Source organism: Streptomyces sp. NPDC052496, from assembly GCF_040679095.1.
Taxonomy (GTDB): Bacteria; Actinomycetota; Actinomycetes; order Streptomycetales; family Streptomycetaceae; genus Streptomyces.
In genome coordinates this window covers 57672-172248 of record NZ_JBFAUH010000002.1, presented here as the reverse complement: position 1 = coordinate 172248, position 114577 = coordinate 57672, and the positions used below count along the sequence as shown (strand labels likewise).

Sequence of the window (114577 nt, the reverse complement as noted above, 5' to 3'; positions counted from 1 at the left end):
GGCTACATCGCGGTGGCCGGCGCGATGCAGGACGACATCGACGAGGTGGAGATCGACGTCTTCAGCTCCGGCTCGGACGGCAAGAGCGCGAGCGCCGGCAAGGGCTCGGCGAAGGGTGGCGACGCCGGGCGGATCTACCAACTCAAGCGCGAGGTGCTGGAGTTCAAGCGGGCCGTGTCGCCGCTGCTGCGGCCGATGCAGGTGCTGAGCGAGCGGCCGATGCGGCTGGTCGACTGCGACATCCAGAAGTACTTCCGGGACGTGGCCGACCACCTGGCCCGGGTCAACGAGCAGGTGCTCTCCTTCGACGACCTGCTCAACTCGATCCTCCAGGCCAACCTGGCGCAGGCGACGGTGGCCCAGAACGAGGACATGCGCAAGATCACCTCGTGGGCGGCGATCTTCGCCGTACCGACGATGATCGCCGGGATCTACGGCATGAACTTCGAGTACATGCCCGAGCTGAAGTGGAAGTACGGCTACCCGCTCGTGCTGCTCGTCACGGTCGGCATCTGCTTCGGCATCCACCGCGGCTTCAAGCGCAACGGCTGGCTGTAGGAGCCGTCCGCCGGGTGGCACGGCCGCCGCCCATTAGGCTGATCCCATGACGGACACCGTGTCGCAGGCGCTGCTGGACCGCGCGCTCATCGAAGAGGCCACGAAGAAGTCCGGCCTCATCTGGGTACGGGGCACCACCGGCCCGGCGCGGGCCCTGTGGCATGTCTGGCACGACGGCGCCGCGTGCGTGGTCGGCGCGGGCTCCGGCGGTACGGGCCGGGCGGCCGACCCGGGCGACGAGCAGCCGCTGCACGACCTCGGCCTGGCCGACGGCGGCACCGCGACCGTCACCGTACGCAGCAAGGACAAGGGCGGCCGGCTGGTGAGCTGGCAGGCCCGGGTCACCGAGCTGACGCCGGACGGCGAGGCGTGGCAGGCCGCCGTGGAGGACCTCAAGGGCAAGCGGCTGAACGCGCCGGACGCGGAGACGATGCCGCGGCGCTGGGCACGCGAGTGCCGGGTGCTGCGGCTGGAGCCGGTCACGGACGCGCCGGCCGCCACGGACTTCGACGCCTCCTCCCAGGCCGCCCGCCCACTGCCCACTCCGGCCACCACGCGGCAGCCCATTCCGGCGGCGCTGCCCAAGCTGCTGCGGGGCAAGCGGAAGCGCTGAGGCGCGTGGGGCGGCGCTGAAGCGCTGAGGCGCGTCCGGGGAGGCGCTGAAGCGCGCGGGGGCGCTGAGGCGCGGAGCGCGCGCCTGGCGGGCAGGGGCGGCGGCCGTCGGGCTTCAGTCGCCGATCGTGATCTGCTTCCCGTAATCGACGACCTGGCTGTCCGCCGGTGCCTGGATCTCCACCGGCTTGCCCCAGTCGGTCAGGCGTACCTCGCCCGCGCCGCCCGCGCGGCGCAGCCGGAGCGGGTACGGCTGCCCCTCCAGGGAGACGTCGAGGGTGCCGCCCGCGCCCTGGCCGGCGGCGATGCGGACGGTGCGGGTGCCGTCGAGGGTGCCGCGGTCACCGGTGGTGAGCGTGCCGTGCAGGCCCAGCAGGCTGTTGAGCAGGACGTCCTTGTCCGTGAAGCCGCTGAAGCGTTTGTAGACGGGGTCCGTGGCCGGCACCTTCACGTACTTGCCGACGAGCTTGGAGGCGGACGTCTCGTCCTTCTTCGACGGGTTGGCGTTCTTCTCGCGGGCCCAGAAACCGGCGTCCGCCTTGAGGTACAGCGCGCCGCCGACCCGCAGGAGCTGGAAGGTCGCCGCCGCGGTGGCGAGTTCCCCCCGGGCGCCCTGGGGGCCGAGCCGCATGTCCAGCTTGTAGGTGCGGCCCTGGCTGACGAGATGGCCGGAGAGCCGTACCGTCCCGGCGCCGTGGGCGGCCGTCTGCGCCTTGCTCTGGATCTTGTCGGCGGGCAGCTTGCCGACCCCGTTGGTCCCGGCGTCCGGGTCCTCCGCCGCGCACCCCGCCAGCGCCCCGGCGAGCACCGCGCACACCGCCGCCGTCAGCGCCGCGCCGCGCCTGCGCTGGGATACGGCCGGTCGGCGCGGGCAGGCCCCGGCGGGGCCTGCCGAGGGGAAAGCGGTCACGACGGTTCTGCCTCCTGATACGGATGACCTCGACGGCAGTACGGCAGCGTACCCGGGCCCGGGCACGCCGTACGGCGGAGTGCGCGGTGGACACCGTACGGCCCTTCCCCCCGGGGCGGCACCGGTCGGCGCACGTTAGCCTGAATTTCGGATCACGCCCCGCCGCGGGGCGTGACCTGCGGAGAAGCGGCAACACGTAACGCCAGGGAAGAGCGGGCGCGGCCGCGCAGCGACGCGGCGGCCCGCTACGGCACAGCGGAACGGAAGCGGAGGCACTCGGCATGGCGGTGGTCACCCCCCGGGTGTTCGTCTCCCACCTCGCGGGCGTCGCCGTCTTCGACCCCAACGGCGACCAGGTCGGCCGGGTGCGTGACCTGGTCGCGATGTTGCGGGTGGGCGGCCGGCCGCCCCGGCTGCTGGGGCTGGTCGTCGAGGTCGTCAGCCGCCGCCGGATCTTCCTGCCGATGACGCGGGTGACGGGTGTGGAGTCCGGCCAGGTCATCACCACCGGCGTGGTGAACATGCGGCGCTTCGAGCAGCGCGCGTCGGAGACCCTGGTCCTCGGCGAGCTGCTGGACCGCCGGGTGAGCCTGGTAGAGACGGGCGAGGAGGCCACCGTCCTGGACATCGGCATCATCCAGCTGCCGGCCCGCCGCGACTGGGAGATCGACAAGGTCTTCGTGCGGAAGGGCAAGGGCGGGGCGCTGCGCCGCAAGGGAGAGGCGCTGACCGTGGACTGGTCGGCGGTGACCGGGTTCTCCCTGGAGGAGCACGGGCAGGGCGCCGAGAACCTGCTCGCCACCTTCGAGCAGCTGCGCCCCGCTGACCTGGCCAGCGCCCTGCACCACCTGTCCCCGAAGCGGCGCGGCGAGGTGGCCGCCGCACTGGACGACGACCGGCTGGCGGACGTGCTGGAGGAGCTGCCGGAGGACGACCGGGTCGAGATCATGGGCAAGCTCGCGGAGGAGCGGGCCGCCGACGTCCTGGAGGCGATGGACCCGGACGACGCCGCCGACCTGCTCTCGGAGCTGCCGGAGGAGGAGAAGGAACGGCTGCTGGGCCTGATGCGGCCGGACGACGCGGCGGACGTACGGCGTCTGATGGCGTACGAGGAGCGCACCGCGGGCGGTCTGATGACCACGGAGCCGATCGTGCTGCGGCCGGACGCGACGATCGCGGACGCGCTGGCCCGGGTGCGTGACCCGGACCTGTCGCCGTCGCTGGCGGCGCAGGTGTACGTGTGCCGGCCGCCGGACGAGACGCCGACCGGCAAGTACCTGGGGCTGGTGCACTTCCAGCGGCTGCTGCGCGACCCGCCGTTCACGCTGGTCAGCTCCGTCGCGGACACCGATCTGCCGCCGCTGCCGCCGGGTACCCCGCTGAACGAGGTGACCAGCTACCTGGCGACGTACAACATGGTGGCGGCGCCGGTGGTGGACGAGAGCGGTTCCCTGCTGGGCGCGGTGACCGTCGACGACGTACTGGACCATCTGCTGCCCGACGACTGGCGCGAGGCGGAGATGCACGGCCCGCCGGGCGCGGCGGCGGACCGGGAGGGAGAGCCGGACGATGGGCGCTGAGGAACGGGACGGTGTCAAGGAGCGCGCGCGGGCGCTGAGTACGACGCCGGGGCCCGGGCTGGGCGGCGGGCGCCCCCGGGTGCGCCTGGACCAGCCGCGCGCGCCCCGCCGGAGTCTGCTGCCGGAGTACGACCCGGAGGCGTTCGGGCGGCTGTCGGAGAAGATCGCCCGGTTCCTGGGGACCGGCCGGTTCATCGTCTGGATGACGGTCCTCATCGTGCTGTGGATCGGCTGGAACGTTTTCGCACCCGGCCACCTGCGCTTCGACAACTATCCGTTCATCTTCCTGACCCTGATGCTCTCGCTCCAGGCGTCCTACGCGGCCCCGCTGATCCTGCTCGCCCAGAACCGGCAGGACGACCGGGACCGGGTCACCCGCGAGCAGGACCGCAAGCAGAACGAGCGCGCCATCGCCGACACCGAGTACCTGACCCGGGAGATCGCGGCGCTGCGGCTGGGCCTGGGCGAGGTGGCCACCCGGGACTGGATCCGCTCCGAACTCCAGGACCTGCTCAAGGAGCTGGAGCTGCGCCGGATGGTGGACGCGGAGAGCGAGCAGGAAAGCCGGCGCCGGGAGTAGCCCCGGCGAGCGGAGCGGGACAGGCGCCCGGAGTGACGAACACGACCGCCCACCGGCCTTTCCGGAGGCCCCCACCGGCCCCGTACGCCCACCCGTCGCCCGACCACCGCCCCTTTGGGACGCGCTTCGCGCGGCCGTAGTATTTCGGCATGGCTACCGACACGCCCCAAGGCGCAGCGCCCAGCGAGGACGCGGTCCACGCCGCGCTCGCCACGGTGAACGATCCCGAGATCCACCGCCCCATCACCGAACTGGGCATGGTCAAATCGGTGCAGATCGCGGCGGACGGCGCGGTGGCGGTGGCGGTCTACCTGACGGTCGCCGGCTGTCCGATGCGCGAGACGATCACGTCGAACGTGCGCGCGGCCGTGGGCCGCGTCGAAGGGGTCACCGGCGTCTCCGTCGAGCTGGACGTGATGAGCGACGAGCAGCGCAAGGAGCTGGCGTCGTCGCTGCGCGGCGGCACCGCCGAGCGCGAGGTGCCGTTCGCCAAGCCGGGCTCGCTGACCCGGGTCTACGCGGTCGCCTCCGGCAAGGGCGGCGTCGGCAAGTCGTCGGTGACGGTCAACCTGGCCGCGGCGATGGCGGCCGACGGCCTGAAGGTCGGCGTGGTGGACGCCGACATCTACGGTCACTCGGTGCCCCGGATGCTGGGCGCGGACGGCCGTCCCACCCAGGTCGAGAACATGATCATGCCGCCGTCGGCCAACGGCGTGAAGGTGATCTCCATCGGCATGTTCACCCCGGGCAACGCGCCGGTGGTCTGGCGCGGCCCGATGCTGCACCGCGCGCTCCAGCAGTTCCTGGCCGACGTGTACTGGGGCGACCTGGACGTCCTGCTGCTCGACCTGCCCCCGGGCACCGGCGACATCGCCATCTCGGTGGCGCAGCTCGTCCCGAACGCCGAGATCCTGGTCGTCACCACCCCGCAGCAGGCCGCCGCGGAGGTCGCCGAGCGGGCCGGGTCGATCGCCGTACAGACCCACCAGAAGATCGTCGGCGTGGTGGAGAACATGTCCGGGCTGCCCTGCCCGCACTGCGACGAGATGGTGGACGTGTTCGGGTCCGGCGGCGGCGAGCGGGTCGCCGAGGGCCTGACGAAGACGACCGGCGCGCAGGTGCCGGTGCTGGGCGCCATCCCGATCGACGTACGGCTGCGCGAGGGCGGCGACGAGGGCAAGCCGGTCGTGCTGACCGACCCGGAGTCCCCCGCCGGCGCGGCCATCCGCGCCATCGCCGGCAAGCTGGGCGGCCGGCAGCGCGGCCTGTCGGGCATGTCGCTGGGGATCACGCCGCGCAACAAGTTCTGAGCCGGTCCGGGGCGGCCTGAGTGGCTGCCGGGACATGCGGAGGGGCGGGCCCGTCGGGTCCGCCCCTGCGTCGTCGTACGGCCGGTGTGCGCGGTGCCGGGGCTCGTGCCCGAGCGGCGCGGCCTGGCCCGCCCCCGCGTGCGCTCAGCTCACTCCGCCGCCACGCCTTCCGCGGGCACGTCGCCGGCGTCCTCCGCCCTCGCGCCGTGGTCTTCGCTCTCGTACGCGGCGATGTCCTTGACCACCGCGAAGCCCAGCCCGTACGCGCTCATCCCGCGCCCGTACGCCCCGATGTGCACGCCTTCGGGGCCGTCGCCCGCCGAGCCGGCCAGCACCCAGCCGTACTCCGACTCGCGGTAGCGGAACGGCGTCGGTACGCCGTCCACCGGCAGCGTCAGCGCGCTCCAGCCCTCGCCGCCGAGATCGTCCGCCAGCTCCCAGGCCAGCATCGTCTGCTGGTCGAGCCAGTCCTGGCGGAGCGTGCGGTCCATCTGTGTCGGCCACGTACGTGACAGCAGGCCCGATCCGGCGAGCCAGGCCGCCGTGGACGTGGACGTGGCGTCCAGGACCCCCGTGCCGTCGGCGCTGCGCCTGACGGGGCGGCTGGCGACGGTCACCACCACCGCGAAGCGCTCCGCTTCCGGCCGGCTCTCCACCTTTATCGTGGGCTGCTGGCCGTGGCCGGTCGCGCCGTGCTCGACCGTGCCGTCCGCGGCCGCGCCGACCTGCAGCAGCCAGCGGGGACCGGTGAACGCGTCGTCGAGTCCGTACCACGGGAACGCGGCCGACAGATAACCGTCGACCTTCCGTCCGGTGCCGGCGGTGGCCGCCTGAACTCCTGCCCGACCCGTCGTCTCCATCTGCGCGGAGCCTCCTAGTTGCCCTGCGTCGTGGGCGGCCCGCCCCCCTCAGGCGACCTCACCCCGGACACGGGGAGCATAGTCAACCCGCTCGGCACCAGCGGGCATAAGGCAGGCATAAGACGAGTCAGGTGGCATCCGGATCGAACGGCGGGCGCTCCTGCTGGGCCGGCTTCGCGCGCTTGGTGAACATGTCCGGCGCGGCGGACCCGCCCCCGGAGCCGGCCGTCGAGTCCGGCACGTCCTTGCTGAAGCTCACCCGGGGCGCGGCTCCCCGGTCGGCGGCGGAGGCGCTGTCGACGCCGTGCACGGCGTCCGTGACCTCGGCCATCTCCTTCTTCAGGTCGAAGCCGTTACGGATCTCCTGGAGGCCGTACTGGTCGTTCTCCAGCACGTGCTTGCGCACGAAGTTCCGCGGCTTGAGGTCCTCGAACTCGAAGTCCTTGAACTCCGGCCCCAGCTCGCTGCGGATGTCCTCCTTGGCGTTGTCCGAGAACGCCCGCACCTTGCGCACGAACCCCATGACATCGGCGATCACCTTGGGCAGCTTGTCCGGCCCGAAGATCAGTACCGCAAGGATCACGAGCGCGACCAGCTCTAGGGGTCCTATGTCGAAGAACACCTTGCAGCTCCTTGGGGTAATCCGTGGCCTACCAGGGCCTGGAAGGGCCTGGGGGACGTGTCGGGCCTATGGGCCGGGCCGCCTATCACGGTACCTGGCCCACGGCGTCCGGCGGGAGTCGCCCGTCCCAACACGGTGCAAACGTCCGGAGCCCGCCTCCGGGCCGGGCGGGCGCCCGCCGCCCGCCCGGGTCCGGCCCCGGGTCCTCACTCCTGGCCGGCGGCGGCGCCGAGCGTCAGCTGGGCGGTCTGCTCCTTGCCGTCGCGCCGCAGGGTCAGCGTGAGCCGGTCGCCCGGCCGGTGGCTGCGGATCTTGATGATCAGCTCCTCGCCGCTGTGCACGGGCTGTCCGTCCACCTTGGTGATCACGTCCCGCGGCTTGATGCCCGCCTTGGCCCCCGGGCCGCCGGGGGTGACGGGGGCGCCGCCGTCCTTGCTCTTGGAGCTGACCCGCGCGCCGTCGCCCGCGTACTCCATCTCCAGCGTGACGCCGATCACCGGGTGCATGACCTTGCCCTTGTTGATCAGCTGTTCGGCCACCCACTTGCCCTGGTTGATCGGTATGGCGAAGCCCAGGCCGATGCTGCCGCCCTGGCTGCCGCCCTCCAGGCCGCCGCCGGAGCTGTCGGCCGCACGGATGGCGCTGTTGATGCCGATCACCCGCGCCCGGGAGTCGACGAGCGGGCCGCCGGAGTTGCCCGGGTTGATCGGGGCGTCGGTCTGCAACGCGTCCACGTACGAGACGTCGCTGCCGTCGCCCTTCTTGCCGCCCGCCGTGATGGGCCGCTGCTTGGCGCTGATGATGCCGGCGGTGACGGTGTTGGCGAGGTCGTACGGGGCGCCGATCGCCACGACCGGGTCGCCGACCCGTACGGAGTCGGAGTCGCCGAGGGCCAGCGGGCGCAGTCCGGAGACGCCCTGCACCTGGACGACGGCCAGGTCGTAGCCGCCGTCCCGGCCGATGACCTTCGCCTTGGCCGTCTGGCCGCCGCTGAAGGAGACCGATATCTCGCCGCCGGTGCCGGCCGGCTCGACGACGTGGTTGTTGGTGAGGATGTGGCCCTGCGTGTCCAGGACGAAGCCGGTGCCGGTGCCCTGCTCGCTGTTGCCGCGCACGTGCAGGGTGACGACGCTGGGCAGCGCCGCCTGCGCGATGCCGGCCACGCTGTCCGGCTTCCGGCCGCCCCCGTCACCGGTGTCCTGCGGCAGCTCGATGCTGCCCAGGCCGCCGTTGCGCTCGATGTACGCGCCGACGCCGCCGCCGATCCCGCCGGCCAGCAGCGCCAGGGCCACCGCGCCGGCGGCCAGCGCGCCGCGGCGGTTGCGCTTGGGGGCCGGCGGCGGGGGCGGCGTGCCCAGGGGCATCGCCGCACCGTGCTGCGGCGTCCCCCAGGGGTCGTACTGCTGCCAGTGGCTCTGCTGGTCACCTTGCGGGTGGGGCGGCTGCTGGAGGGGCGGGGGCTGCGGGGAGTTCTGGGGTTGCTGAGGGCTTTGGGGCTGTTGAGGGTTCAGGGGGTGCTCGGGGTTCGGGGGCTGCTGGGGGCCCGCGGCCGCGTCCGGTTGCGGCGCGCTGTGTGCCTCGGGCGGGAGCGGGGCGCCGCCGGAGGCGTCGTGCGCCGTGGCGGGGAGCCGGGCGCCGTCGGCCGCGGTGAGCTGGGTGGTGTCCGTGCCGGACGGCGGAGTGGCCGCGGCCGGGTACGGCGCGGGCTGGGCCGGCGGCTGCTCGGCGGGCGGCTGCGGGCTGTACGGCGGCTGGGCGGGCGAGGGTTCGGCCTGCGGCATCGGCGTACGGGCGGAGCTGCCCTGCGGCTGCGGACCCGCAGGCGGCTGCGGCTGGGCGGTGAACGGCTGCTGGGGCGGCGGTACGGGCGCACCGGTGCCGTACGGGGACTGCTGTCCGGCAGGCATCGGTGCGGCGCCCTGCGGTGCGGGGCCCGTGCTCTGCGGCGGGACGCCCGTACCGTGCGCCGGGGTGGCCGTCGGGCGCTGCACCGGCGGCGCGGGGGCCCACGGGCCCGGGTCGCCGTACGGAGGCGTGCCGTACGGGTCCTGGGGGTGCAGCGGCTGCTGCCGCGGCGGGGCGGCCGGCGGCGCGGGAACCTGGGGCGCGGAGGCGTGCGGTGCGCCGGAGTCCGCGCCGGGCGTGCTGCCGGGAGCCGCCGCCTGCTCGGTGCCCGCTCCGGTGCGCGAACCGCCCGGACCGGCCTCGTCCTGGCCCGCGGGCGCGGCACCGGCGGGCGGGGCCGCGCATTCCCGGGGGGCGGCGGTGTCTTCGGCCCCGGCCGGCCCCGGGCCGGGCGCGGCGGGTGCCGGCGCCGACGGCTCGGCGGGCTGCTGCCCCGACCGGCTCCACCAGTTCCGCTTCGGCCCGGCGGCCGTCCCCTCGTCCATGTTCTCCCCACCGATTCGCCCGCTGTATCAGGCGGGCACCGCCACCTCGCCGGCGGCGCGCCCCCTGGGGAACGCCGCCCGCACAGCGATTCAACCAGGTTCGCGCGGCACCGCGCAGAGCCCGGTCAGCGCGAGGCGGGGCGGTGCGCGGTCAGCGCCTCCCGGGATGCGAGGCCGGACGGTACGGCGGGCCCGGCCAGGGGACGGCCGGCCTCCGCCGACGGCACGTACGGGCCCTCGGCGCGGGTGCCGGACAGCGGGGCGGGTGCGGTGCCCTGCGCGGGGTGGTACGGCATGAGCTGACCGGTCTGGAGCGTCAGCGCGGGCGGCGCGGTCCGGCCGTCGGAGAGGAACGCGACCATCGACAGGGGCGGCGACGCGGCGGGGCGCGCGGCCGCCGGCAGTGACGGGCCGGTCAGGCCGAGCGAGCTGGGGGCCGGCTGCGGGGTCACGCCCGCGCCGGGGAGCGGCCGGGCCCAGGGGGAGCCCGTCGCGAACAGCAGGGCCTCACCGCGCGTCATACCGGGCCGGCCGACCGGCCCTGGCGTGGCACCGAGCGGCGTCATCTGGCTGCCCGTACCGTCCGCGCGGCCGCTCGGGGTGTTGTCGACCGCGGCCTCCAGCGGCAGGGCGCCGCCGAGCGCGAACGCCGCCAGGGAGACCGCGCCGGCCGCCGCGAAGGCGAACCGGCGGCGCTGCGGCGCGGACCGGGCCGGCTCATGGATACGGAAGCCGCGCGAGCGCGGCTGGCGGGGCACCGCGCCGACGGCATGGCTGCCGGACGGTACATACCGGAACGAGCCGCCGCGCGCCTCGAACCCGCCGCCCTCGGTGACGTCACCGCCGAAGGCGCCGCTGCCGAAGCTCCCGGGGCCCAGCCGACTTCCGGAGCCGTCGGCATCACCTCCGGGCAGGCCCTGGAGACGCGCCAGCAGCCCCTCGGAGGGACCGGGTGGCGCCGTCGCCGCGAAGACGTTCTTCAGCTGCCGCTGGTCGTCCGCCTCCGCCTTGCACTTTCCGCACGTAGCGAGATGCGCGAGCACCCGCTCGCGCGCGTCATGCCCCAACTCCCCGTCGACCAGAGCCGCGAGGCGGTCGCCGAGATGATGCTCGGCGGGGGACGGACCGCCTGTACCGCTCACGCGATTCCGACCTCCCCTGTAGTGACCGAAGTGAGCGGCCGCCGGTCGCGCTCGCGCTCTTCGGCGCGCGCCGCCGGGGAGCGGTGCTTGAGCGCCTTGCGCAGGTGGGAGCGGCCGCGGTGGATCCGGCTGCGGACCGTGCCCAGCTTCACGCCGAGGGTGGCGGCGATCTCCTCGTACGACAGGCCCTCGATGTCGCAGAGCACCACGGCGGCGCGGAACTCGGGCGCGAGGGTGTCCAGCGCCTGCTGGACGTCGGCGTCGAAGTGGGTGTCGTTGAAATGCTGCTGCGGGGAGGGCTCGCGGCTGGGCAGCCGCTCGGCCGCGTCGTCACCGAGCGCGTCGAAGCGGATGCGCTGGCGGCGGCGGACCATGTCCAGGAAGAGGTTGGTCGTGATGCGGTGCAGCCAGCCCTCGAAGGTGCCGGGGGTGTACGTGGACAGCGAGCGGAAGACGCGGACGAACACCTCCTGCGTCAGGTCCTCGGCGTCGTGCTGGTTGCCCGTGAGGCGGTAGGCGAGACGGTAGACCCGGGCGCTGTGGGTGCTGACGATCTCCTCCCAGCTGGGCGGGGTCCAGGCCTGCGCATCCGCTTCGCCGGCGAACGTCGCGGTCGTAGCGGTGTCGAAGGCCCCTCCCCTACCCTTGAGGCCGTGGGAGCGGGAACGGTCAGCGGTGTCTGTCACGGATTTCGGCTCGACGGCCGACCGCCTGAGGCGCCTGCGCGCCCATCGGTCACCCGACGCAGCCGCACCTCCCCTGGTGGCTCTGGTGGTGTCCAGTAGAGCCCCTACCATATCCACCTCGCCCGTTAGCTCCGGATAAGCAGATTTGACCTGCTTTTGGTCTGGCTTCGCGTCATCCCGCACATCTCGCTGGGTCTTCACCGATGCATCCCCCCTGCAGTGCTTCAACGCCCGGTCCCATCTGCGGGTTCCCGCACGCAGCGGATACAGTCACGGTTGCGTCAACTACGGGGACAGGAGAGGGCCATTACCGGCAACCGGCAGACGAGCTTGGCATTCGCCGAGGCGTACGGCGCCGGGACCATCGACGACGAGGCCGACGCCGCCCTGCACTGGTCCCGGGAGCGGGCGCGGGAGGCGGGCATCCGCGCGGTGTCCACCGGCACCGGCACCGCGTTGCGCCTGCTCGCCGCGACGGCCGACGCCAAGGCGGTCGCCGAGATCGGCACCGGCACGGGAGTGTCGGGCATCTACCTCCTGCACGGTATGCGGCCGGACGGCGTGCTGACGACGGTCGACCTGGAACCGGAGCGGCAGCAGTTCGCGAAGCAGGCGTTCCGGGAGGCGGGCTTCGCCGGCAACCGCGCGCGCTTCATCCCGGGGCGCGCCCTGGACGTCCTGCCCCGCCTCGCCGACGGCGGCTACGACCTCGTCTTCTGCGACGGCGACCGCATGGAGTGCCTGGACTACCTCGCTGAATCGTTGCGGCTGCTGCGCCCCGGCGGCCTGGTCTGCTTCGAGGGCGTCTTCGCCGACGGCCGTACGGTCGACTCGGCCGCGCAGCCCGCCGAGGTGCTGCGCCTGCGCGAGCTGCTGCGCACACTGCGCGAGAGCGACGCGCTGGTCTCGTCCCTGCTGCCGGTGGGCGACGGCCTGCTGTGCGCCGTCAAGCGGGGCTGAGCGGCGGCTGTGACACGTACGGGGCGGCGCGGCGCGTACGGGGACGGCCCCGTGGCACGTACAGGCGGAGCGGCGCGTACGAGCGGCGTGGCACGTACGAGCGAAGCGGCACGTACAGGCGGAGCGGCGGCGTGGCCCGTACGACGGTGAGCACGGCGCGCCCCGGAACGAACGCGGCCCCGGCGGGTACCGCGCGCGAGCGCGGCGCCCACCGGGGCCCGGGTATTCGGCTGGGGGTCCAGGGGTCAGCCCCGGGAAACCGCAGCATCAGGGCGGCTGCCCTGTCAGACGGTGACCTTGTCCAGTGCCTCGCCCAGGGCCTTGGCCTCGTCGGGAGTCAGCTCGACGACGAGTCGACCGCCGCCTTCGAGCGGAACGCGCATGACGATGCCCCGCCCCTCCTTGGTCACCTCGAGCGGGCCGTCGCCCGTCCGCGGCTTCATGGCCGCCATGCTCGTTCCCCTTCCTGAAACCAGCTCACGCAGCCGACAACCCAGGTGTCACCGGCATCGAACACATTGCTTCCAGGCCATTATCCCGCATCGCACGACCCGATGACCAACATCGGGGAGCATCCCTTCGGCAACGCGCTCTCGCAAAACCACCCAATTCGGGGAGTGGGCTGCGATACTTCGCCCTCGTCCCGCGTCCGGTCCTCGCCGGTTGTTTGACGTACGTCACATGACGGGCGCCGATGATCTCCGGCATCCTGAACGCCGGCTGCCCTCCCCGGGCAGCGCGAGCCGCGACGGAGGGATCCCTCACCATGGCCGACACCGTGCTCTACGACGTGACCGACGGCGTCGGGACGATCACGATCAACCGTCCCGACGCGATGAACGCGATGAACACGGAGACCAAGGCCGCCCTGCGGGACATCCTGCGCGAGGCCGCCGCCGACCCGGCCGTACGAGCCGTCCTGCTGACCGCCACCGGGCGCGCCTTCTGCGTGGGGCAGGACCTCAAGGAGCACATCGGGCTGCTGGCCCAGGACCGCGAGACCGGCTCCGGGCAGACCATGAGCACGGTACGCGAGCACTACAACCCCATCGTGACGGCGCTCGCCGGGATGCCGAAGCCGGTGGTGGCGGGCGTGAACGGGGTCGCGGCGGGCGCAGGCGCCGGTTTCGCGCTGGCCGCGGACTACCGGGTCGTCGCCGACACCGCCTCCTTCAACACCTCCTTCGCGGGCGTGGCGCTCACCGCGGACTCCGGCATCTCCTGGACGCTGCCCCGCCTGATCGGCCACGGCCGCGCCGCCGACCTGCTGCTCTTCCCGCGCAGCATCACCGCGCAGGAGGCGTACGACCTGGGCATCGCGAACAAGGTCGTCCCGGCGGCGGAGCTCGCGGCCGAGGCGGCGGCGGTGGCGCGCACGCTGGCCGAGGGGCCGACCGCCGCGTACGCCGCGATCAAGGAGTCCCTCGCGTACGGGGCCGGGCACTCGCTCGCCGGGACGCTGGCCAAGGAGGACGAGCTCCAGACGCGGGCGGGCGCCTCGGAGGACCACCACATCGCGGTCGAGGCGTTCGTGAAGAAGGAGAAGCCGAGGTTCCTGGGGCGCTGAGAGGTCCGCGCGGACCGGGCGGCCGGGCCCGGCCGCCCGCACCTCACCCCTCCGCCGCCGCCTCCACCGCGTCCCGTACGTGGCAGTCCGCCAGGTGGTCGTTGACCAGGCCGCACGCCTGCATCGTCGCGTACGCCGTCGTCGGGCCGACGAAGCGGAAGCCGCGCTTCTTGAGGTCCTTGGCCAGCGCCGTGGACTCCGGTGTGACGGGCGCCACGTCGGACAGCGTGCGCGGGGGCCGCCGGGCGCCGCGCTCGGGCGCGTAGGACCAGATCAGCCGGTCCAGCTCGCCCGGGGACAGCCCGGCCGCGACCCGGGCGTTGTTGATCACCGCGTGGATCTTCGCGCGGTTGCGGATGATGCGGGCGTCGGTGAGCAGCCGCTCGGCGTCCGCCTCGGTGAACCGGGCGACCGCCTCGATCCGGAAGTCCGCGAACGCGGCCCGGAAGCCCTCGCGGCGGCGCAGGATCGTGATCCAGGACAGCCCGGACTGGAACGCCTCCAGGCTCATCCGCTCGAAGAGCGCGTCGTCGCCGTGGACCGGCAGACCCCACTCGGTGTCGTGGTAGGTGCGATAGTCGGCCATTTTCTCCGACTCCATGCCCCAGGGGCAGCGGGGCACCCCGTCCGGCGCCGTACTCACTCCCGTCATGAGGCGGTCTTCCCCTCTTCCTCGCCCCCGGGGGCCGGGGGCTCCTGTCCGGTCGGTGCGGCGGACTCAGCGGGACCGGCGGGACCGGCGGGCTCGGGTCCGGGGCCGGCCGGACCGACCCCGGCGGGTCCGGCCCCGGCAGGTCCGACCCCGCTGGGTCCGGCTCCGGCAGGTCCGGCTCCGGCAGGTCCGGCTCCAGCAGGTCCCGGCCCCTCCTTCACCAGCCCCGGCGCGCCCATCGCCGCCGCGTGCGCCCCCGCGAGGGCCGCCTCCAGCTCGGCGATCCGCGCGTCGCGTTCGGCCAGCTCGGCGCCGAGCCGGTCCAGCACGTCGTCGACGTCGTTCATGCGGTAGCCGCGTACGCTCACCGGCAGGCGCACCGCCTCCACGTCGGCGCGGGAGGCGGGCCGGTCGGCGGGCAGTGGTTCGTACAGCCGGTCCGGCGCGGCCTCGGCGAGCCCGCCCTCCGCACCGCCGCCGACCACGGCGAGCGTGACCGCGGCGACCACCACGACCATCGCGATCAGCAAGAACCAGAACACGACCATCTCCCCGAGCTATGTGTTGGCACTGATCGTGCCATGCGGGTGTGACCGTTAGGGTCGCTGGCGGACCACGAAGAGGGAGAAGCAATGCTGCGGCTGGGGAATCGAGAGTTCAGCGCTCACGAACCGGTGATCATGGCCATCGTGAACAGGACCCCGGACTCCTTCTACGACCAGGGGGCCACCTTCACCGACGCGCCCGCGCTCGCCCGGGTGGAGCAGGCGGTGGCCGAGGGTGCCGCGATCATCGACATCGGCGGGGTCAAGGCGGGCCCCGGCGAGGAGGTCAGCGCCGAGGAGGAGGCCCGGCGCACGGTCGGCTTCGTCGCCGAGGTGCGCAAGCGGTTCCCGGACGTGGTGATCAGCGTGGACACCTGGCGGCACGACGTCGGCGAGGCGGTCTGCGAGGCCGGCGCGGACGTGCTGAACGACGCGTGGGGCGGAGTGGACCCCAAGCTGGCCGAGGTCGCGGCGCGCTACGGCGCGGGCCTGGTGTGCACCCACGCGGGTGGTGTGGAGCCGCGGACCCGCCCGCACCGGGTGGCGTACGAGGACGTGATGGCGGACATCCTGCGGGTGACGCTGGGCCTGGCCGAGCGGGCGGCGGAGCTGGGCGTACGCCGGGACGCGATCATGATCGACCCGGGGCACGACTTCGGGAAGAACACCCGGCACAGCCTGGAGGCGACGCGCCGGCTGGGCGAGATGACCGACACCGGCTGGCCGGTGCTGGTCTCGCTGTCGAACAAGGACTTCGTCGGCGAGACGCTGGACCGGCCGGTCAAGGAGCGGCTGCTCGGGACGCTGGCGACGACCGCGGTCTCGGCGTGGCTGGGCGCGCAGGTCTACCGCGTCCACGAGGTCGCCGAGACCCGGCAGGTCCTGGACATGGTGGCCTCCATCGCGGGCCACCGGCCCCCGGCGGTGGCCCGCCGGGGACTCGCGTAGCGCGCTGCCGGGCAGCCGGCGCTACTTCCCGGTCTCCTTGGACACCAGCGCGACCGCCTCGTCCACGTCGTCCGTGACGTGGAACAGCAGCAGGTCGTGCTCCGACGCCTTGCCCTGCGCGACGACCGTGTCGCGCAGCCAGTCGACCAGGCCGTTCCAGTACTCCGAGCCGAAGAGCACGATCGGGAAGCGGGTGACCTTGCGGGTCTGGACGAGGGTGAGCGCCTCGAAGAGCTCGTCGAGGGTGCCCATGCCGCCGGGCAGTACGACGAAGCCCTGCGCGTACTTCACGAACATCGTCTTGCGGACGAAGAAGTAGCGGAAGTTGACGCCGATGTCGACGTGCGGGTTCATGCCCTGCTCGAAGGGCAGCTCGATGCCCAGGCCGACCGAGACGCCCTTGGCCTCCCTGGCGCCGCGGTTGGCGGCCTCCATCGCGCCGGGCCCGCCGCCGGTGATCACCGCGAAGCCGGCCTCCACCAGTGCCCGGCCGAGTGCCACCCCCGTCTCGTACTCGGGCGAGCCGACGGGCGTACGGGCCGAGCCGAAGACGCTGATGGCGCTCGGCAGCTCGGCCAGCGCGCCGAAGCCCTCCACGAACTCCGACTGGATGCGCATGACCCGCCAGGGGTCGGTGTGCACCCAGTCCGTGTCCCCCTCGGCGGTGTCCAGCAGCCGCTGGTCCGTCGTTCCCCGCTGCACCTGCTCGCGCCGGCGCACCACCGGTCCCAGCCGCTGTTCCTCCCACGCCCGCTCTTCCTCGGGGATGGCCATGTCGTGCTCCCTCCGCTGCCGGTCAGTGTCCGGCAAGGGTAGATCGGCGCAGGTGACGGGCAGGGCAATTCCGGATGCCGGGACACCCGCGGGGCACGCGGGGCGCGCGGGTCACGCGGTGAGCCAGGACCGCAGGCGCTCCTCGCAGTGCAGGATCCGCTCGACGGCGACCCGTTCGTCCTTCTTGTGCGCCAGTACGGGGTCGCCGGGGCCGTAGTTCACGGCGGGCACGCCCAGGGCGCTGAAGCGCGAGACGTCGGTCCAGCCGAACTTGGGCTTGGCGACGCCGCCGACCGCCTTCATGAAGGCGGCGGCCGCGGGGTGCGACAGGCCCGGCAGCGCGCCCGGCGAGTGGTCGTCGACGGTCATCTCGGCGACGCCGCAGTCCGCGAAGACCTCGCGGACGTGGTCGAGCGCCTCCTGCTCGCTGCGGTCGGGTGCGTAGCGGAAGTTGACGGCGACGGTGCAGCTGTCGGGGATGACGTTGCCCGCCACGCCGCCCTCGATGCGTACGGCGTTCAGGCCCTCGCGGTATTCGAGGCCGTCGATGACGGCCCGCCGCGGCTCGTAGGCGGCCAGGCGCGCGAGGATCGGCGCCGCCGCGTGGACGGCGTTGCTGCCCATCCAGCTGCGGGCCGAGTGGGCCCGCTCGCCCTCGGTGCGCAGCAGCACCCGCAGCGTGCCCTGGCAGCCGCCCTCGACCTCGGTGTTCGAGGACTCCAGCAGGACGGCGAAGTCGCCCTCCAGCCAGTCCGGGTGCTCCTCGGCCAGCCGCCCGAGCCCGTTGAACTCGGCGGCGATCTCCTCCATGTCGTAGAAGATGAAGGTCAGGTCCCGGTTGGGCGCGGGGACGGTGGCGGCGATGCGCAGCTGCACGGCGACGCCGGACTTCATGTCGGTGGTGCCGCAGCCCCACAGGACGCCGTCCTCGTCGAGCCGGGAGGGCACGTTGTCGGCGATCGGCACGGTGTCCAGGTGGCCGGCCAGCACGACCCGCTCGGCGTGGCCCTGGAAGGTGCGCGCGACGATGCAGTTGCCGTCCCGCTCCACCGTCAGGTGCGGGAGCGCACGCAGCGCGTGCTCCACGGCGTCCGCGATGGCCTTCTCGTCCCGGCTGACGGAGGGGATGTCGACGAGCTGAGCGGTCAGCTCGGCCGCGTCGAGGGAGAGGTCCAGTGCGGGGGTCTGCGTAGCGGTCTCCATGGGTCCGACCCTACCGGCGCCCCTCCAGTACCGTTGGCTGCGTGTCCCCCCAGCCCAACGCTGCCGTCCGCGGCAGCCGCAGCAAGCGCCTCCTGCGTATCGGCGCGGCCTTCGCCGTGCTCGTCGGACTGGCCGTGTACCTCGTCGTGCAGTACGTGACCGGAGGTCCGGGTGCGCCGCGCTGCACGGTGCGGGCCGCGGACGGCGGCGAGCCGTACGAGATCTCTCCGGAGCAGGCCGCGAACGCCGCGACCATCTCGGCCGTCGGGTCCTCGCGCCGGCTGCCGGAGCGGGCCGTGACGATCGCGCTGGCGACCGCGATGCAGGAGTCGGGGCTGCGCAACATCGGCTTCGGCGACCGTGACTCGGTCGGCCTCTTCCAGCAGCGTCCGTCCCAGGACTGGGGCACGGTCCAGCAGATCATGGACCCGGTCTACTCGGCCGGTGAGTTCTACACGCACCTGGTCAAGGTGCCGGGCTACTCGCGGCTGCCGCTGACGGTGGCCGCGCAGAAGGTGCAGCGCAGCGGCTTCCCGCAGGCGTACGCCAAGCACGAGCCGAACGCCGCGCTGCTGACCGGCGCCCTCACCGGGCGCGACGGGGCCGCGATGACGTGTTCGGTCAGCCGTCCGGCGGACCGCAAGCAGCCGGGCAGTGCGGACGGGGTGCGCAAGCAGCTGGTGCGCGAGTTCGGGCCGGACGTCCTGCCGCACACGGACGGGACGGCTCCGGGCGGCAGCAAGGGCGACGGCGAGGACGGCGGCCGGGTGCTGACGGTGCCCGCGCGGCCGGCCGGCAACGCCGATCCGGACTCCGGGGAGGCGGCCTCGGCGGGCCGGTCCCCTGGCGCGGGGCAGGCCGGTGGCGCCGCCGCGGGCGGGGACGGCTCCGGGGCGCAGCGGCGCGGCTGGGAGCTGGCCACCTGGGCGATGGCCCACTCCGGGGCGTTGGGCATCGAGCAGATTTCCTACGACGGGAAGATGTGGTCGGCGGCCGATTCCGGGAAGGGCTGGCAGCGGGCGACCGGTGCGGCGGCGCGTGCTTCCGGTACGGACGTGCGGATCGTCACCGCGAAGTGAGCCCGCGGGCGGCCGTGGGGCGGCGGCAGCCCTGTCCGGCGCGCCGGAGCCCCGTCCGCGCCGCGCCGTCACCCGTACGGCCGTCACGCCGTCAGCCTCGTGGTCACCGCGCAGCCGTCCGGCCGGTCCCTCGGCCGAGTTAACGTCGTCAACCCCGGGTGAGGGCGCCAGGTCACCGGCGCCGGGGTCACTCGAACGGCGTGGAACCCGCCCGGGCACTGAGGTGTGACGTTTCAGCACCGTACTGCGCACGGCGCAGTTTGCCCGGATTCCTCCGGAGCAGATTATGTGACCCCCTACTGATTCTTTACCGGCCGTGCCGCAACCTTCCCGGCCCTGACGCGGTAGTCACGTCGTGCGCCCGGCAGCCTCCGCGCCCCGCCGGCGGACACGGCACGTCTGTCAGAAGAACCAGTCCCTCTCCGTAAAAGGAGCACCATGTCCCTCCCCCTCTCGCGTCGGATCGCCCGAGCCGCGCTGCTGGTCGCAGCCGGCGCAGCCCCCGTGGTCGGTGCGGCAGGCTCCGCGAGCGCCGTGGAACTGCCGCAGTCGTCCGACCTGGGCGGACTGACCGCAGTGGACACCGCGAGCCTCGCCGACACCGCCGACGGCGCGGTACAGGGTGCCGGCGACCTGGCCGGTGAGACCGGCGCGAACGCCACCGAGGCCGGCAGCAAGGTCGTCCGCAGGGCCGTTCCGGCCCTGAGCAAGACCGCCGGCAAGACCGCCGGCAAGACGCTCGGGGAGACCGCGCCGGCCGCCAAGCAGGCCGCGGGCAACGCCGCCAGCGACACCGCGGACAGCGCGGGGGACATCCTCACCGACACCCTCCACACCGCCACCGAGGACGGCCTGCCGACCGACGGCCTGACCGAGTCCCTGCCGGGTGACGGGCTGTCCACCGACGGCGTGACCGACTCGCTGTCCACCGACGGCCTGGCCCAGGCGGTCGGCGACAGCGGCCTGGCCTCGGACCTGCTGCCGACGCACGGGCTGCCCATCAGCTGACGGAAGTGCCGCACAGCGGAGCCCGGAGCGGACGCCGTATCTCAGGCGTCCGCTCCGGGCTCCGCCGTGCGCGGCCGGTGCGGGGACAGGTTACTGCGCCAGGCGCCGTACGGCCTCGTCCACCCGCTCGTCGGTGGCGGTGAAGGCGACCCGTACGAAGCGCTCGCCGGCGCTGCCGTAGAAGTCGCCCGGGGCGACCAGGATGCCGCGCTTGGCGAGGTCGCCGACGGTGTCCCAGCACGACTCGTCGCGCGTCGCCCACAGGTAGAGCGACGCCTCGCTGTGCTCGACGCGGAAGCCGGCGGCCTCCAGGGCCTCGCGCAGCGCCGTACGGCGGCGGGCGTAGCGTTCGCGCTGCTCACCGACGTGCTCGGTGTCGCCGAGCGCGGCGACGGTCGCCGCCTGCACCGGGGCGGGGATCATCATGCCGCCGTGCTTGCGGATCTGGAGCAGCTCGCCGAGGACGGCGTCGTCGCCCACCAGGAAGGCGGCGCGGTAGCCGGCCAGGTTGGAGCGCTTGGACAGCGAGTGGACGGCCACGATCCCGTCGTACGAGCCGCCGCACACGTCCGGGTGCAGGACGGAGACCGGGTCGGCCTCCCAGCCCAGCTCGATGTAGCACTCGTCGCTGAAGAGCAGGACGCCGTGCTCGCGCGCCCAGGCGACGGTGCGGCGCAGTTCGTCGGCGCTGAGCACGCGGCCGGTCGGGTTGGACGGCGAGTTCAGCCACAGCAGCTTGAGGCCGGCCGGGTCCAGCTCCCAGGGGTCGTCGTAGACGACGGGCTCGGCGCCGGCCAGGCGCGCGCCGACCTCGTAGGTGGGGTAGGCCAGGCGCGGGTAGGCGACGCGGTCGCCGGCGCCCAGGCCGAGCTGGGTCGGCAGCCAGGCGACCAGTTCCTTGGAGCCGACGACCGGCAGCACGTTGGTGTGCGCCAGGCCGGTGGCGCCCAGGCGCCGCTGCGCCCAGCCGGTGATCGCGTCGCGCAGGGCGGCGGTGCCCCACACCGTCGGGTAGCCGGGGCTGTCGGCGGCGTCCGTGAGGGCTTGGCGGACCAGCGCGGGCACGGGGTCGACCGGAGTACCGACGGACAGGTCCACGATGCCGTCGGCATACGCGGCCGCCGTGTTCTTGTACGGCTCCAGCCGGTCCCAGGGGAAGACCGGAAGACGGGACGATACGGTGCCCACGTTGCTCTCTTTCCTCACGTTCCTCTGGCTGCACAGGGCAGAAAACGCCTCGGCCCCGTGCGGCGTCGGCATCCCGGTCTCAGGTGACGGGGAGGCCGGCCGTACGGGACCGGGGCGGCGCCATGCGGCCGCTTACTGGTTCTGCGGCGGCAGCGCTGCGATGAAGGGGTGGTCGCGCTCGATCAGGCCGAGCTTGCTGGCGCCACCGGGCGAACCGAGCTCGTCGAAGAACTCGACGTTCGCCTTGTAGTAGTCCTTCCACTCCTCCGGGGTGTCGTCCTCGTAGAAGATCGCCTCGACCGGGCAGACCGGCTCGCAAGCTCCGCAGTCAACGCATTCGTCCGGGTGGATGTACAAGGACCGCTTGCCCTCGTAAATGCAGTCGACGGGGCACTCCTCGATGCATGCCTTGTCCTTGACGTCGACACAAGGCTGCGCGATGACGTAGGTCACGCTGTCGTTCCTCCTCGGTAGGGCTGGCGGACCGATTGGCAGTTCCGCCGCGGGGCGCGCGGGAGCGCGGCGTCGTCGATGCCCGCACCTAGTATCTCCGTTCCCGGGCACGAGACGAACAAGAGGGGCGGGTAGAGCCGTGGAATTCACTACCGGCGGACGGCTGGAGGTCCACATCACCCGTGCTGACGTGGGCAAAAGGGTATCTGTCCGGCGCTTGAGCGGCGCCGGGGAGGGGGCCGCGAAGTTCACCGACACGGTCGGTGTTCTCACATCCTGGGACGAGGGTGTGCTGAGCATCACACGCCGGAACGGAGAGACCGTCCGGTTCCCCGAGGCCACGCTGGTCGCGGGGAAGACGGTCCCCGCGGCGCCCGCCCGCCGCCGCTCCCCCGCGACGAGCGCACCCGAACTGGACCGGGTGGCGGCCCGCGGCTGGCCGCCGGTGGAGAGCGAGTGGCTGGGCGAGTGGCAGCTGCGGGCCGGCGGCGGCTTCACCCGGCGGGCCAACTCCGTGGCCGCGCTGGGCGACCCGGGCCTGCCCACGGACGCCGCGCTGGAACGCGTCCGCGCCTGGTACGCGGAACGCTCACTGCCCGCGTACGTACAGGTCAGTACGGGCGCCCCGGGCACCCAGGAGGACCTGGCGGCCGAACTGGACCGGCGCGGCTGGACGCGTGAGGTGACGGCGGAGCTGCGGACCGCCGCGCTGGCACCCGTCGGCGACCTGGACGCGGACGTGTCCCGGGTGACGCTCAGCCGACAGCTCGGCCCGGAGTGGCTGCGCCGCTACCAGCGGTCCGCGGAGCCGCGGCCCGAGGTGCTCAAGGTGCTCCAGGGCGGGCCGTCCGTGTGGTTCGCGAGCGTGCCGGACGGCACGGGCGAGACGGCCGCCATAGGACGGTGCGTGGTGGACGGGCGCTGGGCCGGCTTCGCGGCCGTCGAGGTCGGGGACGAGCACCGGCGGCGCGGCCTGGCCACCGCCGTGATGGCGGCGCTCGCCCGCAAGGCCCTGGACGAGGGCGCGTCGGCCGCGTACCTCCAGGTCGAGACGGACAACCACGGCGCCCGCGCGCTGTACGACGGGCTGGGTTTCGTCACCCACCATCACTACCACCACTGGCGCGCCTCCCAAGGAGGCCCGAACTGAACGGGTACGAACCTCGTATGCATCCGGACCCGGACCCGAACGGGGACGACACGTCCGCCGAGCGGCGCCGGCTGTTCGCCGAGGCCGCCCGCGACGAAGCGCCGGACCTCGCCCGGCTGTGCCTGCTGATCGCGGCGGAGGCCGATCCCGCGCTGGACGAGGCGGGCGTGGACGCGGCGCAGATCGCCCTGGACGAGCTGGCCGGGCGGCTGCCGTACGCGCCCGCCGGCGGGCCGCGCCCATGGGCCCGCAACGTCGCCGAACTGCTCGGCGCGCGGCTCGGCTTCCGCGGTACGCCCACCGATTACCGGCGGCTGGAGTCGTCGCTGCTGCACGAGGTGCTGCGGCGCCGGCGGGGGCTGCCGATCCTGCTGTCGGTGGTGTGGATGGAGGTCGCGCGCCGGGCGGGCGCGCCGGTGTACGGGGTGGCGCTGCCGGGCCATTTCGTCGTCGGCTTCGGCGACCCGTACGGCGCGCACGTCCTCGCCGATCCCTTCGACGGCGGGCGGCTGCTGACCGACGAGGACGCGGGGGTGCTGGTCGCGGGCGCGACCGGGGCGCCGCTGACCGAGCAGATGCTCACGCCGGCCGACCCGCTGGAGATCGTGCTGCGCATCCTGAACAACATCCGGGCGTGGGCGGCGGCCCGGCCGGAGCGCAGCGACGTGCAGCTGTGGGCGGTCGAGCTGTCCCTGCTGCTGCCCAGCCACCCGGCGCGGCTGCGCCACGACCACGCGCAACTGCTCGTGCAGCGCGGTGACTTCCTGGGCGGTGCGGCCGGGCTGGAGGAGTACGCGAAGGTGATCGAGGAGGTCGACCCGGCCGCCGCGGCGGCGGTACGGCGTCAGGCGGCCGCGGCGCGCGCGATGCTCAACTGATCCTCCGGGGCCTGCTGTCCGGCGGCGTCCGTGGCCGGCTCCGTGGCGGCGTGCGGGCCGCGGCGCACGATCAGTACGGTCGCGTCGTCCTTCAGCTCGCCGCCGGTGAACCGCTCCAGGTCGGCGCGGAGGGTATGTGCCAGCTCGGCCGGCTCCAGGTGCGTCCAGCGGGCCAGCCGGTCGGCCAGCGGGTAGAACGTGCCGTCGGCGCCGCGGGCCTCGGTCACGCCGTCGGTGCACAGCACGATCCAGTCGTCCGCCACCGGTTCGACGGCCACGCTCTGCCGCGGCTCTCCGGTGAGCCCTCCCAGGCCCAGCGGCAGGCCGCCTTCGCCGTCGGTGCGCTCGGTGACCCGGCCGTCCCGTACGAGGTAGTACGGGATGTGACCGCAGGACAGCACCCGCGCGTCGTCCTTCCCGCGCACCTCCAGCAGCAGCGCGGTGACGAACCGTTCCTGGCCGCCGCGCTCGGCGGAGCGGACGTTGTAGCGGGCCAGCGCCTGCTCCATCCGCTCGGCGACGGCTTCGAGGCTGTCCTTGTAGTGCGCCGCCTCCCGGAAGGAGGCCAGCACCTCGTGCCCGGCGCCGATCGCGGGCATCCCCTTGCCCTGGACGTCGCCGATCACCAGCCGCAGTCCGTGCGGCGTCTCCACGGCCTCGTAGATGTCCCCGCCGACCCGGGCGCCTTCCTGTGCGGAGACATAGAACCCGTACGCCTCCAGCGGCCCGGCAGTCAGCGGCAGCTCGCGCAGCATCTCCCGCTGCACGGCGTCGGCGACCATGCGCGTACGGGCGTACAGCGCCTCCCGCTCCAGCCGGGTACGGCACAGCACCAGCGCGAAGACGGCGACCAGCAGCGCCCCGAAGACTCCGACGACCTTGCTGGCCACAGACCAGTCCGGCACCAGCCGCACCTGGATGAACGCCTGGCACAGCACGTACACGGCGGCCACCGCGGCGGTCCACCGGTAGGCGCAGCGCAGCGCGGCGATCAGCGGCGCGATGCCCATGAACAGGGCGAAGTGCAGCTGCGGGCCGGTCCCCGCGTCCACCAGCGTGATGGCCAGGGTCACGACGACCAGCAGCACCGCCACCGCGCGGTCACGCGCCGGGGTTCGCTGAAGAGTCATCACCCTTCCCAGCCTGCGCCTGCCACCACCCCGGGCCCAGGGCCGAAAGTCCTGGTGAGGCGGTTGCTCGGGTGAGACTGCTTACAGCGGCGCGGCCTGCTGTGGGGCGCCTACAGCCAGCCCTTGGAGGCGGCCGTGCGGACGGCTTCGGCGCGGTTGCGGGCGCCTGTCTTCTGGATGGCGGTGGACAGGTAGTTGCGTACCGTGCCGTGAGAGAGGTGGAAGGCGGCGGCGATCTCGGCGTTGGTGGAGCCGTCGGCGGCCGCGCGCAGGACGTCGCACTCCCGGTCGGTCAGGGGGTTGGCGCCTTCGGACAGCGCGGCCGCGGCGAGCGCCGGGTCGATGACCTGCTCACCGCGGAGCACCCGCCGTACGGCGTCCGCGAGCTGCGCCGCCGGGGCGTCCTTGACCAGGAACGCGTCGGCGCCGGACTCCATCGCGCGGCGCAGGTAGCCGGGCCGTCCGAAGGTGGTGAGGATGACGACCTTGAGCGCCGGGAACTCGGCGCGCAGCAGCGCGGCGGCGTCCAGGCCGCTGAGGCCGGGCATCTCGATGTCGAGCAGGGCCACGTCCACGGGCCGGGCCCGCGCCGCGCCGACCACCTCGTCGCCCCGCGCGGCCTGGGCCACGACTTCCATGTCGGGCTCCAGCCCGAGCAGCGCGGCCAGCGCTTCGCGGACCATGGACTGGTCCTCGGCGAGGAGGAGACGCACTTTCTTCACGGGCTGCTCGCCGTGCGGGTCAGTCATGCGACCACCCTAGCCAGGATGGGAAAGGCGCAGGTCAGCAGGTTGCGGTGGAGCAGGTGCGGGGAACGCGGCGGGCGGTGCGCGACGGTTCAGGCGTAGCAGCGGCGGTGCTGCGGTGTCGGCTCGAAGGTCTGCCGGCAGCCGGAGCACCACCAGTGCCAGGTCTCCTGGGCCCGGCCCGAGTCACTGGTGTCCTTCCACAGGCGGCGCCGGTCGCGGCAGGCCGGACAGCCGGGCGGGGCGAGGGGACCGACGACGGCACGCGGGTCGATAGGGGGCATGGCGCCAGCCTGCACCCCCGGGAGCGGCGGCGCGCCGGTCGCCGCGCCGGGCCACTCCTTCGGGCGGAGCGAGGGCGGGCAGGCGCGTGCGCCGGAGCCTCCGGGGCGTACGGACGCAGCGCGCAACCGCCGGCGTACGTCCGGGGCCAGGCGCGGGCTCCGAGGCGTACGCCCCGCGCGTCCGCCGTGCTTCACGCCCTGGGTGGGCTGTGTTCCGCGGGACAGTTGGCGGCGCCGGACGCCGGGAGGCTGCCGAGGGGCACGTACGCGCGCAGGGCGAAGCCGTGGCCACGCGGTGCCGGGCCCGTCTCCAGGCGGCCGTCGGCCAGGGCCAGCCGCTCCCGCAGCCCGCTCAGGCCGTTCCCGTCGTGGCTCCCGCCGCGCGGCGGCCCGGTGCCGTCGTCGATGACGGACAGGCACAGGGACCGCTGTTCGTCCGCCTCCCACTCCTCGGTGAGCAGCACCTCGCAGCGCCCGGCACCGCTGTGCCGGAGGACGTTGGTGACGGCCTCGCGCAGCGCCCAGGCCAGCGCGCCCTCCCCGTCCGCCGTCAGGCCGCGGTGCTCCTGCTGCACGGCCGGATCGATGTCGGCCATGATGCCCGCGGTGCGCAGCGCGGCGCGGGCCCCGGCCAGTTCGACGACCAGGCGGGGCCGCCGGTAGCCGGTGACGGCCTCCCGGACGTCCACCAGGGCCTGGCGGCTGACCCGTTCGATGTCGGCGACCTGCTGGGCGGCACGGTCCGGCTCGCCGGGCAGCATCCGCCCGGCGAGCTCGCTCTTGAGCGTGATCAGGGAGAGCGAGTGGCCGAGGAGGTCGTGCAGGTCGCGGGCGAGCCGCAGCCGCTCCTCGTCGGCGGCGAGCCGGGCGACCTCCTCCCGCGCCGCGCGCAGCTCCTGCGTCGTACGGATCAGATACTGCACGCCGACCATCGCGAACCCGCTGAGCAGGCAGGGCAGGGCGTACGCGAAGAGGTAGGCCCGGACGTTCTCGTAGCGCATCCCGATCAGCACCAGGACGGCGGTCAGCGCGGGAATGGCCCACCGCGAGACGCCGAAGGGCTGGGTGACGGCCACCGCGACGCCCACGAAGGTGAAGAGCACCAGCCAGTTCGGCCCGAGGACGGAGGCCAGCAGGACGGCGAGCGCCGCGATGACGGTCACGGCGGCCCGGACCACCGGGTTCTTCACGGGCCGGTGGGCCATGTGGCGGAAGAGCACGACGAAGTAGACGGCGACGAACGTCAGGAGACCGGCGCAGCCCAGCAGCTCGTGCGCCGGGGACATCCCGCCGTCGATCAGGTCCCCGATCGGCCCCGCCAGGTACAGGAACCAGATGACGACCCAGGCGCTCTTGACCAGCGCCTGCCGACGGGTGCGGGGTGCCGATCCGATCAGCACCGGGTTGCACTCGGTCTCCGCTTCTCTCATGCCGTACGCGTGTCCTTCCGGTAGAGCCAGCCCGCGCCGCCGGCGAAGACGAGCAGGTAGCCGGCGAGGATGGCCAGGTCCTTGGCGGCCGGGGCGTGGCCGGCCTCGATGGCCGTGCCGAGCGCGGCGTACGCGTGGGTCGGCAGCCACTCGGCGATGTTCTGCACCCACTGGGGCAGGATCGTCAGCGGCATCCACAGCCCGCCGAGGAACGCCAGCACGAAGTAGATCATCATCGCGATGGGGCGGACCGCGTCACCGCTGGCCAGGTAGCCGATGGCGACGCCGAGCGCGGCGAAGACGAAGCTGCCGAGCCAGGTCGCGGCGAGGATGGCGATCCACTGCCAGGCCTCCAGCCGGACGCCCTTGACCGTCGCGGCGACGAGCATGACCAGCACGATGGACGGCAGGCTGACCGTCGCGGCGGAACCCATTTTCGCGGCGACGTAGCCACGTCCGGGCAGTGCGGTCAGCCGCAGCTGGCGCACCCAGCCCTTCTCGCGCTCCTTGGCGATCGCCTCGCTGTTGCCGATCAGTACGGCGGTCATGGCGCCGAACGCCGCCATGGCGACCATGAAGTACAGCGGCATGTTCAGGCTCATGCCCGGTATCGGTTTGCTGTCGGCACCGCCCGCGATGATCAGGTAGAGCAGCGGCGGGTAGATGACCGAGAAGAACAGGAACTTCTTGTTCCGCAGGGCGCGGAGGATCTCCAGCTTGATCAGGGTGGTCATCGTGCCGCCTCCTCGGCGGTCGCCGCGTCGGTGATGGCGATGAACGCCTGCTCCAGGCCGAGTCCGGCCACTTCCAGGTTGCGCGGGTACAGGCCGAGTCCGTACGCGGCGTGCACCGTCGCGTCGGCGTCCGCGGACTGGATACGCACGGTACGCCCCGAGACCTCCAGGGAGGTCAGGTGCGGCAGGCGGCGCAGCGCCTCGCGGTCGACCGGCCCGTCCAGGTCGAAGGTGACACGGCGGGCACCGGCCCGCGCCTTGATCTCGGCGGCGGTGCCGTCGGCCAGCACCCGGCCGCGGTGCAGCACGATCACGCGGTCCGCGATCTCGTCCGCCTCTTCCAGGTAGTGGGTGGCGAACAGCACCGTACGGCCCTGCCGGGCCTGGGCCCGCATGGTGCCCCAGAACGTCTGCCGGGAGGTGACGTCCATGCCGGTGGTCGGCTCGTCCAGCACGATCAGCTCGTTGGCCCCGGCGGTGGCGAGCGCGAAGCGCACCCGCTGCTCCTGGCCGCCGGAGAGCTTGTCGACCATCCGGTCGGCGATCTCGGTGATCCCGGCGGCATCCATGATCTGCTCGACCGGGTAGCCGCCCGGGTGCAGGTCGGCGGCGAGCTTGACCAGCTCCCGGACCTTCACGCCGGTCATCAGGCCGCCGCTCTGCAGCATGGCGCCGACCTTGCCCTGCTCGATGGCGCGCTGCGGGGTCGTGCCGAAGAGCGTCACCGTCCCGGCGTCGGGGTTGCGCAGTCCCAGGAGCAGGTCGAGGGTGGAGGACTTGCCGGCGCCGTTGGGCCCGAGGAGGGCGACGGTCTCGCCCGGGTGCAGCTCCAGGTCGAGGTCGGCCACCGCCCGTACGGCGCCGTAGTTCTTGCTGACTCCCCGGAAGCTGACCACGGGCGCCGGGCCCGCCGGGCGCCCGGCGGGCCGGTCTGTGAGGGTGGCTGTGCTCGTCATGTGTCCCAGCTTCACAGCGGGACGGTGCCGCGCGGCAGTGTCGGGTGTCGCAAGTACGGGATGACAGATGTCATGGGGGGTGTCCCCTAGGGTGCGCCTGCGGTTCCTTGCGCGTGGGGTTCCTCGTGCGTGTGGGGTTCCTCGTGCGTGTGGGGTTCCTGGTGTGCGTGAGGTTCCTCGTGCGCGCGGGGTCAGCCGGGCACGCTCATCCGCTGTGTGCCGATCACCGACAGCAGCCGCAGGGCCTCTGCCGACGGCGAGCCGGGCGCGGCGGTGTAGATGGCGACGCGCTGGTCCCGGTCGGCGATGTCCAGGACGTCGCAGCTGACGCTGAGGGGGCCGACGAGGGGGTGGTCGAACGTCTTGCAGAGGGTGGGCCGGGCGGCCACGTCGTGGGCGGCCCAGAGCCGGGCGAATTCCTCGCTGCCGGCCAGCAGTTCCTCGATCAGTCCGGTCACCTCCGGGTCGGCGGGGTAACGGGCCGCGGTGGCGCGCAGTTGCTGCGCCGCGGTCCGGGCGAACGCGTCCGCGTCGGAGACGCCGTACAGCCGCCGGCCGTGCGGGTGCGGCCCCAGGAAGGCGCGCCGGACGAGGTTGCGGTCCCGGCGCGGGAGGGCGGAGAAGTCCTCCATCAGCGCGGCGGCCAGGTCGTTCCAGGCGATGACCTCGTACGTCGCCGAGAGGACGATCGCCGCGGCCTCCGGCAGCCGCCGCAGCAGGTCGACGATGCTCTGCCGTACCTCCCGCGACGGCCCCGGAGGGGGCCCGGGCGGCGAGCCGGCGAGATGGTGGAGGTGGTCGCGCTCGGCGTCCGACAGGCGCAGCGCCCGGGCTAGCTGGGCCAGCACCTCGCGGGACGGCTGCGGGCCGCGGCCCTGCTCCAGCCGCGTGTAGTACTCGGACGAGATGAACGCCAGCTGCGCCACCTCCTCGCGGCGCAGCCCCGGGGTGCGGCGGCGGGTTCCCGCGGGCAGCCCCACGTCGGCCGGGGTGATGCGCTCGCGCCTGGTGCGCAGGAAGTCGCCGAGTTCTCGTCGTACGTGTCGGTCCACGCCCCCCAGTGTGCGCGGGCGCCGGGCGGCTCAGCCAGGTACTGCCGGTGCCTGGCTGAGCGGGGCCGCCGGGCCCAGGCTCGTCGGCATGAACAACGCACCGAACCCGTCCACCACCACATCCGGCCTGCTCACCGGCAAGGTCGCCGTCATCACCGGGGCCGGCCGCGGCATCGGCGCCGCCGCGGCGCGGCTGTTCGCCCGGGAGGGCGCCAGGGTGCTCCTCGCCTCACGTACGGAGGCCCAGCTCAAGGCGGTGGCCGAGGAGATCCGGGCGGCCGGCGGGACCGCGGACCACGTGGTGTGCGACCTGGCCGACGCGGCGAGCGTCCGGGCCGCCGTCGGCCGGGCCGTGGAGCTGTACGGCCGGCTCGACGTGGCCTTCAACAACGGTGCGACGGGACAGCCGCCCGGCCCGATGGACCAGATGCCGGAGGACGGGTTCGACGCTGTCAGCGCTGTGAACTTCAAGGGACCGTGGCTGGCCATGACCGCCGAGGTCGCCGCCATCCGCGCCACCGCGGGGCGCGGCGCGATCGTCAACACCTCCAGCGTCGGCAGCCTCGCGGGCAACCCCCAACTGCCCGTCTACGGGGCGGCGAAGCGGGCGGTCAACAGCCTCACCGAGTCGGCTGCCGTCACGTACGGCCCGGAGGGCATCCGCGTCAACGCCGTCGCGCCCGGCACCACGCTCACCGAGATGCTGTACGAGTGGGACGCGCGGTCCCCCGGCACCATCGAGCAGCTCAACGCCCGGACACCGCTGGGCCGCGCCGCCGAACCGGAGGAGATCGCGCAGGCCGCCGCCTGGCTGCTCAGCGACCGCGCCTCGTACGTCACCGGTACGGTGCTCCGGGTCGACGGGGGGATGTGCGCCTGAGCGGGGCCCGCGGCGCGCCGGCCCGGGTACGCCCCCTCCTCACCCCTTCCGCGCGCCGCAGAACTCGGCTTCCACCACCCCCACGTACGAGGAGGCGTCGCCCAGCCAGTCACCGTTGATGTTGAACGTCAGCTGGTGGCCGCCGTCCCGGGTGCCGACGACCCCGGAGACGGAGCCGTTGGTGCGGCCCGTCTTGCCCACCACGGTCACCCCGCAGGACAGGGTGACCGCCTCGATGCCGAGCCCGTACCGGAAGCCCCCGGTCTCCGCGGGCACGGTGGTGAACATGGCGCGGGTCGCGGCCGGGCCCAGCAGCTGCCCTCGGGACAGGGCCCGGAAGAAGGTGTTCAGGTCGCCGGTGGTGGAGATGGCCTCGCCCGCCGCGCCGAGCCACGACATGTTCTGCTCGGTGGCGTCCACGACCGGCGCGTCGGGCTCCTTCTGCCGCAGCCGCGAGTAGGCGGTGGGGTGGGGCAGCGGCATCCGGGGGTCCAGGCCGGGGAAGGAGGTCTGCCGCAGCTTCAGGGGCGTCAGGATGCGCCGCTGGACCTCCTGGGCGTACGGGCGGCCGGTCGCCTTTTCGACGACCATGCCGACGAGTACGTAATGGGTGTTGCTGTACAGCGCCTTGCCCGGTGCGCTGTGCGGGGGCTGCTTCATGGCGAGGGCCACCAGGTCGGCGGGGTGGTGGGTGTCGTAGCGGTGCCGCGGGAAGCCGGGGCCGGAGGCGCGGCGGACGAACTCGGGGTCGGCGGTGTAGTTGCCGAGCCCGCTCGTGTGGTTCAGCAGCTGCCGCAGCCGGATGGCGCGGCCGTCGTTGCCGTTGCCGCGGACGAGGCCCGGCAGCCACTTCTCGACGGTGTCGTCCAGGCCGAGCACGCCCTCCTCCGCCAGCTGGAGGAGGACGGTGGCGAGGAAGACCTTCGTGATGCTGGCGGCGCGGAAGTGGTCGGCGGGGGTCCGCTGGCGGCGCGTGGCCGTGTCCGCGTACCCGGCCGAGCCGAACCACCGGCCGCGCCCGTCCCTGGCCTCGGCGGCGACCCCGGGCAGGCCGCCCTTCTCCACCACGTCCCGCAGCGCTTGCCGGGTCGGCTGGTGGGGGTCCGGGTGATGCGGAGGCGCCGCGGCGTCGGCGGCCGGCCCGGTGGCGAGGAGGGCCGCCACGGCCAGGGCCAGAGCGGTGGCGCGGGTGGTGGTTCCGGCCCACCGGCCGGTTATGGAGGTCATGGCCGGGACGCTATGGCGTCCCGGCGCAGCGCAGTACCGACGAAAGCAAAGGGCCGCGCTCGACGAAAGTCAGGGGCCGCCACGTACCCGTAGCGTCGCACCGCGCCCGGTACGTCGAGACGAGCCCGTAGCGTCGCACCGCGCCCGACACGACGAACCTGACCCGTCCCGTCGCACCGCGCCCGTCCCGTCGCACCGCAGCCGACGCGACGAACCGACACCGTACCGTCGCACCGCAGCCGACACGACGAACCGACACCGTACCGTCGCACCGCAGCCGACACGACGAGCCAACGCCGCACCGTCGCTCCACCCCCGGCACGACGAACCGGCCCCGTACCGTCGTACGGGACCGGTTCGTTGTCGTTCCGGGCGGGCCCGGCAAGCGGTCGGGTCAGCCCCTCGTCGCGCCCTCGACCGTGGCGACGCGTTTCTGGGGGGCGGGCGGTGCGGGCTTCCTGAGGGCCTGCTGCATCGCCGCGGCGGCGTGCTGCGGGGTCATCTTCACCTTGCCGGCACCGCCGTCGATCATCACGTTGTCGAAGGCGTGACCGTACTTCTCCTCCAGCTTGGCGAGGTCTATGACCGGCTGGAGCGTGCCGTCGGGAGCGGCCTTGAAGGACAGCAGCTCACCGATGGAGCGCTGGCTGAACGGCACCTCGACGCCGCCCGCCGACAGGTAGACCCACCCGGAGACGGCCGGCTCGGCCATCTCCTTCAGGGCCCGGTCGACCTCCGCCTTGCCCGCCTTCGGCTGCTGCTCGACGGCGGCCAGCACCACCGGGGAGTTCTTGCCGGTGGTGGCCCGCTCCAGGTACGCCTGCTCGATCTTGCTCTTGGACGCCTTGACGTCGACCGCCTTGTAGGGCGCGCCGTAGTGCGGGACGGCCTTGCCGTTCTCGAAGGTGATGCTGCCGTCCTTGGCGGCACCCGCCGAACCGGCCACCGCCCTGAGCGCGACATCCAGCTTCTCGTCGTCGGTGACCATCGCCGGCTGGGCCGTCCGCGTGCCGCCGAACAGCGAGCTGATGACGGAGACCGGGTTGTAGTCGCGCCCGGAGGCGTCCCGGACGGTGGCCTGGGTGTCGATGTTCAGTCCGGCCTTGGCCGGCACGAGCGTCTGCTCCTTGCCGTCCACGGTGAGCTTCAGCGGCTCGTTGCGCGTCTTGCTGACGGCCGCGTCGAGCTTCTTGACGGCCTCTTCCTTCGTGGCGCCGCCGATGTCCACGCCCAGCGCGGTGGTGCCGTTGGGCACGTCCGCGTGGTCGAGCAGCAGCCCCGCGCCGTACGCGACACCCGCCAGGAAGACGACGGCCACGCCGAGCAGAACGACCTTGTTGCGGCCCTTCTTCTTCGGGTTTATCGGCTCGGGGATCTTCTTGCGCGGCGGGGCCGGGGCGTCCTTGCCCGCGCCCGGTCTGGACGGGAAGCCTCCGCCGGGCGCCGGGGCGGCGTCGGCGGGAACCGTCGGGACGCCGCTGACCAGGGTGTCGCTGGAGAGCTGGTCGCCGCTGCCGGGCCGGCCGGAGCCGGTGGGCGCGCCGCCCGCGATGCCGCCCGTGACGCCGATGCCGCTGCCGCCACCGGGTCCGGCGGGCGGGGCGGGGGGCTGCGGGGTGAGCACCGCGGTGTCGTCGGTCATGCCGGGGCCGCCGTTCGCGCCCGGAGCGCCCGGAGCACCCGGGGTGCCCGGAGCTCCGGGAGTGTGGAAACCGCTGGGCAGGTCGAAGGCCGAGTCGCCGGTGGCCGGGCCGGTCGTCGGACCGCTCGGGCCGCCGCGGCCGGCGTCCCGGCCGGAGCCGGTGCCGGCGGGCGTGTCGAACGGGCTCGCGCCGCCCTGCCCCGCGGGCCCGTCGAACGCACCGGCGGGCGCGTCGAACGGCGACGGGGCCGCGTCGAACGGCGAGCCGCCGCCCTGCGCGGGCGCGTCGGAGAAGTACGGCAGGTCCGGGCGCTGCTGCGACCCGCCGGTCCCGTCCTGCGGCGCCGCGGGGGCCTGGCCGTCCGGTGACGCCTTGGGCGCGGAGGACGCCGCGGCCCCGGCGGACGGCGCGGACGCGGAACCGGCGGCGGCCGTCGTCGGCTTCCGGGGCGAGAACCAGTCGCTGGTCTTCTCGGCCGGGGCGCTCTTGGCGCCGTCGCCACCCGCGTCGGGCCTGCGCGTGCTGCCGGTGCGCTCGGACCCGGCAGACCCGGCAGTTCCGGCGGACCTGGCCGACCCCGCACCGGACGCACCGGACGCACCCCGGACAGGCAAACCGGATACGCCGGACACACCAGAGGCACCGGACGTACCGGAGCCGCCGGCCGCACCAGACCCACCGGACGCGCCGGTCCCCCCGGGCGACGTACCGGACGGCCCGGAGCCGCCGGCCCCGCCCGTCCCGGACTCCTCACCGACCGGCTTGCGCACGACGACCGGCGGGATGGGACGGGATCCCGGAATGTTGATCTTGATCCGCGTGGTCAGCGTGGTCTCGGTCTTCGGCTCCTCCGGCTTCGCCGCGGCGTCGGCCGGCACTGCATCGTCCGCCTCGGACCGAGGCGTTCCGTACGGCGGTGTCCCCGACGGGTACGCGGCACCGCCGCGCCCCTGGGCGCCGGAGGACGAACTGTCAGATTCACGACTCAAAGCAGGTTCTCCCGGTTGGCTCCGCCGCTCGTCAGTACGGTGCTTGGGCGGCTCGGCGGCGCGCACCACCATACTGGCCGCCGTCGGCGGACTCCCCGGGAGCAGGACGACGCCCTGCTCCCGGACCACCGCGCGGCCCTGAAAATGATCATTGGGGCCGGTGCTTACTTGCCAAGTCGGGCGGCTTGCGCACCGTTGGCCCGCATCTGCGTCCCGGTGGCACAGATCACAGCCAGCACGATGCCGCCGATGAGGAAGACGTACGTGCCCAGGCCGGCGCCGAAGAGGAAGTCACCCTCGGGACGCGCGTCGCTCAGCAGGATCACGGTCACCAGCCAGCCCGCGCCCGGCGCCAGCACGCCGCCCGTCCGGCCGAGCGCCAGCGCGCCCCCGTAGAAGAGGCCGCCGGCCGCCGCCAGCGCCAGCAGCAGCCCGCCGGGGAACCACGCCGCCTGGACGAGCCCGCCCGCGGTCGCCACCACGCCGCCGAGGAGGAACAGCAGGACGTACGCGGCCACCCGCCCGGGACTCAGCGGCGCGGCGAGACCACTCGTGCCCGCCCCGCCCCCGGCCCCCGGCCTCCCGGCACCCGTCTTCCCGGCCGGCGTCGCACCGCCCGCCTTCCCGGCCCCGGCCGCCCCGGCACCCGCCTTGGCCGCGCCCTGACCGCTCCGGCCACCCTGACCGCCCCGGCCGCCCCCGGCAGCCGCCGACGCGCCCGCCTTCGGCGCCGCGCCGCCCGCCGTGGCCCTGGTGCGCTTCTTCGCGCCGCTCATACCGCGTTCTCCTTCTCGTCCTCGGTACGCTCCCCGTCCCCCTCGTCGTCCGGCACGCCCGCGAAGAGGTCGTCCTCGCGCTCCCCCTCCGCGGCGCCGGATCTGCCCCGTACGAGCTGGTAGTACTCGGTCGCGAACAGGGGCTGGCCCAGGCCGTTGGAGAGCGCGAAGAAGGGGCCCTCGACGGCGATCTGCGTGGCGTGCGCCCGCATCGCCGCCGCCTTCGCGGCCCCGTACCGCTCACCGCCCTCGATCACGGTGGTCACCACGGCGTCGGCCACCACCCCCGGCACGTCCTCCACCGCGCCGACGCCGGGGAAGGACGGTCCCGCGGCGCGCAGCCGCGCGAAGCCCTCCTCGGCCACCGGGCGCGGGGTGCGGTTCCAGTAGATCTTGCTGATCCGGTGCGGCGCACCCAGCTCGGGGCGGAAGTCCGGGTCGGCGGCGAGGTCAGCGGCGCGCATGGCGACGCGGTGCGCCTTGATGTGGTCGGGGTGGCCGTATCCGCCGTTGTCGTCGTAGGTGATCAGCACCTGCGGCCGTACCTCGCGGACGACGGCGACCAGGTGGCCGGCGGCCTCGTCCAGGCCGGCCTGCCAGAAGGCGCCCGGCCGCGCGTTCTGCGGCGCGCCCATCATCCCGGAGTCGCGGTAGCGGCCCGCGCCGCCCAGGAAGCGGTGGTCGGTGACGCCGAGCGCCGCCATGGCGGTGGCCAGCTCCTCGACGCGGTACGGGCCCAGGGTGTCGTCCCGGTCGGGCGCGAGGTGGGCCAGGTCCGGCGGGATGACCTCGCCCTCTTCGCCGCGGGTGCAGGTCACGAGCGTGACCAGGGCTCCTTCGCCCGCGTACTTGGCCATCGTGGCGCCATTGTTGATGGACTCGTCGTCCGGGTGCGCGTGCACGAGCAGCAGCCGGCGGGCGGGAAGGTCGGTCATGGAGACAGCGTACGAGCCGGGCGGCCGCGACCCTGCATCCCGATCCGGCCCGCCCGGCTCTCCCCTGGCCGGCGGGTGCGCTCAGCGCCCGTACGCGGGGCCCGGCGGCGGGCCCGGGGCAGCCCGAGGGGCGCCCCCTAGAACTTGATGCCCCCCAGCATCCCGGCGACATTCGTCGTCAGCTGCTTGATGGTCGGGGCGATCGACGAACTGGCCAGGTAGAAGCCGAGCAGCATGCACACCAGTGCGTGCCCCAGCTTCAGCCCGGACTTCTTGACGAGCAGGAAGACGATGATCGCCAGCAGCACCACCGCCGAAATCGTCAGTGCCACGGCGGCTCACCTCCAAGTACGCACGGTCCGGACAGCGTTGGGACGACGCGGGGCCGACGGGTGACGGCCCCGCGGGCACGGGGCGGTCACGCTCCACTCCCATACCCACTCCGCGGAGGGGATCATAACTTTCCACGCTCGCGCATATGTCGGTGCACGGGAGCAGAACGGGGGCGCACGCGATCATCGCGAGTGCGGCCCCGGGCGGGACGCGGCCCCGTAGGCTCCTCCGCATGACCGGACAGCTCTCCTTCCCCCGGCAACACGCCCGTACCCAGCGCTTCTCGCTGGGCGCACCGCGCGGCTTCGCGGTGGCACCGGACGGCTCGCGTGTCGCCTTCCTCCGCTCCCGTACGGGCACCGACCGCGCGCAGCTGCTGTGGGTACTGGATCTCGACGAGGGGCGGGAGTACGCCGCCGCCGACCCGGCGGCGCTGCTCGCCGGCGCCGACGAGGAACTGCCGCCCGAGGAGCGGGCCCGGCGGGAACGTACGCGCGAAGGGTCGTCCGGTGTGGTGGGTTACGCCGTGGACGCCGCGGTGGAGCTGGCCGCCTTCACCCTCTCGGGCCGCCTGTTCACCGCCGAGCTGCGTGCCGGGACCGCCCGCGAACTGGCCGTGCCGGGCCCGGTGGTGGACCCGCGCCCGTCACCCGACGGGCGGCACGTCGCGTACGTCTCCCAGGGCCGGCTGCGGGTCGTACCGGCCGACGCCGGACCGGCGGGCGGGGACGGCACACCGGGCGACCGTCCGCTCGCCGAGCCGGACGGCCCGGACGTCACCTGGGGCCTCGCGGAGTTCGTCGCGGCCGAGGAGATGGGCCGCCACCGCGGCTTCTGGTGGTCCCCGGACAGCGACCGCGTCCTGGCCGCGCGCGTCGACGGTTCCCCCGTACGGCGGTGGTGGATCGCCGACCCCGCCCACCCGGACCGCGAGCCGGCCCAGGTCGCCTACCCGGCGGCCGGTACCCCCAACGCGTCCGTGGGCCTGGCCCTGCTCGGCCTGGACGGCTCGCGCACGGACGTGACGTGGGACCACGAGCGCTATCCGTACCTGGCGCGCGTGCACTGGTCGGCGGCGGGCCCGCCCCTCCTCCTCGTACAGAGCCGCGACCAGCGCGCCCAGCGCTACCTGACGGTCGACACCAAGACCGGCGCCACCACCACTGTGCACGCCGACGAGGACGCCCGGTGGGTGGAGCTGGCCACCGGGTCGCCCGCCTGGACGCCGGACGGGCGCCTGGTGCGCGTCGCGGACGAGGGCGGGGCGCGCCGGCTCTTCGTCGGCGACCGGGCGCTGACGGCGGCGCCGCTGCACGTACGGGCCGTGCTGGACATCGGCGAGGACGACGTGCTGTTCTCGGCGAGCGGCGAGGACCTGCACGACATCGGCGTGTACCGGGCCTGGTACCGGGGCAGCGGCGACCAGGGCGGCTGGGAGCGGATCGGGCGGCGCCCGTACCCGTCGGTGTCCTCCGCGGTGCGCGGCGGCGCCGTGACGGTGCTCTCGCACGCGTGTCTGGAGCGGCCGGGGGCGCAGACGGAGGTGGTGCGCCTGGAGGCGGACGGCGGCGAGACGTGGCTGGCCGCGGTCGGCTCGTACGCCGAGGTGCCGGTGCTCTCCACCAGCCCGCGGCTGGTCCTGTCCGGTGAGCGGCGGATTCCCTGCGCGGTGCTGCTGCCGACTGATTACGAGGAGGGGGACGGGCCGCTGCCGGTGCTGATGGACCCGTACGGCGGTCCGCACGGGCAGCGGGTGGTGGCCGCGCACAACGCGCACCTGACGTCGCAGTGGTTCGCCGACCAGGGTTTCGCGGTGGTCGTCGCGGACGGGCGGGGCACCCCGGGCCGCTCCCCCGCATGGGAGAAGGCGATCCACCGGGACCTGGCGGCAGTGGTCCTCCAGGACCAGGTGGACGCGCTGCACGGGCTCGCCGACCGCTTCCCGCTGGACCTGGGCCGGGTCGCGATCCGGGGCTGGTCCTTCGGCGGCTACCTGGCCGGGCTGGCGGCGCTGCGCCGGCCCGACGTCTTCCACGCGGCGGTCGTGGGCGCCCCGGTCACCGACCAGCGGCTGTACGACACCCACTACACGGAGCGGTATCTGGGCGACCCGAACGAGGATCCGGCGCTCTACACGGCGAATTCCCTGGTCGGTGACGAGGGCCTGGTGGGCGCCGCGGAGCAGCACCGGCCGATGATGATCGTGCACGGTCTGGCGGACGACAACGTGGTCGTGGCGCACAGCCTGCGGCTGTCCTCCGCGCTGCTGGCGGCGGGCCGGCCGCACGAGGTGCTGCCGCTGTCGGGCGTCACGCACATGACGCCGCAGGAACAGGTGGCCGAAAACCTCCTGCTGCTGCAAGTCGACTTCCTGAAGCGGGCCTTGGAGGTCGGCTGATCCGTTCGGGCGGCTTCACCAGTTCGGCGGGAGGTTCGAGGGCGGGGGCGGCGGCGCGTAGCCCGGCGGCAGCTGCCCGCCCACGGGTCCGCGCGGCCCGGCCGCCTCGGCCGCCGGACGGGACAGCGCCAGCAGCACCAGGAGTCCGGCCAGAGCGGTGAACGCGGCGGTGGCGGCGTCCAGTTGCGTACGTGTGGCCAGCGCGCGGAGGTGGCCGAGCAGCCCCGCGCGCTGCTCGGCGGAGAGCACCGCGGCGCCGTGCGCCAGCAACAGTGCCGCGGTCAGCAGGCCCAGGGGCCGTACGGACGGTGCGCGCCGGGCCGCCCCGACGGCCGACACGAGGGCCAGCAGCGCGAGGGACAGCAGGAACCAGTTGGCCGGCGGCTCCAGAAGCGCCCGGTGCGCGTCACCGTCACCGACGAGGTTGTCCCAGTACGCGCGCCACCCCAACTCCCGTACGAAAAACGCCTGCCAGGCCGCCAGCACCAGTCCGGCACCCCCCAGCAGCAGCACGGCCACCACCGCGGGCACGGGACGCAGGCGGGTCGCGCGGCGGTCCGCGCCACTGCGCCCGGCCGAGGCGGCGATCAGCAGAAGTACGCTCACCACAAGGGCGGCACCGGCCGAGACCAGCGCCCACTCCCGGACCTGGCGCCCCGCCCCGGAGAGCCCGCCGCCGAGGCCCCACAGGGGCGGCGCCCGGAACAGCAGCGTCACGGCCGCCACCGCACTCAGCCCGCACGGCGCGGACGGTGAGCGCCGCAACACCGCCACCACCGCGGCCAGGCAGCCGAGCCCCAGCACCGGATCGAGCAGCGAGGTCGCCCGGACCACGGCGTCCGCCGGCCGAACCGCCGCACCCGACCACAACTCCCAGACGTCCGACGGGCGTTGCGCGACGAGCAGGTCACGGGTGATCCATCCGGCGCTCAGCAGCGCGAGCAGCAGGCACAACAGCGCGCCGAACCCGCCGACCCCGCGCGCGCGAGCCCTTCTCCGCCCCATGACGTGGCCCACCCCCTGCCCCCGCCCGGACAGGTCTACTCCACTCGCCGCACCGGGACAACCGTGCGGAAGCAGACGGCGGGCGGCGCTCCGGGCGGCGCCCGGCCGGGGCGGTCGCAGGGCCACCCCGGCCGGCACACGGCACCCGCACGGCCGTACGCTGTCGAGTATGACGCGTCCGTATATCGGCGTGACGACAGTCAAGTTGCCTCGCTGTTACGGACGTTGGGCACGATATGTCGCTCATGCCGTACGCCGCGCACCACTGTCAAGCACGCCGTGGCGTCAATCTGCGCAATCTTCGCTCAAGAAGCGGACACCGTGCGAGCGAGCGTTCGCCGTCCTCTTGACTGGGCCATAAATACCTTGCCAAAGTCCGCTCAACCAGCGGTGCGAATCAGCTCCGCTTCCAGTTGCAAGTGAACTCGGTGCGGGGGAACTTCGCGATGACCAGTCCGTCCCAGACCGCGGTGACGCAGACCGATCCCTCCGGACTCGGACCCGAAGGGCTGCGGAAAGTCAAGGACCGCAAGGGCGGGGAACTGGTCGGCCGTTCCCCCGGCCAATTGATGTGGATCAGGTTCAAGCGCGACCGGACCGGAGTGATCAGCGGATTCGTCGTGCTGGCGTTCTTCTTGATCGGCCTGCTCGCCCCGCTGATCTCCAAGCTGTACGGCAAGGATCCGTACACCCGGTACGGGCAGATCACCCCGGGTCTGCTGGTGAACGGATATCCGGCACAGCCCAACGGAGGCATCTCCTCGGAATTCTGGTTCGGAATCGAACCGACCCTCGGCCGTGACGTGTTCATGCAACTTGTCTACGGCATCCGGACCACCCTTTACCTCTCGGTGGCCATCACCCTGGTATCGGTACTCACGGCCATCGTCATGGGAGTGGCCGCGGGATACTTCGGCGGCCGGGTCGACTACTTCATCGGCCGGATCATCGACCTGCTGATGGCCTTTCCCAACCAGCTCTTCTTCGTCGCGTTCGTCCCCGTGGTCGGCGCGATCTTCGTGGCCCCCGAGGACGCGATGGCGACCTGGATGCGCTGTCTCATCCTGATCCTGGTGCTGTGGTTCCTGGGCTGGATGAGCCTGGCCCGGCTGCTGCGCGGCACCGTGCTGTCGCTGCGCGAGCGCGAGTTCGTCGACGCCGCCAAGGTCAGCGGGGCCTCCCCGGCCCGCATCATCCGGCGTGAGCTGCTGCCCAACGTCATGACGCCGATCCTGGTGCAGACGACGTACATGCTGCCCAACTTCGTCACCTCGATCGCGGGCCTGTCCTTCCTCGGTGTCGGCCTGGTCGAGCCCACCCCCGACTGGGGCCGGATGTTCGCCAACGCGGCCGAGTACTACCGCAACGACATCACGTACTTGTTCTTCCCCGGCATCGCGATGGTGCTCTTCATCGTCGCGTTCAACCTCCTCGGGGATTCCGTCCGGGACGCCTTCGACCCGAAGCGCGCCCGGTGAACCGTGTTCCACGGGGGGTGCTGCCACCCCAGCACCGCACACGTCAGGCAGCGGCCACGGATCTACGACAGGCAGGTGCATCCACCACCATGAAGACACTCCGTACGCACAGAGCGCGCGCCACGGTCGTGGCGCTGTCCGCGGGGGCACTGGTCCTGACCGCCTGCAGCAGCGGCGCCGGCCAGGGGGCGGAGGACGACCAGGGCCGCAAGAAGGCCGAGAGCCAGCGCGCCCAGATCGCCTTCGGCGACGCCAAGGCGTCCACCGGGCCGGCCGAGCCGGTGCCCGGCGCGACACCCGGCGGAACGATCAAGGTCTACCAGCGCGACACCTACGACCACCTGGACCCGGCGCAGATCTACGTCAGCGACGAGGGCACCCTCTCCACCCTGATCTTCCGCCGCCTGACCTCCTACCACCTGGACAACGACGGGAAGTACACGGTCGTCGGCGACCTGGCCACGGACAGCGGCAAGTCCACCGACGGCGGCCGGACCTGGACGTACACCCTGAAGAAGGGCGTGAAGTTCGAGAACGGCCGGCCGATCACGTCCAAGGACATCCGGCACACCTTCGAGCGGCAGTTCGCGAACTTCATCTCCAACGGCCCGACGTACGTCCAGCGCTGGCTGGCCGACGCGGAGGGCAACGAGTACCGCAAGCTGCTACCGGGCGGCCCGTACGGCGGCAAGCACCTGCCCGACAGCGTGCTGGAGACCCCCGACGAGAGCACCATCCGCTTCCACTTCAAGAAGCCGGTCGGTGACCTGCCGTACGCGCTGGCCATGGCCGGGTACGCCGTCGTGCCGGAGCAGGGCGACACCAAGGAGCGGTACGACAAGGCGCCGGTCTCCTCCGGGCCGTACAAGATCGCGCCGGGGTCGTTCAAGTCCGGCAAGGGCATGTCGCTGGTCAAGAACCCCAACTGGGATCCGGACACGGACATCACCCGGCACCAGTACGTCGACAAGTTCGACATCCAGTTCGGCGTCTCCTACCCCGACTCGACGCAGCGGCTGATGTCCGACAGCGCCGACAACCAGACGGCCGTCAGCTTCAACAACCAGGTCGACGCCGCCAGCCTCCAGCAGGTCGCCGGCACCCCGGACGTCAAGAAGCGCTCCACCTCCGGCTACCAGCCCTACGTCGGCGCCATGAACTTCAACATGAAGCGCCTGAAGGACAAGAAGGTCCGCGAGGCCATCGCCTACGCGCTGCCCATCCAGGCCATCCTGGACGCGTACGGCACGCCGGGCGGCGGCGAGCTGGCGGGCAGCTACATCAGCCCGACGCTCACCGGCCACAAGGACATCGACCCGTACGGCAAGCTCAAGAAGCCGATGGGCGACGTGGAGAAGGCCAAGCAGCTGCTCAAGGAGGCCGGCAAGGTCGGCATGAAGCTGACCTTCGCGTACACCAACGCGCCGGAGCCGCAGAAGTACTCGGTCGCGGTCGCCGACAACCTGCGCAAGGCCGGGTTCAACGTGCAGAACAAGGACCTGCCGTCGGACACGTACTACGACATCATCGGCAAGGTCGACAACCAGTTCGACATCTACCCGTCCGCGTGGGGCGCCGACTGGCCCAGCGCGCTGACCGTGATCCCGCCGGTCTACGACGGCCGCCAGATCCAGGACAACGCGCCGAACTACTCGCACTACAACAACCCCGCGGTCAACAAGGAGATCGACCGGATCTCCCAGCTGACCGACCAGAAGCAGGCGGCCCAGGACTGGTTCGCACTCGGCGAGAAGATCCTCAAGGAGGACCTGCCGCAGCTGCCGACCTTCTACTACAAGCAGGTCCAGCTCCACGGGTCCAAGGTCGGCGGGGTCGTCAACAACGACATCATCAGCTCCGTCGACCCGACCAAGATGTATGTGAAGAAGTGACGCAGCCGGCGCCCCGGCGCCGGCCGCACGCCGTGCGCCGTACGCGCCCGGTGTGTCCGCCGTCCCGGGCGGGCACACCGGCCCGGCGCACCACCGACCCTCTGGCTGCCCAAGAGAGCTGCGACCGCCATGCTGCGTTTTCTCTTCCGCCGGTCCCTCGGCGCGATCGTGATCCTGCTGATCATCAGCGCGTTCACGTTCTTCCTCTTCTTCGCCGCCCCCCGGGATCCCGCGCTGCTGGCCTGCGGAAAGAACTGCACGCCCGACGCCATCGCAGTGATCCACAAGAATCTCGGGCTCGACAAGCCGGTACCGGTCCAGTACTGGGAATTCATGTCCGGCATCGTCACCGGGCGGGATTTCGCCGTGGGCCACTGCTCGGCCCCCTGCTTCGGCTATTCCTTCGCCAATGGTGATCCCGTCTGGGACACGATCGTGGACCGGTTCCCGACCACCGTGTCGCTGACCATCGGCGCCGCCGCGGTGTTCCTGGGCGTCGGTGTCGGCACCGGCATGATCGCCGCCTGGAAACAGGGAAAGCTCATCGACAAGATTTTCAGCTCGTCGTCGCTGGTGCTCTCCTCGATGCAGATCTATTTCATCGGGCCGATCGTGCTCGCCCTGCTGGTCTACAACCTCGGCTGGTTCGGTCAGCCGAAATACGTGCCGCTGCTGGACGATCCCGTGGGCTGGTTCCTGGGGCTGATCATTCCGTGGTGCGTGCTGTCCGTCATCTTCACCGCGCAGTACACCCGTATGGCCCGCTCGTCGATGATCGAACAGCTCCAGGAGGACCACGTACGGACCGCCAAGGCCAAGGGAATGGCGTCCCGTACGGTCTTCTTCCGCTACGCCTGGCGCGGTTCGCTGATTCCCATCGTCACCATTTTCGGCATCGACCTGGGCTCCCTCTTCGGCGGCGCGATGATCACCGAGTACACCTTCGCGCTGCCGGGCCTGGGCACCCTCGCCGTGAAGTCGGTGCAGAACACCGACCTGCCCATGACCATGGGCGTGATGCTGTTCGCCGCGACCTTCATCATCCTGTTCAACATCGTGGTGGACGCCTGCTACGCGTTCATCGACCCGCGCGTGCGGCTGTCCTAGGAGAGGCCCCGTGTCCACACTCACCCAGCCCGCGGGCGCGCCGGGCCCGGCCACCTCAGGCCCGTTCCTGTCGGTACGCGACCTGTACGTGCGGTTCGCCACCGAGGACGGCGTCGTCAAGGCGGTCGACGACCTCTCCTTCGACCTGGAGCGCGGCCGCACGCTCGGCATCGTCGGCGAGTCCGGCTCCGGCAAGTCGGTCACCAACCTCGCCGTCCTGGGCCTGCACAGCCCCAACTACACGACGATCACCGGCGAGATCCTGCTGGACGGCGACGAGCTGACCGGCGCCCGGGAGAAGGACCTGGAGAAGCTGCGCGGCAACAAGATGGCGATGATTTTCCAGGACCCGCTGACGGCGCTGTCGCCGTACTACACCGTGGGCCGGCAGATCGCCGAACCGTTCGTCAAGCACACCGGCGCGACCAAGCGCGAGGGGCGGCAGCGCGCCATCGAGATGCTGCAGAAGGTCGGCATCCCGCAGCCGACGCTGCGGGTGGACGATTACCCGCACCAGTTCTCCGGCGGGATGCGGCAGCGCGCCATGATCGCCATGGCGCTGGTGTGCAACCCGTCGCTGCTGATCGCCGACGAGCCGACCACCGCGCTGGACGTGACCGTACAGGCACAGATCCTGGACCTGCTCAAGGACCTCCAGCAGGAGTTCGGCTCGGCGATCATCCTGATCACCCACGACCTGGGCGTGGTCGCCAACACCGCCGACGAACTGCTGGTGATGTACGCCGGGCGGGCCGTCGAACGCGGCACCGTCAAGGAGATCCTCACCGCGCCGCAGCACCCGTACACCTGGGGCCTGCTGGGCTCGATGCCGCGGCTGTCGGCGAGCGTCGAGGAGCCGCTGACGCCGATCCCGGGCACGCCCCCGAGCCTGCTCGCGCCGCCGTCGGGCTGCCCCTTCCACCCGCGCTGCGCCTTCGTCTCCGAAGTCGGCGGCACCCGCTGCCAGGACGAGCGGCCGGCGCTGGCGCCCGGCCGGGCGGCGGCCTGCCACCTGAGCCCCGAGCAGAAACACACCCTGTTCACCGAGCAGATCAAGCCCCGGCTGGGCTAGGAAGCGAAGCGACGACCATGAGCGCACCCGAAGACGTCATCGTGCCCGCTCCCCGTCCGGCCGCCGCCGAGCCCGGCGAGGTGCTGCTGACCGCGAAGGGCCTGACCAAACACTTCCCGATCATGGCCGGGTTCCCGTTCAAGCGCCGGGTGGGCGCGGTGCAGGCGGTCGACGGCATCGATCTGACCGTGCACAGCGGTGAGACGTTCGGCCTGGTCGGCGAGTCGGGCTGCGGCAAGTCCACCACCGGGCGGCTGCTGACCCGGCTGCTGGAGCCGACCGCCGGCACGATCACGTACCGGGGCCGGGACATCAGCCACGCCGGGCGCAAGGAGCTGGCGCCGGTCCGCTCCGAGATCCAGATGATCTTCCAGGACCCGTACTCGTCGCTGAACCCGCGGCAGACCGTCGGCACCATCATCGGCGGCCCCATGGAGATCAACGGCATCGCCCCGGAAGGCGGCCGGGAGAAGCGGGTGCGCGAGCTCCTGGAGATCGTCGGCCTCAACCCGGAGCACTACAACCGCTTCCCGCACGAGTTCTCCGGCGGCCAGCGCCAGCGCATCGGCGTCGCCCGCGCGCTCGCGCTGGAGCCGAAGCTGATCGTCGCGGACGAGCCGGTCTCCGCGCTGGACGTCTCCATCCAGGCCCAAGTGGTCAACCTGCTCCAGGAGTTGCAGCGGGAACTGAACATCGCGTTCCTGTTCATCGCGCACGACCTGGCGATCGTGCGGCACTTCAGCCAGCGGGTCGCGGTGATGTACCTGGGCAAGATCGTCGAGGTCGGCGACCGGGACTCGATCTACCGGCGCCCCCGCCACCCGTACACCCACGCGCTGCTCTCCGCCGTACCGGAGGCGCGGTTGCTGGACGCGCAGGAGGAGGCGGACGGCCGGGAACGCATCCGGCTGGCCGGCGACGTCCCGTCCCCGATCAACCCGCCGTCCGGCTGCCGCTTCCGCACCCGCTGCTGGAAGGCGCGCGACAAGTGCGCCGCCGAGGAGCCGCCGCTGGTGCAGCTCACCGGCAATGTGAGCGGGCACCTGACGGCGTGCCACTTCCCGGAGGAGCCCACGACGGCGGCGCGGGACGAGGACATCGTGCTGGACCCGGCGCTGGCGGCGATCGAGGACGCGGTACCCGGTACGGAGGCGGCCGACGGGACTGCCTGACCGGCCGGATCCCCGGCGGCCCCGCGTCCCTTGGCGTCGGGTCAGCCGTGGGTGCCGGACCCGCCGTGGGTGTCGGACCAGCCGTCCTGGGCAGGCGCCGAGGACGCACTGGATCCACCAAAGGACAGATGACCCACATGGCTCACCGCTTTCCGGCCCGGACCCGCACCCGCGTCCCCCTCCTGGCCGCCACCGGGGCCCTGACGCTCCTCTGCGCGGCCACCCCGGCCGTCGCTGCCGCCGCACCGCACCCTGCGGCGCCGCGCCCCACCTACGCGATAGCCCACCGGGTGCTGACCGCGGACGGCGTGGACACGGCGCTGCGGCACGGCGCCAACGCCGTCGAGATCGACGCCACCGCCTGGAAGAAGGGCTGGTGGGCGGATCACGACGGCACTCCTACCAGCGCCGGTGACCCGATGGAGGCCATGCTCCGGCGCATCGCCCAGCGCCGCGCCGAGGGCCGGAACGTCACCTTCGTGTGGCTGGACATCAAGAACCCGGACCACTGCCGCAGCGACGACGCGAAGTGGCGGCACTGTTCGGTCGCGGCGCTGCGCGACCTGGCCCGCCGCACCGTCGAGAAGCAGGGCGTCCGGGTGCTGTACGGGTTCTACGGCACCGAGGGCGGCACCGGCTGGAAGGACATCACGTCCGGCGGTCTGCGGCCGGTCGAGGGGGTCGGGCTCAGCGGGAACGCGAAGGACGTGGCGAAGACCTTCGCGACGTACGGCGCGCGCATTCCCGCTGACCAGCGCGTGATGGACAAGGGCCTCTTCAGCATCTCGCTCGGCACCCGCAGGATCACTTCAGAACTCCAGGCCGGTTCGCGGGCCCGGGACCGCAGGGAACTCGCCTCGACGGCCGGCTGGACGGTCGGTACGGGCGACGCGAAGAACGCCGCCAGGCTGCTGGCGCCGTACGCTTCCGGCGGTGCCGACGCCGACGGCCTCATCTACGGGCTGCGGGCCGCCTGCTACCCGGACGGCACGTCCAAGTGGCGCGGCGGCTGCGGCACCGACGAGTCCTCGGTGCGCGAAGCGCTGTCCGCCGTCACCGGTTACGTCGCCGGGCACCCGGCCGAGCGGCGCATGGCCACGACCGGCGACGTACCGTTCGGCAGCTGACACCGGAGCCGCGACCGGCCCGTCCCGTCACCCGCCCGGCACGACCTGCCGTTCCTCCGCGAAGTGGCACGCCGAGGCGTGCCGGGCCGGGCCCGACACCTCCTCGAACCCCTCCGGCACCGCGAGCGCCGGCACCTCCAGCGCGCACCGCTCCCGCGCCTTCCAGCAGCGGGTGCGGAAGCGGCAGCCGGACGGCGGGTCGGCCGGTGAGGGCACGTCACCGCTCAGCAGGATGCGTTCGCGCCGGTCGCGCGCGTCCGGGTCCGGTACGGGGACGGCGGACAGCAGGGCCTGGGTGTACGGGTGCGTCGGGTGGCCGTAGATCTCCTCCTCCGTACCGACCTCGACGAAGCGGCCGAGGTACATCACGGCGACCCGGTCGGAGATGTGCCGCACGACCGACAGGTCGTGCGCGATGAAGACGTACGACAGGTCGAACTCGTCCTGGAGACGCTCCAGCAGATTGACGACCTGGGCCTGCACCGACACGTCCAGCGCGGAGACCGGCTCGTCCGCCACGATCACCTCCGGGCGCAGCGCCAGGCCGCGGGCGATGCCGATGCGCTGGCGCTGGCCGCCGGAGAACTGGTGCGGATAGCGGTTGATGTACTCCGGGTTGAGCCCGACGACGTCCAGCAGGTCCTGGACCTTCCTGCGCCGGTCGCCCTTCGGGGCCGCCTCCGGGTGGATCTCGTACGGCTCGCCGATGATGTCGCCGACCGTCATCCGCGGGTTCAGCGAGGTGTACGGGTCCTGGAACACCATCTGGATGTTGCGCCGTACGGCCTTCAGCGCGCGCCCCGACAGCCGGGTGATGTCCTCGCCCCGGTACAGGATCCGGCCGCCCGTCGGCTGCTCCAGCCCGACCAGCAGCTTGGCGACCGTCGACTTGCCGCAGCCGGACTCCCCCACGATCCCCAGCGTCTCGCCCTTGCGCAGCACGAACGAGACGGTGTCCACCGCCTTGACCGAGCCGACCTGCTTGCGCAGTACGACGCCGCGCGTCAGCGGGTAGTGCTTGGCCAGGTCCCGTACGTCCAGGACGGGCTCTGCGGCGCGGACGTCCGCCTCAGCGCTCACGGGCGGTCTCCTCCCTCACTGACGGTCTCCTCCCAGAAGTGGCAGGCGCTGGCCCGGCCCGGTGCCACGTCGTAGAGCGGCGGCCGGTCCGTACGGCAGACGTCCCGTGCCTTGGGGCAGCGCGGGTGGAAGGGGCAGCCCGGCGGGATGGCGGTCAGGCTGGGCGGCAGGCCCTTGATCGCGTACAGTTCGCGGCCCTTCTGGTCCAGGCGCGGGATGGAGTCCAGCAGGCCGCGGGTGTACGGGTGCGCGGGCGCCCGGTAGAGGTCGTGCACGGGGGCGGTCTCCACGATCCGGCCCGCGTACATCACCGCGATCGTGTCGGCCACGTCCGCGACCACGCCCAGGTCGTGGGTGATCAGCACGAGCCCCATCGCGTACTCCCGCTGGAGCTCCGCCAGCAGGTCCATGACCTGGGCCTGCACCGTCACGTCGAGCGCCGTCGTCGGCTCGTCCGCGATGATCAGGTCGGGGCCGAGGGCCAGCGCCATCGCGATCATGATGCGCTGGCGCATCCCGCCGCTGAACTGGTGCGGATAGTCGCCCACCCGGCTCCTGGCCGCCGGGATGCGCACCCGGTCCATCAGCTCGGCCGCGCAGCCGCGCGCCTCCTTGCGGGACATGCCCCGGTGCACCTCGAACATCTCGCCGAGCTGGGCCCCCACGCTCAGCACCGGATTGAGCGCCGACAGCGCGTCCTGGAAGATCATCGCCAGCCCGGTGCCCCGGATCCGGCGCCGCTCCTCGGCGCCCATCCGCAGCAGGTCACGCCCGTGGAAGAGGATCTCGCCGCCGGTGATGTGCCCGGGCGGGGTGTCCAGGATGCCCAGGACGGCCTGCGCGGTCACCGACTTGCCCGACCCGGACTCCCCCAGCACGGCCAGCGTCTCGCCCGCGCCCACCCGGTAACTGACCCCGTTGACCGCGTGCGCCACCCCGTCCCTGGTCCGGAACTCCACCTTCAGGTCGCGTACCTCCAGCAGGGTGCCGCCGTCCGCCCCGGCGGCCTGCCGCGTCCCGTCAGCCGTCATCCACCGTCTCCTCAGCGCAGCTTGGGGTCGAGGGCGTCGCGCACCGCGTCGCCGAGCATGATGAACGCCAGTACGGTCAGGCTGAGCGCGCCGGCGGGCCACAGCAGCATGTGCGGCGCGTTGCGGATCTGTTTGGACGCCTCGGAGATGTCGATGCCCCAGGAGACGGTCGGCGGTTTCAGCCCCACGCCCAGGTAGGACAGCGTCGCCTCCAGCGCGATGTACGTACCGAGGGCGATGGTCGCCACGACGATCACCGGCGCGACCGCGTTGGGCGCCAGGTGCCGCAGCAGCAGCCGGGTGTTGCCGGCCCCCAGCGCCCGCGCGGCCTGCACGAAGTCGGCCTGCTTGACGGTCAGTACGGAGCCACGGGCGATCCGGGCCAGCTGCGGCCAGCCCAGCAGCACGATGAACCCGACCACCGGCCATACGGAGCCGGACGGCACCACGGACAGGAAGACCAGGCCGCCCAGCAGCATCGGAATGGCGAAGAACATGTCCGCGATCCGCGAGAGCAGCGCGTCCCACCAGCCGCCGAAGAACCCGGCCAGGCCGCCCAGCACCCCGCCGAGGAGGGCCGCCCCGGCCGTGGCGCACACGCCGACCGTCACGGAGGCGCGGGCCCCGTAGACCGTCCGCGCGAAGACGTCGCAGCCCTGGGTGTCGAAGCCGAACGGGTGGCCGCCGCGCGCGCCCTCCTGCGACCGGGTGATGTCGCAGTCCAGCGGGTCCGTGCTGGTCAGCAGGGACGGCCAGACGGCGATCAGCAGGAAGAAGAGGATCAGCAGCCCCGAGAGGATGAAGACCGGGTTGCGGCGCAGGTCGTGCCAGGCGTCCGACCACAGGCTGCGGGCCCGGACGCCGGCCGGCTGCACGCCGGTCCCCTGCGGCGCGCCCGGGGCGCCGGGCACCTCCGGTGTCCCGCCGAATCCGCCCATGGTCTCCGCCTCGACGGCGGGCAGCGGCGTGCCGCCGCCCGCCGTCCGGAACGGCTCGGGGCGCTCGGGTTCAGACATAGCGGATCCTCGGGTCGAGCACGGCGTACAGGAGGTCGACGATCAGGTTGGCCAGCAGGAAGACGATGACCAGGACGGTCACGAAGCCGACGACGGTCGGGGAGTTCTGGCGGACGATGCCCTGGTACAGCTCGTAGCCGACGCCGTGCACATTGAAGATCCGCTCGGTGACCACCGCGCCGCCCATCAGCGTGCCGACGTCCGCGCCGATGAAGGTGACCACCGGGATCAGCGAGTTGCGCAGCAGGTGCCGTACGACGATGCGGCGCCGGGGCAGGCCCTTGGCGACGGCCGTCCGGACGTAATCGGCGCGGGCGTTCTCCGCGATCGAGGTCCGGGTCAGCCGGGTGACGTACGCCAGTGACACCAGCGCCAGCACACAGCCCGGCAGCAGCAGCTCGTCCAGGGGCGCGCCCAGCGCGACGGCCGGGCTCACCCACGCCCACTTCACGCCCAGCAGGTACTGGAGCGCATAGCCGCTGACGAACGTCGGCACGGACACCACGATCAGCGTGAGCACCAGCACCCCGGAGTCCAGCAGCCGCCCCCGCCGCAGCCCGCTGAGCACACCGAGCGTCACCCCGACGACGATCTCGGCGACGATGGCGACGGCGGTCAGCCGCAGCGTGACGGGAAAGGCGGTGCCCATCTTGTCCAGGACCGGCTGCCCGTCGAACGTGGTGCCGAAGTCACCGCTGAAGATCTGGCCCATGTAATGCAGGTACTGCTGCCACAGCGGCTGGTCCAAATGGAGTTCGCGGCGGATCTGCGCGGCGGTCGCCGGGTCGGGGGCGCGGTCGCCGGACAGCGCCGCGACCGGATCGCCGAGGGCGTACACCATCACGAAGATGAGGAAGGTGGCGCCGATGAAGACCGGCACCATCTGCAACAGCCGCCGGATCACATAACGCACCATGGCCGTACGCCGCCCCTCAGTCCTTGATCGTGATCTGTCCGTACACCGGGACACTGAAGGGATTCAGGGCGACGTTCTCCACCCGGTCCGCGTAACCGCCACTGCCGTTCTGGTACCAGAGCGGAATGGCCGGCATCTCCCGGGCGAGAATCCGCTCGGCCCGGTGATACGTCTCATTCACCTGCCGCTGCTCGCTCTCCGCGTTCGCGCGGCTCACCAGCCGGTCGAATTCCTTGTTGCTCCAGCCGGAGTCGTTGGACGACGCGCCGGTGAAGTACTGGCTCTGCAGGAAGGTCTGGATCAGCGGATAGTCCATCTGCCAGCCGGCGCGGTAGGGGCCGCTCATCTTCTTCTGCGTGACCTTGGTGCGGTAATCGGCGAAGGTGCCCATCGGCGCCCCGTCGCACACATGCCGGCCCAGCGCCTTGTTCACGCTGTTGCACAGGGCGTCCACCCACAGCTTGTGCGATCCGGTGTCCGCGTTGTACGTCACCTTCATCGACCCGCCCGGAATCCCGCCGCCCTCGGCGACCAGCTTCCGGGCCCCGGCCGGGTCGTACGTACAGGCCGCACCGCACAGTCCCGCCTGGTAGCCGCCCTGCTCCCCCAAGGCCATCGCGGTCCAGTCGGTGGCGGGCGTACGCGTGCCCCGGAAGATCTGCCGGGTGATCGCCGGCCGGTTGACGGCCATGGAAATGCCCCGCCGGACCTTTTCCACTCCCGCCTTCGACCACTTCTCGTCATACATCGGAAACGACAGCGTCTGAATGATCCCGGCAGGCTGGTTGATGTACCGCCCGCCCAGATCCTTGTGCACATGCTTGAGCTGCGGCGCCGGTACGTCGTCGACGAGATCGAGGTTTCCCGCCATCAGATCCGTGTACGCGGTGTCATTGTCCGTGTAGACCTGGAGGTCCACCCCGCCGTTCTGCGCGCGGTCCGGCCCCGGATACTCCTTCCACCTCCGCAGCCGCATGATCCCGCCCTTGGCGTACGACTGCACCGCGTACGGCCCGTTGCCGACCGGCTTTGCCAGCCACTTCTCGTGGTCGGTGAAGAACAGCCGGGGCAGCGGCAGAAAAGCGTTGTACCCGAGCAGGTCCGGCCACAGCCCGAACTTCTGGTTCAGCCGCACCGTGAACGTCAGGTCGTCCACGACCTTCAGCCCACGCATCGTCTGCGCGCCCGGCTTCGCCCCCGCCTCTTCCGGGTGCACGTCCTCGTACCCCTCCACCTGGCTGAAGAACGGCGCGCCCTGCTGCCGGTTGGTGACCAGTGCCCCGTAATTCCACGCGTCGACGAACGAGCGCGCGGTCACCTTCTCCCCGTTGCTGAACGTCCACCCCGGCTTGACCTTGACGGTGAAATTCCGCGCGTCCGGCGATTCGACGGACTCCGCGACCATGTTCTCCGCGACGGCGGTCCGCGGGTTGTACCGCTTCAGCCCCCGGAAGGCCAGGTCGAGCACCTTGCCGCCCTGCACGTCGGTGGTGTTGGCCGGCTCCACCGGGTTCTGCGGATCGCCCCACGAGGCCCGTACGACCGTGGGGTCCTGCCCGCCCCCGCCGCACCCGGCCAGGACGACCGCGGCAGCCGCGCACCCCACCGCCCCGACACGCCAGGCACCCCGCACCGACCCGCCTCCTCAGAGCCACGGCCCCGGACCCCCACCGGCCCGGCCTGCCACCCCCAACCTGGCACCTCCCGCCCGCCGCACCCCGTCACCCGGGCGCAACACGGGGCAGAACCCCCCGTACGAGCGATCTTCGTCACTCCCCGTAGGGCTCGCACCCGACCCCGTCGCCGTCCCGGTCGAGGTGGTTCGGGTCGTCGGTCCCCACGGCGGTGGGCCCGTCGAGGTCCGAGCAGTCGATGTCCGGCCCGCCGGTCGACGGCCCGGGACGAGGGGTGCCTCCCCCTCCGTCACTCGGCGTCGGCCCCGCCACCTCCCGGATCGCCGCCGCGACGATCGCCCCGTCCCGCACCGTGTACGTCCCGGCGAAGGACCGCACCGATCCGTCCCGCTGTTCGGCTCGGAGTGTCACCGTGACCACGTCGCCGCTCACCCCGACGATGTGCACGGTGTCGCGGGCGGTGTCGGCGAAGCCCGCGGCGAAGCTGTCGTACGAGCCTCCGAGGTGCTTGCCGCCCAGGTCCCAGGCGCGGCGGAAGTCGTGGGCGTTGACGGCGGCGTAATAGTCCTGGACGACGGTGGCGGCGTCCTGTGCGGTGGCGGTGCCGGTGCCGGTTTCTGGCGGCGCCGTCCCGCTGCCGGTGGGCGCGGGCGCCGGCTCCCCGGTGACCGTGCGCGTACTGGTGACCGTGGTCTCCGTACGGCCCGGACGGTCCGCGCCGGACGAGCCGCAGCCCGCCAGAGCGGCCGCGGCGGCGGTCAGGACGGCGGCGGACGTCGTGATGCCAAGGCGGCGCATCGGCCTCACCCCACCCGGTGGTACGTGCTTACACCACCAGTCTGCGCCGCGGGTCCGGGCTCCGCCCGTGGATCACCCGGCCGCCGGGCCGAAGCCGCCGGCCTTCAGCGCCCGCACCAGCCCGGCGAGCGCGCCTTCGGACACTCCCAGCACCGTCTCGGGCTCGTCGCTCTCCCGCATCCGCCGGTGTCCGTCGGTCCCGGCCGCCACCTCGACGCACGCCTCGGTGTGCCCTTCGCTGAAGCTGGACTTCTGCCATGCGAACCGGGACATGTACACCTTCCTAGAGCAGGGGGTACAGGAGGCGCTCGATGAGCCGCACCGTGTCCTTGGCGTGCTGCGCCTCCGGCGGAAGCGCCGCCTTCGTCAGCTTAGCGAACGTGTGCGCGTATCTGCTGACGGCCTCGACTTCCCCCAGGTACAGGGAGTTCTCGACGTGCGGGACCACCACCGTCGACAGCTCACGCACGCGCGGCATCAGTACGGTGAAGGGAGTCCCGAAGGGCACCGGCCCGTCGAACGGGAGCACCTGGAGCGTCACGTTCGGCAGGTGACAGGCGTCGATCAGGCGCAGCAACTGGTCCCGCATGAGCGCACGGCCTCCGAGGGTGACGCGCAGCGCGGCCTCGTGGACGACCATGTGCAGCCGCGGCGCCGATTCCCCCGACAGCACCCGCTGCCGCTCCACCCGGAAGTCCACCGCGGCGGCCTCCGCGCTGCGGGGCACGTCCACGTACCCGCCGCGGTGGACGGCCGCGGCGTACGCCCTCGTCTGGAGCAGGCCGGGCACGAACATCGGCTCGTAGCAGGCGATGGACTCGGCTCCGGCCTCCAGTTCGGCGAAGTCGAGCAGCGGGGCCCGTACGCTGTTGCGGTACAGGCTCCACCACCCTTTTCCGGACTGCTGTCCGAGGTCGATCAGCGCTTCGACGTACGCGGGATCGAGGTCCCCGGCCTCGTCGGCGAGCCTGCGCAGCCGTTCGGCGGACAGGCTCGTGCGTCCGCTCTCGACATTGCTGATGTGCGACTGGTGCATCCCCATCAGGGCAGCACTCTCACCCACGGACAGTTTCGCGCGCTCGCGCAGCTTGCGGACTTCCGCCCCGAAGCGTCGCTGGCGGTACGTGGGGTTGGCGCGCAGGCCCATCGGTCCCTCCCTCGATGCACGCGAGCAGTATTTCGCAACTCAGCATCTCAGCAATGTGGTTGTGAATAGGCAACCCCTGTCGCTACCTTGAGTACGGCGCCAGTCACAGACTGCACTCACCTGGAGGCTGCCTCATGAGCACGCCCAGCGATACCTGGTCCTACGGCCTGTTCATCCCGCATGACCCCCGGGCGGTCGGTGTCGTCAGAGCCGCGTTGCGGCACATTCTGGACGGGGCCGGGCTGACCTGTCTGACGGAGACGGCGGAGCTGATGGTGTCGGAGCTGGTGACCAACTCGTACCAGTACGCGAAGACCGATGCGTACGTGAGTGTGGACCGCTCGCCGTTCGATCTCACGATCGCCGTGTGGGACACCGGGCCGGGCATGCCGGAGCGGCAGAAGGCCGAGATCGACGAGGAGTACGGGCGCGGGCTCGGGATCGTGGAGACGTGCGCCGACAGCTGGGGGGTGCGGGACTATCCGAACGGCAAGGCGGTGTGGTTCACCGTGGCGCCGAAGGGGGCGGGGGCGTAGGCCGGGTACGCGTACGGGGGCGCACGGAGCCGAAGCTCCGGGCGCCCCCGCGTACGCGCGTGCGGGCCGGCTCAGGCCGCGCCGACCACGTCCTTCTCCTCCGCGAAGTGGCAGGCCGAGTCGTGCGCCGCCAGGCTGTCCGAGGACGCGAAGCGCTCCGGGACGGCGAGCAGCGGCACCTCCTCGGCGCACTTGTCCTGGGCCTTCCAGCAGCGGGTGCGGAAGCGGCAGCCCGACGGCGGGTTGGCCGGGGACGGCACGTCGCCGGAGAGGATGATCCGCTCGCGGCCCAGCCGGGCCTCCGGGTCCGGCACGGGGACCGCGGAGAGCAGCGCCTGGGTGTACGGGTGGGTGGGGTGGTCGTAGATCTGCTCGTCGGTGCCGATCTCCGCCATCTTGCCGAGGTACATCACCCCGACCCGGTCCGAGATGTGCCGGACGATGGACAGGTCGTGCGCGATGAAGAGGTAGGAGAGGTTGAACTCGTCCTGGAGCTTCTCCATCAGGTTGATGACCTGCGCCTGGACCGACACGTCCAGCGCCGAGACCGGCTCGTCGCAGATGATGATCTCGGGGTTGAGCGCGAGACCGCGGGCGATGCCGATGCGCTGGCGCTGGCCGCCGGAGAACTGGTGCGGATAGCGGTTGATGTACTCCGGGTTGAGCCCGACGACGTCCAGCAGGTCCTGGACCTTCTTGCGCCGGTCGCCCTTCGGCGCCACCTCCGGGTGGATGTCGAAGGGCTCGCCGATGATGTCGCCGACCGTCATCCGCGGGTTCAGCGAGGTGTACGGGTCCTGGAACACCATCTGGATGTTGCGGCGCACGGCCTTCAGCGCGCGCCCCGACAGCCGGGAGATGTCCTCGCCCTTGTAGAAGACCTCGCCCGACGTCGCCCGCTCCAGGTTCATCAGCAGCTTGGCGACGGTGGACTTGCCGCAGCCGGACTCGCCGACGATGCCGAGCGTCTCGCCCTGGTAGAGCTCGAAGGAGATGCCGTCGACGGCCTTGACCGCGCCGACCTGCTTCTTGAACAGGATGCCCTGGGTGAGCGGGAAGTGCTTGACCAGATTGCGGACTTCGAGGATGGGCTTGCGCGCCGTGTCCTTCTTGGGCTCAGCCATTGATCGTCTCCTCCCAGAAGTGGCACGCGCTGCCGCGGCCGTCGCTGACGCTGTGCAGCGGCGGCGCCTCGGTGCGGCAGACGTCCTGCGCCTTGGGGCAGCGCGGGTTGAACGCGCAACCCGTCGGGATGTTCAGCAGGTTGGGCGGCAGGCCCTTGATCGCGTACAGCTCCTGGCCCTTCTGGTCCAGGCGCGGGATGGAGTCCAGCAGGCCGCGCGTGTACGGGTGCGCGGGGTTCTTGTACAGCTCGTGGACGGGCGCGTGCTCGACGATCCGGCCCGCGTACATCACCGCGATCTTGTCGGCGACGTCGGCGACCACACCCAGGTCGTGGGTGATCAGGATCAGGCCCATGTTGTACTCGCGCTGGAGGTCCGCGAGCAGGTCCATGACCTGGGCCTGGACGGTCACGTCGAGCGCCGTCGTCGGCTCGTCCGCGATGATCAGGTCCGGCTCCAGCGCCAGCGCCATGGCGATCATGATGCGCTGGCGCATACCGCCGGAGAACTGGTGCGGGTAGTCCGAGACGCGGGCCGCCGCGGCCGGGATCTTGACCCGGTCCATCAGCTCGATCGCCTTGGCCTTGGCGTCCTTCTTGGACATGCCCTGGTGGACCCGGAACATCTCGCCGAGCTGGTAGCCGACGGTGAGCACCGGGTTCAGCGACGACAGCGCGTCCTGGAAGATCATGGCGATCTTCGCACCGCGGATCCGGCGGCGCTCGTCGGGCGTCATCTTCAGCATGTCCTGGCCGCGGAAGAGGATCTCGCCCTGCGGGATCTTCGCCGGCGGCATGTCCAGGATGCCCATCACGGCCTGCGCGGTGACGGACTTGCCGGAGCCGGACTCGCCGAGCACGGCGAGCGTCTCGCCGGCGCTGACGTTGTAGTTGACGCCGTTGACGGCCTTGACGACGCCGTCCCGGGTGTGGAATTCGACGTGCAGGTCACGGACGTCGAGCAGCGGACCGCTGTCCTTGGCGTCCGTCCCCGGCTGGGGGACGTCCGCGGTCTTGGAGATGGTGGTCACGTACGCCTCCCTCAGCGCAGCTTGGGGTCGAGGGCGTCGCGCACCGCGTCGCCGAGGAGGATGAACGCCAGCACCGTGATGCTCAGGAACGCCGACGGGATGAGCAGTACGTGCGGCGCGTCGCGCAGCACGTCCTTGGCCGCGGAGATGTCCACGCCCCAGGAGATGGCCGGCGGCTGTAGGCCGATGCCCAGGTAGGACAGGGTGGCCTCGGCGGAGATGTAGCCGGCCAGCGCGATGGTGGCCACCACGATCACCGGGCCGATGGCGTTCGGCAGGATGTGCTTGAACAGGATGCGGCCGTTGCCGGCGCCGAGCGCCTTGGCGGCCGTCACGAAGTCCGACTGCTTCTGGGTGATGACCGCGCCGCGCATGACGCGGGCAAGCTGCATCCAGCCGAAGACGGCCAGGCCCAGGGTCACGGTCCACACGGTGCGGTTGGTGAACGCCTGGAGCAGTACGAGCGCGCCGAGCAGCAGCGGGATGCCGAAGAACACGTCGGTGACGCGCGACAGGAGGGCGTCGGCCCAGCCGCCGAAGTATCCGGCGAGCATGCCGAGCAGGCCGCCGAAGACGGTGACGGCGAAGGTCACGCAGACACCGACGATGATCGAGGCGCGGGCGCCGTAGACCGTACGGGCCCACACGCTCTGGCCCTGCTTGTTGTAGCCGAACCAGTCCACCTGGAACAGGTGCGACCACTGGGGCTGGCCCAGGTAGTGGTTGCGCAGGTCCGCGCGGTAGGGGTCGGCGCCCGTGAACAGCGAGGGCACGATCGCCATGACGATCAGCAGCACGAGCAGCACGCCGGCGATCCAGAACATCGGCCGGACGCGCAGTTCGCGCCAGGCGTCCTGGCCGAGGCTGCGGGGCTTGTTGGCGGGGCCGCCGGCGGCCTCGGCGGCGGCAGCGCCGACGCCGGGTGCCGCGAGGTCCACGGTGTCGCCGGTGGTGCCCGGACCCGCGATGCTGCCGGGGTTCACAGTTGTCTTCTCAGGCATAGCGGATCCTCGGGTCCAGAACGGCGTACAGCAGGTCCACGACCAGGCTGCTCACGAGGTAGATCAGGACGAGCACCGTCACGATGCCGACCACGGTGGGGCCTTCACTGGTCTGGATCGCCCGGTAGAGCGTGTTGCCGATGCCCTGGACGTTGAAGATGCCCTCGGTGACGATGGCGCCGCCCATCAGCATGCCGAGGTCGGTGCCGAGGAAGGTGACCACGGGGATCAGGGAGTTGCGCATCAGGTGCACGCCCAGGCGCCGGCTCTTGGGCAGGCCCTTGGCGAGCGCGGTGCGCATGTAGTCGGCGCGCAGGTTCTCCGCGACGGTGGTACGGGTGAGCCGGGTGACGTACGCGAGCGACAGGGCGCCGAGAACGATCGCCGGGACGGTCAACTGCCCCAGGTTCATGGAGTCCTGGACCGTCGGTGTGATCAGCTGCCACTTCAGGCCCAGGAAGAACTGGGCGAGGAAGCCGAGCACGAACACCGGGACCGAGATGATGATCAGGGTGAGCACCAGGACCAGCTGGTCGATGAACTTGCCGCGCTTGAGGCCGGTGAGCATGCCGAGCGCGACACCGATGACCACCTCGATGGCGAAGGCGTAGAGCGCCAGCCGGATGGTGACCGGGAAGGCCTCGCCGATCAGGTCGGCGACCGGGCGGCCGGTGAAGCTCTGTCCGAAGTCGCCCTTGAACAGGCCGGTCAGGTAATTCCAGTACTGGGTCAGCATGGGCTGGTCCAGCCCGAACTGGTGCCGAAGTCTGGCGACGGTGGCCGGGTCGGCGGCCTTGTCACCGAAAAGCGCCTTGATGGGGTCGCCCGGCAGCGAATACACCATCAGGAAAATGAGCAGAGTGGTCCCGATGAAGACCGGGATCATCTGGAGCAGTCGCCTCGCGACATAACGCCCCATGGTTCCTCCTGTCGCTGACGGGCCCAGCGGCCGCCGCACCCCTGGGGTGACCGGGGCGGGCGGCTACTGGGCCTGCGTCACATGCAGCGTCCCGGTTACTTCTTCTTGACCTCGACGTCGGTCCAGATCGCCTGGCGGTAGGTGTCGAACTTCACGTTCTGCACGTTGTTCGAGTAACCGCCGAGGGTGTGGTCGAAGAACAGCGGGATGGAGGGCATCGTCTCCGTCAGCTTCTTCTCGGCCTGGCCGTAGAGCTTGTTCGACTCCTCGATGGTCTTGGCACTGTTGGCCTGGTCCATCAGCTTGTCCAGCTCGGGGTCGGAGAAGCCCATGTCGTTCGCGCCGGCACCGGTGCGGTACTGCTCGGAGATGAAGTTGGAGATGTTCGGGAAGTCCTGGACCCACGCCATACGGAAGGCGCTGTCCATCTTCTTGCCGGTGATCTCGTTACGGACCTGCTGGAAGGTGGGGCGCGGCTGGGCGGCGCAGTTCACGCCGGTGTTCTGCTTGATGTCGTTGCAGACCGCCTCGGCCCAGTCCCGGTGGCCGCCGTCGTTGTTGAAGGTGATGGTCATCTTGTTGCCGGGGACGCCACCGCCTTCCTTGATCAGCTGCTTGGCCTTGGTCGGGTTGAACTTGCAGAACTCGCCGCAGGCGTCCTTCGTGTAGCCCTCGACGACGGTGGGCACCCAGCCGGTGGCCGCGTCGTAGGCGTCCTTCAGGACGGTCTTGACAATGGTTTCGCGGTCGATGGCCATGGACAGGCCCTGACGGACCTTGGCCTTCTCGGGCTTGCCCCACTCCTTGTCGTACAGGGGGAAGGCGATGGTGGTCTGGCCGCCGTACGGCTCGTTGACGGCGCGGTCACCGAGGTCGGCCTTGAACTTGCTGGTCGCCGAGTTCGGGACCTTGTACATGATGTCGACCTTGTCGGAGACCAGGTCGTTGTAGGCGCTGTCGTCCGTGTTGTAGAACTTGAAGATCACGCCGCCGTTCTTGGGCTTGTCCACGCCCTGGTAATCGGCGAACTTCTTCGTCTTGAACTGGACCTTGTGCTCCCAGTTCCCGTCCTGCTGGTACGGACCGTTGCCGATCGGGTGCTCACCGAACGCCTTGGTGTCCTTGAAGAACGCCTTGGGCAGCGGGAAGAAGGCGTCGTAGAACAGCCGCTCCTTGAAGGTGGAGACCGGCTTCGACAGCTCGATGGTGAACTCGTGGTCGTTGACGACCTTCAGACCCGACATCTTGTCGGTCTCGGGGTCACCCTCCTTGGGGTGCACCTCCTCGTAGCCCTTGATGAACTCGAACCAGGAGGCGTTCAGCTGGGCGTTCTTGGCGTTGGCGCCCCAGTTCCAGGCGTCCACGAAGGAGGAGGCCGTCACCGGCTCGCCGTTGTGGAACTTCCAGCCCTTCTTCAGCTTCACCGTGAAGTGCTGGTTGTCCGTGGACTCGATGCTCTCGGCATTCTGGTAACGCAGCTTGCCCTTGGCGTCGAAGTCGACGAGACCGCGGAAGAGGTTCTTGATGATGTAGCCGCCGCCGACCTCGTTGGAGTTGGTCGGGATCAGCTCGTGCTGCGGCTCGGTGTTGTAGTAGGTGTACGTGCCGTTGGGGTCAACGGCCGCCTTGTTGCCACTACCACTGCCGCCGCCGCACGCCGTGGCGGTCATCGCCACGACAATCGCACCTGCGACCCAGGTGGCGCTCTTGGCACCGCGCATGGGACTGCCTCCTCATGAGTCCATTCACTTCATGGAAAGGAGCTGCCCGCAGCTGACACCCCTGACAGCCAGCGACCAGCCCCTGCTGCTCGTGAGTCGGCGCTCCCCACAGCGCGTGACCCATTGACCCGAGCTCAATGCACCCCAGTCTCAGTCACGTTCGCCCCATAAACCACGTGTAAGGGGTCTCGGTTTGGTCACATCCGGTTCCCAGGAGTTCGGAATCCGGACAAACCAAACCATCCAGACGGTAACGAAACGGACCGTCGGTGCACCACATGATGATCTACGTCCGCAATTCGGACTCACCATGGCCGGATCGCAACCGGAATCCCGTTGACGCGGTGATCAAGAATGCGCTAGCCGGTCCGCCGTACCGGTAAACGGAAAGCGCCCCACCGGATCGGAAATCCGGTGGGGCGCTTTCGGAGCGTAATCGCCGGGCGGGCGCCGGGCGTCACCCGGTGTGACGGGGCGGCCGCGCGGCGGGCGTCAGCGCTTCGCGCGCGAAGCGGTGCGGCCGCGCTCCTTCTGGTCCAGGACGACCTTGCGGATACGCACGGCCTCCGGGGTCACCTCGACGCACTCGTCGTCGCGGCAGAACTCCAGCGACTGCTCCAGGGAGAGCTTGCGCGGCGGCACGATCGCCTCGAAGGAGTCCGCGGAGGAGGAGCGCATGTTGGTGAGCTTCTTCTCCTTGGTGATGTTCACGTCCATGTCGTCGGAGCGCGAGTTCTCACCGACGATCATGCCCTCGTACACCTCGGTGCCCGGCTCGACGAAGAGCACGCCGCGCTCCTGGAGGTTGGTCATCGCGAAGGCGGTGACCGCACCGGCCCGGTCGGCGACCAGCGAACCGTTGTTACGGGTGGTCAGGGTGCCGAACCAGGGCTCGTGGCCCTCGTGGATGGAGTGCGCGATACCGGTGCCGCGGGTGTTGGTCAGGAACTCCGTACGGAAGCCGATCAGGCCACGCGACGGGACGACGAACTCCATGCGGACCCAGCCCGAGCCGTGGTTGGACATGTTGTCCATCCGGCCCTTGCGCACGCCCATGAGCTGGGTGACCGCGCCCATGTGCTCCTCGGGCACGTCGATCGTCATGCGCTCGACGGGCTCGTAGGTCTTGCCGTCGACCTCCTTGGTGACCACCTGCGGCTTGCCGATGGTCATCTCGAAGCCCTCGCGGCGCATCTGCTCGACCAGGATGGCCAGCGCCAGCTCACCGCGGCCCTGCACCTCCCAGGCGTCGGGGCGCTCGGTGTCCAGCACGCGCAGCGAGACGTTACCGATCAGCTCGCGGTCCAGACGGTCCTTGACCTGGCGGGCGGTGACCTTGCGGTCCTTGACCGCGGCCTTGGCGTCCGCGCCCTTGCCGGTGCCGCCACGGCCGACCAGCGGCGAGGTGTTCGTACCGATGGTCATCGAGATCGCGGGCTCGTCGACCGTGATCAGCGGCAGCGCGACCGGGTTCTCCGGGTCGGCCAGCGTCTCGCCGATCATGATGTCGGGGATACCGGCGACGGCGCAGATGTCGCCGGGGCCCGCCACCTCGGCCGGCTTGCGGGTCAGCGCCTCGGTCATCATCAGCTCGGTGATGCGCACGTTCTGCACCGAGCCGTCGCGCTTCATCCACGCGACGGTCTGGCCCTTGCGCAGCTCGCCCTGCTCGACGCGGAGCAGCGCGATACGGCCGAGGAAGTTGTCCGCGTCCAGGTTGGTGACGTGCGCCTGGAGGGGGGCCGACTCGTCGTACTCGGGGGCCGGGACGGTCTCCAGCAGCGCGCTGAAGAACGGCTCCAGGTTGGTGCTGTCCTGCGGGACGGTGCCGTCCTCCGGCTTGGTCAGCGAGGCGATGCCGTCACGGGCGCAGGCGTAGACGATCGGGAACTCGATCTGGTCCTCGTCCGCGTCCAGGTCCAGGAACAGGTCGTACGTCTCGTCGACGACCTCGGCGATCCGCGAGTCCGGGCGGTCGGTCTTGTTGATGCACAGGATGACCGGCATCTTCGCGGCCAGCGCCTTGCGCAGCACGAAGCGGGTCTGCGGCAGCGGGCCCTCGGAGGCGTCCACCAGCAGCACGACCGCGTCCACCATCGACAGACCGCGCTCGACCTCGCCACCGAAGTCGGCGTGGCCGGGGGTGTCGATGATGTTGATGGTGATCGGATCCCCGCCGTCCTTGGGGTGATACTTCACCGCCGTGTTCTTGGCGAGGATCGTGATGCCTTTCTCACGCTCCAGGTCGTTCGAGTCCATCATGCGCTCGTCGAGGTTCTCGGCGGCGTGCGCGGCGAACGAGCCGGCCTGCTTGAGCATGGCGTCGACGAGGGTCGTCTTGCCGTGGTCGACGTGGGCGACGATGGCGACGTTACGAATGTCGTGGCGCGTGGGCATACTGCGGCGCTTCTCCCGGATCGTGGATGGCTGCACGTACGGTCCGGTACGTGTGCCTGCCGGGCATGAAGACGCCACGGCCTCACCCCATGGTACGGGGCGACCGCGGCTTCGGCCGCCCCCGGGCGCTCAAACCATCTCTGACCTGCGGTGATGTGTAATCGAACGGCGACTGTACGCCGGGGGCCCACGTGCGCTTCACCCGGGTGCCACCCGTCCGTCACGCCCCGTGGCCGGTCACTTCCGGTAGCCGATGTCCGCGAAGCGCGGCGTCGCGAAGCCGAAGGCGCCCGCGTTCACCAGGTCCTCCTTCACCGCGACGACCTCCGGCCGCTGGTAGAGCGGTACGGAACCGGCCGCCGCCCAGATCCGCGCGTCCGCGCGGTCGACCAACTCGCGGGAGGCGTCCTCGTCCAGCTCCGCGGCCGCCTGGTCGAAGAGCTGGTCGATGTGGTCGGTGCCGACCCGGGTGTAGTTCTGCTCGACGGTGAGGCTGCCGTCGGCCGCTGGCTGCGGCTTGGCGTAGATCGGGCGGCCGTCGGTGGCCGGGTAGGCGGAGGCGGGCCAGGTGTAGAGCGCCAGGTCGAAATCGCCGGCCGCGATGTGGTCCTCGAAGTAGCTCGCGTCCGGCACCTTCTGGACGGCGGTCTGCACCCCGATCCGGGCGAGCATTCCGGAGATCCGGCCGGCCACCGTCCGCAGCCGCTCGGAGCCCGGTCCGTCGGGCAGCACGAAGCGCAGCACCAGCGGCTTGCCGTCCTTCTTCAGGGCCGGGACCGGGCCGTGGGCCGCGGGATCCGCCCGGAAGACGTCCACCGGGGCGGCCAGCCCCGCCTCGACCGGCTTGCCGTCGGCCGCCCGGCCGCGGCCCGCCTGCTCCGCGCCATGGCCCGGACTGCCGGGCGCCGGGGCCACCTCGATCATCTCGGCGGCGCTCAGCGCGCCGGCCGCCAGCATCTCGTAGCGCCGGTAGTCCGCGTACGCCGCGACGGTGGTGTCCCCCTCGGCCTGCGTACGCCGCTGAGCGGCCACCTCCTTGTAGAAGAAGCCGCTCTGCCGCAGCAGCGTGGCCCGCTGGAGGTCGGCGGCCCGCACCCCGGCCGAGGACAGCGGCGTCGTCGGTACGGCGGCCACGCGCTCCACGTCGCCCGCCTTGCCGTCGTCGGCGTCCGCCTTCTTCTCCGCCTGCTGCCCGGGCTTCTGCGGCTGCGCCGAGCCCCCGCCCGGCGCCCGCCAGCCCGCGTCCGCCAGCAGCGCCCGCGCGGCCGTGGCGTCCGGCCCGCCGAGGGCGCCGCTGTGGTCCGTGTACCCGGGCTGGGCCGCCATCAGCAGGTGGCTGCCGAGCGGCCGGTTCGGCAGGCCGAGCGGCTTGAGTACGGAGTCGGCGAGCTGCCGGCGGTCCACGGCGCGGGCCACCGCGCGGCGCACCCGGTCGTCGTCGAGCGGGCCGGTGCTGCCGTTGAGGGCGAGCTGGGTGTAGGCGGGTTCGAGGGCCTTGCGGACGGTGTAGCGGCGCAGGGCGTCCCGCTCGGCGGCGGACACGGGGCGGGGCGGGGCGTCGTCACCGCCCGCGGCCGGGGAGCGGCCGCTGCCGGCGTCCTCGACGCGTCCGGCCTCCGACGCGCCGTCCGGCGCTCCGGCGCTCGGGGATCCGGCGCTCGGGGATCCGGCACCAGGCGATCCGGCGCTCGCCGACCGGGACGCCGCGGGCTTGCGCGCCGCGATGATCCGCTGGGCGTCGGCGGGATCCACCTCGGCCAGGTCGGCCTTCCCGTCGGCCAGCGCCGCGGCCCGCTGCGCGCGGGGCAGCGCGGTCAGCACGATGCGGTCCAGCTTGGCGGGCGCTCCCCACCACTTCGGGTTGCGTACGAGGGTGAGCGTGCCGGCCTGCCCGTCCCGCTCCCGTACCGTGAACGGCCCGGCCACCGCTTCGAGCTGTTCGCGCGCACCGTCGTTGAAGGCGCGCGCGTCGCCCGTCACGCTCTTCGGGTACAGCGGCGTGAACAGCGACTTCCAGTCGGCGTACGGCTTGGTGAAGGTGACCTTGACCTCGTGCGCGCTGCCGCCCCGCTCGACCTTCTCGATGCGGTCGTACCCGGCGTTGCGCGCGCTCCAGTACGCGTTGTCCTTGCCGTTCAGCGCCTTCCACTGCGCTGCGAAATCCTCCGGCCCGAGGGCCCGCCCGTCGCTCCAGCGCGCCTTGGGATTGAGCTTGTACACGACGGTCTGCCGCGGCTCGCGGTCGGTGACGTCGGCGGCGTCCAGGTAGTCCGCGTTGCGCTGCGGCCGGCCGCGCTCGTCGAGGGAGAAGAGCCGGGGCAGTACGGCGTCGGTGACGCGCCGCGTGCCCGCGTCCGCGCGCGCCTGGAAGGCGTTCAGCGTCCCGGGCAGGGCGTCCACCGCCCAGCGCAGTGTGCCGCCCTGGCGCACCTTGTCACGGGCGGTGACGGAAATGTCCTGGGCGCCGGGGCCGGCCTCCCCGTCGTCGTCCGCTCCGCACCCGGTCAGGACCGGCAGCGGCAGCAGCACTCCGGCAGCGAGGAGCGCGGCACAGCGGCGCCTGCGGCAGGCCGCGCCGCCTGAGCTGACGGGGTGGGTCATCACGGTTACCTCCGGGGCTCGCCCGCGCCGCGCGCCGCCGCGGCGGGCCGCGGGGCCACGGATCACGTTCGGCCGACTTTGCGGCTCATCACATCTATGGCTCCACCACTGAAGGGGACCGGCCGCCGCCGCGGCGGGCGACACGTCGGCCACCGCCGCGAAGGCCACCCGCCCGGCCCAACCGCCGGTGCGCGCGCGGCCCCGCAGGGCAGGCGGCGCGGATTCCCCTGGCCGCCCCCGCCGGCGGGGAACGGGAGGGCGTACGGGCCCCGCGCCCGCGGGCGTACGCGCCGCCGTACAAAAGCACGCCCGCCGGCCCGGACCGACGGCGCACACCCGCCGAAACACGCCGGTCCGGTTCCGCAATCGCGGCAGATCCCTTCCCAATCGCGACTGTGACGCGCGACACTCGCAGGCGCACGCCGCTGTGCCCGGACGGGTCCGGGCGGGCGGCGAGGGCGCGCCGACCACACCCGCGGAGGTGAGGCAAGTCATGTCCTTGCAGGACGATCTGACGGCAGCTCAGCGCAGTCTGGACGACCTGGAACGGTCGGTCGGGCGACTGGAGGCACAGGTCGGCGGCGGCCTGGACATCCGGCGCGTACGCAGCGACACGGACCATCTGCGCGAGAGTCTGCAACTGCTGCGGGACGGCGCGGCGGACGCGCCCGCCGGGCGGCCCGCGTACGGCTCGGGCACCCGTTCCGGCCGCGCGCCGGTGCCCGCGCCGGAGATGGTGACCATCCCGGACGCGCCGTACGACACCGCCCTGTGGGCCGACGCGGAGGACGAGGGCCTCGGCGCGCGCGACCGCCGGGCGCCGTAGCCGCACCTCGCTACGGCCACCCCCCGTACCGCCGCACGGCCGCACCCCGAACCGCCGTACCCCCGTCCCGCCGCTGAGCGCCACCCGTCCCACCACCGGACAGCCGTCTACGGAGACCGACGTTGGCCACTGGCACCGAACCCCAACCGCATACCGGAGCAAGCGGCGTGAAGGGCGCGGCCGGACCGCCCGGCACCGGCGTGCACGCCCCCTCGCGCGCTGCGATACCCGCCCGCCACCTGCGCACCGACCGCTGGTGGCTGTACCCGGCCACGACCGCGGCGGGCCTGTTCGCCTTCGTCGTGTACTCGACGTGGCGGGCGTTCGCGAACGCGGACTACTACGCCGCGCCGTACGTCTCACCGTTCTACTCGCCGTGCCTGGCGGAGAACTGCCACCCGATGCGCGGCGGCCCCAACTGGGACGTCTTCGGCAGCTGGTGGGGCCTGTCCCCCGCCCTGCTGATCCTGATCTTCCCGCTGGGCTTCCGGCTGACCTGCTACTACTACCGCAAGGCGTACTACCGCGGCTTCTGGGCCTCCCCGCCGGCCTGCGCGGTCGCCGAGCCGCACAAGAAGTACACCGGCGAGACCCGCTTCCCGCTGATCCTCCAGAACATCCACCGCTACTTCTTCTACTTCGCGGTGATCGTCGCGGGCATCCTCACCTACGACACGGTGCTCACCTTCCGGGACGCGCACTACGCATGGGGCCACATGGGCCTGGGCACCCTCGTCTTCCTCGTCAACATCGTCCTCATCTGGGCGTACACCCTCTCCTGCCACTCCTGCCGGCACATCGTCGGCGGCCGGCTGCGGCACTTCTCCAGACACCCGGTGCGCTACCGCCTGTGGGGCTGGGTCAGCAAGCTCAACGCGCGGCACGCGGCGCTCGCCTGGGCGTCGCTGATCAGCGTGGCCGCCGCCGACTTCTACGTCTTCCTCCTGGCCACCGGGGCCTTCGACGACCCGCGCTTCTTCTAGGAAGGGTGCCTTGTGATGACGCAGCTGGACCGGCAGGAATGGGACGTGGTCGTGGTGGGCGCGGGCGGCGCCGGGCTGCGCGCCGCCATCGAGGCCCGTGAGCAGGGCATGCGCACGGCCGTGATCTGCAAGTCGCTGTTCGGCAAGGCCCACACGGTCATGGCCGAGGGCGGCATCGCGGCCAGCATGGGCAACGTCAACGAGGGCGACAACTGGCAGGTGCACTTCCGCGACACGATGCGCGGCGGCAAGTTCCTCAACCACTGGCGGATGGCCGAGCTGCACGCCCGCGAGGCGCCGCAGCGCGTCTGGGAGCTGGAGACCTGGGGCGCGCTCTTCGACCGCACCCCGGACGGGCGGATATCCCAGCGCAACTTCGGCGGCCACGAGTACCCGCGCCTGGCGCACGTCGGCGACCGTACGGGTCTGGAGCTGATCCGCACCCTCCAGCAGAAGATCGTCTCGCTCCAGCAGCAGGACGAGCGCGAACTCGGCTCGTACGACGCCCGGTTGAAGGTCTTCCAGGAGTGCACCGTCACCCGCGTCCTCAAGGACGAGGACCGGGTGGCCGGCGCCTTCTGCTACGAACGCGAGTCCGGCCGCTTCTTCGTCCTCCAGGCGCCGTCCGTGGTCCTCGCGACCGGCGGCATCGGCAAGTCCTTCAAGGTGACGTCCAACTCCTGGGAGTACACCGGCGACGGGCACGCGCTCGCGCTGCTCGCCGGGGCGCCGCTGATCAACATGGAGTTCGTCCAGTTCCACCCGACGGGCATGGTCTGGCCGCCGTCCGTCAAAGGCATCCTCGTCACCGAGTCGGTCCGCGGCGACGGCGGGGTGCTGCGCAACAGCGAGGGCGAGCGCTTCATGTTCGCGTACGTCCCGGACGTCTTCAAGGAGAAGTACGCGCAGTCCGAGGACGAGGGCGACCGCTGGTACGACGACCCGGACCACAACCGCCGCCCGCCCGAACTGCTGCCCCGCGACGAGGTCGCACGCGCCATCAACGCCGAGGTCAAGGCGGGCCGCGGCTCCCCGCACGGCGGGGTCTTCCTCGACGTCTCCACCCGGATGCCCGCCGAGGTCATCCGGCGGCGGCTGCCCTCCATGCACCACCAGTTCAAGGAGCTGGCGGACGTGGACATCACCGCCGAGGCGATGGAGGTCGGGCCGACCTGCCACTACGTGATGGGCGGCGTGGAGGTCGACCCGGACACCGCGGCGGCCACCGGCGTGCCGGGCCTGTTCGCCGCCGGGGAGGTGGCCGGCGGTATGCACGGCTCCAACCGGCTCGGCGGCAATTCCCTGTCCGACCTGCTGGTCTTCGGCCGCCGCGCGGGCCTGTACGCGGCCGAGTACGCGCGCGCCCGCTCCGTACGGCCCGCCGCCGACCCGCTCCAGCTCGACGCCGCGGAGGCGGAGGCCCTGCGTCCGTTCAGCGCCGAGGGGCCCGACGCGCACCACGCGGGGCGGCCCGCCGAGAACCCGTACACCCTCCACCAGGAGCTCCAGCAGGCGATGAACGACCTGGTCGGGATCATCCGCAAGCAGGGCGAGATGGAAGAGGCCCTGGAACGCCTCGCCGATCTGCGCACCCGGGCCCGCCGGGCCGGGGTCGAGGGCCACCGCCAGTACAACCCCGGCTGGCACCTGGCCATCGACCTGCGCAACATGCTGCTGGTCAGCGAGTGCGTGGCGCGCGCGGCGCTGGAACGCACGGAGTCCCGCGGCGGCCACACCCGCGACGACTACCCGGAGATGGACCGCCGCTGGCGCCGGGTCAACCTGGTCTGCGAGCTGGCCGAGGACGGCGCCGACCTCCCCCCGCGCGACCCGGCCGTCGGCCAGATCCGCCTGACCCGGCGGGAGACCCCGCCGATCCGGCCCGACCTCCTGGACCTCTTCGAACGGGATGAGCTGGCGAAGTACCTGACGGACGAGGAACTGACGGCGGGCAGGGCCGCGGCGCCGGGCACAGGGGGCGCGGGCGAGTCGGCGGACGACGAGGAGACGAACCGGTGAGCGCGCAGTCCGACGCCTACAAGGCGCACTTCAGGATCTGGCGGGGCGACGCGGACGGCGGCGCTCTGGAGGACTTCCGCGTCGAGGTCAACGACGGCGAGGTGGTCCTCGACATCATCCACCGCCTCCAGGCCACCCAGGTCCCCGACCTGGCCGTCCGCTGGAACTGCAAGGCGGGCAAGTGCGGCTCGTGCAGCGCGGAGATCAACGGCCGGCCCCGGCTGATGTGCATGACCCGGATGTCGGTCTTCGAGCGCGACGAGACGGTCACCGTCACCCCGATGCGGGCCTTCCCGGTCGTCCGCGACCTGGTCACGGACGTCTCCTTCAACTACACCAAGGCGCGCGAGATCCCCAGCTTCGTCCCGCCGCCGGACCTCGGACCGGGCGAGTACCGGATGGGGCAGGAGGATGTCGGCCGCTCCCAGGAGTTCCGCAAGTGCATCGAGTGCTTCCTGTGCCAGGACACCTGCCACGTCGTCCGCGACCACGAGGAGAACAAGGCCGCCTTCGCCGGCCCCCGCTTCCTCATGCGCATCGCCGAACTCGACATGCACCCCCTGGACGCCGCCCCCGAATCCGGCCTCGACCGCAAACGCACCGCCCAGGAGAACCACGGCCTCGGCCACTGCAACATCACCAAGTGCTGCACCGAAGTCTGCCCCGAACACATCCGCATCACCGACAACGCCCTGATCCCCCTGAAGGAACGCTCGGCCGACCGCAAGTACGACCCGCTGGTGTGGCTGGGCAGCAGGATCCGACGGCGCAAGGAGTGAGGGGAGAGGGGCGGCACGGAAACCTCCGGCCGTTGCCGCACGGTCCGTGAGCGCCGTACGGGACGGCTGCCGACTCCCGCGCGCACAGGGGGTGACGAGCCGCCTACCGGGCCGCTACCGTCGTGAGACCTGGTAACCGGTGGCCCGCTCCGATGACGGGCTCTGCAGGCCGCTCCGCCGCCTCCCCCCACCGACTGGGCGCCCGACCGGCTACCCGCGCACACGGGGGTACCGCCATGGCCAATCCGTACGACCGCCAGTCCTCCTCCTCTGCCGTCCCGGCTTCCCCACCCGCCGCACGTCCGCCCTGGTTCCGGCGCGGCCGGGTCTGGGGGCTGCTCGCCGTGGGCTTCCTATTCGGCGGCTGCGCCGGAGCCCTCGCCGTCGACGGGCAGGGCGCGCGGGACCGCGCGTCCGTCCAAGCCACTGGCCAGGTCACGCCGAGGGCCACGGTGACGGTCACCGCGCCGCCTGTGAAGGCCGCCCGTCCCGCGCCCACCGTGACCGTGACGGAGACCGCGCGGGTGACGGTGACCGCCGCGCCGCCTCCGGCCGCCGGCTCGGCGTCCGGTGGTTCCGGCGGTGCCGACGGCTCCGGCAGCTCGGACGCCGGCCCGGCGGACGTCCGGTACGCCAACTGCGCGGCCGTACGGGCGGCGGGCGCCGCTCCCCTCCACGCGGGAGACCCGGGGTACGGCCGGCACCTGGACCGGGACGGTGACGGCGTCGCGTGCGAGAGCTGACCGGCGGGCCGGGCGGCAGCGCCCCGGGCCCGGTCAGAACAGGCTCAGCAGCGCGTCCGCCGGGTCGGGGAGGGTGGTGTCGCCGTCCGGGAGGGGCAGTTCGAACCAGACGGTCTTGCCGCGGGGGGTGCGGCGGCTGCCCCAGCCGGCGCTGAGGAGGCCGACGAGCTGGAGGCCGCGGCCGCCCTCGTCGGTGTCGCGGGCCCGGCGGCGGCGGGGCTGGGCCAGGTCCGCGTCCCACACCTCGCACACCAGGGTGCGGTCCAGCAGCAGGCGCAGGCGGATCTCGCCGTGGCCGTGCCGCAGGGCGTTGGTGACCAGTTCGCTGACGAGCAGTTCGGTGGTGTCGACGAGGGCCTCCAGGCCCCAGTCCGTGAGCTGGTCGCGGGCCAGCTCCCGGGCGCGGGAGACCGAGCGGGCCTCGGGGGCCAGGTTCCAGTCACCGACGGAGTCCTTGGGCAGGCCGTGCACGCGGGCCATCAGCAGGGCGATGTCGTCCTCGCCGTGCCGGGTGTCCAGGGCGTTCAGTACGTGGTCGCAGACGTCCTCCAGCGGGCGCCCGGCCTCCGACAGGGCCGTCTGGAAGGCGCGCAGGCCCTCGTCCAGCGGGTGGTCGCGGGATTCGACCAGGCCGTCGGTGTAGAGGGCGAGCAGCGCGCCGTCGGGCAGTTCGACCTCGGTCTCCTCGAACGGCTCACCGCCGACCCCCAGCGGCATACCGGGCGGCACGTCCAGCAGCAGGGCGTCCTCGCCCTCCTCGACCAGGACGGGCGGCAGGTGCCCGGCGTTGGCGAAGGTGCAGCGCCGGGTGACCGGGTCGTACACGGCGTAGACGCAGGTGGCGAGGTAGACCTCGGAGAGGTCGGCGGTGCCGGAGCCGGAGCGCGACGCCTGTCCCGAGGCGCCCGGCCGCGCGTCGGCGGAGGGCGCGGACCGGCTGCGCGGGGCGCGCGCGGTCGTCCGGGCGCCGCCGCCGGTCGCGCCGAGCCCGCGCGCGATCTCGTCGAGCGCGGACAGCACCTCGGCCGGTTCCATGTCGAGCAGGGCCAGGGTCCGTACGGCCGTCCGCAGCTCCCCCATCGCGACGGCGGCGCGCAGCCCGCGCCCCATCACGTCGCCGACGACGAGCGCGGTGCGGTGGCCGGGCAGCTCGATGACGTCGAACCAGTCGCCGCCGACCTCGGTGGCGGTGGTGCCCGGCAGATAGCGGCAGGCGATGTCCAGACCGGCCGCCTCGGGGTCGCCCGGCGGCAGCAGGCTGCGCTGGAGGATCAGGGCGCGTTCGTGCTCGCGGCGGTAGAGCCGGGCGTTGTCGATGCAGACGGCGGCGCGCGCGGCCAGGTCGACGGCGAGGGCGGTGTCCCGCTCGCCGAACGGCTCGCTGCCCTTCGTACGGGAGAACTGCACCAGCCCGACCACCGTGTCCCTGGCGACCATCGGCACGGCGAGCGTCGAGTGCACCACGGCGCCCAGCTCGGCCCGCTCCTCGCCCTCGCGGGCCGGGATGATCTGCGCCTGCGCCGTGCGCAGCGCGCCCGCGCACGGGGAGTTGAACGGGTAGCGGTGGACCGCGCCGACCTCGACCGGTCCGTCCTCGCCCTCCGGCACACCGCAGGTCGTGGTGGCCAGCGGCGCGTCCGAGACGGCGCTGGCGAAGGCGACCCGGCGCAGCTCGGCGCTGCCGTCGGCCATCCCCGGCGGGGCCTCGTCGCCGGTCAGCAGGCCCTGGTAGAGGTCCACGGAGGCCAGGTCGCAGAACTGCGGTACGGCGACGTCGAGCAGCGTGCGGGCGGTGGTCTCCAGGTCGAGGGAGTTGCCGATGCGGGCACCGGCCTCGTTGAGCAGCGCCAGGTTGCGGCGGGCACTGGCGGCTTCGCGTTCGGCCCGGCGGCGGCCGGTCACGTCGGCGGCGAGCGCGGCGACGCCCATGGGGCGGCCGCTGGCGCCGTGCAGGCGGTACAGGGAGACGGACCAGCGGCGGCGGTCGGCCTCTCCGGTCGGGGCGGGCGGCGCGGACGGGGCGGGCAGGACGGGCCGGGACGCCGTACCGGAGGGGGTGGCGGGTTCGGGCGCCGTGGGGGCGGGGATGGTGGGGGCGGCGGGCCGTGCGGCGGCCGGCGCGGGGACCGTACCGACGAGCTGCATCTCGCCGACCGGCTCGCCCGTCTCCAGCACCCGCCGCAGCGCCGCCTGCAGCCGCTCGGCCTCGGAGCGGGGCAGGAAGTCGTGCGGCCGGCCGCCGCGGTACCTGGCCGGGGGCCCGCCGAAGACGGTGGCGAAGCGCTCGTTGACGCGGCGGATCCGCAGGTCCGTGTCGAAGAGCAGGAAGCCCATGGGAGATTGGCCGAAAACGGCTTGGGAGGCGGCGAGGTCGGTCTCGATGCCGCGCAGGGCGCGGACGTCGACGACGAGGCAGACCGCGGCCCGCTCGCCCTGCGCCGTCTCGGACGGCATCACGTAGATCTCCGCGAGCCTGCCGTCCCCGGTGTCCGGCGTGCTGTCCTGGCCGGCGCGGTACGGGACCAGGCCGGTCCACTCCCGGCCGTCCAGGATCTGCGCGACCGTGCGGTGGGCCTGTTCGTGCAGCTCGGGCGGGACGAAGGCGGTCACGGGGTCCTTGCCGACGGCGTCCGCCGCGGGGATGCCCAGCAGCTCGGCGGCGCGCCCGCTCCACCGGTCGATGCGCCCGTCGGGGCCGAGGGAGAAGGACCCGACGCGGATGTAGTCGTAGAGGGAGCCGGGCGGGCTGCTCTGCCATATCGGCGGGCCTTCCGGGCCTTCCGGACCCGGCCGGCCCGACGGCCGCGCCGGGCCGTCCGTACCGCCCGGCCCGGCAGGCCGCGCGGGTCCTGCCCCGCCAGATGACTTCTCGCTCACGAGCCCCGTCCCCTCCAGCTCATCGTGCCCGGACCGGACAGGCCGAGTATCCAGCACCGCGGCTATCCGGAACACGGTCTTCACGATCACAGCACAGTCTCGATCGCAGGCCGTCCACAGAATGTCAATGAAACGGCAACGATCAGGCCGCCACCAGACTCCTAACCCGCCACAGACAGCTCGAACCACACTGTTTTACCTGTCCTGCCGTGTCGGGTGCCCCAACTCCGTGACGTGCACGCCACCAGCTGCAGCCCCCGGCCGCCCTCGTCCTCGGGGGCCGCGGCGCGCTCCCGGGGCGGGTCGGGCAGCGGGTCGGACACCTCGACGAGCAGGCCGCCCCCGCTCTTGAGGACGATACGCAGCCCGATGGGGCCGCTGGCGTAGCGCAGGGAGTTGGTCACCAGCTCGCTGACGAGCAGGACGGCCAGGTCGACGACGGCCTCCAGGCCCCAGTCCTGGAGCGTCTCGCGGACCATGGCACGGGCGGTACGGGCGGACCCGGGCTCGGCCGGAAAGCTCCATTCGGCGAGCGGGGAACCGGAGATCATGCCGCGTCGGGGCGCGTAGGGGGAGGATTCGGGGGCCCCTGCCGCTGCGCTGTCGCTCACGCCGATCACTTCCCAGCCCGATGCGAACACCCTCCGGATTGTCCGTGTTGAGGGGGTAAACAGCACATACCCGGTATCAGCGCATCAATATCGCCCTCAATGGCGCACTGTGGCACAAACGGCGTACTGAAGCGGACGGGGCCGGAGCGCGTACGCCTCGGGCGCGGCGGCGGCACTCCGGCGCGCCGGCACCATCGCGGCAGCCCCGTACGGGGGACTCGCCCGATCCGATGATCGGCCCGTACGGGGGAATGGTGAGGTGACGAGATGACCGGGCCCGTGAGGGGCGCGGCCTCAGCCCCCGGGCGTGCAGGCCGGTCCGAGGCGGCGCATCGCCTCGGCGACCGCCGGGCGGTCCTGGTCCAGCCAGTCCACCCGGTCCTCCTCGCCCGGCGCCAGCCAGCGCAGCGCGTCGTGGTCCTGGAGGGGCCGGGGGTCGCCGGACACCAGCCGGGCCGTCCACACGTACAGGACGAGCCCGGGACGCAGCGCCCACTCCCCCGGGATCCGCTCCAGCGGCTCCGCCTCGATCCCCAGCTCCTCGCGCAGCTCGCGCGTCAGCGCCTCCTCGGGCGTCTCACCGGGCTCGACCTTGCCGCCGGGCAGCTCCCAGCGGCCGGCCAGCGCGGCGGGCGCGCTGCGCCGCGCGGCCAGCAGCCTTCCCCCGTCGAGCACCGCTCCGCCCACCACCACACGCACGTCCGTCATGCGCGGCAGCCTACGTCCCCGCAGCCGCCCCTCCGCCCCCAGGTGCCACCCCTTCACCCCAGGTACCGCCACCCCATCGCCTCACGTCGCGGCGTGCCCCACCCGTTCCACGACGTACAGCCGCCCGTTCCTGCGGGTGTCCAGCCGGTCGGCCACCTGCTCCGCTTCCGCGCGGGTGGCGTAGCGGCCGACGCGATAGCGGTTGCCGCCCTCGTCCTGGCGAATGACGAGCCAGGGCAGCACCACGCCACTGTCGGTCATCGCGCCCCTCCGTCCGCCGGCCGGCGCGCCGTCGCGCGCCCCTCCTGTACTGATGCCGAAACCGCATTCCGCATATGCCCGAGCCTACGCCCGACCTTCACGCACCGGATACGGCTTTGCACAAAGAGGTACCGAACCGGCCATCGGGCCGCGTGCGGACGGCGCGCGGGCAGCTCCGGGCGGGCTCCGGGGGCGTACGCGAACGGGCGCCGCCGGCGGCCTCTGCCGCCGACGGCGCCCGTCGGACAGGTTCACGCGAGGGCGTTACACCGTGCCCGCCTCGCACTTGGCGTCGGACTTCCCGCCGGCCGCGGCCTCCTCGGCCGCCTCGGCCTCGGCCGCCGCCAGCGACTCCGCCTCGGCCGCGACCAGCGACGGGTTGCGCCAGGAGCTGCGGACGCCCCACACGTAGAAGGCGAGGCCGATCACCGCGACGACCAGGATGTCCCAGCCCGGCGCCAGGTAGCCCTTGCCGCCGAACTCCTCGCCGCCCATGTACGAGACGCACGCCATCACCAGCAGGTACGCCACCATCCAGGCGCCCGCCTTCAGGTGCGGCTTCAGCTCGGCCCACGGCTTGCGCAGCTCGTACCAGGCCCAGACCGGCAGGCCGACCGCCATGATCAGGATGACCTTGCCGGTGAGCGGCCAGCGACCCCAGTACAGGACGAGCGAGCCGAAGACCATCGCGACGGGCGCGACGACCGGCATGATCTTCAGTTTCACCGGCCGCTTGAGGTCGGGCGCGAGGCGGCGCAGCGACATCACCGCGACCGGACCGGTGATGTAGGAGATCACGGTGGCCACCGAGACGATCTCGGCGAGCGAGCCCCAGCCGCGGAAGACCGCGAGGAACAGGAAGGCGATGAAGAGGTTGAGGATCAGCGCCGGGCGCGGCACACCGGTCTTCTTGTCGACCTTGCCGAAGATCTTCGGCAGGTGGCCGTTCTCCTGCACGCCGTGGATCATGCGCGAGGTGGTCGCGGCGTAGATCATGCCGGTGCCGGACGGGGAGACGAAGGCGTCCGCGTACAGCAGCAGCGCCAGCCAGTTCAGGCCCCAGGCGACGGCGAGGTCGGCCAGCGGCGAGTTGTAGCCGAGGTGGGCCCAGCCGCCGGCGGACTCCAGCTTGCCGCCGGGGACGGCCATCAGGAAGGCGACCTGGAGCGCGACGTAGATGACCAGCGCGATCAGGATCGAGTAGATGACGGCCTTGGGCAGCGACTTGCCCGGGTTACGGGCCTCGCCGGCCATGTTCAGCGGCGACTGGAAGCCGTTGTAGGCCCAGACGATGCCGGAGAGGGCGACGGCGGAGAAGACCGCGCTCCAGCCGTTGGGCGTGAAGCCGCCGTGGTCCTTGATGTTGCTGGTGTCGAAGTGCGCCAGCATCAGCGCGCTCGCGGTCAGGATCGGTACGACGACCTTGAAGATCGTGATCGCGGTGTTGGTCTTCGCGAAGAGCGAGATCGCGAACCAGTTCAGGAAGAAGTAGAAGATCAGCAGCAGGCTGGCCAGGGCGACGCCGGTGCCGGTCAGCTCCTTGCCGTCGTAGAGGGCCTGCGCCCACCCGAAGTCCCAGGAGCTCATGTACTGGACGGAGGCGGTCGCCTCCCCGGGTATGACGGAGACGATCGCGATCCAGTTCGCCCAGGCGGCGAGGTAGCCGGCCAGCGAGCCGTGCGAGTACTGGCCGTAGCGGACCATGCCGCCCGCCTTGGGGAACATCGAGCCCAGCTCGGTGTACGTCAGGGCGATCGTGAGCGCGACGACCGCGCCGATGACCCAGGCGAGGATGGCGGCGGGACCGGCGATGGCGGCGGCCCGCTCGGCCCCGAAGAGCCAGCCGGAACCGATGATCGACCCAAGACCCGTGGCGGTCAGGGCAATGGTCCCGAGGGACCGTCGGTAATTCGAGTGGGAGCCCTGCTCCGCGCTCTGGGTCTGCGTCGTGCTCAACGTGCTTGGTCTCCTGATCTTCCCCCGTGCCGTGCACAAACTTCGCCATCGTAAGAGCGAATTGGAAGATCGGATTCCCAAGCAGGGTCAAAACTCGGGTCTGGCTGACGGTGTGTGACGTTTCCCACACACCTATTGGCCGTTCAAATCCTGACATACAGCGAATTAAGGGGTGGCTACTGGCGGGTTACGCGTCAGTACACACCGTGCGATCTTGGGTTCGGCACGGCTCTGACGGCGATGAAATTGCTAGGTGGGAACGGGTTTCGGCCATAAGGGAGAGGGGAAAGAGGGCGAGTCGGCCGGTCATCGGACCGGCGGCGCCCGGCCCGTCCGCCGCCCTGGCACCGCTCCACCCTCCCGTCCCCGCCCCGCCGCCCCCCTCACCGGCGCTTCAATGCACCGGCAGGTGGTATGCCACCCGGTGGCGGTCGGCGAGCGTGACGACGTCGGCCGTCTCCACCGGGCGGCCACCCGCGAAGTACGTACGGGAGATGACCAGCACCGCGTGGCCCGGCACCCCGCCCAGCGCCATCGCCTCCTCCGCCAGCCCGGGGCGCGCCCCGACCTCCTCGACCACGTTGTCCACGATCACGTCGATGGCCGCCATCCGCTCGACCACCCCGCGCCCGGCCAGCGGCCCCTCCTCGGGCAGCATCACCGGCGTCCGCCCCGTGATGTCGAGCGGCTCCCAGGACGTCGAGAGCATGGCCGGCTCACCCTCGGCCCGGAAGAGGTAGCGCGTGCGCATCACCCGGTCGCCCACCTGGATGCGCAGCCGGGACGCGACGGAGGCGCCGGCCTCCTCCCGCTCACTGCTGGACTCCCAGGTGCCCTTGACCCGCTCGTCGGCCTGCTCCTGCCGGAAGGGCGTGGCGCCGACGCCGGTGCGGTAGCCGGCGCGGGCGATCCGGCGCGGGACGGGCTGCTCGCGCACGTACGTCCCGGACCCGGAGCGGCCCTCGACCAGCCCCTCGGCCATCAGGACCTTGCGGGCTTCCAGGGCGACCGTGTCGGAGACGCCGTACTCCTCGCGGATGCGGGCCTGGGAGGGGAGGCGGGTGTGCGGAGGCAGCACACCCTCGACGATCTTCTGGCGCAGGTCGCCGGCGACGCGGAGGTACGCGGGCTGCTCACCGAAAGGCACATGCCCCTCCCAACAGCTTGACAGTCAGCAACAGCGTGGCAACCGCGTGTTGTTGACCGCAAGCCTGGGCCAGTAATTCACTCGATGTGATGAACCCCAGCTCAACCAGCGTGCCGATCATGGAAGTTGGCCATGCGCCGACACGCGTGCACGGCTGCCCGGCACGGCCGCGCCGCGCGTGCCAGAGTCGGTACGACACACCGCACGCGCGACCGGCGCCCGAGCGGTACGGGAAGGAGCCCACCGTGCCCGACACCCCCACCGGCAGCAGCACCGACTCCCCCGCTCCCGCCCTCGCCGCCATGCCGGAGGACTGGCAGCGCGCCCTGGCCGTCGTCGCCCACCCCGACGACCTCGAATACGGCGCCGCCGCTGCCGTCGCCGAGTGGACCGCCGCCGGCCGCGAGGTCACGTACCTCCTGGTCACACGGGGTGAGGCCGGTATCGACGGACTCGGCCCCGAGGAGTGCGCCGCGGTCCGCGAGGCGGAGCAGCGGGCGAGCGCGGCCGTCGTCGGCGTACGGACGGTCGCGTTCCTGGACGGGCACCGCGACGGCGTCATCGAGGCCGGGACGGCGCTGCGCCGCGACCTGTCGGCCGCCGTCCGCCGGTACCGCCCGGAGCTGCTGCTCACCCTCAACCACCACGACACCTGGGGCGGGGTGGCCTGGAACACCCCGGACCACCGGGTCGTGGGCCGCGCCGTCCTGGACGCGGCGGGCGACGCGGGCAACCGCTGGATCTTTCCCGAGCTGACCGCCGAACTCGGACTCGACCCCTGGGACGGCGTCCGCTGGGTGGCGGTGGCCGGCTCCCCGTACCCCACGCACGCCAAGGAGGTCGGCCCCGGCATCGAGCGGGCGGTCGCCTCGCTCGCCGAGCACCACGCGTACATCACCGGCCTGGAAGGCGCGGGCCAGGACCCGGTCGCCTACGCCCGCGGCTTCCTCGAACCCATGCTCCGTACGGCGGGCGACCGGTACCGCGGCACCCCCGCCACCCTCTTCCAGCTCTACCCGCGCTGAGCCGCTACCGCCGCCCGGCCCGGCGGCCCGGCCCGCCCGCGTGCACCCGCGCCGCGAAGTCCGTGACCAAGGCGGCGACCTCCGCCGGCCGCTCCATCAGCATCGCGTGCGTCGCGTCCACGCCCGCCACCTCGACCCAGGGCTGCGTACGCGCCAGCTCGTCCAGGTCGGCGTGCAGCCCCCGCACGTACGCGGCCATCAGCTCGTCCACCCACGGCATCCCGGGCGTCGAGGGGTTCGGGCGCAGGGCCCGCGCGATGAGCAGCGGCCGTCGCAGCCGCCGGTAGAGCCCGAACAGGTCGATCTCGGCCATGGCCTGCTGCATACCGAGCCCCGCCACCCGTTCGGGCCGCAGGTAGAGTTCCCCGTCCGCGTTCCGCGCCGCTCCCCGCCGTACGCCCGCCTCCCACCGCCGGGCGGAAATTCCCAACGCGGCTGCCATGGCTGCGTGCTGGGCCAGTACGGCGTCCAATGTGCCGCCCGGCAAGGGACGGCCCATCGCCGCGTCGGCGAATTCCCTGGCCTGGGCGAGGCGTTGCACCACGTATTCCCGGTCGAGGCCCACGTACTGCTCGGGCCGTCCCATGCCGTGCCCGTCCAGATTGACCGCGCCCGGCGTCTCCGGCAACTCCTCCAGACAGCACGCCGCGATCATTCCGCCCAGCGAATGCCCCACCGGAACGGCGTCCGGAATTCCACATGCCGCCACTACGGCAGCCACATCCGCGACCGTCTTCGCGAACGTCCAACCGGCCTCCCCGCCCCCGGACTTCCCGTGCGCCCGCACGTCCATCGCCAGCACCCGGTGCCGCCCGGTGAGCAGCGGGGCGACCGCCTCCCAGTCCAGCAGCGTCCGCCCGGCCCCGTGCAGGAGCAGCAGGGGCGGGCCGTCGCCGCCGTGATCACGTACGGCCAGGCCGGCCCCGTCGGGGGCGGTGACGAAAAAGTCCTCGGTGTCCTGTGCGGAAGTCATGCCGCCACGCTAGGTCCCCGAAATCCGTTCAAGATCATCCGTACGGACGTGGATTTTCCCCACCCGCCCGGCCCATAATGGACTTACCCCGCTTGCCCCACCCGCCCATTCGGCGGTGGGGAGCTCGGATCCCGGCGAGTGCGGTGCGGCCATGCGTAAGACGTCGGCGCCTTACGGCCGCTCCTCGTCCGGTCCCGTTGCGCCGCCCGTTCCGTCGTCTGTTCCGGTACCGGACCGTTCATCGGCGCCCGCCTCGCCGAGCAGCCCCGAATGCGCCAGCAGATACCCGAGCTGGGCCCGGCTGCTGCTGTCGAAACGCTCGGAAACCTTGCGGATATGGGCCACCACCGTGCGGCGGCTCAGGCCGATCCGGCGGGCTATCCGCTCGTCCGTCTCCCCCTCGACCATGGCCCGGAGGATGACGCGCTGGAGTTCGTCCAGCACGGGCGCCTCGTGCTGTGGCACCACCGACGGCTCGACGGGGACGGCGCGGGCCCAGTGGCGTTCGAACATCACCGACAGGTAGCGGATCAGGGCGGGGTGGCGGATCGCCAGCGCGGTGTCCGCGGTCTCCTCCCCGGTCGGGATGAAGGCGACGTCCTGGTCGCAGATGATCAGCCGGTCGAATATCTCGACGAGCGTGCGGACCTCGGCGCCCGCGGCGGTGATCCTCCTGATGTAGGCGAGGGTGGGCTTGTGGGTGCGCACCGAGTGCTGGTACAGCGTCCGTTGCCGTACTCCGCGCGCCAGCAGGGGCAGGCTGCGCCCCAGGGCCTCGCGCAGCAGCTCGGCCGGCCGGCCGCCGCCGGGCTGGGCGGTGATGAGTTCCTCGGCGCAGCCGCTGACCGCGGCTTCCAGCGCGTGGCTGATCGCCCGGGTGCCCCGGATGACGGTGAGCGGCTGCTCCTCCCTGCTGCGTACCTCGGAGTAGACGGAGTCGTAGGCGCCCACGGCGGCCCGGATCTCCGCCGCTTCCCTGCGGAAGCGCGTCATCGCTTCTTCCAGGGGGCGGAGGGCGGCCTCGGCCGCGATCGCCGGCGGGACGGGAAACGCCAGTCCGTCGGGGTTCTGCGACTCGACGACGAGTTGAAGCCGCTTCAGGCACTCAGGTACGGCGTCAAGAGGAATATTTCCTTCGACCACCGCGCGACGGTAAAGATCTTTGGCCGAGAGGCAGGGCTCCGCAGCGCCAACCATGCTGCATGCGGGCGCCTTTGAGCAGGGTTCGTCTCGCTTCACAGAAGTGCAAGGTAACATCACGCAGCTGGCTCAATCCATCTTTCCGTGTCCGCTTCGGCCAGGATGAATAATGAGGATCGCTGCTGTGGGGGGAGCGGCCGTGCCTGCTTTTCCCTCGGCCTGATGCGTGCGGGCGCCACGGCATCCGCACGGTAGGGGGATTCGATGCACAGCATTTCGCCGGCCACGTCCGGCGGCGTGGGGATCGCCGCCGCTCACCCGGCCCGCCGCGGGACTCCGGCGGCTTCCCCGGGGACGCCCGCGCCGCCCGCCACCGGCCCCACCACTACCGATGAGGACCCCGCCTGGGGGTGAAGCGCGACCGCGCCCGGGGACGGGGCCCCGTGCGCGCGGTCGGCCGTGGTTCGGATCCAGATCTTGAACGGGGGTTGAAGTGGGCGATGACGCCGCGCTTCATGTAGGTGAGAACGTCGACATTCCTGTACTCATACGGTTCGTACCCGGAGTTTCCGTCCAGTCATTGATCGGGGACGCACTCGGGATCCCGCAGGGAGTTCCCGCGAACCGCCGCGCCCTGCTGCGCAAGTCCTGCACCGAGCATCTGTGGAACGTGATGGGTCCGATCACGTCCGCGGGATACCTGCATATTCCAGGGATTCTCTCGGCGGACGGCGAAGCCGGCCCGTACGCCATGCGGGACGAGATCGAAAGAATTGCCGACACCACGCCGGAGGACCTGCTGGCGGACCTGGAGCGGACGTTCGGCGGAGAAGCGCCGCCCGCCTGGCGAAAGGTCGTCGACAATCCCGGCGACTTCTTGATCTCGTACGCCGGCCTGGTCCGTACGGCCTGGGAAGCGGTGGCTCCCGTATGGCACCGGGCCAAGCCCCTGCTGGAACGGGAGATCGAACGCGTGGGGGCGGCCTCGGTCACCGGCACCATGGCCGCCCTCCTCGCCAACCTGAGTCCGCGGACCGCCTTCCTCGACGGCCGGCTGCGGCTGCCGGACCGCGCACCGCTCGCTCAGGACGTCGCGGTACGCAAGCTGACGCTGCTGCCGCTGGTCTCCGGCACCCGCGCCTGCGTCCTGCGCGTCGGCGTCGACGGGCACGCCTCCGTCGGCTATCCGGTCGCCGGGCTCGCTCCGCTCCTGGGTGGCGGCGAGGACCGGCGGGAGCGGGTGTCGGACGCGCTCGCGATGACGCTGGGCGAGTTGCGCGCCGTCATCCTGCGCAAGGGCAACCAGCCCGTCTCCATGGGCAAGCTGGCCGACCTGCTGCACTGCACCGCCGGCACGGTGACCTACCACTGCCGGCAGCTCGAACAGGCTGGCCTCCTCTACCGCGAACGGCAGGGCCGCGAGGTCCGGATACTGCGCACGCTCCGAGGCGACGCCCTGGTGGATGCGCTGTCATGACCGGTGAACGTCTCGTCACGGGCGACGGCCGTCCTTCCGTGACCGATGAGCGGCTCGCCACGGCCGAGGACGGGCCGACGCCGGCCCCGGCCCGTCTGGTCGTCCTGGTCTCCGGATCGGGCACGAACCTCCAGGCACTGCTGGACGCCGCCGCCGAGGACCCCACCGGGTTCGGGGCGCGGGTCGTGGCGGTCGGCGCGGACCGGACGGGCATCGCCGGGCTGGAGCGTGCCGAACGGGCCGGCCTGCCCACCTTCGTCCGCCGGGTGCGCGACTTCGCCACCCGCCAGGAGTGGGACGCGGCCCTGACCGAGGCCACGGCCGCGTACGCACCGGACCTGGTCGTCTCGGCCGGGTTCATGAAGATCGTGGGCAAGGAGTTCCTGGCCCGGTTCGGCGGGCGCGTCGTCAACACCCATCCGGCGCTGCTGCCCAGCTTCCCCGGGGCCCACGGGGTCGCCGACGCGCTGGCGTACGGCGCGAAGGTCACCGGCTGCACCGTGCACTTCGTCGACGACGGTGTGGACACCGGGCCGGTCATCGCGCAGGGGGTGGTGGAGGTGCGCGACACCGACGACGAGGCGTCCCTCCACGAGCGCATCAAGGAGGTCGAGCGTTCCCTGCTGGTCGATGTCGTGGGCCGCCTGGCCCGCGACGGCCACCGCATGGACGGGCGCCGGGTCCTGCTGCGCTGAACCCGGCACTCCGGCACGCACCGGCCGTGGCCCCTCACCCGTGAGCGGGGGGCCACGGCCGCCACCGTGTCAGCCGAAGAGGCCGGGGAGCGTGGCCTCGTGGGCGTCGCGCAGGTCGTTCAGCGACAGGGTGAACTGGCCCTGGACATCGAGGGCATCACCGTCGACGACGCCGATACGGGTGGCCGGCAGCCCCCGCGCCGCGCACATGTCGCTGAAGCGCAGCTCCTCGCTGCGCGGCACCGCCACCACCGCGCGGCCCGCCGACTCCGAGAAGAGCAGGACGAAGGGGTCCAGCCCATCGGGGACGACGATCCGGGCGCCCTTGCCGCCGCGCAGGCACGACTCGACCAGCGCCTGGACCAGCCCGCCGTCGGAGAGGTCGTGCGCCGCATCCACCATGCCGTCCCGCGACGCCGAGATCAGGATCTCGGCCAGCAGCTTCTCGCGGCCCAGGTCCACCCGCGGGGGCAGGCCGCCCAGGTGGCCGTGGACCACCTGCGACCAGGCCGAACCCCCCAGCTCGTCCTTGGTGTCACCCAGGAGGTAGAGCAGCTGCCCCTCTTCGGCGAACGCCATCGGCGTACGACGCGCCACATCGTCGATGACGCCGAGCACCGCCACCACCGGGGTCGGGTGGATGGCGGCCTCGCCGGTCTGGTTGTACAGCGAGACGTTGCCGCCGGTGACCGGCGTGCCCAGCTCCAGGCAGCCGTCGGCCAGCCCGCGCACGGCCTCGGCGAACTGCCACATCACCGCCGGGTCCTCCGGCGAGCCAAAGTTCAGGCAGTCCGAGACCGCCAGCGGCCGGGCACCGGTGGCCGCGACATTGCGGTAGGACTCCGCCAGCGCCAACTGCGCCCCGGCGTACGGGTCGAGCTTGGCGTAGCGGCCGTTGCCGTCGGTCGCGATGGCGACCCCGAGCCCGGTCGCCTCATCGATGCGGATCATGCCGGCGTCCTCCGGCTGCGCCAGCACGGTGCCGCCCTGCACGAAACGGTCGTACTGGCTGGTGATCCACTTTTTGGAGGCCTGGTTGGGCGAGGCGACCAGCTTCAGGACCTGCGCGCGCAGTTCCTCGCCGGTCTGCGGGCGCGGCAGCTTGCCCGCGTCGTCGGCCTGGAGCGCGTCCTGCCAGTCGGGGCGCGCGTACGGACGCTCGTAGACCGGGCCCTCGTGCGCGACGGTGCGCGGCGGTACGTCCACGATCTGCTCGCCGTGCCAGTAGATCTCCAGCCGGTCGCCGTCGGTGACCTCACCGATGACGGTGGCCGTCACGTCCCACTTCTCGCAGATCGCCAGGAACCGCTCGACCTTCCCCGGCTCCACGACCGCGCACATCCGCTCCTGCGACTCGCTCATGAGGATTTCCTCGGGCGAGAGGGAGGAGTCGCGCAGCGGCACGTCGTCCAGCTCGACGCGCATGCCGCCGGAGCCGGCCGAGGCCAGCTCGCTGGTGGCACAGGACAGTCCTGCGCCGCCCAGGTCCTGGATGCCCGTGACCAGGTCCTCCCGGAAGACTTCGAGGGTGCACTCGATGAGCAGCTTCTCCTGGAAGGGGTCGCCGACCTGGACGGCAGGCCGCTTGGCGGGGCCGGTGGCGTCGAAAGTCTCGGAGGCCAGCACGGAAACGCCGCCGATGCCGTCGCCGCCGGTGCGGGCGCCGTAGAGGATGACCTTGTTGCCGGCGCCGGACGCCTTGGCCAGGTGGATGTCCTCGTGCCGCATCACGCCGATGGCACCGGCGTTGACCAGGGGGTTGCCCTGGTAGCAGGCGTCGAAGACGACCTCGCCGCCGATGTTGGGCAGGCCCAGGCAGTTGCCGTAACCACCGATGCCCGCCACGACACCCGGCAGGACACGCTTGGTGTCGGGGTGATCGGCAGCACCGAAACGCAGCGGGTCCACGACCGCGACCGGCCGGGCGCCCATGGCCAGGATGTCGCGCACGATGCCGCCCACACCGGTGGCCGCACCCTGGTACGGCTCGATGTAGGAGGGGTGGTTGTGCGATTCGACCTTGAAGGTGACCGCATAGCCCTGGCCGACATCGACCACACCGGCGTTCTCCCCGATACCCACCAGCAGCGCGTCGCTCGCCGGCGCTTTGGCACCGAACTGCCGGAGGTGGACCTTGCTGCTCTTGTAGGAGCAGTGCTCGGACCACATGACGGAGTACATGGCCAGTTCCGCACCGGTGGGACGGCGGTCCAGGATCTCCCGGATACGGGCGTACTCATCGGCCTTGAGCCCCAGTTCGGCCCACGGCTGATCGGTGTCCGGCGTCTCGGCTGCGTGCTTGACCGTATCGAGCGTCATGCGTCGACCAACTTCTTCAGGATCGAGGTGAAGAATCCGAGACCGTCCGTACGGCCGGTGCCGATCAGCGGCTCGACGGCGTGCTCCGGGTGCGGCATCAGGCCGACGACATTGCCCGCCTCGTTGGTGACACCGGCGATGTCACGCAGCGAACCGTTCGGGTTGCCGCCCAGGTAGCGGAAGGCCACCCGGCCCTCGGCCTCCAGCATGTCGAGCGTGCGCTCGTCGGCGACGTACCGGCCGTCCATGTTCTTCAGCGGTACGCGGATCTCCTCACCGGTCCGGTACGCGGTCGTCCAGGCGGTGCCGGCGTTCTCGACGCGCAGCCGCTGCTCCCGGCAGACGAAGTGCAGGTGGTCGTTGCGGAGCATGGCGCCGGGCAGCAGATGGGCTTCGGTGAGCAGCTGGAAGCCGTTGCAGATGCCCAGGACCGGCAGCCCGTCCCGCGCCTGTCCGGTGAGCGTCTCCAGCACCGGGGAGAAGCGGGCGATGGCACCGGCCCGCAGGTAGTCACCGTAGGAGATGCCGCCGGGCAGCACCACGGCGTCGACCTGCTTGAGGTCCTTGTCGCGGTGCCACAGCGGCACCGCCTCGGCCCCGGCGAGCCGCACGGCCCGCTGGGTGTCACGGTCGTCCAGCGTGCCCGGGAAGGTCACGACTCCGATGCGTGCCGTCATGACCCGGCGGCCCCGTCCTCGACGTGCACGGTGAAGTCCTCGATGACCGTGTTGGCCAGGAAGGTCTCCGCCATCTCGTGGATACGGGCCAGCGCCGTGCCGTCCACGGGCCCGGCCACCTCCAGCTCGAAGCGTTTGCCCTGACGGACGTCGCCGATCCCCTCGAATCCCAGGCGTGGCAGTGCGCGCTGCACCGCCTGCCCCTGCGGGTCGAGGATCTCCGGCTTGAGCATGACGTCGACCACGACGCGTGCCACTGGCACTCCTCCTTGTAACGCAGCCTGCGCGACCAGAACGCGGCCGGTGCAATCCGGAGGACGCCATTCACTTTCCCGGCACGGCCGTTCGTGCCCATTAGGGGGAAGCCGCGGCGCGGAAGTCAAGGCGCTCCGGGGTTTTCCGGTGTCGCTTGGAAGTCCTTGAAAGTGGCTGGAACCGGAGGGGCCGGTTGATGGAGTCTGGGGACAGCACGTCGGGCGCAACCGGGCTCTGGAGCCCGTGTCACAAACTGCAACGGGGGAGTTCACGTGTCAGCACCGCAATCGGATCCACGGCCGGTCGCCGTCATCGGAGCCGGCCCTTCCGGTCTCGCTTCTCTGAAAAACCTCAGTGATCTGAACATTCCCTGCACGGCGTACGAGTCCCATTCCGGTGTCGGCGGTATCTGGGACATCGGCAATCCGCGAAGCTCGGTCTACGAGAACACGCACACCATCACCTCGCGCGAGGTGACCGGATACGCCGACCTGCCCATGGACCGGGGCCTGCCGTCCTATCCGCGCCACGACCAGGTGCACGCCTATCTGCGCCAGTACGCGGAGCGGTTCGACCTGCTGCGGCTGATCCGGTTCGGCTCCGACGTGACCGGGGTCGAGCGGCTGTCCGACGGCTGGCGCGTCACCACGGCGGACGGCCACACGCAGGAACACAGCGCGCTGATCATCGCCAACGGTCACAACTGGCACCCGCACACGCCCGCCTTCCCGGGGAAGTTCGACGGCGAGATCCTGCACAGCCGGGACTACAGCAGCCCGGCCGGCCTCGCCGGCAAGCGGGTGCTCGTGGTGGGCGCCGGCAACTCCGGCTGCGACATCGCGGTGGAGGCCGCGGGGGTCACCAACGACGTGGCCATCAGCATGCGCCGCGGTTACTACTTCTTCCCGAAGTTCATCTTCGGAAAGCCCGCCGACCAGGTGTCGGAGTCGAGCCAGAATCTGCGGCTGCCGGCCCCGGTGGCGCGCGCCGCCTACCGTACGATGCTGAAACTGAGCATCGGCAGTCCCGAGCAGTTCGGGCTGCCCAAGCCCGATCATGAGCCGCTGGAATCCCCGCCGATCGTCAATTCCCTGCTGCCGTACTACTGCGCGCACGGACGGGTGCAGGTGCGTACGGCTCCGGTGCGGTTCGACGGCAAGTTCGTGGAATTCGCCGACGGTACGTCCGAGGAATTCGACACCATCATTCTCGCGACCGGGTTCCGGATTCACATCCCGTTCGTCGGCGCGGAACACCTCGACTGGCACAAGGGCCGTCCGGACTTCTACCTGCTGGCTTTCTCGCCGCGCTACGACGATCTCTTCATCGCGGGTATGACCGACGGGACCGGCGGTCACTTCCCGACCGTGGAGCTCCAGTCGCGGGTCATCGCCGCCTATCTGGCGGCGCGGCGGCGGGATCCGGAAGCGGCCCGCCGGTTCGACGAGCTCAAGCGCCGCCGGGACGTGGACATCAGCGGCGGCATCAAGTTCCTCGACTCGCCCCGCAACCTCACCCAGTTCGAACTCCTCACCTACCTCCGGGTGCTCCGCGACCACCTGTCGCTGCTGGGCGGCCAGGACACCACGTACGCCCAGCGGCCCTCCCTGCTGGAGCAGGCCGCCGCGCTCTTCAAGGGAGGCCGCAAGTGAACTCCCTCGGCGCCGCACTGCTGACCGATGTGCAGAACGACGTCCTCGACGAGGTGCTGGTCGGGGTTCCGTACAACAGCGCGTCCCAGTTCCACGAGTACTTCGGCACCCGGGCGGCGCCGCCGCGCTTCGGCCTGTCCTGCGCCTGGCAGTCGTTCGCCGCCGGGCGAATGGTGGCCGAGCGGACCGGTGTGACCGCGGAGTACCTGATCGACGGGCGGCATGTCGCGGCCGTCTACCGCGGCCCGGACCACGTCGTCGTCCTCGACCCGTACCTCCTGCACAGCGAGCCGCTGCGGCTCGACCGCTCCGCGGCGGCCGACGGCGCGGTGCGGGTCGTCGTCGACGCCTATCCGTACCGGGTACGCGCGGACGGCACCCCGGCGCCCGGCCGGGTCCGGGCCACCTGGACGCTGGACGACGACGTGATCCGCCTGGACTACCTGCGCTTCAGTCCGCGGCGCGGTCACAACGTGGCGTCCCGGTCGTTCGTCATGCGCCCGGGTTCGCGGCTGGAGACGGTGCCGCCGCCGGCCGACTGGGTCCGTCCGCTGCTGGTCCACCCCGAGCAGCACAGTGTGTCCGTACGGGTGCTCCACCCGGGCACCCGGCAGCTGGCCGAGCTGATCCTGCCGCTGGCCGGGCGGCCCGCCGGCATCGCCGAGGACCGGTCGCTGCTGATCACCAAGGACAACCAGGGTGCCGTCGCCGCGTACGGCGAGGCCGGTTTCGAGCAGAACCTCGACGTGGTGGCCGACGCGGTGGCCGCGCCGCGGGACGACGTGATCGCGTTCCTGCTCGAAGCGGCGGCCATCCACCGCGCCGCGGCCCCTGCCGGGCTGGACCTGGCGCCCTACTCCCTGGAGGACGAATGACGGCCGAAGCCGTTTCCGGCGTGGTGCGGCGGACCCGTTCGTACTTCCTGGCGGGCACCATGCAGGGAGCGCGTACGGGCGCGCACCTCACCGACCAGTCCTACCGGGAGCTGCTGACCGGCACGCTGCGCGCCCGGCGGCCCGAGGCCGTGATCCACGACCCCGGTGTGCTGATGGCCGAGTGGCTGGCCGCGCACCCCGCCGACGTACGGGCCGCGCACGCCGCCCTCGCGGACCGGCCGGTGCTGCGCCACGCCGACCTCGCGCCGGAACTGCGGGAGCTGACGGACCTGTTCCACCGGCTGACCCGGCTGGCCGCGGACAGCGACGTGTGCGTGGCCTGGCTGCCCGGTCACGAGCCCAGCATGGGCACCGCCGCCGAGATGCTCTCCGCCCACCGGGCCGGGCGCACCGTCGTCTCCATCACGGACATGCGGCAGAACCTGGCGGTGCTCTCCTGCTCGACGGTGATCCTGCCGGACCTCGACGCCTTCACCGACTGGCTCGACACGGGCGGTGACCTCCTATGAGCGCGGACCCGTACGACGCGGACCGGCCCCGCGAGGCCTGCGGCGTCGCGGGCGTGTGGGGGCCGGCCGGCCGCCACGCCGCTCCCGTGCGGGAGATGCTGGTCGCCTTGCAGCACCGCGGCCAGGAGAGCGCCGGGATCGCCGTCGGCACGGGCGCCGCCCTGGTCGCCCGGCACGGCGCGGGCACCGTCGCGCAGGCGCTGCCCGATCTGGACGGGCTCCCCGAGGGCCCGGTCGCGATCGGTCACGTCCGGTACGCCACTCACGGCGCGCGGGACGGCCTGGCGGGCGCCCAGCCCGTGGTCCTCGACCGGCCGCCGCTGGCCCTCGCGCACAACGGCACCCTGGTGGATCCGCACACGGCCCCCGGCGCCGAGGCCGTGGAGCCCGCGGGCTGCTCCACCGACAGTGAGCTGCTGGCCCGGCTGCTGCTCGCCGCCCGTATGGCGGCGGGCCTCGACACCCGGGCGGCGCTGCACGAGGTGCTGCCGACGCTGCGGGGCGCGTACGCCCTCGTCCTGACCGACGGGGAGAACCTGTACGGCGTACGCGACCCGCACGGCTTCCGGCCGCTCGCGCTCGGCCGGCGGGACGACACCTGGCTGCTGGCGTCCGAGACGGCCGCCGTCACCGCCGTCGGCGGCGAGGTGGTCCGGGAGCTGGAGCCCGGTGAGGTGCTGTCCATCGGCGCCCACGGCACGACGAGCAGCCGGATCGAGGCCCCGGACGCGAAGACGGCCGCCTGCCTCTTCGAGTACGTCTACTTCGCCCGCGCCGACTCGACGCTCTCCGGCCGCAGCGTCTACCGGGCGCGCTACCGGGCGGGCCAGGCCCTGGCCGATTACGCGCCGGTGGGCGGCGAGCCGCGCCCGGTCGTCGTGGCGACCCCGGAGACCGCGCGGGTCGCCGCCGACGGTTACGCCGAGCGGGCGGGGCTGTCCGTCGTCCAGGGCCTGCTGCGCCCCGGAGCGGTCGGCCGCAGCTTCATCGCGGGTGACGGCGCGGCCCGGGAGCAGACGGTACGGCGCAAACTCGTCCCGGTGCCGGACGCCGTCGCCGGGCGGCGGGTGGTCCTGGTGGACGACTCGCTCGTACGGGGCACCACGATGCGCACCGTGGCCCGGCTGCTGCGCGACGCCGGTGCCGTGGAGGTGCACCTGCGGATCGCCTCCCCGCCGTACCGGTGGCCCTGCTTCTACGGCGTCGACACCGGCCGGCCCGCCGAACTGCTCGCCGCCCGGCTGCCGATCACCGAGCTGGCCGGACAACTGGACTGCGACAGCGTGGTGTTCCTGTCCCTGGACCGGCTCACCGAAGCCGTGGGAGGCGACTCCTCCGGTTACTGCACCGCCTGTCTGACCGGCCGCTATCCGACCGCCGTCCCCGCCGCCTTCGCCGCCCCGGCGGTCGGTTGCGGGCCCGAGGCCCGTTCCGAGACCGCCCTGGCGTCCCGAGCCACAGCCGAATGAGGAGCCCAGCAGTGAACACCCCAACCGCGGCGACCGCGACCCGGCAGCCGGCACCGGCGCACACCGGTCGGGAAGCCCGCACCATCGTCGAAGCCCTTCTGGCCCGCACCACCGGCCCCGACGCCGGCCGTCCCGTGGTCACCGCCCTCGACGCGTCCGGCACACCGGTCGAGAGCCTGATCCCGGCTGAACTCGACCTCCGCGCCCGGGCGCTGGCCGCCGCCCTGCGCGCCGCCGGCCGCGCCGGGGACCGCGTGATCGTGCCGGCCCTGCCCGGTCTCGACTTCCACATCGGATTCCTGGGCTGCCTGTACGCCGGCATGATCGCCGTACCGGTGCCCGCCTTCCGCACCGCCGCCCGGGGCGGCACCACCACCCGCGCCGAGCGGCTGTCGGCGATCTGCGGCGACTGCGCCCCGTGCGCCGTCCTCGTCTCCACCCGGCAGGACGCCGAGGAGGCCGACTCCGGCCTGCTCCCCGGGGTGCGGTGGGTTCCCGTACGCCAGGACCTGCCCGCTCCCGAGGCGGCCCTGCCGCCGGACCCGGCGGCGCTCGCCCCGGAGACCACGGCACTGCTCCAGTACACCTCCGGCTCCACCGGTGACCCGCGCGGTGTCGTGGTCAGCCACGGCAACCTGGTCGCCAACCAGGCCGCGATGCGCGACCGCTGCGAGGTCGAGCCCGGCACGACCATCGTCAGCTGGCTGCCGTTCTTCCACGACATGGGGCTGTGCACCGCCGTGGTGCTGCCGCTGGTCTCGGGCGCCACCACGGTCACCATGGAGCCGGCCACCTTCGTCCGCGATCCGAAGGTGTGGCTGCGGGCCATCGCCGCCGAGGACGACGTGTTCACCGCCGCGCCCGACTTCGCGTACGACATGTGCGTCAACCGGGTGTCCGAGGAGGAGCGCGCCGCCATCGACCTGTCGACCTGGCGGGTCGCGGTCAACGGCTCGGAGCCGGTACGGGCCGCCACCCAGCGCCGGTTCGCCGAAGCGTTCCGGATGAGCTACTTCCGCGAAGAGGTCTTCTCGCCCGGTTTCGGGCTGGCCGAGTGCACCCTCGCGGTGAGCGTCAGCCCGTCGCTGGAGCCCACGGTCGTGGGGCTGTACGACCGGCTGGCGCTGGCCGAGGGCAAGGCGGTGCGGACCACCCTGGCGGACGAGGGCGTCGAACTCGTCGGCTGCGGGACCGTGGTGGACGGCGTCACGGTCGCCGTCGTGGACCCGGACACCCGTCAGGTCCTCGCCGACCGGGTCGTCGGTGAGATCTGGGTCGACTCGCCCGGCAACTGCGGTGGCTACTGGGCCCGCGAGCAGGAGTCCGCGGAGACCTTCGCGGCACGGGTGGCGGGTACGGAGGCGGGCTCCGGGCCGGCGTACGTACGGACCGGGGACCTCGGCTTCGTCGACGAGGGCGAGCTGTTCATCACCGGCCGCATCAAGGACGTCCTGATCATCGGCGGGGAGAACTACTTCCCGCAGGACGCCGAGGCCGTCGCGCTGGACGCCCACCCGGCCTTCGCCCAGCAGCGGGCCGCCGCCTGGCCGCTCGGCGAGGACGACCGGGGTGTCGCGGTCGTCGTCGAGACGACGGTGCGCGACACCGACGCGCTCGCCGCCGCGGTCCGCGCCGCCGGGATCGCCGTCGCGAAGGTGCTGCCGGCCGCGGTCAGCGTCTACGCCGTACCGCGCAACAAGATCCCCCGCACCACGAGCGGAAAGATCCGCCGCCGGACGTGCGCGGAACAGGTCAGGACGGGACAGCTCGCGCCGCTGGCCCAGTGGTCCAGCCGGCGCACGGAGGGAGCGGCATGAGCACCGCGCAGGACATCACGCCCGGGCTGGTGGCCGAGCGACTTCGCCAAGTGGTCGCCGAATTGCTGGAGATGGCGCCCGCCGACCTGGACACGGACGTGCCGCTCAGCGCCTTCGGCATCGACTCGATGACGACGTCCGTGCTGGCCGGCGACCTGGAGAGGTGGTGCGGGGTGCAGCTGCCGCAGGACGCCTCCCTCGGCAGACTGACCCTGACCGAAGCGGCCGACGAAGTCGTGGCAGAGCTGGCCCGGGCCACCCGGCCGCCCCAGCAGACCAAGGAGCGATGAACATGGCACTGGACGCATTCGGATTCCTCTTCACCGGCCGCGGGCTCGACCCCGAGCGGGACCGGTCCGTGATCGAACGGGACGGCTTCCGCGCCGTCATGGTCGGTATGGCGGACCCGTCCCAGGCACCCGAGGTGGCGGCGGCCCTGGTGGACGAGGGCATCCAGCTCATCGAACTGTGCGGCGGCTTCGGCCCCGTGTGGACGGCCAAGGTCATCGAGGCCACCAAGTCCCGGGTGCCGGTCGGCTCCGTCGGGTACGGCCCCGAGTCGATCGACGGCATGGCAGCGCTCTTCCCGCCGCAGGCGGGCTGACCTGCCCCGAGTCGATCGACGGCATGGCAGCGCTCTTCCCGCCGCAGGCGGGCTGACCCCAGCCCGCCTCCCGCCGGGGTCTCCTCCCTTTCCCCCGTAAGGCGAGGAGGCCCCGCGGGCCCCGGAACCGCCCGGCAGGCCACGGCGGGACGGCCCGGCACCGGCCCGGGATCCCCGTACGACGACGAGATGGGTCACCACCATGAACCGCGCCGAACTCCACGAACTGCGCGTACTGGCAGCCAGCCGTCCCGCCCTGCCGGTCCTGCTCCACGCCGGCCGGTTCGCCCGGCCGCTGAAGTACGTGCCCCGCCTCGGCTGGCTGACCGCCGACGCGGCCACCGCCCGCGCCGTCCTCACCGACCAGAAGCACTTCACCGTCCTGGACCGCGGCGGCGTGGGCCGGCTCTGGGCCCAGCTCCTCGGCGACTGGGTCGACGACCTCTTCGACGGGGAAGGGCACCGCGCCCTGCGCGCCGGCACCCGCGAACTCTTCGGCGAGACCACCGCCCGCGCCCTGGTGGACCGCACCATCGGCGCCCGGCTGGCCGAGGCCCGCGCCCAGCTGGCCGTCGGCCGGCCCGTGGACGTCGCGGCCCTGGGCCGGGCGGTCGTCGGCCGGATCGTCACCGAGCTGCTGCGGGTGCCCGTCACCGGCACCGACGACGCGGCGTACGAACGCGTCTTCGCCACCGCCCGCGAACTGGCCGCCCTCTCCGTCGAAGCCGCCGGCGGCGGCGACCTCACCGAGGCGACCGTGGCCCGCGGCCGGGAGATCGTCGCCCGGCTCACCGGCCACGTGGCGGACATCTGGCGCACCGAGTCCCCCGACCACCTCGTCGGACGCTGCCGCGAGGTGGGTCTGGACGCGCACCGGACCGCCGGGATGGCGGCGCTGGTGGGCGTCGCGGCGACCGAGACCGCCGCGAGCGCGATCACCCGGACCGTGGCCCTGCTGCACGACACCGGCGAGCAGCACAAGCTGGTCGCGGCGCCCGACCGGGTTCCGGAGGCGGTCCGCGAGGGACTGCGGGCGACCGCCCCGGCCCCGGTCATCGGCCGGACCGTACGCAGCGACGTACGGCTCGCCGGGCGCACCCTGCGCGCCGGCGAGCGGATCACGCTGCTCAACTACACCGCCAACAGCCTCACCGGGGGCTTCCGGCTCGGCCGGCCCGCCGAACCGGCCAACCGCCAGCTGTGGTTCGGGGCCGGCCGCCACCACTGCCTGGGCTCCGCGATCGCCCAGGCGGAGATCGGCCGCACCCTGGAGACCCTGACCGCCGTCGGGCGGCCCTGGCGGATCGTGGCGCGCCGCTACAGCCGCCGCGTGGTCATTCCCTCGTACGACCGGCTGACCGTGACCCTCGTCTGACGGGAGACCACTGCCATGTCCCTGACCCACGCCCGGCTCGCCGGGGTGGCGGTCCACCTGCCCGAGACCGTCCGCTCCGCCACGGAGACCGAACACCGGGTGGCCGCCGCCTCCACCGGATTCCGGCCGCCACCCGGCCTGGTACGCCGCCTGACCGGCGTCGAACGGCTGCACGTCATGCCCGACGACTGGCAGGCGTCCGACCTGGCCGCCGCCGCGGCCCGCAAGCTGCTCGCCGGGACGGGCACCGACCCCGGCAGCATCGACCTGCTGATATTCGCCGCCGCCAGCCAGGACATGATCGAGCCCGCGACCTCCCACATGGTCGCCGACCGCCTGGACCTGCGCTGCCCCGTCTTCGACGTGAAGAACGCCTGCAACAGCGTGCTCAACGCCCTGGAGACGGCGCACGCCCTGATCGCCCAGGGCTCCTACCGCCGGATCCTGATCGCCTGCGGCGAGTCGCCCTCGCGCGCCGTGCGCTGGTCGGTGCCCGACCTGCGGACCTACCTCGCGTCGATCCCCGGCTACACGCTGTCCGACGCGGGTGCGGCACTGCTGCTCGAACGGTCCGCCGAACCCGGCGTCCTGGGCTGCGGCTTCACCGCCGACTCCCGGTCCTGGAGCGTCGGCACCCTGGCCTCCGGCGGCTCCGCCCACCCCCGGGGCGACGAGCACACCTACTTCCGCCTGGACGGCGTGGGCCTGCGCCGCGCCTTCGAACAGCTCGGCCCGCAGATCCTGGACGAGACGCTGGAACGGCTCGGCGTCGGCTGGCAGGACATGGCGGCCGTCTGCGTCCACCAGGTGTCCAAGCCGTACCTGGACGAACTGGTCGAACGCTTCGGCCTGCCCGCGGACAAGATCGCCGTCACCGTCACCGAGCACGGCAACGCCGCCTCGGCGAGCCTGCCCCTGCAGCTCGTACGCGCCCAGGAGAGCGGGCGGGCGGGCATCGGCGACCTGGTCGGCCTGGTCGGCCTCGCGGGCGGCATCAGCATGGGACTGAGCGTGATCCGGCTGTGAAACTCTGGGTGGTCGTCCCCGCGTACAACGAGGCGCCGGGGATCACAGCGACACTGCGGGCCCTCGCCGCGCAGACCGACCGCGACTTCTCCCTGGTCGTGGTCGACAACAACTCGACGGACGGCACCGCCGACGTCGTACGGTCCTTCGGCTTCCCCGGAGACCTGCACCTCGTCCACGAGACCCAGAAGGGCACCGGCGCCGCCGCCGACACCGGCATGCGCTACGCCATCGCGCACGGCGCCACCCACCTGGCCCGTACGGACGCCGACTGCCTGCCCGCCGCCGACTGGACCGCCCGCGTACGGGCGGCCTTCGACGCCGGCCTCCAGCTGATCGGCGGCCGCCTGCGCCCGCGTACCGACGAGGCCCCGTTGTCACCCCTGCGCCGCGCGGCGCTGGTCGGCGCCACCGAGGTCGCGGCGCTCTTCGGACGCTTCCGACCCGGCAACCGGAGCCCTGACTACCTCGGTCCCTACGTGATGGCACCCGGCTGCAACATGGCGGTCACCGCCGCGCTGTACGAACGCGCCGGCGGCTTCCCGCGCACCGCGATCGAAGAGGTCCACGAGGACCGGGCCCTGGTCAACGCGGTACGCAAGCTGACCCCGGCGTACGGGGTGCGGCGCGACGTGCGCGTCGCCGGGTCCGCCCGCCGGGTCCGCGCCTGGGGCCTGCGCCGCACGCTCGGCTGGTACGCCGACCACCGGTACCGGCCCGAGGTGGTGGACATCCGATGACCACGGTCCTCGCGCCGCCCGCCGCCCTGGACCGGTGGGAGCAGCGGCTCCAGACCGCCGCCCACCCCGTCGCGTACCGGCTGCTGCGCGCCGTCGCCGCGCGCGGTCCGGTCGTCCGCGTACCCCGCGTCGGCGTGGTCGTCAGCGACGCCGCGCTCGCGCGCGAAGTCCTCTGCGACACCGTCAACTTCACCAAGACCGGCCCGGGATCGCCCGCCGACCTGTGGACCCCCGTGCTCGGCCCCTCCGTCCTGCTCAACATGGAAGGCCCCGACCACACCGCGCTGCGCCGCCGGCTCTCCGGGCTCTTCACCCCCGGTTACGTCAGCGCGCTCTGCGCCCGCGTCCTGGCCCAGCCGCTCGCCGACCTCACGCGCCGGCTGCGCGCGGGCGAGGAGGTCGACCTCGTACGCGTCGCCCAGATCTGTGCGGGCGCGGCGATCTGCGAGATCGTCGGCATGCCGGTGGAGCCGGACCGGTTCGCGGCCGCGCACGCCGAGGCGTCCGAGGTCACCAAGATGGTGCGGCTGTGGCGCCACTCCATGACGGGCCGCCAGGTCACGCGGGCGCGCGAGGTGCTGGGTTCGCTGACCGCCTCCGCGGTGGCCGCGTACCGCGCCGGCTCCGAGGAGACCCTGCCGGGCCGGCTGCGCGGCCTGGGCCTCGACGAGGAGGAGGCCCGGGGGGCCGTGGGCGCATTCCTGCTGACCGGGACGGAGACCTTGGTGTCCTTCATTCCGCGGCTGGTTGCGCTTTGTCACGATTCGGGGTGGTTGGGCGGGGGTGGGCTCTCGCGCCTCGGAGACGGCCACGACGGTACGTCCGACGGTGGCCGCTCCGGGCCCGCTCCCGGCCTGGACGCCGTCGTGGAGGAGGCGCTGCGGGTCACCGTGCCCTCGCCGGTGATGCTGCGCAGTGTCGCCGGACCCACCACCGTCGGCGGGGTGCCGGTGGCCCCCGGGGACCGGATCGTCATCGCGACCCTGCTGTGCGCGCAGGCGTACGGCCCCTTCGCCCCCGAGCGGCCCCACCCGCCGGAACTACGCCGTCTCTGGTTCGGCGCCGGCCCGCACTTCTGCCTGGGCATGCCGCTCGCCATGGCGCAGATCCACGCCGTACTGGACGCCGTCCGCACCGCCGGCCCCACCACCGTCACCGGCCGCCGCGCCGCCCGCCGGGTGCTGATCCCCGGGTACGCGCGGCTCGACCTGAAACTTCGGAGTGTGATGTGAGCGAGGGCACCAGCACAGACCGCAGCACAGGCACCACCATCGGCCCCGGCACCACCTCCCCCACCGACGCCGCCTCTCCCACCTATGCCGACTCCCTCACCGACGCCAACTCCCCCACTGATACCACCTCCTCCACCGGCGCCGACTCCCCCACCGACACCATCGCTCCCACCGGCACCATCGCTCCCACCGGCACCATTGCTCCCACCTATGCCACCTCCCCCACTGACACCACCTCCCCCACCGACCTCCTGACCGCCCTGTTCGACACCGCGGACCGGCGTGGTGCCGCGCCCGCGCTCACCGGGCCCGATGCCCGTACGCTCACCTATGCCCAGCTCGCCCGCGCCGTCCTGGCCACCGCCCACCGGCTGCGCCAGGCGGGACTGGCGCGCGAGGACCGGGTGCTGTTCTCCGTACGGCCCGGCCCGGACGGCGTCGTCCTGGCCCTCGGTGTGATCGCGGCCGGCGGCACCGTCGTCTTCGCCGACCCCGGTGCCGGACCCGAACTGTTCGCCGCGCGCCGCGAACTGGCCGCGCCCCGCTGGGCCGCCGCCGAGTCGCTGCTGTACGCGGTGGCCCGGTACGGCCGCCCGCTCGCCCGGCGCCGTGGCCTGCTCCTGCCCCCGTACCACCGCCTCGGCCTGCGCCACATCTACGCCGGCCGCCGGCTGCCCGGGGTGCCCGCCGGAGCCCTGTCCGCGCGCCGGCTCGCCGCCGGTCCCGTCCCGGCCGTACGCCCGCACGCCGACCCCGGCCAGGAGGCGCTCGTCGTCTTCACCTCGGGCACCACCCGGGCGCCCAAGGCCGTGGTGCACACGCGCGGTTCGCTGGGTGCCGGCCTCGCGGGCTGCGGTCCTGCCCTGGGCATGGCCGCCGGGGACACCCTCCACACCGACCAGCTGATGATGGGCGTCCCCGCTCTGATCGCCGGGGCCCACTGGACCATGCCGCCGTACGGCTTCGCCCCCGCGGCCGACCCCGCGCGCTTCGCCCGCGGCCTGACGGGCGCCACGCACGCGTTCTGTGTCCCCGCCGATCTCCCCGCGGTCGTCGAGGCCGTGGAACGGGGCGAGGCCGCGTTCCCCGCGACGCTGCGCCACCTCGTCCTCGGCGGCGCCCCCGTCCTCCCCGGCCTGCTGCGCCGCGCGCAACGCGCCCTGCCGTCGGTGGACTTCCTCGCGGTCTACGGCATGACGGAGATGGTGCCGGTCGCCATCGCCACCGGCCGCCAGAAGCTCGACCACACCGGCCCAGGAGACCTCCTGGGCACCCCGCTCCCCGCCATCACCCTCCGCACCGCCCCGGACGGCGAACTCCTCGTCTCCGGCCCGAACCTGTGCCGCGGCTACCTGGGCGAGCCCCCCATGCACGAACACGCCACCGGAGACCTCGCCCGCCTGGAGGACGGACAGCTCATCCTCCTGGGGCGCAAGAAGGACATGCTGATCCGCGGCCGCACGAACATCTACCCCGGCCTGTACGAGCCGTCCGTCACCGCCCTGCCCGGCGTCGCCGAGGCCGTCATCGTGGGCGTCCCCGACCCCTACGGCGACGAGCGCGTCATCCTCACCCTGGTCCCCGACGGCACCACCCCCACCGACACCCTCACCGCATCCGTCCGTTCCCGCCTCCCCACCCTCATCGACACGGCGGCACTCCCCGACGAGATCGTCGTCCTGGACCGCATCCCGGTCACGGGCCGCACCCGCAAACCGGACCGCGAAGCCCTACGAACCCGCCTCCGCGACAGAGTCGCACCCCACCCCACGGAGGCACCGTGAACCCCGACCGGAACGACGCCCCGCAACGCGACCGGAACGACACCACGCGCCCCGGCCGGAGCAGCGCCACGAGCCTCGTCCAGAGCAGCGCCACGCGCCCCGGCCAGAGCAGCGCCACGCCACCCGCCCCCGAAGGCGCCCTGAGAATCGCAGTAACAGGCGCCCGCGGCTTCGTCGGCAGCGCCGTATGCCGCGCCGCGGCCGACCGGGGCTGGACGGTCCACGCCCTCACCCGCGCCGACTGGGACCTCACCACCGGCCCCTGGCCCGACGCCCCTGAGGTGGACGCGGTCGTGCACGCGGCCGCCGCCGTCAGCGACTGGGGCCCGCCCGCCCCCGTCTGGCGAGCCAACCTCACCGGCACCAGAAACGTGGTCGCGACCTTCCCCGGCGCCCGCCTGGTCCACATCTCCACAGCCAGCGTCTACGACCCGTTCCGCCCGACCGTACAGGCCCAGGAATCCGAAGCGCCCGTCCGCCGCTACCTGACCCCCTACGCAGCCTCCAAAGCCGCCGCCGAACGCGCCCTCTCCCACCGCCCCGACACCGTCATCCTCCGCCCCCACGCCATCTACGGCCCAGGCGACCGCACCCTCCTCCCCCGCATACTCAACGCCGTACGCGGCAACTCCCTCTGGCTCCCCGGCAACGGCAAAGCCCTCCAATCCCTCACCCACATCCACAACCTCACCACCGCCACCCTCCTCGCCTGCACCCCCACCACAGCCCCCGGCACCTACAACATCGCCGACGCCACCCCCCTCCCCATCGGCGAAGCCCTACGCACCCTCCTGGCAGAACGCGGCACCCACCCCCGCCTACGCTCCATCCCCCACCCCCTGGCCTCCGCAGCCGCCACCACCACAGAAACCATCTCCCACCTAACGCACCGCCCCCACCCACCCCGCCTCACCCGCTACGCCATCAGCCACCTAGCCGTAGAACGAACACTGAACCTGGAGGCAGCACGCCAGGGCCTGGGATTCGAACCTGCGGAGACGTCGTTTCGGGGGGCGGGCGACTGGTGAATGCGGTCGAGGGCCGTTAGTCCGGCCGCGAGCAGCACAGCCACGCCGCTCGCCCCCCTGACGGCCGGTTGCGGGGCAGCCATCGCAAGGCGGGTTGCCCCGGACGCTACTGCGGACCGTTGTGATAACCCCACTTTTCCTACATCTCCGAAGCCGACGGCTGGGCAGTCCGGCGCAGGTTGAGAAAGACTGCGAAGAGGTCATCGACCTGTTCGTCGTCGAAGAGGTCGTCGGGGCCACCCGGGGCTCGGTCAAGGAAGGGGCCTTCGTACAGGTCCTTGTTGTCCAGGAATCCCCGCCTGACCACCACATCGATGATCAACATAACGAAGTCGGCCTGGCGAGGGGTAAGTCGCCCTTCACCGATGAAGCCGGCGAAGGCTTGCTGTGCGGCCTGCGGGTTCAGACCGCACAGACCACGGAGGAAGGGTCCGAGGCCGGTGCCTCCGCGTACCTCGTCGAGGTCTTCCGGCGAGGCGATCCCTTCCGCCAGGAAGACCTCTTCCAAGGCGGTCAGATCCTCGCTGGTGACCTGCTCGGCGTGACGGAGTTTATGCACGGACGGGTGGTCGCCGTGCCGCAGCAAGTAGGCACGGGCCTTCTGGCGGAAACGTTGTTCGTCGGTACCGACGGGCAAGCCACGCAGCTCGGCCTCGGTGATCTCACCGAGCTCGTCCTCGAAGTCCGTATAAACGATCTTCCGCTTGGCCTTGGTGTCCACGAGACTGGCGAGACTGCGGACTCTGCGGCGCATGTCCTCCAGCAACGGGAGGGTCGCGTCCTGCCACCATTCGTCGCCGGCCAGGGCTTCCAGGAGGGCGGCCTGCTCAGCCACGGCCGGGATGTTGACCTTGTCGAGCAGGTTCTCGGCGATCTCCGTGATCTTGGTACGGAGCTTGCCGTACTCCTTGCCGCCCTCCAAGGCCGCGAGCTGAAGCCGGAAGGCGATGAGGTCGAAGCGCTTGGCGTCCTCACGCTGATCGTCCGCGTCCGGGTCGTACGTGCTGGGCAGCTTGATCAGCTTCTCGCGGATCTCGGCCTCGGCATCGTCGTCAATGCGGTGCCAAGTGGTGAAATCGGCGTAGACCTCCACGGCGCGACGGTGCGGGCGGACCAGGAAGTTGTCCGGGCTCATGCCGTTGATCACTCCGTTGAGGCGGTGGGCGAAAGCCCACCGCACAGCGTGCTCGGTGCTGATGCCGTCCGGGCCGCCATCGCGGGCGGGGTCGGGCTGATGGCGGCGGTCCAGGCTGCGCAGCAGGTCGAGCTGGGCGGCAAGGAGCCGCTCGGCGAGGGAAACTGTCTGGCGGCCCTCGCTGCTGTCGATCTCGCTGTTGAAAAAGTCAATATTGCCGCAGAAATCGAAGACCCGGAAGTCCTTTTTGGCGTGCCCGGGGTCGGTCTGATCCGGGCCGAAGAGGGCAGGGCGCAGTCGGGTGCCGCGACCGATCATCTGCCAGAACTTGGTCCTGGAGAAGACCGCCTTGGCGAAAACCAGGTTAACGACCTCGGGAACGTCGATGCCGGTGTCCAGCATGTCGACGGAGATCGCGATGTCCGGTTCCTTGGCGGGGTTGGAGAAGTCCTCGATGAGGCTCTGACGATATGTCTCCTTGTACGTGATCACGCGGGCTGTGTGGCCGGCTCCCTGAGGGTAATTGGCGTTGTAGCGCGCCTCTATGAAGCGGGCGTGCTCGTTACTCTTGGCGAAGATGATGGTCTTGCCGAGACGGTCCCCACCTTCAACACGGTGGCCCTTGGTGACCAGGACCTCCAGCATCTTGTCGACGGTGTCCTCGTTGAAGACGTACTTGTTGATGTCATTACGGCCGACAGCGTCAGGGACCTGACCGTCCTCGGTCCATTCCTTCGCGTCCCACTCGGCCCTCTCCTCCTCGGAAAGCTCCGCATACTGTATGCCGCGCTCCATGATTCTTAGGGGTACCTTCACAGCGCGCGGCGGCACGAGGTAGCCATCGACGACGGCCTCGTCCAGGCCGTAGGAGTCGGTGGGTACGCCGTTCTCCAACTGGAACAGCCTGTAGGTGTTCCGGTCGATCTCGTCCTTCGGGGTAGCGGTGAGGCCCAGGAGGAGCGAGTCGAAGTAGTTGAAGATTTCGCCGTACTTGGCGTATACGGAGCGATGGGCCTCATCGATGACGATCAGGTCGAAGTGGCCGGGGCCGAAGCGCCGACGACCTGCTGAGTCGGTCAGGTCGATCTGCCTGATCATCGTCTGGTACGTGGAGACGAAGACACGGGCGGAGGCGTTCTTGTCGTCCAGGAGACTGGCGACGGGGGTATTCGGCAAGTGTTCCTTGAACGCCTTCATCGCCTGGATGACGAGGGCTTCGCGGTCGGCGAGGAAAAGGACGTTCTTGACCCAGCCGGCCTTGGAGAGCTGGTCCACGAGGGCGACGGTGGTACGGGTCTTGCCTGTGCCGGTAGCCATGACAAGGAGCGCCTGCCGCATGCGCTCACGGTCGTAGGTCTCGCCGACGCGCTTGATCGCACGGAGCTGGTAGGGGCGGCCGGCGATGCTCAAGTCGGTGGGGTACGTGGACAAGGAACGGCGCAGGGCCCGCTGTTGGATGTGCCAGAGCAGCTGCTCCTTGGTGAGGAAACCGGAGATCTGGCGGGGTGGGTAGCCGAGGCCATCGTCCCAGATGTGGGTCTCGTAGCCGTTGGTGAAAAAGATGACCGGGCGGCGGTTGTGGGCGGCTTCGAGGGCATCGGCGTACAGCTTGGCCTGCTGCTGGCCGTCGCGAGGGTCGCGGCGGGTGCGCTTGGCCTCGACAACGGCGATGGGCTTGCCGTCGTCGCTCCACAGGACGTAATCGGCACGACCGTTGCCGGATTCAGTCTGCATGCCGGTGATGGCGTGCTCGGTCGTGCAGTCGGTGGCACCGACGGTCCAGCCGGCTTCCTTGAGAAGGAGGTCGATGAAGGCGTCGCGGGTGGCCTGCTCGTCGTAGTCGTGTGTGTCCTGAATCTGGCTGTTGGCCTGCTTGGCGGCCTCGATCTGTGCCCGCAGCTCGACGATCTCGCGGGCGCGGGCGGCGTTCTCGGTGAGAGCCTGCTTCAACTCCTCGGCCTGCTGCTTGTAGCGGCGGGCATCCGCCTCCGCTTCCGCCTTAAGCTCAGCCTGCTTCTTCAGGCGCGCCTGCGGGGAGAGCGGCCGGGGCACGGCGGCAGTGTCGAAGTCGAGCGCCGAGGCCGGGCGGAGCTCGGGGCGTGCGGCATAGGTGCGGGCCACCCAGTAGAGGGAGTGGAACAGCTCCCTGAGCGCGGAGAACGCAGTGGCGGTCGGCACGGGCGCGGCCTTGTGTACGGCGTCATTGCCGAGGCGGCGCACCAAGTCCATCTTCGTCGCCACGGCCGGTCCGACGAGCCGCTTGAAGCTCGCCTCATGGAGATGAGCCGCAAGGTCCCTGCGGTACGGCTCACGCAGGCTGGAGGTGTCGTTGGCGTACATCCAGTGGACGGCGAGTTCGAGCGCCCGGCGAGAGTAGAAGCAGGAGGCGCGTGGATCGGCGTGGGCGAAACGTTCAGCCTGACGGGCCTCTTGGTAGAAAGCGGGCCAGGAAGCCTTGAGAAAATCGAAGTTGGACACCTGGGCGGCGGCCCGGGAGGCAACCCGGTCGCGGGAAGCGGCAGCGGGCATGGGTTGACCGGTTGGGCCGTGGGGTTCGAGGGGCGTGGCCCCCCGCTGTCCGGCCTCGTCGCCCCCGTTGTCCGGACTCTCGTTGTTCGCGTTGCTGCGCATGGTTACTTACCGCCCCTCTCCCCTGCTGGCGATTCTGCTCGCGGTGGTGGGGTCGGCCCATGCATGGTGCGGCCCACACCACCGCGCGTACGACGCGGCCGTACCGGACGACCAGTCGCGGCTGACGTAATGCGGTAGGTCCGGCGGCGCCCCTGGGACTCCCCTGCCCCATGGAGTGCTGCCGAGGTTGTACGTTGCCCGGCCTGGGCAGCGGTGTTGTGAGCTGGGCCGGGGCGGCGACGCGTTACAGGTTACGCGGCTTCGTGCTCCCAGAGTTCGCCGGCGAAGGCACGCTGCCGGAGTGAGATGAAGAGTTCGTCAAGGGCGGCAAGATGGGCACGGTGTTCTTCCTTCTGCCCTTCGATATAACGAATCCGATCCGCGAACTCTCTTTGCAGCCCGATCGGGGGGATCTCACACTGAAAATTGAGCAGTTTCGCTTTCGAAATGTTCGGCATCGACGCCGAACTGCCGGAAGCGAGTTCACGCACCTTAGCCCGCTTTGGCGGGTACGTCAACAGGGCGTGCAGATAGACCTTATTCACCACCGAATCATCTGCGACAGTCAGGCGAAAAATCAGGTCTGGCAGCAAGAGGCGGCCCGGCGTATTCCACACGTAGGCGCACGCGGCAACCAGCTCTGGGGTGTTTTTCCTGGTGAACAGGAGGTCACCGGCCTGAACTTCGTGGCGAGGATCGGCAGCTTCTCCCTCTGGAAGCGCCTTGTTCTCGTCCGCCAAATAGACACACTTGGTGACTGCCCCAAGCTTCAAAACCCCCCACTCCCCCGGCCCGGCAGGATGAGCGAGACACTGTGGACTCCTTCCGCTGTCCACACTCTTGAGAAGCTCCCTCAGTGGCACCCTGAGCCAATCGTTGGGATTGACCAGAGGATCACCGAACATGTCCAGGAAGATGGACCGGGCGAGGTCGTCGAGGAGGCCGATGGCTTGGCGACGCTTGCCTCGGAGGGCTTCCACATGGTCAAGGACTGCTGCGACACGTTTTTGTTCAGCAAGCGGCGGAAGCGGAATCTGCAGTTCCAGACACCGCTTCAGGTCCAGGTTCGCAATGTTGGTCGTCTGCCGGCTGAAACTTCTGACCGTCGCCTGCGTGCTTGATGCAGCGAACCAGTGGTACAGGTAACGTTTGTCGATCAACGTCCCGTCTCCACGCAAGACGCTCACGAATCCACCGAAGGTCGCCGGATATTCCATTTCGGGAACCCAGGAGCACTTCCCGACAAGGTTCCAACTGTTAGCACTGGAGACCAGAAGGTCCCCGGGGTGCAAATATTGCTCTTCTCGCTTAACGACTCCGGAATCAATGCTCCAGACGTCCGAGGTGTCTAGAGTGGACTGAACATTCTTCGTCCTCATACATCGAATCGCCCCATCGGTTTCGGATGGCACGACATCAACGGGCTTGAACGTAACTCCGCGGATGAACTTCGCAACATCACCGAGCCGCACGCTTCGCATATCGCTCACGTCAGCATCCCCTTCAGCTCTTCGGTGCCCTTTGCGATCTCTTTCTCAAGGCGCTGAAGGTCGGCCAGGATGTCCGTCGGTGCCCGCGTCTCGATCTCCTCGTGGACGATTTCCTTATACCGGCTGAGTGACAGGTCGTAGCCCTGGGCTGCGATGTCCGCCTTGGCTACCGTGAAGGACTGGGCGGTACGAGGGCGCTCGCGTTCGCTGGTATCGCGGGCGAACCAGCGGGTGAGGGCGTCCGGGAGATTGTTCTTGGCGTGGTCATCCTCGGTCAGAGGCTCGGTGGGGCGGACTCCGAACTTGTCCTCCGGCACGAGGAGGTTGCGCTTGTCATCCAGGGACATGCCGTCGGCCTGGACATCGTAGAACCAGACCTCGTCCGTGCCGCCGGAGTCGGTGCGGGTGAAGAAGAGAATGGCGGTGGAGACACCGGCGTAGGGCTTGAAGACACCGGCTGGAAGCTTCACCACAGCGTCCAGCTTCTGGTCTTCGACCAGCATGCGGCGGAGTTCCTTGTGAGCCTTGGTGGAGCCGAAGAGGACGCCGTCGGGAACGATGACGGCAGCTCGGCCGCCGGGCTTCAGGAGCTTGAGGAAGAGGGCCAGGAAGAGGAGTTCAGTCTTCCTGGTCTTGACGACCCGGAGGAGGTCCACGGCGGTCTGATCGGGGTCGAGACTGCCCGCGAAGGGCGGATTTGCGAGGATGAGTGAATAGCGCTCGGCTTCCGAAGAGGCGGACTCCGACAGCGAGTCACGGTAGCGGATGTCCGGGTTCTCGATGCCGTGCAGGAGCATATTCATCGAGCCGATGCGAAGCATGGTCGAGTCGAAGTCGAAGCCATGGAACATCGACTCGTTGAAGTGCTTGCGCTGGGCGGCACCGTACAGTTCCTCACGGTGCTCGCGCTGAACGTAGGTGGCCGACTGGACAAGGAAGCCCGCCGTGCCGCAAGCCGGGTCGCAAATCCTATCGCCAGGACGGGGCTGGGTCATCTCGACCATGAGGTCGATGATGTGACGCGGGGTGCGGAACTGGCCGTTCTGGCCGGCTGAAGCGATCTTGGCAAGCAGGTACTCGTAGACGTCGCCCTTCACGTCGCTGCGGTGCATCGGAAGGCTGTCGAGGATGTCGACGACCTTGGTGAGGAGGTTGGGCGACGGGATGGTGAAGCGAGCATCCCGCATGTGGTGAGCGTACGTGGAGTGGTCGCCTCCCATGCGGCGGAGGTAGGGAAAGACTCCTTCGGCCACCAGCTTGTACGCGATCTCGGGGGCGCGGTCCTTGAAGTTCTGCCAGCGCAGGTCCTGCTCGTCCGGACCGAAGAACGGGTCCGGGTCGGGCTCTCCGATGCGGTTCGCCTTGCGGTCCTTGACGATCTGGAGTTCGTCGAGGCGCTTGACGAAAAGCAGGTACGTGACCTGCTCCATCACTTCGAGGGGGTTGGAGATGCCGCCGGTCCAGAACGCGTCCCAGACGCGGTCCACCTGGCTTTTGAGTTCGCCCGTAATCACGTGGTCGATCGTAGCGGCGAGCACTGACAGCGGCGGTCCGTGCTCCGCGTGAGCCGGGCTCTCGGCGCAACCCACCCGCCGCGGGGTCCGCTTCCCGCTCGGCCTCGATCCGCACCGCCCCCTCGTTACTGCCCTGCGCACAGTCAGTACGGAAACAGGCCGAGGGTCCGGCTTCACAGAGACGGACCCTTCTGACCTGCGTATGTTCCGAAGGCAACGTGGTGGATCTAGTGCCTACACGTTGCACTGGGGTATCGGTGAGAGGGCTGTGAGCTGCGCAAACGCCGGCACATCACTTCAGAGACAGTGCCGGACCCAGCAACGGGATCCATCAGCTGGGCGGGGACTCCGACATCCCCCGAGGCTGTCCTCCTCCGCTGCGTCCCCGGAATAGCCGTCCGACCCGCCCGTTGGCGTGGCATAGGCAGCACTAATCACCGGCGACCGGGACGCAGCGCACCTGGTACGTATCGGAAGAGGTCCAACTCGTCGTCGAGGCCGTCCCCCCTCCCGAGTCGACCCACCGCGACCGCACGCCGAAGCTCCACAAGTACGCCGAGGCCAGCATCCCGCACTACTGGCGCATCGAGGACGAGGACACCTTCCCCACAAGAGGCCGAGCCACGCGCCGTGCCAGCACAGTAATTCCGTGGGCACACGAGGCTCTGCGCCCCGCAAGCATGGTCAGGATCCCGGCCTACTATCCACACGAGTCTCTATGAGGTATCATCCCGCCCCATCTGGCAAACATCGGACTTCTGCACGTGCAGACACGTCCTCAACAGCCAACGGAGCGTCACCATGCCTTTCCGCGCGTTCAGCTGTCGTTCAGCAGCGCTGGATCTCTCTGAGCTGTGCTGCGTAGCACACCGGGACACGGCAGTCTCCACGGCATCGTCGGCCAGTTCCGACCGCACGGTCTAACGCTCAGACCGCCCACCAACGGGCTGCGACGAACCTGGACCACATGCCCCACCATGGTTCGGCGTAGCGCCGAAAGGACTGCCTTGCTCTCCGACCCCCTCATCGTCGCCGCTTCTACCGCCGCTTTCACCCTGATCACTTGCTGCGTGGCAATCTGTGTCACCGCATGCCGGGTCGTCAATGCGGCCCTTCGCGGCAGCCGCTCCGCCGACCGCCCCGAAATCATCCGCGAGCTGGCTAAGGTCTTCCGTCATCTCCTAACAACGTGGTGGCGACGGAAGTAGAAGTTGTTCACTTTCTCCCGCAGTGCCGGCCGGAGCATGTTCCAGATACGCATGCTCCAGCTGGCACTGCCAGCGTCGGTTACCTGCGAAGATAAAGTTGAGCAGCGTCACCGACAGCCTCGTCCGGGCTCATGCTAGCCGAAGCGGAAGATGGAAAACCTTCCAAACTTGCACAGAATTATGCACACCGTCTAGGGGCATTCATTGTTGCTCAACGCACCGGCACTCAAAATCGCCGCACACGTCAGCGAAGGTTCGCTTCCCTTTCAGTTGCGCGAGAAATTCCTCCACGCCCATGGCCATGAGCCCAGCGCATCTGAGGAACGCCTCTGGGAGGGCGGTATCCCAGTGCTGACCAGTGTGCTCCTGGACGCCGGGCTCGATCAGGTCCACATGATGATCGAATATGTGTTGCCACTCACCTCCAAACGCGCCGACGTGGTACTCGCCGGGGTGCACCCGGAAAGCGGGCAGCCCTCATACGTAGTCATCGAGCTGAAGCAGTGGAGTAGCGCGGAGTTGGAGGAAGGGGAGCCGCTGCTGTGCCGAGTTGACTCAAACACACAGCCTATGCTCAATCCGATCGAGCAGGTCCGCGGTTATTGCGATTATTTGGCGTCATCCAACGGGGCGCTGGCCGGTCATTCAGAGTGCATCGCAGGTGTTGCCTACCTCTGCAACGCGACCGAGTTCGGCATCGCCGGGCTGTACGAGGCGGGACAGAGTGTCCGCGGGCGGCTGTTCAGCGGAGAGCGCCGCGGCGAGTTCATGGCGTACCTGAAAGAACGACTGGCACCTGAGTCCGGGTCAGCGGCGGCCGAGGCGCTACTCACCGGGAAAACCGGCCCTTCGAAGCAGCTCATGGCAGTGGCCGCCGGCGAGGTCCGCGAGCGAGAACAGTTCGTGCTCCTGGATGAGCAGCGCGTCGCATATGAAGAGGTTCTGGACGCGGTCCGCAGGGCGCAGCGCTCGGCTCACAAAGAAGTCGTGATCGTCACAGGCGGTTCCGGTTCAGGTAAAAGCGCGATCGCGCTGGCTCTCCTCGGCGAATTTCATCGAAGCGGCTTCACTGTGCTGCACGCGACGGGTTCAGCCACATTGACGACAACCATGCGGAAAACCGCCGGGGCGCGCAGTCGCGAAGTGCAGAATCTTTTCAAATACTTCAACAGCTTCATCACCGCCGAGCGAAACGGCGTCGATGTCCTGATCTGCGACGAAGCACAGCGCATTCGTGAAACTTCCGCCAACCGTTACACCCGAACGTCTCACCGCACCGGAAGGCCGCAGGTGGAGGAGCTGATCGATGCGGCTCGGGTTCCCGTTTTCCTCCTAGACGAGCTTCAGATCGTACGTCCTGGAGAGCTAGGAACAGTCAACATGATTCAGGAAGCTGCGGAGAGTAAGGGGCTCAGCTGTCAGATCGTATCCCTGAGCGGAAACTTCAGAAGCGGTGGCAGTGACGCATACCTGCGTTGGGTGACGCAGCTACTCGATCCGTCAAAGCGCGGACCGAAGAGTTGGGAACCTGACGGCCGAATGGATCTCCGAACTGCCAACTCCCCCCAAGAGCTGGAAGCGTTCCTCGACCAACAGCGGTCGTTGGGCTTCAGCGCGCGCATGACAGCTGGTTACTGCTGGCGATGGTCGGAGGCCAAGCCGGGGCAGCCGCTAGCAAAGGATGTAACTATCGGTGACTGGGCCCGCCCGTGGAATCTCAAGGGTGACCGATCCGTGATGGGAGCCCCGCCCGCCGCACTGTGGGCCACCGACCCGGCTGGATTCGGCCAGATCGGCTCGGTCTATGCCGCACAGGGTTTGGAGTACGACTGGAGCGGCGTGATCCTCGGGCCGGATTTGTTGTGGCGGAACGGGACATGGATCGTTGACCGCGCGGCATCTAAAGACCCTGTGTTTCGGAAGGCCACCTCAGACGCGGAAGTGCGTCGCCTGATCCTCAACACGTACAAGGTGCTTCTGACCCGCGGTATGGTCGGCACAATGATCTATTCCACCGACGCCGAGACCCGCGCCAAGCTGGGTGATCTCATCGGAACGCCGACCACTGCAGCCTTGTAGACAGCCGACCGCCAGCTTCACCGCACCCGACAGCCAGTTCCTGCATTACTCCCTCAAGTCCCATCCAGCAGTCAGCGAAGATTCACGTCGCTCCGGCGTCCGGTTACAACGCAAGCCACAGCCAAGAAGGTCCGGATACAGCGGGCACTAGCGAGCCGCACACCGCTCCGACCCAACAACGGTACGGATGGCCAGGGACGACGTCAGGTGACACCCCGTCCGCCGATACAGTGCGGAGACGGCAGCGGACACGGCGACGGGGTCGCTCCGAAACAGAGCGACCCCGGCTGACCTGCGCATTTGCAAGGTCGTCACATCGATGCTGCGGCGCCCGTCAGACATTGAAGCGGAACGTCGGGCGGCTGATTTTGACCTGCGGCGGGGCTCCGTTTAGGTGGCTGACCTGGGGTTTCCCCCGATTGCTTGCGTTGGTCATCCGCTGGCGTTTACGGGGGTCCTGCGGACTGTCTGCGGACTGAGCGAGGCACCCGTACGCAGGCATCCACGCGCGCTGAACCCCTCTGGAGTCAACTGGCGCGTGGCGTCGAATGCCCTGCGGTAGCGGGCACACTCTTCATCACTCGGGTCCGGGGTCCGGAGCAATCGAGCTGCCTTCCGTACGTCCGCGATAAAGACTGCCCCGAACTCAGTTGGTGACTGCTGTAGCGGCTTCGTAGCATGCGCTGGCACGTACGCTGCAGTCATGGACGATCCCGTACTCACCGCCCGCGAGCTGGTGCGGAATCGGTTTCCCGCCGCGCAGGCGACCTTCCTTGCCGGCAGCGTGCTGACCGACCGGTGGACGCCGACGTCCGATCTCGACATCGTGGTCCTACTGGACGGGCCGCCCGCCCCTACCGGGAGAATTTGCTGTACCGCGGCTGGCCAGTGGAACTGTTCGTGCAAACCGAGGCCGCCTGGCGCAGCTTCGCCGACCAGGAGGCCACGAAGCGGAGTTCGCCGTTGCTCGCCATGTGCTCCGGCGGCATGCTCCTGGTGACACGGACAGGCTGGGCGCATCGCTGCGGGTTGAGGCGCGAAAGCGTTGGGCTGCGGGCCCGCCGCCGCTTTCGGACTATGAGCGGAACCGCCTGCGGTACGCCCTGACAGACCTGCTCGACAACCTGCGTGGCTGTGCGGACCCCGCCGAGCGGGTGCACTTGGTTTCGCACGCGCTACAGCACGCCTCGCAGCTGGCCCTGCTGGCCGGCAGACACTGGCTCGGCGACGCTAAGTGGTTGTCGCGGCGGCTGGCAGCGGCCAACCCCGAGCTGCGCTGCACGTTGACCGACGCCGCCGCGCAAGCGATCGCCGGGCACACGAGCGACTTCGCCGCGGTCATGGCAGAGGTGCTGGACCAGGCTGGCGGCCCTGCGGGATGGGTACACCTTCGATGAATCGCCGGGGCGCGACTACCGAGTAGAAGTCAGGGGCTCTACCACCTTGGAGCCGGTCGGCGGCGATCCGGTCGATCGGTCGGCAGGAGTTGCCGTCCAGGAACACGAATGCCTTGGTGGATGCGGTTTGATCGCTCCGGCGAGAGTCGGCGCGAGGGCGCCCAAGACATCGATGGCCTCGGCGATGTACCGGTAGGCGGTCGTGGTGCCGACACCGAACCCGGCGGTGAGCTAGGCGTAGGTATGGCCGTAGCGCAGGTGCGCGAGGACTAGTAGGGGCTGGGCGCTCGCGTGACGCCAACTTGTTCCACGTTCCTGACAGCGGGCCCGCAGGCGAGCGGGCAGGTAGCACGAGGTCGAGGTGGACACATCGATGCCGGACGGGCAGACAAGCGTGCGAAAGCTCTCGTTGAACAACCGATCTTGGTCGTGAACCCGTCTATCAGGAGCTTCTTCACGTCCAGACACCGCCTTTCCAGCCCAACTACTCACCCGCTCGATTAGATTGGAGAACGCTCACGGTTTCCCCGGAATTACAAATCCCAGTC

At 71.4% G+C, this 114577-nt stretch carries 100 protein-coding genes and 2 pseudogenes (1 of these 102 running past the window's edge); 46 read left to right on the top strand and 56 right to left on the bottom strand.

Annotated elements, in window-relative coordinates:
• Both AB0L45_RS04230 and AB0L45_RS04225 read left to right on the top strand, forming a co-directional pair.
• A protein-coding gene (locus tag AB0L45_RS04230; protein ID WP_365835928.1) for a magnesium and cobalt transport protein CorA crosses the window boundary here: on the top strand, positions 1–558 show its 3' portion. The gene continues 579 nt to the left of window position 1, outside the view; the window shows 558 of its 1137 coding nt (coding positions 580–1137); its start codon lies beyond the left edge, outside the window; it ends in the stop codon at positions 556–558.
• Positions 559–604: 46 nt separating this feature from the next.
• The gene (locus AB0L45_RS04225) at positions 605–1171 is read left to right on the top strand and encodes a hypothetical protein (protein ID WP_365835926.1); all 567 of its coding nucleotides are present in this window, start codon (positions 605–607) and stop codon (positions 1169–1171) included.
• Between the two features lie 114 nt (positions 1172–1285).
• Here AB0L45_RS04225 and AB0L45_RS04220 read toward each other — a convergent pair whose 3' ends face one another.
• On the bottom strand, positions 1286–1999 hold the full coding sequence (locus AB0L45_RS04220) for a hypothetical protein (protein WP_365836343.1): 714 nt from the start codon (positions 1997–1999) through the stop codon (positions 1286–1288).
• Between the two features lie 362 nt (positions 2000–2361).
• Between AB0L45_RS04220 and AB0L45_RS04215 the strand changes: the two genes are divergently transcribed.
• The 3 genes from AB0L45_RS04215 to AB0L45_RS04205 all read left to right on the top strand — a co-directional run bounded on the left by AB0L45_RS04215 (position 2362) and on the right by AB0L45_RS04205 (position 5550).
• Positions 2362–3660, top strand: coding sequence for a CBS domain-containing protein (locus AB0L45_RS04215; protein WP_365835924.1), 1299 nt, complete (start codon positions 2362–2364; stop codon positions 3658–3660).
• Positions 3650–4240, top strand: a complete 591-nt coding sequence (locus tag AB0L45_RS04210; RefSeq protein ID WP_365835922.1) for a DUF1003 domain-containing protein — start codon at positions 3650–3652, stop codon at positions 4238–4240. Before AB0L45_RS04215 ends, AB0L45_RS04210 begins: the two co-directional genes overlap by 11 nt.
• 149 nt (positions 4241–4389) lie before the next feature.
• A complete protein-coding gene (locus AB0L45_RS04205) occupies positions 4390–5550 on the top strand; it encodes a P-loop NTPase (RefSeq protein WP_365835920.1) in 1161 nt (386 codons plus the stop codon).
• Positions 5551–5699: 149 nt separating this feature from the next.
• Here AB0L45_RS04205 and AB0L45_RS04200 read toward each other — a convergent pair whose 3' ends face one another.
• The 5 genes from AB0L45_RS04200 to sigE all read right to left on the bottom strand — a co-directional run bounded on the left by AB0L45_RS04200 (position 5700) and on the right by sigE (position 11250).
• Positions 5700–6410 (bottom strand): hypothetical protein, encoded by a 711-nt coding sequence (locus AB0L45_RS04200; protein ID WP_365835918.1) that lies wholly within the window; start codon positions 6408–6410, stop codon positions 5700–5702.
• 127 nt (positions 6411–6537) lie between these two features.
• Complete coding sequence (locus AB0L45_RS04195; RefSeq protein ID WP_365835916.1) at positions 6538–7032, bottom strand: sec-independent translocase; 495 nt, start codon at positions 7030–7032, stop codon at positions 6538–6540.
• Positions 7033–7238: 206 nt separating this feature from the next.
• The gene (locus tag AB0L45_RS04190) at positions 7239–9422 is read right to left on the bottom strand and encodes a trypsin-like peptidase domain-containing protein (RefSeq protein WP_365835914.1); all 2184 of its coding nucleotides are present in this window, start codon (positions 9420–9422) and stop codon (positions 7239–7241) included.
• A 125-nt stretch (positions 9423–9547) separates the two neighbouring features.
• Entirely contained in the window at positions 9548–10564 is a 1017-nt protein-coding gene (locus tag AB0L45_RS04185; RefSeq protein WP_365835913.1) for a zf-HC2 domain-containing protein, read from the bottom strand.
• Positions 10561–11250 carry an RNA polymerase sigma factor SigE gene (gene sigE, locus AB0L45_RS04180; protein ID WP_365835911.1) on the bottom strand — a complete coding sequence of 230 codons (690 nt, stop codon included), beginning with the start codon at positions 11248–11250 and terminating at the stop codon, positions 10561–10563. Before sigE ends, AB0L45_RS04185 begins: the two co-directional genes overlap by 4 nt.
• 276 nt (positions 11251–11526) lie before the next feature.
• Between sigE and AB0L45_RS04175 the strand changes: the two genes are divergently transcribed.
• The gene (locus AB0L45_RS04175) at positions 11527–12210 is read left to right on the top strand and encodes an O-methyltransferase (RefSeq protein ID WP_365835909.1); all 684 of its coding nucleotides are present in this window, start codon (positions 11527–11529) and stop codon (positions 12208–12210) included.
• Positions 12211–12494: 284 nt separating this feature from the next.
• Here AB0L45_RS04175 and AB0L45_RS04170 read toward each other — a convergent pair whose 3' ends face one another.
• Positions 12495–12662 carry a DUF3117 domain-containing protein gene (locus tag AB0L45_RS04170; protein WP_006603288.1) on the bottom strand — a complete coding sequence of 56 codons (168 nt, stop codon included), beginning with the start codon at positions 12660–12662 and terminating at the stop codon, positions 12495–12497.
• A gap of 314 nt (positions 12663–12976) precedes the next feature.
• Between AB0L45_RS04170 and AB0L45_RS04165 the strand changes: the two genes are divergently transcribed.
• Complete coding sequence (locus tag AB0L45_RS04165; protein WP_365835907.1) at positions 12977–13777, top strand: enoyl-CoA hydratase-related protein; 801 nt, start codon at positions 12977–12979, stop codon at positions 13775–13777.
• Between the two features lie 43 nt (positions 13778–13820).
• On the opposite strand, the gene AB0L45_RS04160 is transcribed toward AB0L45_RS04165, so the two are convergent.
• Both AB0L45_RS04160 and AB0L45_RS04155 read right to left on the bottom strand, forming a co-directional pair.
• Entirely contained in the window at positions 13821–14429 is a 609-nt protein-coding gene (locus AB0L45_RS04160; RefSeq protein ID WP_365835905.1) for a DNA-3-methyladenine glycosylase I, read from the bottom strand.
• Positions 14426–14971 (bottom strand): DivIVA domain-containing protein, encoded by a 546-nt coding sequence (locus AB0L45_RS04155; protein WP_365835903.1) that lies wholly within the window; start codon positions 14969–14971, stop codon positions 14426–14428. Before AB0L45_RS04155 ends, AB0L45_RS04160 begins: the two co-directional genes overlap by 4 nt.
• Before the next feature lie 90 nt (positions 14972–15061).
• On the opposite strand from AB0L45_RS04155, the gene folP reads away from it, so the two are divergent.
• On the top strand, positions 15062–15922 hold the full coding sequence (gene folP / locus AB0L45_RS04150) for a dihydropteroate synthase (protein WP_365835901.1): 861 nt from the start codon (positions 15062–15064) through the stop codon (positions 15920–15922).
• Positions 15923–15943: 21 nt separating this feature from the next.
• Here folP and AB0L45_RS04145 read toward each other — a convergent pair whose 3' ends face one another.
• Together AB0L45_RS04145 and dapE are read right to left on the bottom strand one after the other, a co-directional pair.
• Complete coding sequence (locus AB0L45_RS04145) at positions 15944–16696, bottom strand: TIGR00730 family Rossman fold protein (RefSeq protein ID WP_365835899.1); 753 nt, start codon at positions 16694–16696, stop codon at positions 15944–15946.
• Between the two features lie 111 nt (positions 16697–16807).
• Positions 16808–17899: a succinyl-diaminopimelate desuccinylase gene (gene dapE / locus AB0L45_RS04140; protein ID WP_365835895.1), complete on the bottom strand. Its 1092-nt coding sequence runs from the start codon at positions 17897–17899 to the stop codon at positions 16808–16810.
• Positions 17900–17940: 41 nt separating this feature from the next.
• On the opposite strand from dapE, the gene AB0L45_RS04135 reads away from it, so the two are divergent.
• A complete protein-coding gene (locus AB0L45_RS04135) occupies positions 17941–18978 on the top strand; it encodes a heavy metal transporter (RefSeq protein ID WP_365835893.1) in 1038 nt (345 codons plus the stop codon).
• A gap of 438 nt (positions 18979–19416) precedes the next feature.
• Entirely contained in the window at positions 19417–19986 is a 570-nt protein-coding gene (locus AB0L45_RS04130; RefSeq protein ID WP_365835891.1) for an ATP-binding protein, read from the top strand.
• 90 nt (positions 19987–20076) lie between these two features.
• Here the strand turns inward: AB0L45_RS04130 and dapC are convergent, their stop codons facing one another.
• Positions 20077–21174 (bottom strand): succinyldiaminopimelate transaminase, encoded by a 1098-nt coding sequence (gene dapC / locus AB0L45_RS04125; RefSeq protein ID WP_365835889.1) that lies wholly within the window; start codon positions 21172–21174, stop codon positions 20077–20079.
• A 132-nt stretch (positions 21175–21306) separates the two neighbouring features.
• Positions 21307–21627 (bottom strand): ferredoxin, encoded by a 321-nt coding sequence (gene fdxA, locus AB0L45_RS04120; protein ID WP_350253689.1) that lies wholly within the window; start codon positions 21625–21627, stop codon positions 21307–21309.
• A 139-nt stretch (positions 21628–21766) separates the two neighbouring features.
• Here fdxA and AB0L45_RS04115 point away from each other — a divergent pair, with 139 nt between their 5' ends.
• Both AB0L45_RS04115 and AB0L45_RS04110 read left to right on the top strand, forming a co-directional pair.
• Positions 21767–22777: a GNAT family N-acetyltransferase gene (locus tag AB0L45_RS04115; protein WP_365835887.1), complete on the top strand. Its 1011-nt coding sequence runs from the start codon at positions 21767–21769 to the stop codon at positions 22775–22777.
• A 17-nt stretch (positions 22778–22794) separates the two neighbouring features.
• Complete coding sequence (locus tag AB0L45_RS04110; RefSeq protein WP_365835885.1) at positions 22795–23655, top strand: transglutaminase-like domain-containing protein; 861 nt, start codon at positions 22795–22797, stop codon at positions 23653–23655.
• Here the strand turns inward: AB0L45_RS04110 and AB0L45_RS04105 are convergent.
• The 7 genes from AB0L45_RS04105 to AB0L45_RS04075 all read right to left on the bottom strand — a co-directional run bounded on the left by AB0L45_RS04105 (position 23622) and on the right by AB0L45_RS04075 (position 29987).
• On the bottom strand, positions 23622–24785 hold the full coding sequence (locus AB0L45_RS04105; RefSeq protein WP_365835883.1) for a PP2C family protein-serine/threonine phosphatase: 1164 nt from the start codon (positions 24783–24785) through the stop codon (positions 23622–23624). The two genes, AB0L45_RS04110 and AB0L45_RS04105, sit on opposite strands and share 34 nt — an antisense overlap.
• Positions 24786–24895: 110 nt before the next feature.
• Positions 24896–25534, bottom strand: coding sequence for a response regulator transcription factor (locus AB0L45_RS04100; protein WP_365835881.1), 639 nt, complete (start codon positions 25532–25534; stop codon positions 24896–24898).
• A gap of 89 nt (positions 25535–25623) precedes the next feature.
• On the bottom strand, positions 25624–25815 hold the full coding sequence (locus tag AB0L45_RS04095) for a hypothetical protein (RefSeq protein WP_365835879.1): 192 nt from the start codon (positions 25813–25815) through the stop codon (positions 25624–25626).
• A gap of 191 nt (positions 25816–26006) precedes the next feature.
• Complete coding sequence (locus tag AB0L45_RS04090) at positions 26007–27245, bottom strand: sensor histidine kinase (protein ID WP_365835877.1); 1239 nt, start codon at positions 27243–27245, stop codon at positions 26007–26009.
• Positions 27242–27979 (bottom strand): ABC transporter permease, encoded by a 738-nt coding sequence (locus AB0L45_RS04085; protein WP_365835875.1) that lies wholly within the window; start codon positions 27977–27979, stop codon positions 27242–27244. Before AB0L45_RS04085 ends, AB0L45_RS04090 begins: the two co-directional genes overlap by 4 nt.
• Positions 27976–28935, bottom strand: a complete 960-nt coding sequence (locus tag AB0L45_RS04080) for an ABC transporter ATP-binding protein (RefSeq protein ID WP_365835873.1) — start codon at positions 28933–28935, stop codon at positions 27976–27978. The genes AB0L45_RS04085 and AB0L45_RS04080 overlap by 4 nt, the downstream gene beginning before the upstream one ends.
• A 191-nt stretch (positions 28936–29126) precedes the next feature.
• Positions 29127–29987: a helix-turn-helix transcriptional regulator gene (locus AB0L45_RS04075; protein WP_365835871.1), complete on the bottom strand. Its 861-nt coding sequence runs from the start codon at positions 29985–29987 to the stop codon at positions 29127–29129.
• Between the two features lie 88 nt (positions 29988–30075).
• On the opposite strand from AB0L45_RS04075, the gene AB0L45_RS04070 reads away from it, so the two are divergent.
• Entirely contained in the window at positions 30076–30867 is a 792-nt protein-coding gene (locus AB0L45_RS04070; RefSeq protein ID WP_365835869.1) for a glucose 1-dehydrogenase, read from the top strand.
• Positions 30868–30906: 39 nt separating this feature from the next.
• Here AB0L45_RS04070 and AB0L45_RS04065 read toward each other — a convergent pair whose 3' ends face one another.
• The 5 genes from AB0L45_RS04065 to AB0L45_RS04045 all read right to left on the bottom strand — a co-directional run bounded on the left by AB0L45_RS04065 (position 30907) and on the right by AB0L45_RS04045 (position 36769).
• Positions 30907–32094, bottom strand: a complete 1188-nt coding sequence (locus tag AB0L45_RS04065) for a serine hydrolase domain-containing protein (RefSeq protein WP_365835868.1) — start codon at positions 32092–32094, stop codon at positions 30907–30909.
• Between the two features lie 394 nt (positions 32095–32488).
• Positions 32489–34351 (bottom strand): hypothetical protein, encoded by a 1863-nt coding sequence (locus AB0L45_RS04060; protein ID WP_365835866.1) that lies wholly within the window; start codon positions 34349–34351, stop codon positions 32489–32491.
• Positions 34352–34890: 539 nt separating this feature from the next.
• A complete protein-coding gene (locus tag AB0L45_RS04055; protein ID WP_365835864.1) occupies positions 34891–35502 on the bottom strand; it encodes a DUF6113 family protein in 612 nt (203 codons plus the stop codon).
• On the bottom strand, positions 35499–36437 hold the full coding sequence (mshB, locus tag AB0L45_RS04050) for an N-acetyl-1-D-myo-inositol-2-amino-2-deoxy-alpha-D-glucopyranoside deacetylase (RefSeq protein ID WP_365835863.1): 939 nt from the start codon (positions 36435–36437) through the stop codon (positions 35499–35501). The genes AB0L45_RS04055 and mshB overlap by 4 nt, the downstream gene beginning before the upstream one ends.
• Positions 36438–36574: 137 nt before the next feature.
• The gene (locus tag AB0L45_RS04045; protein ID WP_365835861.1) at positions 36575–36769 is read right to left on the bottom strand and encodes a hypothetical protein; all 195 of its coding nucleotides are present in this window, start codon (positions 36767–36769) and stop codon (positions 36575–36577) included.
• 233 nt (positions 36770–37002) lie between these two features.
• On the opposite strand from AB0L45_RS04045, the gene AB0L45_RS04040 reads away from it, so the two are divergent.
• Positions 37003–39168 (top strand): prolyl oligopeptidase family serine peptidase, encoded by a 2166-nt coding sequence (locus tag AB0L45_RS04040; RefSeq protein WP_365835858.1) that lies wholly within the window; start codon positions 37003–37005, stop codon positions 39166–39168.
• Positions 39169–39183: 15 nt separating this feature from the next.
• On the opposite strand, the gene AB0L45_RS04035 is transcribed toward AB0L45_RS04040, so the two are convergent.
• Complete coding sequence (locus AB0L45_RS04035; protein WP_365835856.1) at positions 39184–40173, bottom strand: hypothetical protein; 990 nt, start codon at positions 40171–40173, stop codon at positions 39184–39186.
• 446 nt (positions 40174–40619) lie between these two features.
• Between AB0L45_RS04035 and AB0L45_RS04030 the strand changes: the two genes are divergently transcribed.
• The 6 genes from AB0L45_RS04030 (at position 40620) to AB0L45_RS04005 (ending at position 48021) form a co-directional block, all read left to right on the top strand.
• The gene (locus tag AB0L45_RS04030; RefSeq protein ID WP_365835854.1) at positions 40620–41651 is read left to right on the top strand and encodes an ABC transporter permease; all 1032 of its coding nucleotides are present in this window, start codon (positions 40620–40622) and stop codon (positions 41649–41651) included.
• Positions 41652–41740: 89 nt separating this feature from the next.
• Positions 41741–43543 (top strand): ABC transporter substrate-binding protein, encoded by a 1803-nt coding sequence (locus AB0L45_RS04025; protein ID WP_365835852.1) that lies wholly within the window; start codon positions 41741–41743, stop codon positions 43541–43543.
• A gap of 129 nt (positions 43544–43672) precedes the next feature.
• Positions 43673–44650 (top strand): ABC transporter permease, encoded by a 978-nt coding sequence (locus AB0L45_RS04020; RefSeq protein WP_365835850.1) that lies wholly within the window; start codon positions 43673–43675, stop codon positions 44648–44650.
• Positions 44651–44660: 10 nt separating this feature from the next.
• A complete protein-coding gene (locus tag AB0L45_RS04015; protein WP_365835849.1) occupies positions 44661–45722 on the top strand; it encodes an ABC transporter ATP-binding protein in 1062 nt (353 codons plus the stop codon).
• A 17-nt stretch (positions 45723–45739) separates the two neighbouring features.
• On the top strand, positions 45740–46894 hold the full coding sequence (locus tag AB0L45_RS04010; RefSeq protein ID WP_365835847.1) for a dipeptide ABC transporter ATP-binding protein: 1155 nt from the start codon (positions 45740–45742) through the stop codon (positions 46892–46894).
• 128 nt (positions 46895–47022) lie between these two features.
• A complete protein-coding gene (locus AB0L45_RS04005; RefSeq protein ID WP_365835845.1) occupies positions 47023–48021 on the top strand; it encodes a phospholipase in 999 nt (332 codons plus the stop codon).
• Between the two features lie 27 nt (positions 48022–48048).
• On the opposite strand, the gene AB0L45_RS04000 is transcribed toward AB0L45_RS04005, so the two are convergent.
• The 8 genes from AB0L45_RS04000 to AB0L45_RS03965 all read right to left on the bottom strand — a co-directional run bounded on the left by AB0L45_RS04000 (position 48049) and on the right by AB0L45_RS03965 (position 55643).
• Positions 48049–49101 (bottom strand): dipeptide ABC transporter ATP-binding protein, encoded by a 1053-nt coding sequence (locus AB0L45_RS04000; protein ID WP_365835843.1) that lies wholly within the window; start codon positions 49099–49101, stop codon positions 48049–48051.
• Entirely contained in the window at positions 49098–50132 is a 1035-nt protein-coding gene (locus AB0L45_RS03995; RefSeq protein WP_365835841.1) for an ABC transporter ATP-binding protein, read from the bottom strand. Before AB0L45_RS03995 ends, AB0L45_RS04000 begins: the two co-directional genes overlap by 4 nt.
• Before the next feature lie 11 nt (positions 50133–50143).
• Positions 50144–51148, bottom strand: coding sequence for an ABC transporter permease (locus tag AB0L45_RS03990; RefSeq protein ID WP_365835839.1), 1005 nt, complete (start codon positions 51146–51148; stop codon positions 50144–50146).
• Positions 51141–52064 (bottom strand): ABC transporter permease, encoded by a 924-nt coding sequence (locus AB0L45_RS03985; RefSeq protein WP_365835837.1) that lies wholly within the window; start codon positions 52062–52064, stop codon positions 51141–51143. Before AB0L45_RS03985 ends, AB0L45_RS03990 begins: the two co-directional genes overlap by 8 nt.
• Before the next feature lie 16 nt (positions 52065–52080).
• Complete coding sequence (locus AB0L45_RS03980) at positions 52081–53643, bottom strand: ABC transporter substrate-binding protein (protein ID WP_365836341.1); 1563 nt, start codon at positions 53641–53643, stop codon at positions 52081–52083.
• A gap of 190 nt (positions 53644–53833) precedes the next feature.
• On the bottom strand, positions 53834–54496 hold the full coding sequence (locus AB0L45_RS03975; protein WP_365835835.1) for a hypothetical protein: 663 nt from the start codon (positions 54494–54496) through the stop codon (positions 53834–53836).
• Between the two features lie 72 nt (positions 54497–54568).
• Positions 54569–54769: a DUF397 domain-containing protein gene (locus AB0L45_RS03970; protein ID WP_365835833.1), complete on the bottom strand. Its 201-nt coding sequence runs from the start codon at positions 54767–54769 to the stop codon at positions 54569–54571.
• A gap of 10 nt (positions 54770–54779) precedes the next feature.
• Positions 54780–55643, bottom strand: a complete 864-nt coding sequence (locus AB0L45_RS03965; RefSeq protein ID WP_365835831.1) for a helix-turn-helix transcriptional regulator — start codon at positions 55641–55643, stop codon at positions 54780–54782.
• A gap of 134 nt (positions 55644–55777) precedes the next feature.
• Between AB0L45_RS03965 and AB0L45_RS03960 the strand changes: the two genes are divergently transcribed.
• Positions 55778–56179, top strand: coding sequence for an ATP-binding protein (locus tag AB0L45_RS03960; protein ID WP_365835829.1), 402 nt, complete (start codon positions 55778–55780; stop codon positions 56177–56179).
• A gap of 71 nt (positions 56180–56250) precedes the next feature.
• On the opposite strand, the gene AB0L45_RS03955 is transcribed toward AB0L45_RS03960, so the two are convergent.
• From AB0L45_RS03955 to AB0L45_RS03925, 7 genes are all read right to left on the bottom strand, one after another.
• A complete protein-coding gene (locus tag AB0L45_RS03955; protein ID WP_365835827.1) occupies positions 56251–57303 on the bottom strand; it encodes a dipeptide ABC transporter ATP-binding protein in 1053 nt (350 codons plus the stop codon).
• A complete protein-coding gene (locus tag AB0L45_RS03950; RefSeq protein WP_365835824.1) occupies positions 57296–58333 on the bottom strand; it encodes an ABC transporter ATP-binding protein in 1038 nt (345 codons plus the stop codon). Before AB0L45_RS03950 ends, AB0L45_RS03955 begins: the two co-directional genes overlap by 8 nt.
• Positions 58334–58344: 11 nt before the next feature.
• A complete protein-coding gene (locus AB0L45_RS03945; protein ID WP_365835822.1) occupies positions 58345–59334 on the bottom strand; it encodes an ABC transporter permease in 990 nt (329 codons plus the stop codon).
• Positions 59327–60253, bottom strand: coding sequence for an ABC transporter permease (locus AB0L45_RS03940; protein WP_365835820.1), 927 nt, complete (start codon positions 60251–60253; stop codon positions 59327–59329). The genes AB0L45_RS03945 and AB0L45_RS03940 overlap by 8 nt, the downstream gene beginning before the upstream one ends.
• A gap of 95 nt (positions 60254–60348) precedes the next feature.
• Positions 60349–61974: an ABC transporter substrate-binding protein gene (locus AB0L45_RS03935; RefSeq protein ID WP_365835818.1), complete on the bottom strand. Its 1626-nt coding sequence runs from the start codon at positions 61972–61974 to the stop codon at positions 60349–60351.
• Positions 61975–62466: 492 nt separating this feature from the next.
• Complete coding sequence (gene typA / locus AB0L45_RS03930) at positions 62467–64371, bottom strand: translational GTPase TypA (protein WP_365835816.1); 1905 nt, start codon at positions 64369–64371, stop codon at positions 62467–62469.
• A gap of 237 nt (positions 64372–64608) precedes the next feature.
• The gene (locus AB0L45_RS03925) at positions 64609–66972 is read right to left on the bottom strand and encodes an ABC transporter family substrate-binding protein (RefSeq protein ID WP_365835814.1); all 2364 of its coding nucleotides are present in this window, start codon (positions 66970–66972) and stop codon (positions 64609–64611) included.
• 493 nt (positions 66973–67465) lie between these two features.
• Between AB0L45_RS03925 and AB0L45_RS03920 the strand changes: the two genes are divergently transcribed.
• From AB0L45_RS03920 to AB0L45_RS03900, 5 genes are all read left to right on the top strand, one after another.
• Positions 67466–67798 carry a hypothetical protein gene (locus AB0L45_RS03920; protein ID WP_365835813.1) on the top strand — a complete coding sequence of 111 codons (333 nt, stop codon included), beginning with the start codon at positions 67466–67468 and terminating at the stop codon, positions 67796–67798.
• 122 nt (positions 67799–67920) lie between these two features.
• Positions 67921–68781: a hypothetical protein gene (locus tag AB0L45_RS03915; protein ID WP_365835811.1), complete on the top strand. Its 861-nt coding sequence runs from the start codon at positions 67921–67923 to the stop codon at positions 68779–68781.
• 15 nt (positions 68782–68796) lie between these two features.
• Positions 68797–70800 (top strand): fumarate reductase/succinate dehydrogenase flavoprotein subunit, encoded by a 2004-nt coding sequence (locus AB0L45_RS03910; RefSeq protein ID WP_365835809.1) that lies wholly within the window; start codon positions 68797–68799, stop codon positions 70798–70800.
• Positions 70797–71579, top strand: coding sequence for a succinate dehydrogenase/fumarate reductase iron-sulfur subunit (locus AB0L45_RS03905; protein WP_365835807.1), 783 nt, complete (start codon positions 70797–70799; stop codon positions 71577–71579). Before AB0L45_RS03910 ends, AB0L45_RS03905 begins: the two co-directional genes overlap by 4 nt.
• A 236-nt stretch (positions 71580–71815) precedes the next feature.
• Positions 71816–72322 (top strand): excalibur calcium-binding domain-containing protein, encoded by a 507-nt coding sequence (locus AB0L45_RS03900; RefSeq protein WP_365835805.1) that lies wholly within the window; start codon positions 71816–71818, stop codon positions 72320–72322.
• Positions 72323–72355: 33 nt separating this feature from the next.
• Here AB0L45_RS03900 and AB0L45_RS03895 read toward each other — a convergent pair whose 3' ends face one another.
• The 6 genes from AB0L45_RS03895 to AB0L45_RS03870 all read right to left on the bottom strand — a co-directional run bounded on the left by AB0L45_RS03895 (position 72356) and on the right by AB0L45_RS03870 (position 79882).
• Positions 72356–75082 carry a SpoIIE family protein phosphatase gene (locus AB0L45_RS03895; RefSeq protein WP_365836339.1) on the bottom strand — a complete coding sequence of 909 codons (2727 nt, stop codon included), beginning with the start codon at positions 75080–75082 and terminating at the stop codon, positions 72356–72358.
• 278 nt (positions 75083–75360) lie between these two features.
• Entirely contained in the window at positions 75361–75750 is a 390-nt protein-coding gene (locus AB0L45_RS03890; protein ID WP_365836337.1) for an ATP-binding protein, read from the bottom strand.
• Between the two features lie 354 nt (positions 75751–76104).
• The gene (locus AB0L45_RS03885; protein ID WP_365835803.1) at positions 76105–76518 is read right to left on the bottom strand and encodes a (deoxy)nucleoside triphosphate pyrophosphohydrolase; all 414 of its coding nucleotides are present in this window, start codon (positions 76516–76518) and stop codon (positions 76105–76107) included.
• Between the two features lie 81 nt (positions 76519–76599).
• Positions 76600–76779: an SPOR domain-containing protein gene (locus AB0L45_RS03880; protein ID WP_365835801.1), complete on the bottom strand. Its 180-nt coding sequence runs from the start codon at positions 76777–76779 to the stop codon at positions 76600–76602.
• A gap of 264 nt (positions 76780–77043) precedes the next feature.
• Complete coding sequence (locus AB0L45_RS03875) at positions 77044–78735, bottom strand: APC family permease (protein WP_365835799.1); 1692 nt, start codon at positions 78733–78735, stop codon at positions 77044–77046.
• A 394-nt stretch (positions 78736–79129) separates the two neighbouring features.
• Complete coding sequence (locus AB0L45_RS03870; protein WP_365835797.1) at positions 79130–79882, bottom strand: GntR family transcriptional regulator; 753 nt, start codon at positions 79880–79882, stop codon at positions 79130–79132.
• Between the two features lie 302 nt (positions 79883–80184).
• Here AB0L45_RS03870 and AB0L45_RS03865 point away from each other — a divergent pair, with 302 nt between their 5' ends.
• The gene (locus AB0L45_RS03865) at positions 80185–80907 is read left to right on the top strand and encodes a PIG-L deacetylase family protein (protein ID WP_365836335.1); all 723 of its coding nucleotides are present in this window, start codon (positions 80185–80187) and stop codon (positions 80905–80907) included.
• Positions 80908–80911: 4 nt separating this feature from the next.
• Here AB0L45_RS03865 and AB0L45_RS03860 read toward each other — a convergent pair whose 3' ends face one another.
• Both AB0L45_RS03860 and AB0L45_RS03855 read right to left on the bottom strand, forming a co-directional pair.
• Entirely contained in the window at positions 80912–81880 is a 969-nt protein-coding gene (locus tag AB0L45_RS03860) for an alpha/beta hydrolase (protein ID WP_365835795.1), read from the bottom strand.
• 171 nt (positions 81881–82051) lie between these two features.
• Positions 82052–83023, bottom strand: a complete 972-nt coding sequence (locus tag AB0L45_RS03855; RefSeq protein ID WP_365835793.1) for a LuxR C-terminal-related transcriptional regulator — start codon at positions 83021–83023, stop codon at positions 82052–82054.
• A 577-nt stretch (positions 83024–83600) separates the two neighbouring features.
• Here AB0L45_RS03855 and AB0L45_RS03850 point away from each other — a divergent pair.
• Together AB0L45_RS03850 and purN are read left to right on the top strand one after the other, a co-directional pair.
• Complete coding sequence (locus tag AB0L45_RS03850) at positions 83601–84497, top strand: MarR family transcriptional regulator (protein ID WP_365835791.1); 897 nt, start codon at positions 83601–83603, stop codon at positions 84495–84497.
• On the top strand, positions 84494–85192 hold the full coding sequence (purN, locus tag AB0L45_RS03845) for a phosphoribosylglycinamide formyltransferase (protein WP_365835789.1): 699 nt from the start codon (positions 84494–84496) through the stop codon (positions 85190–85192). Before AB0L45_RS03850 ends, purN begins: the two co-directional genes overlap by 4 nt.
• Positions 85193–85261: 69 nt before the next feature.
• Here purN and purL read toward each other — a convergent pair whose 3' ends face one another.
• Genes purL through purS form a run of 3 tightly spaced genes read right to left on the bottom strand, consistent with a single transcriptional unit; the run spans position 85262 to position 88445 of the window.
• Positions 85262–87511, bottom strand: a complete 2250-nt coding sequence (gene purL / locus AB0L45_RS03840) for a phosphoribosylformylglycinamidine synthase subunit PurL (protein ID WP_365835788.1) — start codon at positions 87509–87511, stop codon at positions 85262–85264.
• Complete coding sequence (gene purQ / locus AB0L45_RS03835) at positions 87508–88188, bottom strand: phosphoribosylformylglycinamidine synthase subunit PurQ (protein WP_365835786.1); 681 nt, start codon at positions 88186–88188, stop codon at positions 87508–87510. The genes purL and purQ overlap by 4 nt, the downstream gene beginning before the upstream one ends.
• Positions 88185–88445 carry a phosphoribosylformylglycinamidine synthase subunit PurS gene (gene purS, locus AB0L45_RS03830; RefSeq protein WP_365835784.1) on the bottom strand — a complete coding sequence of 87 codons (261 nt, stop codon included), beginning with the start codon at positions 88443–88445 and terminating at the stop codon, positions 88185–88187. Before purS ends, purQ begins: the two co-directional genes overlap by 4 nt.
• Before the next feature lie 270 nt (positions 88446–88715).
• Between purS and AB0L45_RS03825 the strand changes: the two genes are divergently transcribed.
• From AB0L45_RS03825 to AB0L45_RS03765, 13 genes are all read left to right on the top strand, one after another.
• Complete coding sequence (locus AB0L45_RS03825; protein ID WP_365835782.1) at positions 88716–90095, top strand: NAD(P)-binding domain-containing protein; 1380 nt, start codon at positions 88716–88718, stop codon at positions 90093–90095.
• Entirely contained in the window at positions 90092–90970 is an 879-nt protein-coding gene (locus AB0L45_RS03820; RefSeq protein ID WP_365835780.1) for a hypothetical protein, read from the top strand. Before AB0L45_RS03825 ends, AB0L45_RS03820 begins: the two co-directional genes overlap by 4 nt.
• Positions 90967–91500: a hypothetical protein gene (locus AB0L45_RS03815; protein WP_365835778.1), complete on the top strand. Its 534-nt coding sequence runs from the start codon at positions 90967–90969 to the stop codon at positions 91498–91500. The genes AB0L45_RS03820 and AB0L45_RS03815 overlap by 4 nt, the downstream gene beginning before the upstream one ends.
• On the top strand, positions 91497–92969 hold the full coding sequence (gene purF / locus AB0L45_RS03810) for an amidophosphoribosyltransferase (RefSeq protein WP_365835776.1): 1473 nt from the start codon (positions 91497–91499) through the stop codon (positions 92967–92969). The genes AB0L45_RS03815 and purF overlap by 4 nt, the downstream gene beginning before the upstream one ends.
• An 11-nt stretch (positions 92970–92980) precedes the next feature.
• Positions 92981–94786, top strand: a complete 1806-nt coding sequence (locus tag AB0L45_RS03805; protein ID WP_365835774.1) for a fatty acyl-AMP ligase — start codon at positions 92981–92983, stop codon at positions 94784–94786.
• Positions 94783–95076 carry an acyl carrier protein gene (locus AB0L45_RS03800; protein WP_365835772.1) on the top strand — a complete coding sequence of 98 codons (294 nt, stop codon included), beginning with the start codon at positions 94783–94785 and terminating at the stop codon, positions 95074–95076. Before AB0L45_RS03805 ends, AB0L45_RS03800 begins: the two co-directional genes overlap by 4 nt.
• Positions 95077–95078: 2 nt before the next feature.
• The gene (locus AB0L45_RS03795) at positions 95079–95390 is read left to right on the top strand and encodes a DUF6506 family protein (RefSeq protein ID WP_365835770.1); all 312 of its coding nucleotides are present in this window, start codon (positions 95079–95081) and stop codon (positions 95388–95390) included.
• A 202-nt stretch (positions 95391–95592) separates the two neighbouring features.
• A complete protein-coding gene (locus AB0L45_RS03790; protein ID WP_365835768.1) occupies positions 95593–96765 on the top strand; it encodes a cytochrome P450 in 1173 nt (390 codons plus the stop codon).
• A gap of 15 nt (positions 96766–96780) precedes the next feature.
• The gene (locus AB0L45_RS03785; RefSeq protein ID WP_365835766.1) at positions 96781–97791 is read left to right on the top strand and encodes a 3-oxoacyl-[acyl-carrier-protein] synthase III C-terminal domain-containing protein; all 1011 of its coding nucleotides are present in this window, start codon (positions 96781–96783) and stop codon (positions 97789–97791) included.
• Positions 97788–98531 (top strand): glycosyltransferase family 2 protein, encoded by a 744-nt coding sequence (locus AB0L45_RS03780; protein ID WP_365835764.1) that lies wholly within the window; start codon positions 97788–97790, stop codon positions 98529–98531. The genes AB0L45_RS03785 and AB0L45_RS03780 overlap by 4 nt, the downstream gene beginning before the upstream one ends.
• Positions 98528–99763 carry a cytochrome P450 gene (locus tag AB0L45_RS03775; protein WP_365835762.1) on the top strand — a complete coding sequence of 412 codons (1236 nt, stop codon included), beginning with the start codon at positions 98528–98530 and terminating at the stop codon, positions 99761–99763. The genes AB0L45_RS03780 and AB0L45_RS03775 overlap by 4 nt, the downstream gene beginning before the upstream one ends.
• Positions 99760–101547 (top strand): class I adenylate-forming enzyme family protein, encoded by a 1788-nt coding sequence (locus AB0L45_RS03770; RefSeq protein WP_365835760.1) that lies wholly within the window; start codon positions 99760–99762, stop codon positions 101545–101547. The genes AB0L45_RS03775 and AB0L45_RS03770 overlap by 4 nt, the downstream gene beginning before the upstream one ends.
• Positions 101544–102575, top strand: coding sequence for an NAD-dependent epimerase/dehydratase family protein (locus AB0L45_RS03765; RefSeq protein ID WP_365835758.1), 1032 nt, complete (start codon positions 101544–101546; stop codon positions 102573–102575). The genes AB0L45_RS03770 and AB0L45_RS03765 overlap by 4 nt, the downstream gene beginning before the upstream one ends.
• Positions 102576–102714: 139 nt before the next feature.
• Here AB0L45_RS03765 and AB0L45_RS03760 read toward each other — a convergent pair whose 3' ends face one another.
• The 3 genes from AB0L45_RS03760 to AB0L45_RS03750 form a co-directional block, all read right to left on the bottom strand.
• Entirely contained in the window at positions 102715–106341 is a 3627-nt protein-coding gene (locus tag AB0L45_RS03760) for a DEAD/DEAH box helicase family protein (protein ID WP_365835756.1), read from the bottom strand.
• Between the two features lie 251 nt (positions 106342–106592).
• Positions 106593–107822, bottom strand: coding sequence for a restriction endonuclease subunit S (locus tag AB0L45_RS03755; RefSeq protein WP_365836333.1), 1230 nt, complete (start codon positions 107820–107822; stop codon positions 106593–106595).
• Between the two features lie 5 nt (positions 107823–107827).
• Entirely contained in the window at positions 107828–109345 is a 1518-nt protein-coding gene (locus AB0L45_RS03750) for a class I SAM-dependent DNA methyltransferase (protein WP_365835754.1), read from the bottom strand.
• Positions 109346–109800: 455 nt separating this feature from the next.
• On the opposite strand from AB0L45_RS03750, the pseudogene AB0L45_RS03745 reads away from it, so the two are divergent.
• The 4 genes and pseudogenes from AB0L45_RS03745 to AB0L45_RS03730 form a co-directional block, all read left to right on the top strand.
• Positions 109801–109944: pseudogene (locus tag AB0L45_RS03745) on the top strand (Uma2 family endonuclease); the annotation flags it as partial.
• A gap of 813 nt (positions 109945–110757) precedes the next feature.
• Positions 110758–112632, top strand: a complete 1875-nt coding sequence (locus AB0L45_RS03740) for a DUF2075 domain-containing protein (RefSeq protein WP_365835752.1) — start codon at positions 110758–110760, stop codon at positions 112630–112632.
• Positions 112633–113335: 703 nt separating this feature from the next.
• Positions 113336–113632, top strand: a complete 297-nt coding sequence (locus AB0L45_RS03735; protein ID WP_365835750.1) for a nucleotidyltransferase domain-containing protein — start codon at positions 113336–113338, stop codon at positions 113630–113632.
• Complete coding sequence (locus tag AB0L45_RS03730; protein ID WP_365836387.1) at positions 113607–114029, top strand: spore coat protein; 423 nt, start codon at positions 113607–113609, stop codon at positions 114027–114029. The genes AB0L45_RS03735 and AB0L45_RS03730 overlap by 26 nt, the downstream gene beginning before the upstream one ends.
• Before the next feature lie 52 nt (positions 114030–114081).
• Here the strand turns inward: AB0L45_RS03730 and AB0L45_RS03725 are convergent.
• Positions 114082–114446: pseudogene (locus AB0L45_RS03725) on the bottom strand (transposase family protein); the annotation flags it as partial.
• Between the last annotated feature and the right edge of the window lie 131 nt (positions 114447–114577).

Coding starts and splice junctions, on each gene's coding strand:
- AB0L45_RS04225 (WP_365835926.1), top strand. CDS start 605: ATGACGGACACCGTGTCGCAGGCGCTGCTGGACCGCGCGCTCATCGAA.
- AB0L45_RS04215 (WP_365835924.1), top strand. CDS start 2,362: ATGGCGGTGGTCACCCCCCGGGTGTTCGTCTCCCACCTCGCGGGCGTC.
- AB0L45_RS04210 (WP_365835922.1), top strand. CDS start 3,650: ATGGGCGCTGAGGAACGGGACGGTGTCAAGGAGCGCGCGCGGGCGCTG.
- AB0L45_RS04205 (WP_365835920.1), top strand. CDS start 4,390: ATGGCTACCGACACGCCCCAAGGCGCAGCGCCCAGCGAGGACGCGGTC.
- AB0L45_RS04200 (WP_365835918.1), bottom strand. CDS start 6,410: ATGGAGACGACGGGTCGGGCAGGAGTTCAGGCGGCCACCGCCGGCACC.
- AB0L45_RS04190 (WP_365835914.1), bottom strand. CDS start 9,422: ATGGACGAGGGGACGGCCGCCGGGCCGAAGCGGAACTGGTGGAGCCGG.
- AB0L45_RS04170 (WP_006603288.1), bottom strand. CDS start 12,662: ATGGCGGCCATGAAGCCGCGGACGGGCGACGGCCCGCTCGAGGTGACC.
- AB0L45_RS04165 (WP_365835907.1), top strand. CDS start 12,977: ATGGCCGACACCGTGCTCTACGACGTGACCGACGGCGTCGGGACGATC.
- AB0L45_RS04160 (WP_365835905.1), bottom strand. CDS start 14,429: ATGACGGGAGTGAGTACGGCGCCGGACGGGGTGCCCCGCTGCCCCTGG.
- folP (WP_365835901.1), top strand. CDS start 15,062: ATGCTGCGGCTGGGGAATCGAGAGTTCAGCGCTCACGAACCGGTGATC.
- AB0L45_RS04145 (WP_365835899.1), bottom strand. CDS start 16,696: ATGGCCATCCCCGAGGAAGAGCGGGCGTGGGAGGAACAGCGGCTGGGA.
- dapE (WP_365835895.1), bottom strand. CDS start 17,899: ATGGAGACCGCTACGCAGACCCCCGCACTGGACCTCTCCCTCGACGCG.
- AB0L45_RS04130 (WP_365835891.1), top strand. CDS start 19,417: ATGTCCCTCCCCCTCTCGCGTCGGATCGCCCGAGCCGCGCTGCTGGTC.
- AB0L45_RS04110 (WP_365835885.1), top strand. CDS start 22,795: ATGCATCCGGACCCGGACCCGAACGGGGACGACACGTCCGCCGAGCGG.
- AB0L45_RS04105 (WP_365835883.1), bottom strand. CDS start 24,785: ATGACTCTTCAGCGAACCCCGGCGCGTGACCGCGCGGTGGCGGTGCTG.
- AB0L45_RS04100 (WP_365835881.1), bottom strand. CDS start 25,534: ATGACTGACCCGCACGGCGAGCAGCCCGTGAAGAAAGTGCGTCTCCTC.
- AB0L45_RS04095 (WP_365835879.1), bottom strand. CDS start 25,815: ATGCCCCCTATCGACCCGCGTGCCGTCGTCGGTCCCCTCGCCCCGCCC.
- AB0L45_RS04090 (WP_365835877.1), bottom strand. CDS start 27,245: ATGAGAGAAGCGGAGACCGAGTGCAACCCGGTGCTGATCGGATCGGCA.
- AB0L45_RS04085 (WP_365835875.1), bottom strand. CDS start 27,979: ATGACCACCCTGATCAAGCTGGAGATCCTCCGCGCCCTGCGGAACAAG.
- AB0L45_RS04080 (WP_365835873.1), bottom strand. CDS start 28,935: ATGACGAGCACAGCCACCCTCACAGACCGGCCCGCCGGGCGCCCGGCG.
- AB0L45_RS04070 (WP_365835869.1), top strand. CDS start 30,076: ATGAACAACGCACCGAACCCGTCCACCACCACATCCGGCCTGCTCACC.
- AB0L45_RS04065 (WP_365835868.1), bottom strand. CDS start 32,094: ATGACCTCCATAACCGGCCGGTGGGCCGGAACCACCACCCGCGCCACC.
- AB0L45_RS04055 (WP_365835864.1), bottom strand. CDS start 35,502: ATGAGCGGCGCGAAGAAGCGCACCAGGGCCACGGCGGGCGGCGCGGCG.
- mshB (WP_365835863.1), bottom strand. CDS start 36,437: ATGACCGACCTTCCCGCCCGCCGGCTGCTGCTCGTGCACGCGCACCCG.
- AB0L45_RS04040 (WP_365835858.1), top strand. CDS start 37,003: ATGACCGGACAGCTCTCCTTCCCCCGGCAACACGCCCGTACCCAGCGC.
- AB0L45_RS04035 (WP_365835856.1), bottom strand. CDS start 40,173: ATGGGGCGGAGAAGGGCTCGCGCGCGCGGGGTCGGCGGGTTCGGCGCG.
- AB0L45_RS04030 (WP_365835854.1), top strand. CDS start 40,620: ATGACCAGTCCGTCCCAGACCGCGGTGACGCAGACCGATCCCTCCGGA.
- AB0L45_RS04025 (WP_365835852.1), top strand. CDS start 41,741: ATGAAGACACTCCGTACGCACAGAGCGCGCGCCACGGTCGTGGCGCTG.
- AB0L45_RS04020 (WP_365835850.1), top strand. CDS start 43,673: ATGCTGCGTTTTCTCTTCCGCCGGTCCCTCGGCGCGATCGTGATCCTG.
- AB0L45_RS04010 (WP_365835847.1), top strand. CDS start 45,740: ATGAGCGCACCCGAAGACGTCATCGTGCCCGCTCCCCGTCCGGCCGCC.
- AB0L45_RS04005 (WP_365835845.1), top strand. CDS start 47,023: ATGACCCACATGGCTCACCGCTTTCCGGCCCGGACCCGCACCCGCGTC.
- AB0L45_RS03995 (WP_365835841.1), bottom strand. CDS start 50,132: ATGACGGCTGACGGGACGCGGCAGGCCGCCGGGGCGGACGGCGGCACC.
- AB0L45_RS03990 (WP_365835839.1), bottom strand. CDS start 51,148: ATGTCTGAACCCGAGCGCCCCGAGCCGTTCCGGACGGCGGGCGGCGGC.
- AB0L45_RS03985 (WP_365835837.1), bottom strand. CDS start 52,064: ATGGTGCGTTATGTGATCCGGCGGCTGTTGCAGATGGTGCCGGTCTTC.
- AB0L45_RS03975 (WP_365835835.1), bottom strand. CDS start 54,496: ATGCGCCGCCTTGGCATCACGACGTCCGCCGCCGTCCTGACCGCCGCC.
- AB0L45_RS03970 (WP_365835833.1), bottom strand. CDS start 54,769: ATGTCCCGGTTCGCATGGCAGAAGTCCAGCTTCAGCGAAGGGCACACC.
- AB0L45_RS03965 (WP_365835831.1), bottom strand. CDS start 55,643: ATGGGCCTGCGCGCCAACCCCACGTACCGCCAGCGACGCTTCGGGGCG.
- AB0L45_RS03960 (WP_365835829.1), top strand. CDS start 55,778: ATGAGCACGCCCAGCGATACCTGGTCCTACGGCCTGTTCATCCCGCAT.
- AB0L45_RS03955 (WP_365835827.1), bottom strand. CDS start 57,303: ATGGCTGAGCCCAAGAAGGACACGGCGCGCAAGCCCATCCTCGAAGTC.
- AB0L45_RS03945 (WP_365835822.1), bottom strand. CDS start 59,334: ATGCCTGAGAAGACAACTGTGAACCCCGGCAGCATCGCGGGTCCGGGC.
- AB0L45_RS03940 (WP_365835820.1), bottom strand. CDS start 60,253: ATGGGGCGTTATGTCGCGAGGCGACTGCTCCAGATGATCCCGGTCTTC.
- AB0L45_RS03935 (WP_365835818.1), bottom strand. CDS start 61,974: ATGCGCGGTGCCAAGAGCGCCACCTGGGTCGCAGGTGCGATTGTCGTG.
- typA (WP_365835816.1), bottom strand. CDS start 64,371: ATGCCCACGCGCCACGACATTCGTAACGTCGCCATCGTCGCCCACGTC.
- AB0L45_RS03925 (WP_365835814.1), bottom strand. CDS start 66,972: ATGACCCACCCCGTCAGCTCAGGCGGCGCGGCCTGCCGCAGGCGCCGC.
- AB0L45_RS03920 (WP_365835813.1), top strand. CDS start 67,466: ATGTCCTTGCAGGACGATCTGACGGCAGCTCAGCGCAGTCTGGACGAC.
- AB0L45_RS03910 (WP_365835809.1), top strand. CDS start 68,797: ATGACGCAGCTGGACCGGCAGGAATGGGACGTGGTCGTGGTGGGCGCG.
- AB0L45_RS03900 (WP_365835805.1), top strand. CDS start 71,816: ATGGCCAATCCGTACGACCGCCAGTCCTCCTCCTCTGCCGTCCCGGCT.
- AB0L45_RS03890 (WP_365836337.1), bottom strand. CDS start 75,750: ATGATCTCCGGTTCCCCGCTCGCCGAATGGAGCTTTCCGGCCGAGCCC.
- AB0L45_RS03885 (WP_365835803.1), bottom strand. CDS start 76,518: ATGACGGACGTGCGTGTGGTGGTGGGCGGAGCGGTGCTCGACGGGGGA.
- AB0L45_RS03880 (WP_365835801.1), bottom strand. CDS start 76,779: ATGACCGACAGTGGCGTGGTGCTGCCCTGGCTCGTCATTCGCCAGGAC.
- AB0L45_RS03865 (WP_365836335.1), top strand. CDS start 80,185: ATGCCGGAGGACTGGCAGCGCGCCCTGGCCGTCGTCGCCCACCCCGAC.
- AB0L45_RS03860 (WP_365835795.1), bottom strand. CDS start 81,880: ATGACTTCCGCACAGGACACCGAGGACTTTTTCGTCACCGCCCCCGAC.
- purN (WP_365835789.1), top strand. CDS start 84,494: ATGACCGGTGAACGTCTCGTCACGGGCGACGGCCGTCCTTCCGTGACC.
- purL (WP_365835788.1), bottom strand. CDS start 87,511: ATGACGCTCGATACGGTCAAGCACGCAGCCGAGACGCCGGACACCGAT.
- purQ (WP_365835786.1), bottom strand. CDS start 88,188: ATGACGGCACGCATCGGAGTCGTGACCTTCCCGGGCACGCTGGACGAC.
- AB0L45_RS03815 (WP_365835778.1), top strand. CDS start 90,967: ATGACGGCCGAAGCCGTTTCCGGCGTGGTGCGGCGGACCCGTTCGTAC.
- purF (WP_365835776.1), top strand. CDS start 91,497: ATGAGCGCGGACCCGTACGACGCGGACCGGCCCCGCGAGGCCTGCGGC.
- AB0L45_RS03800 (WP_365835772.1), top strand. CDS start 94,783: ATGAGCACCGCGCAGGACATCACGCCCGGGCTGGTGGCCGAGCGACTT.
- AB0L45_RS03795 (WP_365835770.1), top strand. CDS start 95,079: ATGGCACTGGACGCATTCGGATTCCTCTTCACCGGCCGCGGGCTCGAC.
- AB0L45_RS03790 (WP_365835768.1), top strand. CDS start 95,593: ATGAACCGCGCCGAACTCCACGAACTGCGCGTACTGGCAGCCAGCCGT.
- AB0L45_RS03785 (WP_365835766.1), top strand. CDS start 96,781: ATGTCCCTGACCCACGCCCGGCTCGCCGGGGTGGCGGTCCACCTGCCC.
- AB0L45_RS03775 (WP_365835762.1), top strand. CDS start 98,528: ATGACCACGGTCCTCGCGCCGCCCGCCGCCCTGGACCGGTGGGAGCAG.
- AB0L45_RS03760 (WP_365835756.1), bottom strand. CDS start 106,341: ATGCGCAGCAACGCGAACAACGAGAGTCCGGACAACGGGGGCGACGAG.
- AB0L45_RS03755 (WP_365836333.1), bottom strand. CDS start 107,822: ATGCGAAGCGTGCGGCTCGGTGATGTTGCGAAGTTCATCCGCGGAGTT.
- AB0L45_RS03735 (WP_365835750.1), top strand. CDS start 113,336: ATGGACGATCCCGTACTCACCGCCCGCGAGCTGGTGCGGAATCGGTTT.